110 protein-coding genes, 10 tRNA genes, 1 other RNA gene and 1 pseudogene (2 of these 122 only partly in view) are annotated in these 111,272 nt (G+C 69.7%); 71 read left to right on the forward strand and 51 right to left on the reverse strand.

The genetic code is table 11. The features are described 5' to 3' along the window. Nucleotides 1-191 carry the 3' portion of a hypothetical protein gene (locus EDD90_RS28545; RefSeq protein WP_123975831.1) on the forward strand. It extends 16 nt beyond the left edge of the window, so the window shows 191 of its 207 coding nt (coding positions 17-207); its start codon lies beyond the left edge, outside the window; the stop codon is at nucleotides 189-191. 99 nt (nucleotides 192-290) lie between these two features. Here the strand turns inward: EDD90_RS28545 and EDD90_RS28550 are convergent, their stop codons facing one another. The 5 genes from EDD90_RS28550 to EDD90_RS55695 all read right to left on the reverse strand — a co-directional run bounded on the left by EDD90_RS28550 (nucleotide 291) and on the right by EDD90_RS55695 (nucleotide 4,222). Beyond that, nucleotides 291-1,196: a hypothetical protein gene (locus EDD90_RS28550; RefSeq protein WP_260328124.1), complete on the reverse strand. Its 906-nt coding sequence runs from the start codon at nucleotides 1,194-1,196 to the stop codon at nucleotides 291-293. Nucleotides 1,197-1,268: 72 nt separating this feature from the next. Continuing rightward, nucleotides 1,269-2,195, reverse strand: coding sequence for an RNA polymerase sigma factor SigF (locus EDD90_RS28555; protein ID WP_123975832.1), 927 nt, complete (start codon nucleotides 2,193-2,195; stop codon nucleotides 1,269-1,271). A 422-nt stretch (nucleotides 2,196-2,617) separates the two neighbouring features. Further along, nucleotides 2,618-3,541, reverse strand: coding sequence for an RNA polymerase sigma factor SigF (locus EDD90_RS28560; RefSeq protein WP_311737222.1), 924 nt, complete (start codon nucleotides 3,539-3,541; stop codon nucleotides 2,618-2,620). Between the two features lie 189 nt (nucleotides 3,542-3,730). Next, nucleotides 3,731-4,024: a Dabb family protein gene (locus tag EDD90_RS28565; RefSeq protein ID WP_123975833.1), complete on the reverse strand. Its 294-nt coding sequence runs from the start codon at nucleotides 4,022-4,024 to the stop codon at nucleotides 3,731-3,733. 21 nt (nucleotides 4,025-4,045) lie between these two features. After that, nucleotides 4,046-4,222 (reverse strand): hypothetical protein, encoded by a 177-nt coding sequence (locus tag EDD90_RS55695; RefSeq protein ID WP_185149253.1) that lies wholly within the window; start codon nucleotides 4,220-4,222, stop codon nucleotides 4,046-4,048. A 497-nt stretch (nucleotides 4,223-4,719) separates the two neighbouring features. Between EDD90_RS55695 and EDD90_RS28570 the strand changes: the two genes are divergently transcribed. Beyond that, nucleotides 4,720-5,514: a hypothetical protein gene (locus EDD90_RS28570; RefSeq protein ID WP_123975834.1), complete on the forward strand. Its 795-nt coding sequence runs from the start codon at nucleotides 4,720-4,722 to the stop codon at nucleotides 5,512-5,514. Nucleotides 5,515-5,601: 87 nt separating this feature from the next. On the opposite strand, the gene EDD90_RS28575 is transcribed toward EDD90_RS28570, so the two are convergent. After that, nucleotides 5,602-6,279 (reverse strand): ATP-binding protein, encoded by a 678-nt coding sequence (locus EDD90_RS28575; RefSeq protein WP_260328125.1) that lies wholly within the window; start codon nucleotides 6,277-6,279, stop codon nucleotides 5,602-5,604. After that, nucleotides 6,276-7,034: a GntR family transcriptional regulator gene (locus tag EDD90_RS28580; protein ID WP_123975836.1), complete on the reverse strand. Its 759-nt coding sequence runs from the start codon at nucleotides 7,032-7,034 to the stop codon at nucleotides 6,276-6,278. Before EDD90_RS28580 ends, EDD90_RS28575 begins: the two co-directional genes overlap by 4 nt. 498 nt (nucleotides 7,035-7,532) lie before the next feature. Here EDD90_RS28580 and EDD90_RS28585 point away from each other — a divergent pair, with 498 nt between their 5' ends. From EDD90_RS28585 to EDD90_RS28655, 15 genes are all read left to right on the forward strand, one after another. Beyond that, nucleotides 7,533-7,802 carry a DUF6284 family protein gene (locus EDD90_RS28585; RefSeq protein WP_123975837.1) on the forward strand — a complete coding sequence of 90 codons (270 nt, stop codon included), beginning with the start codon at nucleotides 7,533-7,535 and terminating at the stop codon, nucleotides 7,800-7,802. Beyond that, entirely contained in the window at nucleotides 7,799-8,248 is a 450-nt protein-coding gene (locus EDD90_RS28590; protein WP_123975838.1) for a Pycsar system effector family protein, read from the forward strand. Before EDD90_RS28585 ends, EDD90_RS28590 begins: the two co-directional genes overlap by 4 nt. Continuing rightward, nucleotides 8,245-9,114 (forward strand): protein spdB, encoded by an 870-nt coding sequence (locus EDD90_RS28595; protein ID WP_123975839.1) that lies wholly within the window; start codon nucleotides 8,245-8,247, stop codon nucleotides 9,112-9,114. The genes EDD90_RS28590 and EDD90_RS28595 overlap by 4 nt, the downstream gene beginning before the upstream one ends. Then, nucleotides 9,114-9,461, forward strand: coding sequence for an RRQRL motif-containing zinc-binding protein (locus EDD90_RS28600; RefSeq protein ID WP_123975840.1), 348 nt, complete (start codon nucleotides 9,114-9,116; stop codon nucleotides 9,459-9,461). Before EDD90_RS28595 ends, EDD90_RS28600 begins: the two co-directional genes overlap by 1 nt. Nucleotide 9,462: 1 nt before the next feature. Then, on the forward strand, nucleotides 9,463-9,780 hold the full coding sequence (locus tag EDD90_RS28605; RefSeq protein WP_123975841.1) for a hypothetical protein: 318 nt from the start codon (nucleotides 9,463-9,465) through the stop codon (nucleotides 9,778-9,780). A 2-nt stretch (nucleotides 9,781-9,782) separates the two neighbouring features. Beyond that, on the forward strand, nucleotides 9,783-10,121 hold the full coding sequence (locus EDD90_RS28610) for a hypothetical protein (protein ID WP_123975842.1): 339 nt from the start codon (nucleotides 9,783-9,785) through the stop codon (nucleotides 10,119-10,121). Beyond that, the gene (locus tag EDD90_RS28615) at nucleotides 10,118-12,244 is read left to right on the forward strand and encodes an FtsK/SpoIIIE domain-containing protein (RefSeq protein WP_123975843.1); all 2,127 of its coding nucleotides are present in this window, start codon (nucleotides 10,118-10,120) and stop codon (nucleotides 12,242-12,244) included. The genes EDD90_RS28610 and EDD90_RS28615 overlap by 4 nt, the downstream gene beginning before the upstream one ends. A 203-nt stretch (nucleotides 12,245-12,447) precedes the next feature. After that, nucleotides 12,448-12,951 carry a hypothetical protein gene (locus EDD90_RS28620; protein ID WP_123975844.1) on the forward strand — a complete coding sequence of 168 codons (504 nt, stop codon included), beginning with the start codon at nucleotides 12,448-12,450 and terminating at the stop codon, nucleotides 12,949-12,951. A gap of 17 nt (nucleotides 12,952-12,968) precedes the next feature. Continuing rightward, nucleotides 12,969-13,229, forward strand: a complete 261-nt coding sequence (locus EDD90_RS28625) for a hypothetical protein (RefSeq protein WP_123975845.1) — start codon at nucleotides 12,969-12,971, stop codon at nucleotides 13,227-13,229. 86 nt (nucleotides 13,230-13,315) lie between these two features. Then, complete coding sequence (locus EDD90_RS28630) at nucleotides 13,316-13,660, forward strand: hypothetical protein (RefSeq protein ID WP_123975846.1); 345 nt, start codon at nucleotides 13,316-13,318, stop codon at nucleotides 13,658-13,660. Then, nucleotides 13,657-14,550: a bifunctional DNA primase/polymerase gene (locus EDD90_RS28635; RefSeq protein WP_123975847.1), complete on the forward strand. Its 894-nt coding sequence runs from the start codon at nucleotides 13,657-13,659 to the stop codon at nucleotides 14,548-14,550. The genes EDD90_RS28630 and EDD90_RS28635 overlap by 4 nt, the downstream gene beginning before the upstream one ends. Then, complete coding sequence (locus tag EDD90_RS28640) at nucleotides 14,547-14,963, forward strand: hypothetical protein (protein WP_260328127.1); 417 nt, start codon at nucleotides 14,547-14,549, stop codon at nucleotides 14,961-14,963. The genes EDD90_RS28635 and EDD90_RS28640 overlap by 4 nt, the downstream gene beginning before the upstream one ends. Further along, on the forward strand, nucleotides 14,960-16,105 hold the full coding sequence (locus EDD90_RS28645; protein WP_123975848.1) for a DUF3631 domain-containing protein: 1,146 nt from the start codon (nucleotides 14,960-14,962) through the stop codon (nucleotides 16,103-16,105). Before EDD90_RS28640 ends, EDD90_RS28645 begins: the two co-directional genes overlap by 4 nt. Nucleotides 16,106-16,282: 177 nt before the next feature. Next, complete coding sequence (locus EDD90_RS28650; RefSeq protein WP_123975849.1) at nucleotides 16,283-16,510, forward strand: helix-turn-helix domain-containing protein; 228 nt, start codon at nucleotides 16,283-16,285, stop codon at nucleotides 16,508-16,510. An 11-nt stretch (nucleotides 16,511-16,521) separates the two neighbouring features. Next, entirely contained in the window at nucleotides 16,522-17,808 is a 1,287-nt protein-coding gene (locus tag EDD90_RS28655) for a site-specific integrase (RefSeq protein ID WP_123975850.1), read from the forward strand. Between the two features lie 65 nt (nucleotides 17,809-17,873). Here EDD90_RS28655 and EDD90_RS28660 read toward each other — a convergent pair. The 4 genes from EDD90_RS28660 to EDD90_RS28675 form a co-directional block, all read right to left on the reverse strand. Then, nucleotides 17,874-17,958, reverse strand: a tRNA-Ser gene (locus EDD90_RS28660). A 90-nt stretch (nucleotides 17,959-18,048) separates the two neighbouring features. Continuing rightward, a complete protein-coding gene (tadA, locus tag EDD90_RS28665; RefSeq protein WP_260328129.1) occupies nucleotides 18,049-18,480 on the reverse strand; it encodes a tRNA adenosine(34) deaminase TadA in 432 nt (143 codons plus the stop codon). A 56-nt stretch (nucleotides 18,481-18,536) separates the two neighbouring features. Next, complete coding sequence (locus EDD90_RS28670) at nucleotides 18,537-19,064, reverse strand: hypothetical protein (RefSeq protein ID WP_123975852.1); 528 nt, start codon at nucleotides 19,062-19,064, stop codon at nucleotides 18,537-18,539. 361 nt (nucleotides 19,065-19,425) lie between these two features. Continuing rightward, a complete protein-coding gene (locus EDD90_RS28675; protein ID WP_185149254.1) occupies nucleotides 19,426-19,614 on the reverse strand; it encodes a hypothetical protein in 189 nt (62 codons plus the stop codon). A 115-nt stretch (nucleotides 19,615-19,729) separates the two neighbouring features. On the opposite strand from EDD90_RS28675, the gene upp reads away from it, so the two are divergent. Then, nucleotides 19,730-20,365, forward strand: a complete 636-nt coding sequence (upp, locus tag EDD90_RS28680; RefSeq protein ID WP_123975854.1) for a uracil phosphoribosyltransferase — start codon at nucleotides 19,730-19,732, stop codon at nucleotides 20,363-20,365. Between the two features lie 198 nt (nucleotides 20,366-20,563). Here the strand turns inward: upp and EDD90_RS28685 are convergent, their stop codons facing one another. Both EDD90_RS28685 and EDD90_RS28690 read right to left on the reverse strand, forming a co-directional pair. Beyond that, nucleotides 20,564-21,214: a LytR C-terminal domain-containing protein gene (locus tag EDD90_RS28685; protein WP_260328130.1), complete on the reverse strand. Its 651-nt coding sequence runs from the start codon at nucleotides 21,212-21,214 to the stop codon at nucleotides 20,564-20,566. A gap of 111 nt (nucleotides 21,215-21,325) precedes the next feature. Next, nucleotides 21,326-21,622 carry a type II toxin-antitoxin system VapB family antitoxin gene (locus EDD90_RS28690; RefSeq protein WP_003999914.1) on the reverse strand — a complete coding sequence of 99 codons (297 nt, stop codon included), beginning with the start codon at nucleotides 21,620-21,622 and terminating at the stop codon, nucleotides 21,326-21,328. A gap of 112 nt (nucleotides 21,623-21,734) precedes the next feature. Between EDD90_RS28690 and EDD90_RS28695 the strand changes: the two genes are divergently transcribed. Beyond that, nucleotides 21,735-23,285, forward strand: coding sequence for a helicase HerA-like domain-containing protein (locus EDD90_RS28695; protein ID WP_123975855.1), 1,551 nt, complete (start codon nucleotides 21,735-21,737; stop codon nucleotides 23,283-23,285). A 46-nt stretch (nucleotides 23,286-23,331) separates the two neighbouring features. Here EDD90_RS28695 and EDD90_RS57635 read toward each other — a convergent pair whose 3' ends face one another. The 4 genes from EDD90_RS57635 to EDD90_RS28710 all read right to left on the reverse strand — a co-directional run bounded on the left by EDD90_RS57635 (nucleotide 23,332) and on the right by EDD90_RS28710 (nucleotide 25,443). Then, nucleotides 23,332-23,460, reverse strand: coding sequence for a hypothetical protein (locus EDD90_RS57635; protein WP_260328131.1), 129 nt, complete (start codon nucleotides 23,458-23,460; stop codon nucleotides 23,332-23,334). A gap of 58 nt (nucleotides 23,461-23,518) precedes the next feature. Next, nucleotides 23,519-23,869, reverse strand: a complete 351-nt coding sequence (locus tag EDD90_RS55700) for a hypothetical protein (RefSeq protein WP_185149255.1) — start codon at nucleotides 23,867-23,869, stop codon at nucleotides 23,519-23,521. Between the two features lie 94 nt (nucleotides 23,870-23,963). Then, nucleotides 23,964-24,608: an HdeD family acid-resistance protein gene (locus tag EDD90_RS28705; RefSeq protein ID WP_123975856.1), complete on the reverse strand. Its 645-nt coding sequence runs from the start codon at nucleotides 24,606-24,608 to the stop codon at nucleotides 23,964-23,966. A gap of 217 nt (nucleotides 24,609-24,825) precedes the next feature. Further along, complete coding sequence (locus EDD90_RS28710) at nucleotides 24,826-25,443, reverse strand: HhH-GPD-type base excision DNA repair protein (RefSeq protein ID WP_123975857.1); 618 nt, start codon at nucleotides 25,441-25,443, stop codon at nucleotides 24,826-24,828. A gap of 136 nt (nucleotides 25,444-25,579) precedes the next feature. On the opposite strand from EDD90_RS28710, the gene EDD90_RS28715 reads away from it, so the two are divergent. The 6 genes from EDD90_RS28715 to EDD90_RS28740 all read left to right on the forward strand — a co-directional run bounded on the left by EDD90_RS28715 (nucleotide 25,580) and on the right by EDD90_RS28740 (nucleotide 34,969). Continuing rightward, entirely contained in the window at nucleotides 25,580-28,621 is a 3,042-nt protein-coding gene (locus tag EDD90_RS28715; RefSeq protein WP_123975858.1) for a GNAT family N-acetyltransferase, read from the forward strand. Then, nucleotides 28,611-29,084: a cupin domain-containing protein gene (locus EDD90_RS28720; RefSeq protein ID WP_123981757.1), complete on the forward strand. Its 474-nt coding sequence runs from the start codon at nucleotides 28,611-28,613 to the stop codon at nucleotides 29,082-29,084. The genes EDD90_RS28715 and EDD90_RS28720 overlap by 11 nt, the downstream gene beginning before the upstream one ends. Beyond that, nucleotides 29,081-29,839 carry an SDR family NAD(P)-dependent oxidoreductase gene (locus EDD90_RS28725; protein WP_123975859.1) on the forward strand — a complete coding sequence of 253 codons (759 nt, stop codon included), beginning with the start codon at nucleotides 29,081-29,083 and terminating at the stop codon, nucleotides 29,837-29,839. Before EDD90_RS28720 ends, EDD90_RS28725 begins: the two co-directional genes overlap by 4 nt. A gap of 228 nt (nucleotides 29,840-30,067) precedes the next feature. Further along, nucleotides 30,068-31,906 (forward strand): copper resistance protein CopC, encoded by a 1,839-nt coding sequence (locus EDD90_RS28730; protein ID WP_123981759.1) that lies wholly within the window; start codon nucleotides 30,068-30,070, stop codon nucleotides 31,904-31,906. Nucleotides 31,907-32,042: 136 nt separating this feature from the next. Then, nucleotides 32,043-32,795: a hypothetical protein gene (locus EDD90_RS55705; RefSeq protein WP_185149256.1), complete on the forward strand. Its 753-nt coding sequence runs from the start codon at nucleotides 32,043-32,045 to the stop codon at nucleotides 32,793-32,795. A gap of 14 nt (nucleotides 32,796-32,809) precedes the next feature. Beyond that, entirely contained in the window at nucleotides 32,810-34,969 is a 2,160-nt protein-coding gene (locus EDD90_RS28740; RefSeq protein WP_123975860.1) for a bifunctional polysaccharide deacetylase/glycosyltransferase family 2 protein, read from the forward strand. Nucleotides 34,970-35,007: 38 nt separating this feature from the next. On the opposite strand, the gene EDD90_RS28745 is transcribed toward EDD90_RS28740, so the two are convergent. Next, nucleotides 35,008-37,623 carry a DUF6185 family protein gene (locus EDD90_RS28745; RefSeq protein WP_123975861.1) on the reverse strand — a complete coding sequence of 872 codons (2,616 nt, stop codon included), beginning with the start codon at nucleotides 37,621-37,623 and terminating at the stop codon, nucleotides 35,008-35,010. A gap of 179 nt (nucleotides 37,624-37,802) precedes the next feature. Here EDD90_RS28745 and EDD90_RS28750 point away from each other — a divergent pair, with 179 nt between their 5' ends. Continuing rightward, nucleotides 37,803-38,210, forward strand: a complete 408-nt coding sequence (locus tag EDD90_RS28750) for a hypothetical protein (RefSeq protein WP_123975862.1) — start codon at nucleotides 37,803-37,805, stop codon at nucleotides 38,208-38,210. Between the two features lie 24 nt (nucleotides 38,211-38,234). Next, complete coding sequence (locus EDD90_RS28755) at nucleotides 38,235-38,465, forward strand: hypothetical protein (protein WP_123975863.1); 231 nt, start codon at nucleotides 38,235-38,237, stop codon at nucleotides 38,463-38,465. Nucleotides 38,466-38,599: 134 nt separating this feature from the next. Here EDD90_RS28755 and EDD90_RS28760 read toward each other — a convergent pair whose 3' ends face one another. After that, nucleotides 38,600-39,025 carry a PIN domain-containing protein gene (locus EDD90_RS28760; protein ID WP_123975864.1) on the reverse strand — a complete coding sequence of 142 codons (426 nt, stop codon included), beginning with the start codon at nucleotides 39,023-39,025 and terminating at the stop codon, nucleotides 38,600-38,602. Then, complete coding sequence (locus EDD90_RS28765) at nucleotides 39,022-39,300, reverse strand: CopG family transcriptional regulator (RefSeq protein WP_123975865.1); 279 nt, start codon at nucleotides 39,298-39,300, stop codon at nucleotides 39,022-39,024. The genes EDD90_RS28760 and EDD90_RS28765 overlap by 4 nt, the downstream gene beginning before the upstream one ends. Before the next feature lie 155 nt (nucleotides 39,301-39,455). On the opposite strand from EDD90_RS28765, the gene EDD90_RS28770 reads away from it, so the two are divergent. The 4 genes and pseudogenes from EDD90_RS28770 (at nucleotide 39,456) to EDD90_RS28790 (ending at nucleotide 41,427) form a co-directional block, all read left to right on the forward strand. Beyond that, a complete protein-coding gene (locus EDD90_RS28770) occupies nucleotides 39,456-39,704 on the forward strand; it encodes a hypothetical protein (RefSeq protein ID WP_123975866.1) in 249 nt (82 codons plus the stop codon). Further along, a pseudogene (locus EDD90_RS28775) lies at nucleotides 39,701-39,997 on the forward strand (DNA-binding protein); the annotation flags it as partial. The gene EDD90_RS28770 and the pseudogene EDD90_RS28775, both read left to right, overlap by 4 nt. 750 nt (nucleotides 39,998-40,747) lie before the next feature. After that, nucleotides 40,748-41,032 carry a hypothetical protein gene (locus tag EDD90_RS28785; RefSeq protein WP_030973973.1) on the forward strand — a complete coding sequence of 95 codons (285 nt, stop codon included), beginning with the start codon at nucleotides 40,748-40,750 and terminating at the stop codon, nucleotides 41,030-41,032. Next, nucleotides 41,014-41,427 (forward strand): hypothetical protein, encoded by a 414-nt coding sequence (locus EDD90_RS28790; RefSeq protein WP_030973975.1) that lies wholly within the window; start codon nucleotides 41,014-41,016, stop codon nucleotides 41,425-41,427. Before EDD90_RS28785 ends, EDD90_RS28790 begins: the two co-directional genes overlap by 19 nt. Nucleotides 41,428-41,561: 134 nt before the next feature. Here the strand turns inward: EDD90_RS28790 and EDD90_RS28795 are convergent, their stop codons facing one another. Continuing rightward, complete coding sequence (locus tag EDD90_RS28795; protein ID WP_260328136.1) at nucleotides 41,562-42,806, reverse strand: plasmid pRiA4b ORF-3 family protein; 1,245 nt, start codon at nucleotides 42,804-42,806, stop codon at nucleotides 41,562-41,564. Nucleotides 42,807-42,940: 134 nt separating this feature from the next. Between EDD90_RS28795 and EDD90_RS28800 the strand changes: the two genes are divergently transcribed. The 3 genes from EDD90_RS28800 (at nucleotide 42,941) to EDD90_RS28810 (ending at nucleotide 45,952) form a co-directional block, all read left to right on the forward strand. Further along, complete coding sequence (locus EDD90_RS28800; RefSeq protein WP_123975868.1) at nucleotides 42,941-43,663, forward strand: hypothetical protein; 723 nt, start codon at nucleotides 42,941-42,943, stop codon at nucleotides 43,661-43,663. Nucleotides 43,664-43,672: 9 nt separating this feature from the next. Beyond that, entirely contained in the window at nucleotides 43,673-45,028 is a 1,356-nt protein-coding gene (locus tag EDD90_RS28805; protein ID WP_260328137.1) for a helicase-associated domain-containing protein, read from the forward strand. A gap of 663 nt (nucleotides 45,029-45,691) precedes the next feature. Continuing rightward, the gene (locus EDD90_RS28810) at nucleotides 45,692-45,952 is read left to right on the forward strand and encodes a hypothetical protein (RefSeq protein WP_123975869.1); all 261 of its coding nucleotides are present in this window, start codon (nucleotides 45,692-45,694) and stop codon (nucleotides 45,950-45,952) included. 690 nt (nucleotides 45,953-46,642) lie between these two features. Here the strand turns inward: EDD90_RS28810 and EDD90_RS28820 are convergent. Beyond that, nucleotides 46,643-47,188, reverse strand: a complete 546-nt coding sequence (locus EDD90_RS28820) for a GIY-YIG nuclease family protein (protein ID WP_123975871.1) — start codon at nucleotides 47,186-47,188, stop codon at nucleotides 46,643-46,645. Between the two features lie 330 nt (nucleotides 47,189-47,518). On the opposite strand from EDD90_RS28820, the gene EDD90_RS28825 reads away from it, so the two are divergent. After that, nucleotides 47,519-48,757, forward strand: coding sequence for an IS256 family transposase (locus EDD90_RS28825; protein ID WP_123972384.1), 1,239 nt, complete (start codon nucleotides 47,519-47,521; stop codon nucleotides 48,755-48,757). 97 nt (nucleotides 48,758-48,854) lie between these two features. Here EDD90_RS28825 and EDD90_RS28830 read toward each other — a convergent pair whose 3' ends face one another. From EDD90_RS28830 to EDD90_RS28850, 5 genes are all read right to left on the reverse strand, one after another. Further along, nucleotides 48,855-49,373, reverse strand: a complete 519-nt coding sequence (locus EDD90_RS28830; RefSeq protein WP_123975872.1) for a hypothetical protein — start codon at nucleotides 49,371-49,373, stop codon at nucleotides 48,855-48,857. Nucleotides 49,374-49,453: 80 nt separating this feature from the next. After that, nucleotides 49,454-52,816 (reverse strand): triacylglycerol lipase, encoded by a 3,363-nt coding sequence (locus EDD90_RS28835; RefSeq protein WP_123975873.1) that lies wholly within the window; start codon nucleotides 52,814-52,816, stop codon nucleotides 49,454-49,456. Nucleotides 52,817-53,288: 472 nt separating this feature from the next. After that, nucleotides 53,289-53,690 carry a hypothetical protein gene (locus EDD90_RS28840; protein ID WP_185149633.1) on the reverse strand — a complete coding sequence of 134 codons (402 nt, stop codon included), beginning with the start codon at nucleotides 53,688-53,690 and terminating at the stop codon, nucleotides 53,289-53,291. Continuing rightward, complete coding sequence (locus EDD90_RS28845; protein WP_123975875.1) at nucleotides 53,690-54,118, reverse strand: ATP-binding protein; 429 nt, start codon at nucleotides 54,116-54,118, stop codon at nucleotides 53,690-53,692. The genes EDD90_RS28840 and EDD90_RS28845 overlap by 1 nt, the downstream gene beginning before the upstream one ends. Before the next feature lie 46 nt (nucleotides 54,119-54,164). Continuing rightward, nucleotides 54,165-54,572 carry an NUDIX hydrolase gene (locus EDD90_RS28850; RefSeq protein WP_123981762.1) on the reverse strand — a complete coding sequence of 136 codons (408 nt, stop codon included), beginning with the start codon at nucleotides 54,570-54,572 and terminating at the stop codon, nucleotides 54,165-54,167. A gap of 107 nt (nucleotides 54,573-54,679) precedes the next feature. On the opposite strand from EDD90_RS28850, the gene EDD90_RS28855 reads away from it, so the two are divergent. From EDD90_RS28855 to EDD90_RS28905, 11 genes are all read left to right on the forward strand, one after another. After that, nucleotides 54,680-55,471 (forward strand): GntR family transcriptional regulator, encoded by a 792-nt coding sequence (locus EDD90_RS28855; protein ID WP_123975876.1) that lies wholly within the window; start codon nucleotides 54,680-54,682, stop codon nucleotides 55,469-55,471. Nucleotides 55,472-55,636: 165 nt separating this feature from the next. Further along, complete coding sequence (locus EDD90_RS28860) at nucleotides 55,637-55,993, forward strand: hypothetical protein (protein ID WP_123975877.1); 357 nt, start codon at nucleotides 55,637-55,639, stop codon at nucleotides 55,991-55,993. Next, nucleotides 55,993-57,372 carry an FtsK/SpoIIIE domain-containing protein gene (locus EDD90_RS28865; protein ID WP_123975878.1) on the forward strand — a complete coding sequence of 460 codons (1,380 nt, stop codon included), beginning with the start codon at nucleotides 55,993-55,995 and terminating at the stop codon, nucleotides 57,370-57,372. Before EDD90_RS28860 ends, EDD90_RS28865 begins: the two co-directional genes overlap by 1 nt. Before the next feature lie 88 nt (nucleotides 57,373-57,460). Then, nucleotides 57,461-58,093, forward strand: coding sequence for a DUF2637 domain-containing protein (locus EDD90_RS28870; protein ID WP_260328139.1), 633 nt, complete (start codon nucleotides 57,461-57,463; stop codon nucleotides 58,091-58,093). A gap of 12 nt (nucleotides 58,094-58,105) precedes the next feature. Beyond that, nucleotides 58,106-58,294: a hypothetical protein gene (locus EDD90_RS28875; RefSeq protein ID WP_123975880.1), complete on the forward strand. Its 189-nt coding sequence runs from the start codon at nucleotides 58,106-58,108 to the stop codon at nucleotides 58,292-58,294. Beyond that, nucleotides 58,291-58,482, forward strand: a complete 192-nt coding sequence (locus tag EDD90_RS28880) for a mobile element transfer protein (RefSeq protein WP_123975881.1) — start codon at nucleotides 58,291-58,293, stop codon at nucleotides 58,480-58,482. Before EDD90_RS28875 ends, EDD90_RS28880 begins: the two co-directional genes overlap by 4 nt. Nucleotides 58,483-58,498: 16 nt before the next feature. Next, nucleotides 58,499-58,693 carry a hypothetical protein gene (locus tag EDD90_RS28885; RefSeq protein ID WP_123975882.1) on the forward strand — a complete coding sequence of 65 codons (195 nt, stop codon included), beginning with the start codon at nucleotides 58,499-58,501 and terminating at the stop codon, nucleotides 58,691-58,693. Between the two features lie 25 nt (nucleotides 58,694-58,718). Beyond that, on the forward strand, nucleotides 58,719-58,967 hold the full coding sequence (locus tag EDD90_RS28890) for a SpdD protein (RefSeq protein ID WP_123981764.1): 249 nt from the start codon (nucleotides 58,719-58,721) through the stop codon (nucleotides 58,965-58,967). A gap of 140 nt (nucleotides 58,968-59,107) precedes the next feature. Continuing rightward, nucleotides 59,108-60,409 carry a replication initiator gene (locus tag EDD90_RS28895; RefSeq protein ID WP_123975883.1) on the forward strand — a complete coding sequence of 434 codons (1,302 nt, stop codon included), beginning with the start codon at nucleotides 59,108-59,110 and terminating at the stop codon, nucleotides 60,407-60,409. Beyond that, nucleotides 60,402-60,632, forward strand: a complete 231-nt coding sequence (locus tag EDD90_RS28900; protein WP_123975884.1) for an excisionase family DNA-binding protein — start codon at nucleotides 60,402-60,404, stop codon at nucleotides 60,630-60,632. The genes EDD90_RS28895 and EDD90_RS28900 overlap by 8 nt, the downstream gene beginning before the upstream one ends. A 10-nt stretch (nucleotides 60,633-60,642) precedes the next feature. Next, a complete protein-coding gene (locus EDD90_RS28905) occupies nucleotides 60,643-61,881 on the forward strand; it encodes a tyrosine-type recombinase/integrase (protein ID WP_123975885.1) in 1,239 nt (412 codons plus the stop codon). A 79-nt stretch (nucleotides 61,882-61,960) separates the two neighbouring features. Here the strand turns inward: EDD90_RS28905 and EDD90_RS28910 are convergent. Then, nucleotides 61,961-62,048, reverse strand: a tRNA-Ser gene (locus tag EDD90_RS28910). 72 nt (nucleotides 62,049-62,120) lie between these two features. Between EDD90_RS28910 and ffs the strand changes: the two genes are divergently transcribed. The 7 genes from ffs to EDD90_RS28940 all read left to right on the forward strand — a co-directional run bounded on the left by ffs (nucleotide 62,121) and on the right by EDD90_RS28940 (nucleotide 71,216). Next, an RNA gene (gene ffs / locus EDD90_RS28915) (signal recognition particle sRNA small type) lies at nucleotides 62,121-62,219 on the forward strand. A gap of 45 nt (nucleotides 62,220-62,264) precedes the next feature. After that, complete coding sequence (locus EDD90_RS28920) at nucleotides 62,265-64,094, forward strand: DNA polymerase III subunit gamma and tau (protein WP_260328140.1); 1,830 nt, start codon at nucleotides 62,265-62,267, stop codon at nucleotides 64,092-64,094. Next, on the forward strand, nucleotides 64,076-64,504 hold the full coding sequence (locus EDD90_RS57645; protein ID WP_260328141.1) for a DNA polymerase III subunit gamma/tau: 429 nt from the start codon (nucleotides 64,076-64,078) through the stop codon (nucleotides 64,502-64,504). Before EDD90_RS28920 ends, EDD90_RS57645 begins: the two co-directional genes overlap by 19 nt. Before the next feature lie 346 nt (nucleotides 64,505-64,850). Continuing rightward, nucleotides 64,851-66,104, forward strand: coding sequence for a phosphoribosylamine--glycine ligase (gene purD, locus EDD90_RS28925; protein WP_123975886.1), 1,254 nt, complete (start codon nucleotides 64,851-64,853; stop codon nucleotides 66,102-66,104). 286 nt (nucleotides 66,105-66,390) lie between these two features. Beyond that, nucleotides 66,391-68,499 (forward strand): hypothetical protein, encoded by a 2,109-nt coding sequence (locus tag EDD90_RS28930; protein WP_260328142.1) that lies wholly within the window; start codon nucleotides 66,391-66,393, stop codon nucleotides 68,497-68,499. Nucleotides 68,500-68,749: 250 nt separating this feature from the next. Then, nucleotides 68,750-70,246: a N,N-dimethylformamidase beta subunit family domain-containing protein gene (locus tag EDD90_RS28935; protein ID WP_123975887.1), complete on the forward strand. Its 1,497-nt coding sequence runs from the start codon at nucleotides 68,750-68,752 to the stop codon at nucleotides 70,244-70,246. 70 nt (nucleotides 70,247-70,316) lie between these two features. Next, a complete protein-coding gene (locus EDD90_RS28940; protein WP_123975888.1) occupies nucleotides 70,317-71,216 on the forward strand; it encodes a phosphoribosylaminoimidazolesuccinocarboxamide synthase in 900 nt (299 codons plus the stop codon). 112 nt (nucleotides 71,217-71,328) lie between these two features. On the opposite strand, the gene EDD90_RS28945 is transcribed toward EDD90_RS28940, so the two are convergent. The 8 genes from EDD90_RS28945 to EDD90_RS28980 form a co-directional block, all read right to left on the reverse strand. Continuing rightward, nucleotides 71,329-71,404, reverse strand: a tRNA-Gly gene (locus EDD90_RS28945). A 22-nt stretch (nucleotides 71,405-71,426) separates the two neighbouring features. Next, nucleotides 71,427-72,041: a response regulator transcription factor gene (locus EDD90_RS28950; protein WP_123975889.1), complete on the reverse strand. Its 615-nt coding sequence runs from the start codon at nucleotides 72,039-72,041 to the stop codon at nucleotides 71,427-71,429. Then, the gene (locus EDD90_RS28955; protein ID WP_123975890.1) at nucleotides 72,038-73,300 is read right to left on the reverse strand and encodes a sensor histidine kinase; all 1,263 of its coding nucleotides are present in this window, start codon (nucleotides 73,298-73,300) and stop codon (nucleotides 72,038-72,040) included. Before EDD90_RS28955 ends, EDD90_RS28950 begins: the two co-directional genes overlap by 4 nt. A gap of 20 nt (nucleotides 73,301-73,320) precedes the next feature. Next, nucleotides 73,321-74,115 carry an ABC transporter permease gene (locus EDD90_RS28960; protein WP_260328143.1) on the reverse strand — a complete coding sequence of 265 codons (795 nt, stop codon included), beginning with the start codon at nucleotides 74,113-74,115 and terminating at the stop codon, nucleotides 73,321-73,323. Between the two features lie 77 nt (nucleotides 74,116-74,192). Continuing rightward, nucleotides 74,193-75,131 carry an ABC transporter ATP-binding protein gene (locus EDD90_RS28965; RefSeq protein WP_123975891.1) on the reverse strand — a complete coding sequence of 313 codons (939 nt, stop codon included), beginning with the start codon at nucleotides 75,129-75,131 and terminating at the stop codon, nucleotides 74,193-74,195. A gap of 128 nt (nucleotides 75,132-75,259) precedes the next feature. Further along, a tRNA-Gly gene (locus EDD90_RS28970) sits at nucleotides 75,260-75,335 on the reverse strand. An 80-nt stretch (nucleotides 75,336-75,415) separates the two neighbouring features. After that, nucleotides 75,416-75,487: transfer RNA gene (locus tag EDD90_RS28975), tRNA-Gly, on the reverse strand. Between the two features lie 149 nt (nucleotides 75,488-75,636). Then, entirely contained in the window at nucleotides 75,637-75,954 is a 318-nt protein-coding gene (locus tag EDD90_RS28980) for an Lsr2 family protein (RefSeq protein ID WP_123975892.1), read from the reverse strand. 361 nt (nucleotides 75,955-76,315) lie between these two features. On the opposite strand from EDD90_RS28980, the gene purS reads away from it, so the two are divergent. Genes purS through purL form a run of 3 tightly spaced genes read left to right on the forward strand, consistent with a single transcriptional unit; the run spans nucleotide 76,316 to nucleotide 79,511 of the window. Beyond that, the gene (gene purS / locus EDD90_RS28985) at nucleotides 76,316-76,579 is read left to right on the forward strand and encodes a phosphoribosylformylglycinamidine synthase subunit PurS (RefSeq protein ID WP_015659417.1); all 264 of its coding nucleotides are present in this window, start codon (nucleotides 76,316-76,318) and stop codon (nucleotides 76,577-76,579) included. Then, nucleotides 76,576-77,256 carry a phosphoribosylformylglycinamidine synthase subunit PurQ gene (gene purQ, locus EDD90_RS28990; protein WP_123975893.1) on the forward strand — a complete coding sequence of 227 codons (681 nt, stop codon included), beginning with the start codon at nucleotides 76,576-76,578 and terminating at the stop codon, nucleotides 77,254-77,256. The genes purS and purQ overlap by 4 nt, the downstream gene beginning before the upstream one ends. Further along, a complete protein-coding gene (gene purL, locus EDD90_RS28995; RefSeq protein WP_123975894.1) occupies nucleotides 77,253-79,511 on the forward strand; it encodes a phosphoribosylformylglycinamidine synthase subunit PurL in 2,259 nt (752 codons plus the stop codon). Before purQ ends, purL begins: the two co-directional genes overlap by 4 nt. A 57-nt stretch (nucleotides 79,512-79,568) precedes the next feature. Here purL and EDD90_RS29000 read toward each other — a convergent pair whose 3' ends face one another. Both EDD90_RS29000 and EDD90_RS29005 read right to left on the reverse strand, forming a co-directional pair. Then, nucleotides 79,569-80,033 (reverse strand): Clp protease N-terminal domain-containing protein, encoded by a 465-nt coding sequence (locus EDD90_RS29000; RefSeq protein ID WP_123975895.1) that lies wholly within the window; start codon nucleotides 80,031-80,033, stop codon nucleotides 79,569-79,571. Between the two features lie 7 nt (nucleotides 80,034-80,040). Next, nucleotides 80,041-80,244: a helix-turn-helix domain-containing protein gene (locus tag EDD90_RS29005; RefSeq protein WP_123975896.1), complete on the reverse strand. Its 204-nt coding sequence runs from the start codon at nucleotides 80,242-80,244 to the stop codon at nucleotides 80,041-80,043. Nucleotides 80,245-80,353: 109 nt separating this feature from the next. Here EDD90_RS29005 and EDD90_RS29010 point away from each other — a divergent pair, with 109 nt between their 5' ends. The 4 genes from EDD90_RS29010 to purM all read left to right on the forward strand — a co-directional run bounded on the left by EDD90_RS29010 (nucleotide 80,354) and on the right by purM (nucleotide 84,507). Further along, nucleotides 80,354-81,151 (forward strand): maleylpyruvate isomerase family mycothiol-dependent enzyme, encoded by a 798-nt coding sequence (locus tag EDD90_RS29010; RefSeq protein WP_123975897.1) that lies wholly within the window; start codon nucleotides 80,354-80,356, stop codon nucleotides 81,149-81,151. Nucleotides 81,152-81,208: 57 nt separating this feature from the next. Continuing rightward, a complete protein-coding gene (locus tag EDD90_RS29015; RefSeq protein WP_260328144.1) occupies nucleotides 81,209-81,643 on the forward strand; it encodes an META domain-containing protein in 435 nt (144 codons plus the stop codon). Between the two features lie 232 nt (nucleotides 81,644-81,875). Then, nucleotides 81,876-83,405 carry an amidophosphoribosyltransferase gene (gene purF / locus EDD90_RS29020; protein WP_123975899.1) on the forward strand — a complete coding sequence of 510 codons (1,530 nt, stop codon included), beginning with the start codon at nucleotides 81,876-81,878 and terminating at the stop codon, nucleotides 83,403-83,405. Between the two features lie 31 nt (nucleotides 83,406-83,436). Further along, nucleotides 83,437-84,507 carry a phosphoribosylformylglycinamidine cyclo-ligase gene (gene purM, locus EDD90_RS29025; RefSeq protein WP_123975900.1) on the forward strand — a complete coding sequence of 357 codons (1,071 nt, stop codon included), beginning with the start codon at nucleotides 83,437-83,439 and terminating at the stop codon, nucleotides 84,505-84,507. A gap of 85 nt (nucleotides 84,508-84,592) precedes the next feature. On the opposite strand, the gene EDD90_RS29030 is transcribed toward purM, so the two are convergent. Next, on the reverse strand, nucleotides 84,593-84,859 hold the full coding sequence (locus EDD90_RS29030; RefSeq protein ID WP_123975901.1) for a DUF3073 domain-containing protein: 267 nt from the start codon (nucleotides 84,857-84,859) through the stop codon (nucleotides 84,593-84,595). 300 nt (nucleotides 84,860-85,159) lie between these two features. Beyond that, the gene (locus EDD90_RS29035) at nucleotides 85,160-86,251 is read right to left on the reverse strand and encodes a Glu/Leu/Phe/Val dehydrogenase dimerization domain-containing protein (protein ID WP_123975902.1); all 1,092 of its coding nucleotides are present in this window, start codon (nucleotides 86,249-86,251) and stop codon (nucleotides 85,160-85,162) included. 257 nt (nucleotides 86,252-86,508) lie between these two features. On the opposite strand from EDD90_RS29035, the gene EDD90_RS29040 reads away from it, so the two are divergent. After that, nucleotides 86,509-87,351, forward strand: a complete 843-nt coding sequence (locus EDD90_RS29040; protein WP_123975903.1) for a hypothetical protein — start codon at nucleotides 86,509-86,511, stop codon at nucleotides 87,349-87,351. Between the two features lie 618 nt (nucleotides 87,352-87,969). Beyond that, the gene (gene bldC / locus EDD90_RS29045; RefSeq protein ID WP_003949541.1) at nucleotides 87,970-88,176 is read left to right on the forward strand and encodes a developmental transcriptional regulator BldC; all 207 of its coding nucleotides are present in this window, start codon (nucleotides 87,970-87,972) and stop codon (nucleotides 88,174-88,176) included. Between the two features lie 516 nt (nucleotides 88,177-88,692). Here bldC and EDD90_RS29050 read toward each other — a convergent pair. From EDD90_RS29050 to EDD90_RS29075, 5 genes are all read right to left on the reverse strand, one after another. Continuing rightward, nucleotides 88,693-88,884 carry a DUF6274 family protein gene (locus EDD90_RS29050; protein ID WP_123975904.1) on the reverse strand — a complete coding sequence of 64 codons (192 nt, stop codon included), beginning with the start codon at nucleotides 88,882-88,884 and terminating at the stop codon, nucleotides 88,693-88,695. A 321-nt stretch (nucleotides 88,885-89,205) separates the two neighbouring features. Further along, nucleotides 89,206-89,280, reverse strand: a tRNA-Asp gene (locus tag EDD90_RS29055). Between the two features lie 93 nt (nucleotides 89,281-89,373). After that, a complete protein-coding gene (gene hrpA, locus EDD90_RS29060; RefSeq protein WP_123975905.1) occupies nucleotides 89,374-93,318 on the reverse strand; it encodes an ATP-dependent RNA helicase HrpA in 3,945 nt (1,314 codons plus the stop codon). A 74-nt stretch (nucleotides 93,319-93,392) separates the two neighbouring features. After that, on the reverse strand, nucleotides 93,393-93,755 hold the full coding sequence (locus EDD90_RS29070; RefSeq protein ID WP_260328145.1) for a hypothetical protein: 363 nt from the start codon (nucleotides 93,753-93,755) through the stop codon (nucleotides 93,393-93,395). A 121-nt stretch (nucleotides 93,756-93,876) separates the two neighbouring features. Continuing rightward, nucleotides 93,877-96,756, reverse strand: a complete 2,880-nt coding sequence (locus EDD90_RS29075; RefSeq protein WP_123975906.1) for a PKD domain-containing protein — start codon at nucleotides 96,754-96,756, stop codon at nucleotides 93,877-93,879. 191 nt (nucleotides 96,757-96,947) lie between these two features. On the opposite strand from EDD90_RS29075, the gene EDD90_RS29080 reads away from it, so the two are divergent. Next, nucleotides 96,948-97,430 carry a PH domain-containing protein gene (locus EDD90_RS29080; RefSeq protein ID WP_185149257.1) on the forward strand — a complete coding sequence of 161 codons (483 nt, stop codon included), beginning with the start codon at nucleotides 96,948-96,950 and terminating at the stop codon, nucleotides 97,428-97,430. A gap of 38 nt (nucleotides 97,431-97,468) precedes the next feature. Here EDD90_RS29080 and EDD90_RS29085 read toward each other — a convergent pair. From EDD90_RS29085 to EDD90_RS29105, 5 genes are all read right to left on the reverse strand, one after another. Beyond that, nucleotides 97,469-97,542 (reverse strand) — tRNA-Phe (locus tag EDD90_RS29085). A gap of 24 nt (nucleotides 97,543-97,566) precedes the next feature. Continuing rightward, a tRNA-Asp gene (locus EDD90_RS29090) sits at nucleotides 97,567-97,641 on the reverse strand. 37 nt (nucleotides 97,642-97,678) lie between these two features. Beyond that, nucleotides 97,679-97,751, reverse strand: a tRNA-Glu gene (locus EDD90_RS29095). 202 nt (nucleotides 97,752-97,953) lie between these two features. After that, nucleotides 97,954-99,423, reverse strand: coding sequence for a metallophosphoesterase (locus tag EDD90_RS29100; protein ID WP_123975908.1), 1,470 nt, complete (start codon nucleotides 99,421-99,423; stop codon nucleotides 97,954-97,956). 55 nt (nucleotides 99,424-99,478) lie between these two features. Beyond that, nucleotides 99,479-99,820, reverse strand: a complete 342-nt coding sequence (locus EDD90_RS29105; RefSeq protein WP_365339764.1) for a metallopeptidase family protein — start codon at nucleotides 99,818-99,820, stop codon at nucleotides 99,479-99,481. Between the two features lie 251 nt (nucleotides 99,821-100,071). Here EDD90_RS29105 and EDD90_RS29110 point away from each other — a divergent pair, with 251 nt between their 5' ends. Next, nucleotides 100,072-100,995, forward strand: coding sequence for a PD40 domain-containing protein (locus EDD90_RS29110; protein WP_123975910.1), 924 nt, complete (start codon nucleotides 100,072-100,074; stop codon nucleotides 100,993-100,995). Between the two features lie 21 nt (nucleotides 100,996-101,016). Here EDD90_RS29110 and EDD90_RS29115 read toward each other — a convergent pair whose 3' ends face one another. Beyond that, on the reverse strand, nucleotides 101,017-101,607 hold the full coding sequence (locus tag EDD90_RS29115; protein WP_123975911.1) for a hypothetical protein: 591 nt from the start codon (nucleotides 101,605-101,607) through the stop codon (nucleotides 101,017-101,019). A gap of 185 nt (nucleotides 101,608-101,792) precedes the next feature. On the opposite strand from EDD90_RS29115, the gene EDD90_RS29120 reads away from it, so the two are divergent. The 7 genes from EDD90_RS29120 to EDD90_RS29150 all read left to right on the forward strand — a co-directional run. Beyond that, complete coding sequence (locus EDD90_RS29120) at nucleotides 101,793-102,317, forward strand: hypothetical protein (protein WP_123975912.1); 525 nt, start codon at nucleotides 101,793-101,795, stop codon at nucleotides 102,315-102,317. A gap of 492 nt (nucleotides 102,318-102,809) precedes the next feature. Then, nucleotides 102,810-105,002 (forward strand): DEAD/DEAH box helicase, encoded by a 2,193-nt coding sequence (locus EDD90_RS29125; protein WP_123975913.1) that lies wholly within the window; start codon nucleotides 102,810-102,812, stop codon nucleotides 105,000-105,002. Nucleotides 105,003-105,190: 188 nt separating this feature from the next. Further along, complete coding sequence (locus tag EDD90_RS29130) at nucleotides 105,191-107,314, forward strand: VCBS repeat-containing protein (RefSeq protein WP_123975914.1); 2,124 nt, start codon at nucleotides 105,191-105,193, stop codon at nucleotides 107,312-107,314. 175 nt (nucleotides 107,315-107,489) lie between these two features. After that, the gene (locus tag EDD90_RS29135) at nucleotides 107,490-109,019 is read left to right on the forward strand and encodes an amino acid permease (RefSeq protein ID WP_123975915.1); all 1,530 of its coding nucleotides are present in this window, start codon (nucleotides 107,490-107,492) and stop codon (nucleotides 109,017-109,019) included. 130 nt (nucleotides 109,020-109,149) lie between these two features. Continuing rightward, nucleotides 109,150-109,222, forward strand: a tRNA-Lys gene (locus EDD90_RS29140). 473 nt (nucleotides 109,223-109,695) lie between these two features. Next, a complete protein-coding gene (locus EDD90_RS29145; RefSeq protein WP_123975916.1) occupies nucleotides 109,696-110,700 on the forward strand; it encodes an STAS domain-containing protein in 1,005 nt (334 codons plus the stop codon). 103 nt (nucleotides 110,701-110,803) lie between these two features. Beyond that, nucleotides 110,804-111,272 carry the 5' portion of a DUF5994 family protein gene (locus tag EDD90_RS29150; RefSeq protein WP_260328147.1) on the forward strand. Its footprint extends 32 nt past the window's final position, so the window shows 469 of its 501 coding nt (coding positions 1-469); its start codon is at nucleotides 110,804-110,806; its stop codon lies off the right edge, out of view.

Raw genomic sequence — 111,272 nt, forward strand, 5'->3', positions numbered from 1 at the left:
GCCCCCAGGGCAACTACGACCCCGCCGGCAGCACCCAGATGTTCCGCGCGTTCGTCGACGAGGCCCCCCAGACCTCCCAGCAGACGACGTCCACCTACTCTTCCTCCTCCGGCCCGCGCGTCGGCCTGATCCTCGGCGTCGTCGCCGTGGTGGTCGTGGTGGCGGCCGTGGCCTGGCTGGCGTTCATGTAGTACGGCCGTCCGGGCGCGCTGCGACGGCCCGGGCGGCGGCACGACGAAGAACCCGGGGACGAGCGCCCCGGGCTTTCGTCGTGCCCGGCTCCGGTCCGCTCACTTCCAGTCGACCGTCTCGACCCTGGTCTCGATGTGCATGCCCAGTGGCACCCGCCAGTCGTCCACGCAGACCGTCCAGGTCCTGTCCGTGCCGGAGCCGGGTGCGATGGGGACCGGGAGGGCCTCGGTCTTCCTGACCGTCGACCAGTCGATGCCCAGCAGGTCGATGATGTGTGTGCCGAGGGTGATCGTGCCCGAACGGACCGCTGTGTCCCCGGAGTTGTGGAAGGCGACCGTCACCTTCTCGCACCAGCGCCGGTCCGTCGCCTCGCGGGTGGGGGCGCTCCAGGTGAGGGCGGCGGGCGAAGCGGGCGCCGAAGAGGTGCCCGGTCGGGGCGAGTTCGGCGCCGTCGGCCGGGAGCCGGTGCGGCGGGAAGCGGGGGCTGACGGTGATGGAGGCGAAAGTGCCGTACCGGAAGCCGAGTTGGTCGACCGGGGCCCGGCGGAATCCGATGCGTCCGCGGTAGTGGCCGACCCGTCCGCCGTACCCGTCGACCCGTTCGAGGTCCCCGTCGAGCTGCCTTCCGGCCCTTCCGGCCCTCTCGACCCGTCCAGCGGGACCAGCGTCACCGATCCCGTAGGTCTCGCCGGCGTACGGGTCGGGCCGCCCGCCGCTCCCACTGCCGTATAGCCGCCGGAGTTGCCGCCGCAGGCGGTGAGGGAGCAGACCAGGCAGAGACCGGCCAGCGGGAACACCGCCGCCGCGCCCCACCGGCCCTGCGCCGCACTGCGGGGGCGCGTGGGGCCGGTGGCCGGGGGTGCGGGGACGGTCACGGAGGCCACGGCCGTCACCGAGGTCACAGCCGTCACTGTGGCCGCCGACGTCACCGTGACGGCCGCCGGCGCCTTCGTGTCGGCGGGGTGGTGGCCGCTAGGTGTCCTGGGTGCCCGACGGAGAAGCATCGCGCCAGTGTGGCTGACACTCCGTCAGTAAGGAACCCGTCGAACCCGGTTCGGTCCGGGCTCGGTCCGCGGTCAGTCCGAGATCAGGCCCTCGCGGAGCTGGGCCAGGGTGCGGGTCAGCAGGCGGGAGACGTGCATCTGGGAGATGCCGACCTCCTCGCCGATCTGGGACTGGGTCATGTTCGCGAAGAAGCGCAGCATGATGATCCGGCGCTCGCGCGGCGGCAGCTTGGCCAGCAGCGGCTTCAGCGACTCGCGGTACTCCACGCCCTCCAGGGCCGTGTCCTCGTAGCCGAGGCGGTCGGCCAGGGAGCCCTCGCCGCCGTCGTCCTCCGGGGCCGGGGAGTCGAGCGAGGAGGCGGTGTACGCGTTGCCCACGGCCAGGCCGTCGACGACGTCCTCCTCGGACACGCCCAGGACGGCGGCCAGTTCGGTGACCGTCGGGGAGCGGTCCAGCTTCTGGGAGAGCTCGTCGCTGGCCTTGGTGAGGGCCAGGCGCAGCTCCTGCAGACGGCGCGGGACGCGGACCGACCACGAGGTGTCGCGGAAGAACCGCTTGATCTCGCCCACGACCGTCGGCATCGCGAACGTCGGGAACTCCACGCCCCGTTCGCAGTCGAAGCGGTCGATCGCCTTGATCAGGCCGATGGTGCCGACCTGGACAATGTCCTCCATCGGTTCGTTGCGGCTGCGGAAGCGGGCTGCCGCGTAGCGCACGAGGGGGAGGTTGAGTTCGATCAGGGTGTCCCGGACGTAGGCACGCTCGGGGCTGTCCTCTTCGAGTGCGGCAAGGCGCAGGAACAGGGAGCGGGACAGGGTGCGGGTGTCGAGGGCCGCCGAGGTACCCGGGAGTTCCGGGGTCGGAGGGGCCTCCAGCGCCGGGGCGCCGTCGATCGTGCCATCGATGCTGTCGAGCACGTCGATGGTGTCGAGCTCCTTGGGCGCTGCCTCGCTCGTCGTGGGCGTGAGGACCTTCGAGCTGCCCTGGTCTGCGGACATGCCACCCCCTTTGGGTCGCGGGACGGTCGCGGCGACGCTCCCTTGCGAGGAGCGGTGCCTTCACCTGAATACCGGAGCCTGGGCCCCGGCAAACGCGCTTCCGGCAGAATGTCACATGTCGGCAACACGCTGTAGTGACATGTCGACATGTGAAATGTGAATCCGCCCTGGATGCAGGGGGTCTGACGCTTTTTCGCCCCTCAACTGTCGGGAAGTGCGCTGGTGGGCGATTCGCTCTGGCCGGTGATGGCTCGATCCTGTTTGCGGTTACGGCCGCACCAAGTCGCCCGGGGTTGTGTCTCGGGCGGATAACGGAGGTGCCGAGCAGGGCCGGTGAAGTCGGCTGCGGTTCGGCAGCGCCCCGAAGGGGCGCGGGGAACTGCGGACGAAGGCGGGCCGTCGCGGCGTTTCCGGTGGAGCGGTTACGCCTCGATGCGGTTCGCCGAGCGCAGGCGCTGGAAGCTGCGGGCGAGGAGGCGGGAGACGTGCATCTGGGAGACGCCGAGCTCCGCGCTGATCTGTGACTGGGTGAGGTTGCTGTAGTAGCGCAGGAGGAGGATGCGCTGCTCCCGCTCGGGGAGCTGGACCAGCAGGTGGCGGACCAGGTCGCGGTGTTCCACGCCGTCCAGGGCCGGGTCCTCGTAGCCGATGCGGTCCAGCAGGCCCGGCAGGCCGTCGCCCTCCTGCGCGGCCTCCAGGGAGGTCGCGTGGTACGACCGGCCGGCCTCGATGCAGGAGAGGACCTCGTCCTCGCTGATGCGCAGCCGTTCGGCGATCTCGGCGGTGGAGGGGGAGCGGCCGAAGGCGGTGGTCAGGTCCTCGGTCGCGCTGTTGACCTGGACCCACAGCTCGTGCAGCCGGCGCGGTACGTGCACGGTGCGGACGTTGTCCCGGAAGTAGCGCTTGATCTCGCCGACGACGGTCGGCATCGCGAAGGTCGGGAACTGCACGCCCCGGTCCGGGTCGAAGCGGTCGATGGCGTTGATCAGGCCGATGGTGCCGACCTGGACGACGTCCTCCATCGGCTCGTTGCGGGAGCGGAAGCGGGCGGCCGCGTAGCGCACGAGCGGGAGGTTGGCCTCGATGAGCGCCGAACGCACGCGGTTGTGCTCCGGCGTGCCCGGCCTGAGCTCCTTGAGCTGGCCGAAGAGCACCTGGGTCAGCGCCCGGGTGTCGGCGCCGCGCCGTTTCTCCGGGGCCGGGGCGGGCGCCTGGGCCGGGGGCTGTGCGGGGTTCTGCGCGGCGTTCTGAGCGGGGTTCTGGGGCGGGTTCTGGGCCGGGCTCTGACTGGGGGGCTGGGCTGGGGCGGGCGCCTCTTCCTGGGGCGGCGCAGAACTGGCCGACACGGTCAACGCCACCTCTTCATCGGTCAATCATCCGTCAAAAGCGGTCATAGCATCACAAGACATGTGCACTGTGTGCAAGCACCGCATAACGTCGTGTTGGGAGTGAATTGTGGCAAGTTTGTGCATAAGACGTGCGAAAGCCCCCCACCGTTCCCGGCGGGGGGCAGGATCGGGAAAGCGCCGTACGGCTCAGAAGTCGTAGTCGGCGATCACCCACGTGGCGAACTCCCGCCACTGTGCCGCGGCTGCCTGGTGGGCCGGGTGCTCCAGATAACGCTTCAGGGCGTCCCGGTCCTCGACCGCCGAGTTGATCGCGAAGTCGTAGGCGATGGGGCGGTCCGTGGTGTTCCAGCCGCACTCCCAGAAGCGGAGCTCCTCGATCTGGTCGCCGAGGGAGAAGAAGGCCTCGGCGCCCGCGACGGCGCGCGGATCGTCGCGCTCGACGCCCTCGCCGAGCTTGAAGAGGACCAGGTGGCGGATCATTGCGGCTCCCGGGGTGGTGCGCTACTTCGCTCCGTTGACGAGCCAGGTCATGAACTGCCCGATGGCCTTGGCCGCGTCCGATATGCCCTCAAAGCCTATCTGGACGTAGCTGGCCGCCTTGGCCGGGTCGGTGATGATCACGTACAGCGCGAAGACCACGAGCACATACGTGGCGATCTTCTTGGCATTCACCGCCACCGCGGCCTCCCCTGTGCCTGCCTCTGCCGGCGTGTCTGCGTAGCTGTGGACCCTGCTGCCGGCCGCGAGTGTAACCTTCACGCCCCCCTCGGGGCCCAACGGCCCGCTGGTCGAGGCCTTTTGTCGGGCCTGGGGCGTGAAAAGGGGCGCACGACGGAAATGCGCTCCGGAGGCGACGGGGGCGAAACGCAGGAAGGGCCCCGTCTTTCGACGGGGCCCTTCTCCAAGCGGTAGCGGAGGGATTTGAACCCTCGGTGACTTGCGCCACACTCGCTTTCGAGGTCTGTTCGTGCTGGTCAGGGCGTGATCCAGGGTCGTTCAGCCTCGTTCATTCCCGTACTCCGGTCCGTCGCGTGAACCGCCGTGGACGGCCCCGGACGGGGGTGAATGAGACGGAAACTGAGACGGGCCGCCAGCACGAAAGCGCCGAGTCCATGCACGTCAGAGGCTTTCCCAAAGGCCTCAGTTTTGTCGTTGGGTCCCGCTACCCTCGCGTCATGCCTGAGTATGAGGACAACCCGGCCGGTCGCCTGCGGACGCTGCTCATCGAGTTGCATCAGACACCTCCGAACCACGGGGCATGGGACGCTGCGGCGAGGCTTCTCGTCCCGACAGCTTCGCCATCCTCGCCGGATGCGCTCAGGGCCATGACACGTTTGCTGGAGCTCCCGGGGGACGTCAGGGCCGCCGTGGGAGCGCTCGATGAAGACGATGAAGAGAAGGAGCACCTTGTCGAGCACCTGGACAAGGTGGAGGCTTTTCTGACCAGCGTGACCAACCGGAACAACACCCTTGGCCAGGCGTTCCAAGTCTTCGCTGTCGGAGGAGACGTCCCCAACAGTGCTGCTGTGCAGTCTCTGGGTACCTGCTCGCGCCGGCTGCATCGCCTCAGCCCTGAGCCAGTCATCCCACGCGAGGAGATTGACCGTCTCATCCAGTCCGTGACCGCGCTCATGGACGAGATCCGAGCATCCAGCCTGGAGAGTGCGGCCAAGCTTCTCCTGTTGCATCATCTCCATCGTCTGCTTCAGGCTCTCGACCTCATCCGCGTTACTGGGACCGCCCCCGTCGAGGAGAGCTTTGACGCCTTCCTGGGGGCCGTCACACGTAACGGCGAAGCGATGCAGGATGTGGGGAAGCGCGGCCTGACGGAGCGACTCACGGCCTGTTTGGGAGCGGTCAAAACGGCTATCGACATCGCGCGAGGTATCCACCAGTTCGGGACGGAGACGCACGCCGTGATCGAACAGGGAACGCACGCTATCGAACAAGCTGGCCGCCTCCTGTCGTAACTACGCGCTGAGGCCTGCCGCTCGTCGCAACGAGCGGCGGAAGCCGAGACGGAGCTGGGGCTGACCTGTGCTTAGGCCCGTAGAGGGTCAGGGGCGCGAAGCTTCCATGGTCGCGATCACGTCCGCAGTGTCGCCCTCGTAGAGAAGGTGCGGTTCGTCTTCCTGAGGGGGGATGAACCGGGTTCGGTACCGCTGAAGGTCGCTCTCCGAGAAGTAGATCGAATTCGGATCGTTCGCGTGGAACTCGTTGCGCTTGCTGACCCTTGCCCAGAGTTCGTCGTGGCTGGCCGCGAGATAAACCAGTACAGGAGTGGCCCCGGCGTCGGTGGCGATGGCTCGCCATTTGGCCCGGACTTCCGGGGTCCAAAAGCCGTGGTCAACGACGACGTCATGGCCGGCCTTGAGCTGCTCCCTGAGTTCTACCGCCACGTCTTCGAGCACCGGACGTTCGAGGATGGGGAAGATGCCTCGCGGAAAGTCCACCCCGTAGACGCCGTGCCGGCGGTACATCTCCTCATCTGGGCACAGTCGAACGAACCCGCGATCCGTGAGCGCGCGGGAAAGTGTGGTCTTGCCGGAGCCGGGCAGTCCGGCCATCAGGACGCAGAACGGTGGACGTGGTGGCATCGGTCTCGCCATGGTCTGGGAGATGGCGGCCATCTCCGCTTCCCCTTCGAGCGTGATTGTGCCAGCCCTGCGGGCTGCCAGCAGTGACCCTAGGCGGTCTTCGAGCACGTTCGCGAGGGTGTCATCCATCACCGTCACGGAGTCACCTCCGATTCCGTGCGCCATGTCCGGCCGGGGCCCCCGAGGTCCACGCCGTACTCCACGACGTTCCCCTCACTGTCCACGAACTTTGCCGTCATGACGACCACTGGATCGGTCGGCGGGTGCTCGGGGTCCAGCTCCAAGAGCTGCGCGTACTCCGGCGTCAGCAGGCGGGCCGAGGCCGTGTCGATACGGTGACTGATCGGGTGGCCAGTTGCTTGGGCGATGAGCTGGAGCGAAGTACCTCCGGTTAGCCTCTCACTCTCCGCTAGCTGGGGAATCAGCTTCCCGTATCGGGCCGGAATCCATGACGTGCTGTGGGCCACGATGCCATGCCGGTCTCGGTAGACCCGGCTTCGACGGATCACATCGGAGCCGGGCTGAATGTCCAGCGCCTGTGCGACTTCAGCGGGTGCGGACACCAAGCCCGCTCGATGCGAGTCGGATCGTTCGCCCGCTCCCCAACTGGACCCCGTGCGGCGTCCCCGGTCCTGACGCTGGGACCCGGACGACATCGGAGCCGGCTGGTCCAAGACCTCCGTCCCGATGCCGTGGATCCCGCGCACAAGACCCTCGTTGCGCAGCTTGCGCAGGGCCTTTTCCGCCGTCGCGGTGCTCACTTTCCACTCTTCCGCGAGGTTCTTGATGCTCGGCAAGAGGGTTCCGGGCTCTAGCTGACCAGACGTAATCAGCTCCGTGTAGTGGGCGGCAATCTTCGCGTACGGCGCCCGATTGTCGGCCTGGCCTGCCATATCGCTTGCTCCCTTTCGTCACTTCCCTGAGGTTCCCTACCTTACCGCTTGACACCGCAGGGAACCCTAGGGAACCGTAGGGATGTGCCCGCCGGTCACTTCGGAGAACGGCGGTCGCTGAACCTCGGCACACGTGTGTGCAAAACGGACGTGAACCGAAGGTTGCGCTAACGCAAGACAACGGAGGCTGCACGCAGTCTCAAGGGGCCCGGGACAGATCGGGCCGAGGGGCCCGGACTCCTGGTCATCCGGAGGGCTTGAGACCGAAAGGTCACGTCTCCATACGCCTGAAACGGGAGCGCGCTTCCGAAGGAGACACCTGCACGACATTGAACGTTTCCGCAGCTCAACGCCTGCGGGCCGGTTGCCTCCGCTGCACGTCTCGTACGTGCAGCGCTGAGGGGAGCCGGATCACCCGACTTCAACGGCGCGCGGCCCCGGTGCTCGAACACCGGGGCCGCTGTTCGGGCCGTTCCTATCCGAGAGGAACACGACCCTATGAACCCCATCGTGACTGTTCAGGACGCTGTTACCGCGTTCGCCGACTGGATGGAGCCGACGGACGCGGAACTGGACGCGATCGAGCAGGAACTTCCGCTGATCCTGGCGGACGTCGACCTGTTGGACGCGCACATCATCACCCTGGACCGCACGCCGACCGAGCTGGACGCCCGCCGGATCCGCCGGGCCCACCGCCGGGTGCTCGCCGAACGACTGGCGCTGGCCAACCGCACGGCCGGCGCGTCCCTGCCCGGCGGCGCGGCATGAGCGCCCCGGTCGTACGTAGCCACACCGACGCGCTTGCCGAGGTGAAGGCGGAGATCGCGCGGACCGACAACAAGACCGCGCTTCTGCTCGCGTTCGTCGGTGCGGTTCTGGCCGGCGCCTGGACGATCGGCAGTGCCCTCCCGCTCAATGCGGCGGCCGTGGTCGTCGGTGTGCTGGGTATGGCGTTGCTGGTCGGCGCGGCGAGCAAGCTGTTGACGTCGGTGCGCCCGAACCTGAGCGGCGGTCACGGCTTCACGCTGTGGGCGACCCTCACCCCGGAGCAGGTCACCGAGAGTCTGTCGACGGATCTCGCCGCCCACATCGCCGGACTCTCCCGGCTAGCGGTCGCCAAGTACACCTGCCTGCGTCGCGCGGTCGACCTGACCCACGCGGGCGGTGCCCTCCTGATCCTCGCCGTGGTGCTGGCGCTCGGGGGTGCGGCATGAGGACCAGCGCCAAGACCCTGTTGACCGTGCTGCCGGCCGTTGCCATGACGGCCGTGTCCATGGTGCTCACCCTGGCCGTGGTCATGATGTGGCTCGGTACGGCCGTGCCCTGGTACGTCGCTCTGGTCGTCGGGTTGGGTATCGACGGCGGGTGGCTGGCCACGCTCGCCTATGAGCGCCGGTTGGCCGCGCAGGGCGACCACAGCAACGCCGTGACCGCCGTTGGCTGGTCGTTCGGGGCGGTCGCCTCCGGTGTCCTGGTCACTCACGCCGTGACCGCCGAGACGTCCATGGGTGCGTGGCTGGCGGTGGCGTGGCTGCCGCTCGCCGCCAAGATGCTGTGGCTGGTCCACGGTCTGTGGGAGCGCACGGCGCTCACGCCGGCGGCGCTGGACACGATCCGGGGCATTCAGCAGGAAGCCCGCGACGACGCGGCCGTTGCCCGTGCCCGCCTGCGTGCCGAAGCGTCCACCGAGGAGACGCGGCTGACGGCCGTGACGGAGGCGGGGGCACGCGTCGCACGCGTCCAGGCCCGAACCGCTGAGACCCTTGCTGGGGCGTGGTCGACGCTGGAGGCGGCCCGTAAGGGCGAGAGCACCGGACGGGCCCTGACCAGCGTGACGAGCCGCGTCACACCCGACGTCACACCCTCGTGGGAACTGCCGGTGTGGGGCCCCTTTGAGCCGGTTGCGGCGCTGGAGCAGGCACCGGCGCTCAGTGACGCGGCGCTGGACACGTTGGTCGATGAGATCCGGCACAGCGAGCAACCGCCGTTGTCGTACCGGGAGATGGCCACCCGCTTCCGCACGGCCGGCCACTCCGCCTCCGAGGTGCGCCTGCGGGCCGCCTGGAAGCGCGTCGTCTGATGGCCGCGCTGCCGGTCTACCGGTGGCACCTGGCACCGGACGGCTACGCCACCCGCCGCCAACTCCGGGCACGCAACCTGCGCCCCGGCGGTCAGGGCGTGGCCGCGCAGCTCGAACGCCCCCGCCGCCGGCGTCCCCCACTGGTCGCCTACCTCTACCGCGTCGACCTGGCCAAGCCCGTACGGCCCATGACGCCCGCGCGGTGGGCGGCGCTCGCCAAGGCCAATGCCGCCCGCCGCCTGTGCCCCGCCTGCCGGCGTGACGCCGGCTACGTCATCTCCACCGCGCTGGGCATGTGCGCGCCCTGCGCCTACCCCGACCCGCACGGCTACGAAAGGACTGCCTGACATGGGCAACTCCGAGATCCGCCGTATCGACCGCGAGATCGGCAAGATTCAGAAGAAGCTGGAAGCCGTCCAGCGGGGCGAGTGGTGGCCGCTGACCAGCCGCGAACGCCTCGCCATGACCCGCGCCATGGCCGGCGGCGCCCGCAGCATCCACCAGGGGCGCAGCGCGAACGGTGCCGAGAACCGGATGGACTCCATCGGCACGGCCGCTGAGACCCGGCTGAACGCCGAGCTGACCGCCCTGTACGGCGAGCGCCAGCGCATCCTCACCGAGCAGGCGCGCGCCAAGGCCGCCAACAAGTCGTCCCGGTGGTGGTGAGCATGGACCGCCGTTGCCCCGCCGCTCACCCCGACGACCCGACCCCGTGTGTCGGTCCGGTCGTGGTGACCGTGCTGGACGCGCTCAACGCCGGAGCGGACGGGTGCGAGCACCACGGCGCCCGCCTCCTGGCCAGCCTGGACCGCGCCCGCGTCTACCCGCTGCCTGACGCCCCGGCCGGGGCCGCGATCCGCGTCTTCGCCGCCGCCGACACGATCCGCCCCTTCTGCTGGGTCGACGGCCCCCGCACCGACCCGTCCCAGCTCAGCCGTGCCGAGAACCGCGCCCGCTGCACCGACCTCCCCTCCCTCGCCTCCCGCTCAGGAGACCTCCCGTCATGACCGAGAACGTCATCAACCTGCACAAGCCCACCGACCCCCCGACCGGCGCCAACGCCCCGACCGTCCTCACGGTCGTCCCCGACCCGGCACCCGCCCCGCGCATGCCGCTGTGGGTGCGCTCCGGGCGCGCCATCAAGACCGCCGCCACCGACGAGAACACCAAGACCGTGGTGCGAGCGGTCGCCCGGCACACCCTGTACACGTTCAACGGGGGCCGGATCGTGGCCCGCCGCACCTGGGACGGCCGTACCGGGGCCCGCTACGAGCGGATGATCCGGGCCGCCGAAGCGGCCGGGAACCTGGAAGTTGCGGAGGAGTGGGAGGAGCGGCTCCAGCGCTTCCGGCAGGCTCGCCACCACCGCCGCATGGACCTCTTGCACTCCCCCGTGGAAGCGGCCAAGGGCGTCGCCGTCGGCACCGGGATGGGCGTCGGCGTGCTGGTCGCGCTCGGGGTCGTCATGGCGATCAACACCAAGCACCCGGCGGACGTCATCACCCCGCTCGCCGCCACCATCGACTTCATCGCCACCCTGATCCGGATCATTCAGATCGTGTGGGGCCCGGCGCTCACGATCGCCCCGTTCCTCGCGCTGCTCGCGCTGTGGTCGGTCGGCGCGCACCAGAAAGCGGCGCCGTCGTGGTCGATGCCTGAGCACCAGCGATCGAGCGAGGGTGAGCCGATCACCCCGTCCATCGTGGTCAAGGCCCTGCGCGACCTCGGAGTCCCGGCGCTGCGCAACGCCATCAAGGAGATGGGCGACGTGGGCGCGTCGATGCTCGGTCCGATCCGGATCGCCGGATGCGGTGTCGAGGTGGACGTCACCTTGCCGTCGGGGGTGGCCACGAACGAGGTGCAGCAGCGTCGCAAGAAGCTCGCTGAGAACCTGACCCGGCACGAGCACGAGGTGTTCATCACGATCCCCGAGGCGGCCCGCACGGTCCGCCTGTGGATCGCCGACTCCGGCGCCTTGGATGAGCCGATCGGGCCGTCGCCGCTGGTCACCGACGAGACCATGACCGCGAACTACAAGACCGGTAAGGCCCCGTGGGGTCAGGACCTGCGCGGGGATGCGGCGGAGCTGAGTGTGTATCAGCGTCACATGCTGGTCACGGGCCGATCCAACCAGGGCAAGACCGCCGCCCTGCGTGCACTCGCGCTGTGGCTGGCGCTGGATCGGTCGGTGCAGTTCTGGATCGCCGATCTCAAGGGCGTCGGGGACTGGAGCATGTTCCGGGGCGTTGCGGACGTGCTGATCGAGGGTCCGTCGGATGACCACGTGATCCAGGCGACCGAGATGGTCGAGAACGCAGAGGAGGAGATGAACCGCCGGATCCAGGTGCGTCTCTCCGATCCGAAAGCGGTCTTCCCGCCGCTGATCGTGCTGGTGGATGAGGCGCAGAAGGCGTTCATGTGCCCGGCCATCGACGACCAGAAGCGCCCGTACGGGGGTTCCAAGGCCACCAGCCGGTACTTCATGGCCGTCCGTTCGATCCACAACCAGGGCCGCGCCGTGGACGTCATGATGTGGCAGGGCACCCAGGACCCCACCGACCAGAACCTTCCCAAGCTCGTGCGGGAGGGTGCCCACACCCGTGCGTCCCTCGTGCTGGGCAGTGAGTCGCAGGCGAAGATGGCACTCGGGGACAAGGCCGTCGAGGACGGGGCCGCCCCGCACATGCTGCGCCAAGGGCTGGACAAGGGAACGCTGGTCGTTGCCTCGGACGGCATCACGATGCCCAAGGGCCAGTCGTCCATCACGGTCCGCACTCACTTCATCGACGACGAGCCGGCCGAAGCCATCGCCTCGCGGGCCCGCGCGCTCCGGGATGGTGTGACCACCCTGCGCGTTGTCGACCGCAGCGAGGAGCGCGATGCGCTCGCCGACATCGCCGCCGTGATCGGCACGGAGGCGCGGGTGCTCACCCAGGACGTCATCAAGCGGCTCGCCGTGCTCGCCCCGGACGCCTATGGCAAGTGGTCGTTCACCGACCTCACCCGCGTGTTGGACGGCACCGGGGCCGAAGCGTACAAGTCCGACGGGCGCATGGTCGTCGGCCGTGACCGCCTCGCCCGCGCCATCGCCGACCGCGACAAGACGGGTTCCGCTTCCGCTTCCGAATGACAGGGAGCCGACCCGTCCCGGGGCAGGGAGGCAGGGAGAACTCCCTGACCCCCTCCCTGACCCGCCTCCCTGGCCCTGACCTGCGTAATTGATCGTCAGGGAGGCAGGGAGGCGCCGCAGGTCAGGCCCCCGAAACCCCCCTCTCAGCGCCCCCGGCAGGGGGTGTCTTCTCCTCCCTGAACCGTGACCGGAAGGGATTCCGCATGTACCCCGAGACCACCCCCGAAACGCCCCTGTCGGGCGTCCGGATGAGCGACGACGTAGCCGCCGCTGAGGCCGCCCGGATCATCGCCGACGCCTACAAGCCCGCCCCCGAGACACCGACCGCCTACCGCGACGACAGCCCGCTTCCCGCCTACGGCGACACACCCCCCGTACTCCAGCCGGACCGCCGGATCGTGCCGGCGTGGGCCGCCGGAACCGCCGTCGCCGGCATCGGCGTCGGAGCCGCGTTCGTCGGCATCGGCTGCGGCGTCTGGCTCGCCTGCCAAGGATTCGCCGCCGTCTCCCTCACCTCAGTCCTGTTCGTCACCCTCCCCATCGCCGCCGTCGCCGGCGTCTTCGCCGCCATCGGGACCGCCCTGCGCTCACTCAAGGGCGTCCACACCGAGAACCACCACCACTACCGGGGCCCGGTCCGGCAGGAGAACACCACCACCAAGACCTACGGACTCATCGCCCGGACCCGCAACGAGCACCACGGCTGACAGGAGACCCAACACCCATGTTCCGCCTGCGACTCAAGGTCATCGACCACCCCCGCCGCGCCCTGATCCTGACCGACACCCCCCGCCCCGACTGCCCGAACTGCGCCGGCGCCGGAGGCACCGTGGAGCACTACGGCTACCCGGACACCGGGGAGTACTGGGGAAGCGGCTGGGAGTTCTGCGCCTGCTGGACCGCCCGGCGCCTGACCCTGCTGCCCCTGCCGCGCTGGACGCGCCGCACCCCGCCCGCCGGCTACAGCACCAACGCCCCGTTCTAGCTACGCCAAGGGCGGCCCCCGTCTCGCCAAAGTCCGGGGCCGCCCTTGCCAGCCAGTCACCTACCAAGGAACTGGAGACATCCAGGATGACTCATCCCGCCCACAGTGGGCGAGCGGTCGACGCTCCCCCTCCGGCCATCAACTTCCGGACCGAGACCCGGCCCGACGGCAGCACCGTTCTGTCCCTGCTCACCGTGACCGCCCCGTACGTCCTGGCGGAGCACCGGTTCGAGTTGGACCCGTACATGACCCGCGCCCTGCTCGGCGCCCTGGTGCGTGACCTGGACGGCATCCCCGACCCCGGCCCTTACCCCGAGGCCGCCGCCCTGCTCGCCGCGCTCGACAGCACCGACCCCACCGCGTTCGACAACGCGATGGACTACTACCACGTCTACCTTCACCGCCTGCTGACGAACGGGGGCAGGGCATGAGCGAGCACCTGTTGCGGGCCGCCCTGGACGCGGCCGAACGCGGCTGGCACGTCTTCCCCCTGCGCCCCGGCAGCAAGCCGCCCGCCCTGCACGGCGAAAGGGCATGCCCCGGCACCGGGGAGTGCGCGGCGGGGCACCGGAAGTGGGAGCAGCGTGCCACGACCGACCCGGACCGCATCCGCGCCGCGTGGTCGCGGGCCCCGTTCAACGTCGGGATCGCAACCGGCCCGTCCGGTCTGCTGGTCGTCGACCTGGACGTACCCAAGGACAAGGGCAGTACGGACGCGCCTGACGGCGCGGTGACCTTCGCAGCGCTCTGCGAGCGCGCCGACCATGCCGTCCCCGACACCTACCGGGTGCGGACCGCGAGCGGCGGCATGCACCTGTACTTCACCGCCCCGGCCGGCGTCCGCCTCACCAACACCGCACGCACGATCGCCCCTTCGGTCGACACACGGGCCTGGGGCGGGTACGTGGTCGCCGCCGGTAGCACCACCCCCGCCGGGGACTACGAAGCCCTGTGCGCCCCCGTGGTGGCCCCTCTGCCGCTCTGGCTCCAAACCATCCTGCAACCTGCCCCCAAGCCCGCACAGACTCCCTCAGAGGCCGTAGCGGGGCAATCACGCCGATACGCGGATGTAGCGCTCGCCAACGAGACCCGGAACGTCGCCACGGCCCAACAGGGTTCGCGGGAGAGCTCGTTGTTCCGGGCGGCGCGCGCTCTGGGGCGGTTCGTCGCGTGGGGCGACCTCCCGCGACACGTGGTCGAGCAGGCTCTTCAGGAGGCAGGACAGGGGGTCGGGCTGTCCGCCGCCGAATGCCGCTCCACTCTCCGCAGCGCACTGGACTGGTCCATCACCCACAACTCGGCACGCAGGGCGACGGCATGAGCGCCCCCTCTCGCCCCCTCCTGAAGAGCTTCCCCACCACCCCGACCAGCCCGCACGCCGCGCGACCGGCCGAACCGACGGCGACCGTGGGCGAACCGAAGGACGTCGCCCGTAAGGGCGTCCGCACTGCCCTTCGCCCTGACCCGCAGACGACCGACCCGGCCGACCCGACACCGGAACGCCCCGGGATCCGGATCTACGCGCCGCCGGTCTACCGCGACCACGACGACGGGGCCCGCTGGTCCAAGCGCTACGGCGACACCCCCAGGGCCGCCTACGCCTGCCCCTGCGGACAGACCAACACCGCCACCGGCCCGCGCACCGTTCCAGCTCTGATCACGGAGTACGAGGTGCACAAGCAGGTGTGCGACGGCACGCCCGCACCCCACACGGAAGGAAGGGTCGCCGCATGACCCCCACCATCGACGGGGCCGCGCTGCTCAACGAGGTTGAGGCGTTCCACCGCCGGTTCAACGTCTTCCCCACCGAAGCGGCCTACGTCGCCGTGGCGTTGTGGGACGCGCACGCCCATCTGCTCGACTGCTTCGACTCCACCCCGCGTCTGGCGTTCCTCTCCCCGGAGCCGGGGTCGGGGAAGTCCCGCGCGCTGGAGATCGTGGAAACCCTCGTGCCCGCCCCGATGACGGCGGTCAACGCGTCCGCCGCCGCCCTGTTCCGCTCCGTGTCCAGCCCGCAGGGCCGGCCGACGATCCTGTTCGACGAGATCGATACGGTCTTCGGCCCGAAGGCGGGAGACAACGAGGAGCTGCGGGGGTTCCTGAACGCCGGGCACCGCCGGACCGGGGTCACCTACCGGTGCATCGGCGACGGCGGGAACCAGACCGTACAGGCCTTCCCCTCGTACTGCGCCGTCGCGGTCGCGGGTCTCGGCTCGCTGCCCGACACGATCATGACCCGGTCGGTCATCATCCGGATGCGCCGGCGGGCCCGCAATGAACGCGTGGAATCCTTCCGGGCGCGCGTTCATGAGGCGGAGGGACACAAGCTCCGTGACCGGCTCGCCCAATGGGCAGAGCACGCGCGGGGGTTCGTGATGGGTGCCTGGCCCGACATGCCGGACGGGGTCACCGACCGGCCTGCGGACGTGTGGGAACCCCTGCTCGCCATCGCGGACGCGGTTGGCGGCGACTGGCCGGAGCGGGCACGTAAGGCGTGCGTGGCGCTGGTGACCGCGTCCAAGGCCAACGACAAGGGCAGTCTCGGTATCCGGCTGCTCGCCGACCTGCGCGACCACGTCATGGTCGGCATCGACCGCCTGCCCACCGTCGCCATCCTGGACCGACTGAACGCCCTGGACGACGCACCGTGGGCCGATCTGCACGGCAAGCCACTCGACAACCGCAGGTTGTCACGGATGCTCGCCGAGTACATGACGGCGGACAACGAGCCGATCGCCTCCCGCAACATCAAGACCGCCGGGAGCGTCCTCAAGGGCTACTACGCCACCGATCTCCACGACGCGTGGGCCCGCTACTGCCCCCCACCCCCGGAAAGTCCGCTACCTCCGCTACCCGGCACCGAAGACCTGACCTGACCAGCAACAACGCGGTAGCGGCAACCACCCCGAGTTGCCGCTACCGCGCCGCTACCCATCCGCTACCGCTACCCCTTCCCGCTACCCCGAACAGGCCCCTGACCTGGACGGTAGCGGCGGTAGCGGAAGTAGCGCCCCTCAGAGAGCCCCCCGAGGACTGCCCCGAGGAGTCACCGCATGGACACGGCCCAACTCGCCGAAGTCATCGATCCCACCCTCGTACTGCTGACCGTGGAAGAGGCGGCCCGCCGTCTCCAGATCGGTCGAACCGTCTGCTACCGGCTCATCAGTTCCGGAGAGCTGGAGTCCATCACCGTCGGGCACCTGCGCAGGGTCCCGGCTGACGCCGTACCGGAGTTCGTCTCCCGCCGCCGCAAGAGCCACCGCCTCGCCGCCGTCGCCTGAGGAGTACACGCATGGCCGAAGCCAACAACGACAAAAAGCGCACCCGTCAGCCGAACGGCCGATCGTCCATCTACCAGGGCAGTGACGGGAAGTGGCACGGTCGAGTCACCGTCGGCATCCGCGATGACGGGAGCCCCGACCGGCGCCACGTCGAACGCAAGACCCGTGCCGAAGTGACCGCCGCCGTCCGTGAGCTGGAGAAGCAGCGCGAGGCGAAGACCCTGGCCAAGCCGGGAAAGCCCTGGACGGTCAAGACGTGGCTGACTCACTGGGTCGAGACCATCGCCCCGCTTGCCGTGAACGAGAACACGATGGTCGGCTACGGGGTCGCCGTCCGGAAGCACCTGATTCCCGCCCTCGGTGCTCACCGGCTCGACAAGCTTAGGCCGGAGCACATCGAACGCTTCTACGGCAACATGCAGGCAGACGGCCGTAAGGCCGGAACGATCCACCAGATTCACCGCACCTTCCGCACCGCGCTGAACGAGGCTGTACGGCGCGGTCACCTGGGACGGAACCCCGTCCAACTCGCCAAGGCACCCCGCCTCCGAGAGGAAGAGGTGGAGCCCTACACCGTCGAAGAGGTGCAGCGGCTCTTGCGGACTGCCGACGACCGCCGCAACTCGGCTCGGTGGGCCGTGGCGCTCGCCCTCGGGCTCCGGCAGGGGGAGGCGTTGGGCCTCAAGTGGGCTGACGTCGACCTGGAGCGGGGCGTTCTCATGGTCCGCCGGAGCCGCCGCCGGCCGCGCTACGCCCACGGGTGTGGCGACCCCTGCGGAAGGAAGGCCGGCTACTGCCCGCAGCGACAGCGCACGAACCCCGAGACGGCCGACACCAAGTCCCGCGCCGGACGGCGGGCGGTCGGGCTCCCCTCACAGCTTGTGGATCTGCTCCGAGTCCATCGGGTCAAGCAGGATGCCGAACGCGCGGCGGCGGGGGACAAGTGGACGGATGAGGGCTGGCTATTCGCCACGCCCACCGGGCGGGGAACTTCGCCCCGAACGGACTACGACGACTGGAAGGAGCTGCTCGAAAACGCGAAGGTGCGAGACGGCCGTCTGCATGATGCTCGTCACACCGCCGCTACCGTCCTGTTGATCCTCGGGGTTTCCGAGCGGGCCGTCATGGGTCTGATGGGTTGGTCCACCACGGCCATGGCGGCGCGGTATCAGCACATGGTCGACTCGGTCCGGAACGAGGTTGCCCAGCGGGTCGACGGGCTCATCTGGAAGCCAGCCGGAGACGGCTCGGACGACGATGACGATGGGCTCTCAGGATCGCTCGTACGGGCCAACTGAGACGGAAACTGAGACGGAAGCCGAAAGGGTGCCCGGTCCGATGGACTGGGCACCCTTTCTACCTGCGGTAGCGGAGGGATTTGAACCCTCGGTGACTTGCGCCACACTCGCTTTCGAGGCGAGCTCCTTCGGCCGCTCGGACACGCTACCGAGGGAGACCTTACAGCAAGGGGGGCCGTGCTCTGAAATCCGTATTCGAGCGCTCCGGAGGCGGCTCGGGAGCAGGCCCCGGCGGGCATGTCAGCGGGTACGGAAGAAGTCCGTGAGCAGGCGGGCGGATTCCTCGGCCAGGACGCCCTGGACGACCTCGGGGCGGTGGTTGAGACGACGGTCCCGTACGACGTCCCAGAGGGACCCGGCCGCGCCGGCCTTGTCGTCGCGGGCGCCGTAGACGACCCGGTCCACCCGGGACTGGACCAGGGCGCCCGCGCACATCGTGCAGGGCTCCAGCGTGACCACGAGGGTGCAGCCGGTGAGCCGCCACTCGCCGAGCCGTGCGGCGGCCCGGCGCAGCGCCAGCACCTCGGCGTGCGCGGTGGGGTCGCCGGTGGCCTCGCGTTCGTTGTGACCGGCCGCGAGGACCGTCGTACCGTCCGGGGACAGCACGACGGCGCCGACGGGGACGTCCCCGCCCCGGACGGCCTGGCCGGCCTCGTCCAGGGCGAGCCGCATCGCGGCCCGCCAGCGGTCGCGTACCGGGTCCGGGGACCCGGCTGCCTCGTGGAGGGTCAGCGGACGGTCTCCAGGACCTCGGCGGCGCCCAGAGCCTCGGCGATCTCGCTGAGCGCGTCGTCGCTGAGCGCCAGCAGCTCCTTCGCGCTCACGCCCAGGTCTTCGAGGATCCCGGTGTCGCCGACCGGGCCCGCGGGCACGGCGGAGGTGTCGGTGTCCTCGTCGTCCTCGGTCTCCGGCTCACCGTCCTCGGTGCCGTCGAGGTCGAGGGCGTCCAGGTCGTCGGCGTCGTCCTTGGGCTCCCTTCCGAGCATTTCGTCGGTGAGCAGGAGCTCTCCGTACGAGCTGCGGGCGGCGGCGGCAGCGCTGGAGACGAAGACCCGGGGGTCCTCCTCACCGTCGATGCGCACGACGCCGAACCAAGCGTCTTCCTGCTCGATGAAGACGAGCACCGTGTCGTCGGCGTCCGACGCCGATTCCCGGGCCAGGTCGGCCAGGTCCGACAGGGTCTCCACATCGTCGAGCTCTGTGTCGCTCGCTTCCCACCCGTCTTCGGTGCGCGCGAGCAGTGCGGCGAAGTACACCGTGACTCTCCCACTGGTCTTAGGCGTGCCGGTTGGGGGTCCCCCCGGCGGAGGTTCTGGGCGGGGAGAGCTGTGCTCCGAGCCCCACCCACTCGGAATCGTGGCAGAAACAAGGCGTTCAGGGGACGTCTTCGGCTCCCTGTGTCTGGCAGTTTTGATCGCACGTATGCAAAGAGCCATCCGTGCGTCCGTGAACGCAGTCACCAGCGCACTCGTTGCCGCCACCTGCGGATCGTACGCGGGTTTTCTCGCAGCCCACGCACGGCCTTGCCCATGGCGGACCGCAACACGCCACAAGGAGTGGATCTTTGCCGAAGGATCGGCTGCACGACCCTTACCTGTCTTACAGTCTTACTGGCTCTTACCAGCGAAACGTCCGCATACGCATGGCGTGGCGCAGCCGGGCCACCTTGGCGCGGCGGGGCTGCACCCGGTCGCGCAGTGCCCGCGCCTCGGCGAGCTCGCGCAGGAACCGGGCGCGGCGGCGGCGCCGCTCGGCGTCCGTCTCGCCCTCGGGGCCGCCGTATGCGCGGTCGGGCAGCTCAGGCACGGTCACACCACCTCGATCCGTGCCTCCCACATTCCCCCGGACGGGGGGTTTGATGCCGACGCGGGCCAGCGCGGGCCAGCGCGAGGTGTACGTGGACGCGGTTACTGTTATGGGCATGCGTCTCCACGTCGTCGACCACCCCCTGGTCGCCCACAAACTCACCACGCTGCGCGACCAGCGCACCGACTCCGCGACGTTCCGGCGGCTCGCCGACGAACTGGTCACCCTGCTCGCCTACGAGGCGACCCGGGACGTGCGGACCGAGGCCGTCGACATCCAGACCCCGGTCGCCCGCACGACCGGCGTCAAACTCGCCCGCCCGCGGCCGCTGGTCGTGCCGATCCTGCGGGCCGGGCTCGGCATGCTGGACGGCATGGTGCGGCTGCTGCCGACCGCCGAGGTGGGTTTCCTGGGCATGATCCGCAACGAGGAGACGCTGCAGGCGTCCACGTACGCCTCGCGGATGCCGGAGGACCTCTCCGGGCGCCAGGTGTACGTCCTCGACCCGATGCTGGCCACGGGCGGCACGCTGGTCGCGGCGATCCGCGAGCTCATCCGGCGCGGCGCGGACGATGTGACGGCGGTGGTCCTGCTGGCCGCGCCGGAGGGCGTCGAGGTCATGGAACGCGAGCTGGCGGGCACGCCGGTCACGGTGGTGACGGCGGCGGTGGACGACCACCTGAACGAGCACGGGTACATCGTGCCGGGGCTGGGAGACGCGGGGGACCGCCTCTACGGCGCGGCCGAGTAGGGCGCCGGGCGCCCCGGCGCCGTAGGGGTGGCGGGAGCGTCCGCGGGGCCGTCGCGGCCGCTCGCGCAGTTCCTCCCCAGCCTTCGGCCGGGGGTACCCCCAGCGCCCCTGAGGGCGCGCTGGTCTACGGGGCGCTGCAGTTGTGATCGCGTCCGAGGCTTTGGCCGTCGCCACGGCGATCAGCCGTGGCGGTGGTCCTCAGCAGGGCTTCTTCGATTCCTTCGGCTGGGGGTCGGACAGGGACGCGATCGCCTGCGCGGCCGTCGCCTGGGGTGTGAGGGTCTTGAACGCGTCGCCGATGATCAGGTCCACGGCGGCGCCCTTGCGGCCCGCCTCCGTGCGCTGGTCGGCCGCCGTCAACTGCGTGGCCAGGACCGGGAGCGAGGTCTTCAGGGCGGACGCGGGGCCCAGCAGTATCGCCGTGCCCTTGACCTTCTGGTCGAACTTCGTCGGCGCGTTGCCGACGTCGCCGATCTTGAAGCCGCGCTTCTTGAGTTCGTCCGCGGTGTCCTTGGCCAGGCCCGTGCGGGTCGTGGCGTTGTAGACGTTCACCGTGATCTGGGCCGGCTTCGGCAGCGCCGCCGCCGACGGCCCGGCCGCCGGACTCGCGCTCGCCACGGCCTGCTTGACGCAGTCGGTGGTCGAGCCGGCCGCCGCTGCCGTCTTGTCGCCGCCCGAGAAGACGTCGATGAGCTGCAGGGTGCCCCAGCCGACCAGGCCGAGCGCGGTGACGGAGGCGACCACGGAGAGGACGAGCCGGGCACGCCGCCGGCGCGGGCGCATGCGAGGGTATTTGTCCCCTGTGATCCGGTACTGGCCGCCCATGCCGGGGGGAGTCAGCATGCTCATGAGCGCAGCGTAGTGCGCCACGCGAGCGTTGACTAATAGATGATCATCCGACGGTGCACGCTCTAACCCGAAAGGGGCAACCGGCGCGGAACGACGGGTGGTGAGCGGGCGTCAGTCGAGTTCGAGCACGCGTGCGTGCAGCACCTGACGCTGCTGGAGGGCGGCCCGGACCGCGCGGTGCAGCCCGTCCTCCAGGTACAGGTCGCCCTGCCACTTCACGACATGCGCGAAGAGGTCGCCGTAGAACGTCGAGTCCTCGGCGAGGAGGGTCTCCAGGTCGAGCTGCCCCTTGGTCGTCACGAGCTGATCGAGGCGGACCGGGCGCGGCGCGACGTCCGCCCACTGCCGGGTGCTCTCCCGGCCGTGGTCGGGGTACGGCCGGCCGTTTCCGATGCGCTTGAAGATCACACGGAAAGCCTACCGGTCCAGACGTTCCGGGCGCAGCCATGGCGACCGAGTGCGACGCTGGAAAAGACACCGTAAAGGTAATCAAAGGGGCTAAACGGCAACAGGGGGTCCGATGACGAACGCCGGTGAAGCCGGTGGTGCGCCCCCGGCCGGGGCCGCCGAGGTCCCCGAGGTCGCCGCGATCGCCTCCGGGTACGCCTTCACCGGTCCGGCGCTGGACCTCGGGGCCCTCCTCTGGGACGGGCGGTGCCATCCCGACGCCCCGGTCCGGATCCCCCTCCCCATGCTCAACCGCCACGGCCTGGTCGCCGGCGCCACCGGCACCGGCAAGACCAAGACGCTCCAGCTGATCGCCGAACAGCTCTCCGCGCAGGGCGTACCGGTGTTCCTGGCGGACATCAAGGGCGACCTGTCGGGGATCGCCAGGCCCGGGCAGCCGAACGACAGGGTCCAGGGCCGGGCGGGTGAGGTCGGCCAGCACTGGACGGCGACCGGTTTCCCCGCCGAGTTCCTCGCGCTCGGCGGCCTCGGCCAGGGCGTTCCCGTGCGGGCGACGATCACCAGCTTCGGCCCGGTGCTGCTCTCCAAGGTGCTCCGGCTCAACCAGACCCAGGAGCAGTCCCTCGGCCTGATCTTCCACTACGCCGACACCAAGGGCCTGGAGCTGATCGACCTCAAGGACCTGCGCGCGGTGGTCGCCTTCCTCACCTCCGACGAGGGCAGGGCCGAGCTGAAGGACATCGGAGGGCTCTCGACGGCCACGGCCGGGGTGATCCTGCGCTCCCTGACCGCCTTCGAGGCACAGGGCATGACGGACTTCTTCGGCGAGCCGGAGTTCGACACGGCCGACCTCCTGCGTACGGCACCGGACGGCCGCGGGGTCGTCTCGGTCCTCGAACTCCCCGCCGTCCAGGACAAACCCCTGCTGTTCTCGACGTTCCTGATGTGGCTGCTGGCCGACCTCTTCCACGACCTCCCCGAGATCGGCGACGCCGACCGGCCGAAGCTGGTCTTCTTCTTCGACGAGGCGCATCTGCTCTTCGGTGACGCGTCGAGGGCGTTCCTGGAATCGATCACCCAGACGGTGCGCCTGATTCGCTCGAAAGGAGTCGGCGTCTTCTTCGTCACACAGACCCCGAAGGACGTACCGTCCGACGTTCTGGCCCAGCTCGGCAACCGTGTCCAGCACGCCCTCAGGGCGTTCACCCCGGAGGACCAGAAGGCGCTGAAGGCGACCGTGCGGACCTTCCCGAAGTCGTCGTACGACCTTGAGGAGCTCCTCACCGGGCTGGGCATCGGCGAGGCCGTGGTCACCGTGCTCAGCGAGAGCGGCGCCCCGACACCGGTCGCGGCGACCCGTCTGCGGGCGCCGGAGTCCCTGATGGGACCGGTGGACGCGGCGGAGCTGGACGCGGCGGTGCGGGGCTCGGCCCTCCACGGACGTTATGCACAGGCTGTGGACCGCGAGTCGGCGTACGAGAGGCTGCGCGCGGCACAGCCGGCCCCCGCCGCGGAGCCGCAGCCCGCGAAGAAAGAGGAACCCTCCCTTGTCGAACAGGTGGTCGGCAGCGGGATGTTCAAGTCCCTCGCCCGGTCCGTGGGCACGCAGCTCGGCCGGGAGATCACGCGGTCGCTGTTCGGCACGGCCCGCAGGCGCAGGTGAGCAAGTGGGCAGGTGAGCCGGGCGCACCGCCCGGCTCACCTCGGCATCAACCGTTCTTCTGCTCCTGGGGCCGCGGCCGCTGCGGCTGCGCCGCCTTCTCCTCCGGCTTCGGTGCGCTGCGAACGGCTTCGGCGCGCAGCAGGGCGCGCAGGACCGCGTACGGGTCTGAGGACATGGCTGTGTTCCTTGCGTAGAACTGACTGACCTGGGGAAACGCGGGGCCGGTCGGTCGGTCAGCAGCGCAGGACCACGGTGCGCAGGAGGGGCGCGGCGTACGGCGGGCGCGGTGCCGTCGGGCACCGGCGGTGGTGGTCCGCCGGGCAGCCGCCGGCCGCCGGTTCGGGGAGCGGCGAGGGGCGCTCCGGTACGTCGGCTCGGTGGACGGCGCGGGCGGGGGGCCGTAGCGGGGTGTCGAGGACGTCGTGTTCGAGGGTGTTGGCGGAGGCGGCCGAGGCAGTGGGGACACCGGCGGCGAGGGCCGCCGTCGGGGCGCCGGCCAGCAGCAGGGCGAGCAGCAGCACGAGCGCCCGCAGCCGGGCCTGTCGGCCGGGCTGCGGGCGTCCGGATGCGGCACCGCTGCTCATGGCGGTCATCTCCCCGCGCGACGGGCGGTGTTCATCGCGGCGGGCGCGAGATCCGCTCGCTCGGCGTACCGGTGCGGCGCAAGGTTGACGTCGCTCACAGTGACTGCGGGATCAGCTTGGCGCGGCTGCGGATGCCGAACGAGGCGATGATCTCGACGATGCCGACGACGACCAGCCAGACGCCGGCGACGAGGGTCAGCACGGCCACCGACCTGAACGGCGAGACGATCAGCACGACGCCGGCGATGAAGGTGACGATCCCGAGGAAGATCATCCAGCCGCGGGCAGGCATCCCGGGGTCGTGCACGGCGGCGATCGTCTGCGTGATCCCGCGGATCAGCCAGCCGATCCCGATCCACAGGGCGAGCAGCAGGATCGACTCCAGCGGGCCGCGGAAGCAGAACAGGCCCAGCAGGATCGACAGCGCGCCGCTGATGAAAGCCAGCACCCGCAGCGAGGTCGTCTTGTGCGTGCCGAACGCGGCGACCAGCTGGAAGACGCCGCTGATCAGCAGATAGACGCCGAAGAGCACACCGGCGGCGAGCAGCGAGGGACCGGGCCAGACGAGAACCAGGACGCCGAGGATCAGCGAGGCGATCCCGGTGAACAGCACGGTCTGCCAGGCGGCCTTGGACAGGGCGTGCAACGGCCCCTCGAAGGCCGGTTCGGGTTCACGCCACGCACCGGAGTGCGCTCTGCGGTCGTCGTCGGCGGGGCCGGTGCTGGGGGGCTCGGTCATGGTTCCAGCTGAGACCGGGGGAGACGGCCCTGCCATCGGGGAAAGGCCACCCGGGTGACGGAGACACCCACGCCACAACGCCGCCGACCGTCCCTGTCCAAGGGCACGTTGCAACGCCCCCGACCGTCCCTACCTAGGAGCGCGGGGCTGTATTCATATGCGGCTCCGCCGCGCGGGCGCGACCAGCCACAACGCACCCGCACCCGACAACGCATCGTCACCCGCCGTCGGCCCCAGCCGACTTCGCGGCCTTCGCCGCCGCCTTCATCTCCTGCTTGTGAGCCCGCACCTTGGCCAGTGACTCGGGCCCCGTGATGTCGGCCACCGACCGGTACGACCGCGCCTCCCCGTACGCCCCCGCGGCCTCCCGCCACCCCTTCGGCGCCACCCCCAGCTGCTTGCCCAGCAGGGCCAGGAAGATCTGCGCCTTCTGCTTCCCGAACCCGGGCAGTTCCTGGAGGCGCTTCAGCAGTTCCGCCCCGCTGTCGACGTCGCGCCAGATGCCCTCGGCGTCACCGTCGTAGTGCTCGACGAGGTACTGGCACAGCTGCTGGATCCGCTTGGCCATGGAGCCGGGATACCGGTGCACCGCCGGCTTCTCGGAGAGCAGCGCGGCGAACGCCTCCGGGTCCTGGGCGGCGATCTCGTGCGCGTCCAGGTCGTCCGTGCCCATGCGCCGCGCGATGGTGGCCGGTCCCTTGAACGCCCACTCCATCGGGACCTGCTGGTCGAGCAGCATGCCGGTGAGCGCGGCGAGCCTGCTGCGGCTGAGGAGTTCGTCGGCCTCGGGGTCCTGGGCGAGATGCAGAACGGGGGCGTTGGCGTTGGCGTCCATGGCTCGATGATCCCGCGCCCGGACCGGCGACGCGCGCTCGCCGCCGCCCGCCCTGCCCGGCCCTCACACGCCTCACGTACGATTCCCCCACGATTTTGCTTAGGTAAGGCTAACCTCACGCAAGGGGTGTCACAGGGTGACCATCGAGACGTTCCGCGACGCCTGGGGCATCCCGCATCTGCGGGCGGGCGACGCCCGGGAACTCGCCCGCGCGCAGGGCCGGGTCACGGCCGTCGACCGGGCCTGGCAACTGGAGGTGGAGCGGCACCGCGTACAGGGCACGTCGGCGTCCTTCCTCGGCTCCTCGGCCGTCACCTGGGACGTCTTCGCCCGCCGGGCCCGTCTGGCGGACACGGCGAGACGCTGCTTCGAGGCGCTGGAGAGACAGGACCCGGAGACGGCGGACTGGGTACGGGCGTACGTGGCCGGCGTCAACGAGGGCCTGGCCGCCGGCGCCGCCCGCACCCCCGAGTTCGCCCGTACGGGCCTGGCCCCCGGCAGCTGGGAGCCCTGGCATCCCCTGGGTATCTGGCTGGCCACCCACATCCTGTTCGCCGGTTTCCCGGCCAAGCTGTGGCGCGAGGAGGCGATACGGCACCTGGGCGAGGAGGCGGTCCCCCTCTTCGCCACGGACGGCCCCGGCACCGCGGGCAGCAACGGCTGGCTGCTCGCGGGCTCCCGCACCACCACCGGCCACGCCCTCCTCGCCGGCGACCCCCACCGCTTCATCGAGGCGCCCGGGGTCTACCAGCAGATCCACCTCTCCTGCCCGGAGTTCGATGTCATCGGCCTGGCGGTACCCGGCGTCCCCGGCATCGCCCACTTCGCCCACACCGGCACGGTCGCCTGGTCCATCACCAACGCGATGGCGGACTACCAGGACCTCTACCGAGAGCGTCTGCGGCGCACGGAAACCGGAGTGGAGGCGCTGGCTCGGAACGGCACATGGACCCGAGCCGAACGCCACACGGAGACAGTGGAGGTCGCGGGCGAACCCCCGGTACGGATCGAGGTGATCGAGACCGAACGAGGCCCGGTGATCGCCGGGGGCCCGGAGGGCCTGGACGAAGAGAAAGCACCGGAGCAGCCGCAGGAGCCGGAGCTGACGGAAGCCGACCGCACCGAACAATCCGACACGGCACCCATGCCGATGCCCGCCGACGGCACTCGGCCGCCGCAGTCGCTGCCCGGTCCCGCTCACGAAAGCGGCGCGTCGACGCCCGAGTTGCCTGACACGCCCCACGAGCCGGCAGCCGCCGACGGCGCTCGGCCCCCACAAGGGCCACCCGCACCTGACCATGAAAGCCGCACGGCTGGTGCGGGTGGGAGGACTCACGCCGAAGGCGAAGCCGAGGCGTTGGCCTTGCGCTACCCACCCCGCGTCACCCACGACCTCGGCTTCGGCGCCCTGCTCCCCCTCCTCCGCGCCCGCCGGGTCGCCGACGTCGACCGGGCCTTCGACGCCTGGGCCGAGCCCGTCAACGTCGTGCACGCCGCCGACACCGCCGGAGGCACCCTGCACCGCGTCGCCGGTCGCGTCCCCGTCCGCTCCCGCACCAACCGCACCCGGCTCGCCCCCGCCTGGCTCCCCGGCCACGAATGGCAGGGCTGGCACGAGATGCCGTACGGCGACATCACCGACGGTGTGGCCGTGATGGCCAATCAGCGCGGCCCGGCCACCCCTCTCGGCGTCGAGTTCGCCCCACCCCACCGCGCCGACCGCATCCGCGCCCTCCTCGACGAGCGCCGCACCTGGTCCGCCGCCGGCCTGCCCGCGATCCACACCGACACCCACCTCGCCTCCGCCGCCCCCCTCCTCGACCACCTCGCCGCCCTCGACGGCCTCACCCCCGCGGCCACCGAACTCCGCGACCGCCTCCTGGCCTGGGACCGCCGGATGGACGCCGACAGCACGGACGCCGCCGTGTACGCGGCCGTACGCACCGCGGTCGTACGGCACCTCGCCGCCCACCCCGCTTTCGCCGCCCTCACCGAAACCCCCGCCTACCCCGAGGTCCTGCTCCCCTGGCTCGCCCTCACCCCCCGTATCGCCTTCGCCCTGGAACACCTTCTCCGCGCCGATGAGTTGTACGGGGTCGACCGCCCCGCCGTCGTCCGTACGGCGATCGAGGAAGTCGCCGCCCACAAGCCCACCGGCCCCTGGGGCGACACCCACCGCCTCGCCCCCTGGCGGGCGCTGCCCGAGCCGTCGTACGACGGACCGGGGCTGTCCGGCGACCACGACTGCGTGCTGTGCACCTCCGCCGTGCCCGGCCTCACCGACCTCTCCGCGCGCGGCCCGGCCGCCCGGTACGTCTGGGACCTCGCCCACCGCGACGACAGCCTCTGGGTGGTACCGCACGGCGCGGACGGCGTCCCCGGCGCACCCCACAACACCGACCAACTCCCCTTGTGGCTCAAGGGAGATCTGGCGCCGGTCAGCACCGACTGGGACCGGCTGGAACGCGTGGACCCCATGGATCCGATCGATCCGATTGATCCGACTGGTCCCACCGACCCCACCGACCCCACCGACCCCACCGACCCCATCGACGCAGAGGAGACCGGACCGATGTCCGAGCGCCACCCCGTCTTCGAGCACGCCCTCCCCGGCTTCGGCACCGTCCGCCTCCGCCCCCTCGACCCGGCGCGCGACACGGACGCCGTCCACACCTGGGTCAGCGAAGAACGCGCCGTCTTCTGGGGCATGACCGGCCTCACCCACGCCCAAGTGACCGAGATCTACGCCCACATGGCCACCCTCGACACCCACCACGCCTACCTCGCCGAGAAGGACGGCGAACCGGTCGCGCTCCTCCAGACGTACGAGCCGGAGGCCGACCGCGTGAGCGAGTGCTACGACGTCCGCCCCGGCGACATCGGGATCCATGTCCTCCTCGCCCCGGCCGGACCCGAGGGCCCCCGCCCCGGCTGGTCGGAGGCCCTTCTGACCGCCTTCATGGCGTATGCCCTGCGCGGCCTCGGCCGCCACCGCATCGTCGTGGACCCCGACGTCCGCAACGAGAAGGCGATCGCCCGCTTCGAACGCCAGGGCTTCGCACTCGGCCCGGCCGTCGTACTCCCCGAAATCGACCTCCCGGACGTCCACCTGCCCGAGAAGCACGCCCAACTGGCCTTTCTCACCCGGCAGGTAGCCTTCCCGGATGATGACGCCTGAGGACCTCATCGCCCATTACGACCTGGAGCCGATCCCCCGCGAGGGCGGCCTGTTCCGGCGCACCTGGGAAGGTCCCGCGCGCGCCGACGGCCGCCCCGAGGGCTCCGCGATCGTCGCCCTCCTCACCGCCGACGACTACTCCGCCCTGCACCGCCTCCCCTCCGACGAGGTCTGGCACTTCTACCTCGGCGACCCCCTCGCCCTGCTGCTCCTCGCCCCCGACGGCACCACCCGTACCCCCGTCCTCGGCCCGGACATACGGAACGGCCAGCGCATCCAGCTCACCGTCCCGGCCGGCACCTGGATGGGCGCCCGGGTGGCGGCCCCCGGCACCTGGACCTTCTTCGGCTGCACCATGGCCCCCGGATTCACCTTCGAGAGCTACGAACACGGGAACGCGGCCCACCTCACGGCGCGTTACCCCTCCGAAGCCGCCCGGATCACGGAACTCTGCCGCCCATGACCCATCTGCTGGACGGACAGACCGCCCTGGTCACGGGCGCGAGCGGCGGCATCGGACGCGCCATCGCCCGGCGCCTGGCCGAGGAGGGCGCCGCGGTGGCCCTGCACTGCCGCACCGCGGCGACGGCGGCACACGAGACCGCCGCGGCCATCGGCGACCGGGCGACCGTCGTACAGGGAGACCTGCGCGACGAGCAGACCTGCCACCGGATCGTCCGCGAGGCGGAAGCCTGGGGAGGCGGCCGCCTGACCGCTCTGGTCAACAACGCGGCCGTACAACCCGTACAGTCCCTGCCCGGTATGACCGTGGCCGACTGGCGCACGGTCGTCGACACCAACCTCACCAGCGTCTTCGCCTGCACCCAGGCCGCCGCCGAGCTGATGCGCGCCCAGCCCGGCGGCGGCACGATCACCCACATCGCCTCCATCGAGGCGACCCACCCGGCCCCGGGCCACGCCCACTACAGCGCGTCGAAGGCGGCGGTCGTCATGCACGCGAGAGCGGCGGCCCTGGAGTACGGACCCTCCGGCATCCGCGTCAACACCGTCTCTCCGGGCCTGATCGACAGGGAGGGTTTGGAGGAGGCCTGGCCGGAGGGGGTGAGGAGATGGCAGGAGGCGGCACCGACAGGCCGGTTGGGCAGCCCGGAGGATGTGGCGAACGCGGTGGTCTTCCTGCTCTCGCCGCTCGCATCCTGGATCAGCGGTCACAATTTGGTGGTGGACGGAGGGGTGTCTGCTCGACCGACATGGTGATGTCTTTCAACGCCCGAACTGGAGCGCCCCGAAAGGGGCGTGGGGCCGTATCGATGTGCGGCTCCGCCGCGTGGGCGCGACCGGCCCCACTCACCCGCAGACAAAATGAGTCCCAAACGCCCCCCATCCGTATGACACACGAACGCGTGTTTCCGAACTCAGGACGGTGACGTGGGCGAAGAACACGACCAGCAGCCGACGCCGACCAGGCACAGGGCGCTACGGTCCCTGACTCTGATCGGCACCCTCCTCGCCGCCCTCCTCTTCGCATCTGCGGCCCCCGCCTCCGCACACGCGGCGCTGCGTGGCAGCGACCCCGCCGACGGCGCCGTACTCAAGTCGGCGCCCGGATCCGTCACCCTGACCTTCACCGAGTCCGTCGGCCTGCTCGACGACTCGTTCCGGGTGTACGACCCCACCAACCACCGGGTCACCACCGGCGAGGCGGAACACGGTCCGGCCGGCTCGGACACCGCCCGGATCACCTTCCCGAAGAAGCTCGGTACCGGCACGTTCACCGTGGCGTGGCGGGTCGTGTCGGCGGACAGCCACCCCGTCTCCGGTGCCCTCACCTTCTCCGTGGGCAAACCGTCGGCGACCACGGTGCCGGTCTCCACCGGCCCGGTCGAGAACCCGGCCACCGACAGCCTCTACAACATGGGCCGCTACGTCGCGTACCTCGCCGTGGCCCTGCTGATCGGCGCCGTCGCCTTCATCACCGTCTGCCGCCCCCCGGACCCCACCCCCCTGCGCAAGCCGATCCGGACGGCCTGGTGGGCCCTGCTGGCCGCCACGCTCTTCCTCTTCGTCCTGCGTTCCCCGTACGAGGAGGGCACCTCCCCGGCGACGGCCTTCGACCTCTCCGCCCTGGCCGGGTCCGCGACAGGCCGCCCCGGCCTGGCCCTGCTCGCCAGGGCCGCCCTGCTGGCGATCGTCGCGGGCCTCTACCTCCTGCTCCGCAAGCGCGCGGACCCGACCCGCCCGTCCCGTGCGCTGCTCGCCACGGCAGCCGTCCTCGCCATCGCCCTGGCGCTCACCTGGGCGGTGGCGGAACACGCCTCCGCCGGCATCCAGGTCCCCCTGGCGATGACGTCCTCGGTGCTGCACCTGCTGGCGATGGCGCTCTGGCTGGGCGGCCTTACGGCCCTCCTCGTCACCCTCTACCGGGCCACCGCCACGCCCCTCCCCGCCGCCGTTGTCACCCGCTTCTCCCGGGTGGCCTTCGCCTCGGTGACGGTCCTCGTCGGCACCGGCGTCTACCAGTCCTGGCGCGGTCTGGGCTCCTGGCAGGCGCTCACCGACACGTCGTACGGCAGGCTCCTCCTGGTCAAACTCGTCGCCGTGACCCTGCTGCTGGCGGCGGCCTCCCGGTCCCGCCGCTGGACGGCGAAGCTGGCGGCCGCACCGGCCACGGCGGCCCGCGCCCGCGTCCCGCAGACGGTCGGCGCCCCGCTCCCGGAGGGGGACCCCGGCTCCCCGGAGGGCCCCGAGGCGCCGGCGGACTCCGGTTCCCCGGCGGACCCCCACCCCCCGGAGGGCTCCCGGCCTCCGGAGGAGCCGTCCGCCACGCCCGGCCACCTGGCCCTGCGCCGCTCGGTCCTCGCCGAAGTCGCCGTCGGCGTGGTCGTCCTCGTCGTCACCACGATCCTCACCGGCACCCTGCCCGGCCGCGCGGCGGCGGAGGCGGCCGCGTCGGGAGCGTCGACGAGCGAGGTCGGGATACCCGCGGCCGTCGTCGCCATGGTCCCGTTCGACGTGGGCACCCCGAACGGCCGGGGCAAGGTACAGATCACCCTGGACCCGGGCCGGGTCGGCAAGAACTCCGTGCAGGCGGTCGTCTTCGCCCAGGACGGCGGTATCTCCACCGTCCCCGAACTCGGCCTCTCCTTCACCCTCGCCGCCCAGAAGATCGGCCCGCTCCCCGCGAACCTCGCCGACCGCGGCGGCTATTGGGCCACCAACTCCGTCAGCCTCCCCATCGCGGGCGAGTGGACGATGAAGCTGACGGTACGGGTGTCGGACCTGGACCAGGTGACGGTGACGCAGAAGATACGGATCGCCGCCTAGCCCACGCCTGGCCCGACCGCACCGCTCACATGTGGCCTTCCGGGGTGGGAGGTGTAACAGTTTCGGGCTCGCGCGCACTGTCCATGCGGACGACCATGTCGGTCGTCCGCATGGACAGGGGCGGGACTTCGTGCAGATGACGGACGAGAGCGGCCGGGCGTACGGCGAGGAGTCGTACGGCGGTGCCGGTTACGGGTACGGCCACGGCCACGAGGGCGGCACCGCCACCGCCGCTCCCGATCCGACCGTGCCGGAGCCGAACCTCCGGGCCACCGGCGCTCCGCTCCCCGGGGCCGGGACGGACCACCTCGGCACCGTGGACTCTCCGCACGGTGACGTCATCACCGTGCCGCCCCCGGACCGGGACTCGCCGGAGAACGATCAGGCGCGGCCCGTCTTCGTGGACGCCTCGGGCCGCCGCCAGCGCCGTGTGCGCCGCGCCGCACGGCTGCTGGTGATCCCCGCCGCCTGCTATGTCGCCCTGCTCATCAGCACGGTCCTGGGCGGTCCCACCATCAGCGCCCCGTTCGTCCCGTTGCCGGACACCCCGCACACGGCCACGCCGCACGCGACCGCCCCCGGCTCCCCGGCCGGCACCGGCCACCCGGCAGGAAGCGCGAACTCCGGTACGGCGTACGACGGCTCCCGTCCCGGTGCGAGCCGGACCGCCTCCGGCCCGACCGGTCGCCCGACGGCCTCGACCGCCGCCGCGGCCACGTCCGAGCCGACCACGACACCGGCCGGCACCGCCTCCCCGACCGCCGCCACCACCGGGAATCCCTCCGCGACTTCCTCCGCGACTCCCACCGCGGCCCCCAGCGCCGGTGCCACTGCGGCGCACTCCGGCAAGGGGCGCGCCATCGGCTCGTCCCACAAGCCCGTGAAGTGATCCGAGGCCCTGACATGACCGATCGCCGAAGCCGCACCGCTGCGCTCCGTCTGCGCGGCCGTACCCGCCGGGTCACCCCCCGCACCCACTGGCTGCTGCTGTGCGTGCTCGTGGTGACCCTGTCGGCCGCCCTGCTGCTACAGGGCTACACCCACCACATGTTCGGGATCACCTCGGACGACGTGACCGGCCCCCGGGGCCGCGCCAGAGCGGTGCCCGGCCGGGTGGCCCAGGGCGGCCCCGTGATCGCGGACGCCGACACCGCCCCGCACACCGCCCGTCCGAAGACCCGCACCATCGCCCTCACCTTCGACGACGGCCCCGACCCCACCTGGACGCCGCGCATCCTCGACGTGCTGCGCCGCAACCATGTGCACGCGACCTTCTTCGTCGTCGGCACCGAGGTCGTGGATCACCCCGACCTGGTCCGGCGGATCGTCGCCGACGGCCACCAGATCGGCATCCACACCTTCACCCACCCCGACCTGTCCCGCCTCGCCCCGTGGCAGCGTTCGCTGGAGCTGCGCGAGACCCAGCTCGCGGTGGCCGGCGCGGCCGGGGTGACCACCGCGCTGCTGAGGCCGCCGTACTCCTCGGAGAACGACGCGCTGGACGACGCCGACTGGTCGGTCCTGAAGCAGGCCGGCGCGGCCGGATACGTCACGGTGCTCTCCACCCAGGACGCCCAGGACTGGCAGCGCCCGGGTACGGAACGCATCCTCGTGAACGCCACCCCGCACGGCCGCGCCGGACAGATCCTGCTCATGCACGACGGCGGCGGCGACCGCGCCCAGACCGTCGCCGCGCTGAACACCCTGATACCCCGGCTCAAGGCCCGGGGCTTCCGGTTCGCGACGGTCGGCGCCGCGGTCGGCATGGCCGGCCCGGTCCAGCGCGCCGGACTGGGCGACCACCTCCAGGGGATGGCCCTGATCGGCCTGCTGCGGGGCGGCGACTGGATCGTACGGCTGCTGGAGGTACTGATGTTCGCGGCCGGTGCGGTCAGCGTCCTGCGCGCGGCGGTCGTGCTGTTCGCGGCCCGCCGGCACCGGCGGCTGCGCAACGGACACCGGGCCGGGGCCTGGGGACCGCCGGTGACCGAACGGGTCAGCGTCATCGTCCCCGCGTACAACGAGAGCGCCGGAATCGAGGCCGCCGTACGCTCCCTGCTCGCTTCGGACCATCCGGTCGAGATCATCGTGGTCGACGACGGCTCCACCGACGGCACCGCCGACCTGGTGGAGTCCCTCGGCCTGCCGGGGGTGCGGGTGATCCGGCAGGAGAACGCGGGCAAGCCGGCCGCGCTCAACACCGGTCTCGCCGCCGCCACCTGCGATCTCGTGGTCATGGTCGACGGCGACACGGTCTTCGAACCCGGCACCGTACGCACCCTCGTGCAGCCCTTCGCCGACCCGGGCGTGGGAGCCGTCTCGGGCAACGCCAAGGTCGTCAACCGCGGTGGCCTGCTCGGCCGTTGGCAGCACATCGAGTACGTGGTCGGCTTCAACCTCGACCGCCGCCTGTTCGACCTCGCCGAGTGCATGCCGACCGTGCCCGGCGCGGTCGGTGCCTTCCGCCGCCGCGCCCTGCTCGCCCTCGGCGGCGTCAGCGACACCACCCTCGCCGAGGACACCGACCTCACCATGGCGCTGTGCCGGGCCGGCTGGCGTGTGGTCTACGAGGAGCATGCGATCGCCTGGACCGAGGCACCGGCGTCCCTGGGCGCCCTGTGGCGCCAGCGCTACCGCTGGTGCTACGGCACCCTGCAGGCCATGTGGAAACACCGCGGCGCCCTGATCCAGCGCGGTGCCGCAGGCAAGCTCGGCCGCCGGGGGCTGGTGTACCTCCTGCTCTTCCAGGTCCTGCTGCCCCTGCTCGCACCGGTCGTCGACGTCTTCGCCGTCTACGGCCTGCTCTTCCTCGACCCGCTCCGGATCACCGCCCTGTGGCTCGCGTTCCTGCTGCTGCAACTGCTGATGGGCCTGTACGCGTTCCGCCTGGACGGCGAACGGCCCGGCTCGCTGTGGAGCCTGCCTCTGCAGCAGTTCGTCTACCGCCAGCTGATGTACCTGGTGGTCGTCCAGTCCGTCTTCACCGCGGTGTCGGGCTCGCGGGTGCGGTGGCAGCGCATGGAGCGCTACGGCAGCCTCCGGGCCCGGGAGACGGCGTCGTAGGAGGGCCGCCTCCCGGGCTCCGTCGGTGGCTGGTCCCCTCAGTGCGTCAGATGGACCCAGATCCCCACGATGGCCGCCGCCTGGACGAGGACCCAGGCGATCTGAACGGACAGGCCGCGCAGCTGGTAGACGGACAGCAGCAGGGCGAAACGGCTGGACTGGTACTGCAGGTCCTTGCGGAAGGTCGCCAGGTCCATCCAGATGCTGGTGAGCGTCAGGACGCACAGGAGGAGGGCGGCGTACAGGAGCAGCTGGCGGGGATCCGTGTCGATGAAATGGATGAGCGCGGCGGCCAGTACCACGGGGACGCCGTAGCCGGCGGTGAGGAACCACGCCCGTGCCTGGCTCCGGCGTCCCGGCAGCAGGCGCCACAGCGCCCCGAGCGTGAAGCCGGCCGCCGCCCATGCCATCTGATAGAGGATCAGGTCGGCGACGAATTCCGGAATGCCGACGGGGGTGAACAGAATCTGCGCTCGCCAGTAGGGAGCCTGCGCCTGGTAGTAGAGCAACAGCCCGGTGGCCGGCAGTCCGAACCAGAATGCCAGACGCCCCGCGCGGACCGCATTGGACCACCAGCGCCCGTACGGTCCCCAGGCCAGGGCGATGTCCAGCACCGAGATCTGCTCCGGCGGCTCGTTTCCCCCGCACGCGGTGACCAGCCAATTGCGCAGGTCTTCCAGCTCCTTTTCCAGCCCCTCGGAGGTCACCCCGTCTCCATGGCCTTGGTCCAGCAGGCGCTTCTGGTGGTTGACGGTGAGGTAGTGGCGGGCCTTCTTCACCAGTTCGTCCCGGTGCGGCTCGGTGCCCAGCCTTTTCGCATAGAAACTCTTGCCCATCCGGCCCAACACGGACCAGTCGCGTCCGATGCGGAGGACCGCGTACACGGCGACGATGTTCAGCACCAGCCAGACGCCGTACAGTGCGCTGGCATTCGCGAACTTCGCCGCCCGCACTCCGACGAATAAGGCGAACAAGGAGACGATCAGCAGGCGATCCAGCTTGCTCGGCCCGCGGGAGAACCGCTCGAATCGGCGGCCCTGTGTGCGGGCCGGCCTGTTGCGGTAACGCAGCAGCGCCAGCAGGGCGATGCCTGTCAGTACCCAGCTGTAGGCGAAGATCCATTTCAGGTCGCTGAAGAAGAAGTTCTCCAGCAGCTTGCTCTGGTACTTGTTGTACTCGGCAGGGTCGTAGTGTTCGGCGAGCCAGTTGACGCGCCCCCACTGTTTCGCGCTCGCATGCCAGGCGAGTCCGAGCAGAATCGTGGCGACGGCCGCCAGCAGACATCCGACGACGGCGACGCACTGCGCCGGGACCGCGTCCCACTGCTCGGTCCAGTGCTTGCGCAGCAAGCCTCCTTCGTGCGCGAATCGCCAGGCCCAGGCGAGCATCGCGGCCAGCCACAGCCACACGGTGGCCAAGCCGACCAGGACAAGCCCGGTGCGGCCCGGGGCGGTTGTCGTCACCGGCGCCAGGTTCTCCGGAAGACCGAAGGCACCGTGGGCCACGATCACCAGCAGGCCGATCCCCGCGACCGCACACGTGGCTGCCGTGACGGCGCGAGCCTGACCACGCCGGCCGTCGCCGGACGGGGCCGGCTCGTCAGGGCGGTCGCCGGGTGCGGCCGGTGGCGCGCCGAGGACCCAGGGGCGGGCGACGAGCACCAGGGCCAGGCCCGCGAGGATGCCGAGAATGGCGCACCACAGGGGTTTGGCTTCCTGCCATGGGATGAGCAGCCCCAGGGCGACCGCCCCGCTGAGTACGGCCCACTCCAGCAGCGTTCGCGTGAAGCTCGTGCTGTGTTCGGTGTCGGTGTCGGTGTCGGGGCCATCCGCCGCCGGTTGCCGGGCCGCGTCCCCGACCGGTGGCGGGGGCGGCGTCCCGTGCTCGGCGGCTGTTCCGGTGCGCCGGGCACGGAGTGCGGCCACGGCGATCAGGATCGAGGCGCACACCCACCACGAGGCGACGCCCGTGGTGGCCCAGACCGACTGGGTGAACGTCGTCGTCAGCTGGCGCAGCCGGGGCGGATCGATTTCCACCTGGACCTCTTGGGGCAGCCTGTTCGTCCACACCAGCTTGTTCTCCGTGGAGGACGACGCCCGTTCCACGAGGTCGCTGAAGGAGAGGCCGTCCAGATCGGCCTCGATCCGCTTCCACCGGACGGTCTGAAGTGTCGGCGGCCACAGATAGACCATCCACGTTCTCCCTGCGGGGACGATTTCCCAGGGGCCCACGGGGAACGGTTTGTTCGTGGTGATCCAGTTGTACGCGACGTAGTGCACCTCGACCGAAGAGTCGGTGGCGGTCACCACGGGATCGCGGGGATGCCACTCGTTGCGCGCCCCGGGAGTCTCGTCCCCGAGCAGCAGGCACCGCATGGCCAGGCGGTACTGCGGGGACTGCACGCTGAACGTCAGCTGCTTGGCGAGCGGCCACAGTCTCGGCACCCGTACCGTCATGTCGGAGACGAGCCAGGGGTGCGACTCCTTGTGCTGCTGCAATCGCAAGGTGGCCTCGACGCTGCTTTCCCGGAGGTGTTCCGGTTGGCAGCCGGTACCGGGGTCCCGCCGCTGTTGCGCCGACGCCGGGTCGCACGTCCACACGCATGACACCAGCACCACGAGTGACAGCAGCCGCCACCATCGAGTCATCGCCATAGGGCCGACACCTCTCCCTGTCCCCGGCGAATCTAGACAAAGCGTTGTATCTGTCATGAACAGACACACGTCGAACGTCTGACACACACCCCCTTGGGCGTGCCGGTGGCATTTGCGGGGCCTGGTTCGGCGCCTGAGAATGGAAGGCCGGTGACCGTCAGCCGATTGACGGAGGACTCATGACCGACACCCCGGTGGGCGTCCCGCGCAAGCCGCTTCCCCGGTTCGAGGAGGCCGAAGGGCTGGGACCCCAGGACGCCGAGTTCGTCGAGGACCTGGTGGCGGTACTGGCCAAGCACGGGAATCTGAACCGTTTCGGCCTGTGCCTGCTGCACGACCACTTCCCGCTCCGCGCGGACGAAGTGCTGGTGGAGACCAACGACCCCGAGGCCCGCACGCTGCACGCCCACGTCGAGAGGGCGGACGGCACACGGCACGCCAAGGCGTCGCAGTGGCGGTTCGTGCCCCATGCCGACGGCGAGGCGGACACGGAGCCGGCAGCGGGCCCCTGCCAGGAGATCATGCTGTGCACCACGCTCGACCTCTGCCCGGGCCACGAGCCCGACGACCGCCGCTCCGACCACTAGGGGCAGGACACCGGAGCGAGACAGGTGGTCGAGGCCGAAGGGTTCGCCGCCGACAGCGACCGGGGCGAAATCGGCGCGGTGGACGTCGAGGGTGTTCGGTATGCGATCCGGCTCGGGCCCAGAGTGCGGCGGCTGCTGTACGAGGTCGTCGACGGGCACATGGTGAAGCGGGACGTCCTCGCGGTCGCGGCCTGGGCGGAACCGGTCGTCACCGAGGAGAGCGCCCCTGGTTGGTACTCCGCAGAGACCGACTGAGACGGAAACCGGGACGGACGAACGCCAGAGGGCCGGGCCACTTTCGTGGTCCGGCCCTCTGAGCCGGCGGAGGACACGAGATTCGAACTCGTGAGGGGTCGCCCCCAACACAGAACTGAAACCAGGGCGCCGGGTCATACCTTCTTGACGACGATGGTGTCCGGGAGGAGCTTCTCCAGGTCGTCTACGTCCGAGGTGAAGACTGTGACCTGCCCTTTCTGCTGGCGTGCGATGACAGCGAGCACGGCATCGATCGCGTACTTGTGACCGTGCAGCTTGGCGTCGGCCAAGAGACGCCGGGCCTGGCGGGCCTCGTCCTTTCCGATATCGGCGACCTTGAGTCGGGAGAGCACCCAGTCCCAGCGCTGCTCGGTGGTCCTGCCGTCGTACGCCTCGACCAGCGTCATGGGAGACGTCACCACTTCGGCCTCACCCTCGGCCGCGAGGTCGAGCCAGGCGATCATCCTGCGGTCGCCGCGCACGGCCAGGGACAGGGCTTCGCAGTCGAGTACGAAGACGCGCGGTAGCCGCTGCCTGTGCTCACCGGCGCGCTTCTTCACGCGGCCTCTCCGGCATCGTGTCCTCCGGCGGTGCGACGGCGCTCGTGCTCGGCGTCGAGATCGTCCAGTTCCGCGAGGGCTGCCGCGCGCTCGTCCTCGGTGACCGGCCCGTGCTCCTCCTGCAGCCAGTTGACCAGCTCCAGCAGCCGGTCCCGATCGCGCTTGAATCGCAGTGCTTCGGCTACATACGCCGAAAGCCCCCGCTCAGCCGCGTCGGCGCGGATCTCGTCGAGGAGATCTTCGGGGATCGTCACCGTGACTTTTTTCGTCGCCATACTAGAGACCATACTCCTGGTGTAAGCGCCCTTACCAGGGTCGCTGAACCAGTCAGGCCCCAGGATGCGGATGTGATGATCCCGGAGTCTTCCCCGATGGACCGACTGCGGGGAACAGACACCACGTAGCGCGCATACCGCAATATGCTGCGGCTATGGCTGACACCACACGGATCACGGTGACGCTCCCCACTGAGCAGGTGGCGGAGCTGAAGAAGATCACGGACAACGTCTCCGGCTACGTGGCCGAAGCGGTCGCCAGGCAGATCCGGCACCAGCTTCTGGGAGCCGACCTGCGCAGCCACACGGATGAGCACGGGGCCTTCAGCGAGGAAGAGCTGGCCGAGGCGCGGGCGCGGATCTTCGGTACGACGTCGGCCGCCGGCGGCGCGAGCGTCGCGTGAGCGGGCACATCGAGACCGTCGTCCTGGACAGCGAGGGGCTGTCGGCCTGGGTGGCGCAGGACCGGAAGGTTCTGGCGCTGTTCCAGGTGTTCCACGACATGGGAGCGGACCTTGTCGTCAGCGCCAACACCATCGTGGAGGTGAGCCATGCCAGGGTGAACCTGGCCCGACTGCAATGGGCGCTCTCCCGGGTCAAGGTGGAGCCGGTCACGGAGGCTGCGGCCAAGGCTGCGGCCCAACTGCTCAAGGGCGCCGGTCTGCACGGACACAAGTACGCGGTCGACGCCACCGTGCCCTTGCCGGTGCCGGCGTAGAACCACAGGACTCCGGACCGGTCACGGGTCAGCAGGTCGGACCGGCCGTCACGGTTGAGGTCTCCGGACCACGTCAGCAGGTTGTACTTGTCCCAGCCCTTGCCGATGACAATGGACTTGTTGGTTCCCCGGGCGAACCTCCAGCCCTGCTGTGCCAGGGGGTGCCCCCGTGTCCAGGGCACCCCCTGGCGGCCGGCGATCTGTGGGAAGAGTCGGACTACGTGTTCACCAAGCCGTTGGGTGGACCGCTGAGCCCGAACACGGACTATCACGACTGGAAGCGGCTGCTGGAAAACGCGGGAGTGCAGAACGGCCAGCTGCACGACGCCCAGCACCGTCCCGGATCGCGTCATCGACCAGATCATGGGGGGGAGCCAGGCACCCTCGCCAGCGTGCGGACAACGGGGTCTGAGGACAACGTCGAAGGGCCCCCTGTTTCCAGGGGCCCTTCGACAACGTGCCCGGTGAGGCACTGGCGGAGGATACGAGATTCGAACTCGTGAGGGGTTGCCCCCAAGACGCTTTCCAAATGTTCGCCAGAGGGTTCGGAGGTGGTCGCCGGTGTCCTGACCAGCAGTGGAGTGGACTGTCCAGCGGCGTCCGGACACAGCTGAACTTAGGTGAATGAGACCAGAACTGAGACCGTGAGGTGACGGGTGGGCGACCCACGTCGTTCGGCGGGTGCTGGCACCCAGGCCGGATTCCTACTTATTTGATAATCTCGTCCCCATGAGTGAGATTCCGTACAGCGTCGGCGAAGGGCCGGCCACCAGGGTCAGCCTCTCCCTCCCCGAGGGGACGGCGGAGGCGATCCGCCGACGGGTCGGCAAGCGTGAGTTCTCCGCGTTCATCACCGAAGCGGTGGAGCGCGAACTGCGCGGTCAGATCCTGGATGAGTACCTGGCCGACTACGAACGCCGTCAGGGGCCGATCTCCGAGCACGAGCAGGAGCGGGCACGCCGGGTCTTCGACGAGGTGTTCGCCGAGGAGGGGCAGTGGCCCGCCGCAAGCTGAGTCACGAAGGCACACTCGTTCTCGACTGCGAGGGCCTGTCGAAGTTCGTCAGTGATCACGAGCCCGTGGTCGCCCTCATCGCCGAAGCCCGCAAGCGGGGCATGGAGGTGGTCATCAGCGCGCTCACCATCATCGAAGCGGTGCATCGCCGGACCGACAAGGCGCGGCTCGCCTGGGTCCTGTCCGGCGTGCGGATCGTGCACATCGGCGACGAGGAGGCCAAGGCCGCCTCAGCCATGCTGATCAACGCCGGGCTGCATGGTCACAAATACGCCATCGACGCTGCCGTGGCCGAGATGGCGCTACGTCAGCGGCGCCCGGTCGTCATGCTCACCTCGGACATCGACGACATGACGAAGCTCTGCGGCGACAGAGTGCGCCTCGTCGCCGTGTAGTCGATGCCCAAGACCCGAACGCCGGGGCAGGAAGGTCGGCCCGTACGTCCTTGTCCGAGCGCGGCGAGGCCGGTGGACCAGTCGGTAGTACCCACCAGGGCCGTGAACGGCCGTGTGGCCGGACGCCTTGTCTTTCATGGTGCCGTGAGGTGCAGCAGCCGTGCGTTGGCCTCGTCTGGCGTGAAACGGCCAGGGGCGAATTCCGTGGCGGACAGAAGTCCGAGCCACGCCAGCATGGCGTGGTGTTCCTCATGGGCCGGGTCGGCGAGGATCACTTTGAGATCGCTGTAGCCGGGGGCGCCGCCGCAGTCCTCGGGCGGGCACGCCCCGGCACCGTCCATACAGTGCGGGTAGTGGAGCCCGGCTGAGGCTGTCTCGAACCGCTCCACGGTGATGAGGTGCTCCCAGGAGTCCCCGAAGTCGTATGTGTACACGAAGTGGGTGCCTGGTTTGAGCAAGGCGGCCAGTGTGGCGGTGCGCTCATCGCGGAACCCGAGTTCACCGCCGGGACGGCCGTACTGGACGCCGTCGATGGTGAACGCGTACATGTGGCAGTTCTGCCAGCCCATCGCGTCCTGGATCACGGAGTGAAGCCGGTCCAGGCTGATCGCGGCGGGCACAAGTAGTCGCCGCCAAACTCGGGGGCTGTCCACGTCTGCCAACTCGACGAGGATCTGCAACACCGCTTCGCCGGGCTCGGGCCCGCCGCGCATCCGGGCCGTCTCGGTGCGGCCGTCCGCCGTCAACTCGGCGCTTTCCCCGGCGACATGGACAGCGCCCAGGGAAGCGAGGGCCTTCAGGACTCGCTGGATGTCGTGGTCGTTGGCGGTGCGCAGATGCCTCAGGCGGTCGGGGGACAGGTCGTCGAGCACGTACAGCGGGCTGACCGCCTGCCACACCACCTCCTGCAGGTCACTGAGCGGCACCGGGGTCGTGGCCGCGTACAGCCGCTGCAGCAAGGTCCGCAGGCCCCGGTCGTACTCGTGCGCGAACAGGGACTCCAGCCAGCCGGACACCGTCACGGCCGGGCCGATCTGCGGTAGCGCGGCGAACAGCGCGCCACGCAGTTCGCCGGGGCGGTCCAGCAGCCTGGCGTTCTTCTTCACCGGCAGCAGGCGCCCGCCCGCGGTCCGCAGCAGCCGTGCCGCCTTCGTCCACTCGACCAGCAGCGTGAGGTGGTACAGCTCCTCGCTGGACTTCGTCTTGAACGTACGGTCCCCGATCACCGGGTCCATCCGGTCGCCGGTGTCCAGAAGCTCCACCAGCGCCCGCGCGTCGGCAAGCGTCACACGGCCGGTCTCGGTCAGCTTGCGGCCCGTGCCCACCCAACCGACCAGCGCTCGCACCTGCTCGACGGTACTGCCCACTGCCTCACCCATGTTGATCCACACGTTCCGGCTCGATTGCGCCCGTTGCCACCGAGCCCAGGATGACAGGCGGCGGGCGGCTGGGCCGGAATACGCTCACGTGCACTCCGTGAGGGGGCATGACGCGTGCCTGGCAGACTACGACGGTGACCACGCACGATGAGGAACTGCTGGCCCGGGTCCGGGAGATGAGGGAGCGCGGCAGCGCACCGAAGCAGATCGCGAAGGCGCTGGGGCTGCGCCCGGCCCAGGCCACCGCGCTGGTGAGACAGGTCGCGGAAACGGCACAGGCGAACATCGCGCCGGATGAGCGGCCGGTGGTGGGCTGCTGGGTAAACGCGGGCTGGAGCGCGGGACTGGACATGACCGGGGCTCCGGACTGGGCGGCGGCCGACCCGATCGGCCAGGAACCGGACCCGGGTACGGGCGGCTTCGCCCAGATTCTGCTGGCCCGCCAGGCACGGGCCAGCAGGGTGACCGTTACCGGTTTCCTTGTGGATGTGTACTGCTTGGGGGTGAAGAACGTGACCGACCCAGAGGTGATGGGTTCCGGCTCCCTGACCACATACGTGCCGATGTACTACTCGGCTTTCGACCACCCGCCGCTGTCGATCAGCGTTGAGCAGGCCCAGACGATCGTGCGCGACGCGGTCACCTACGCCGCCGGCCTGGGCTTCGAGCCCGCGGCCGGCTTCACCGACGCCGCAGTGCACCTGGGAACCCCGCCCGGGGATCGGCCCGCCATCGGCTTCGGCCGGGACGGTAAGCCGTTCTATTTCTCCGGTCCTCACGACGACCCGCGCAAGGTGGTGCAGACGCTGGAACGCACCCGTGGGACCGGCAACTATCACTATGTCGCCCACCTGTAGGAATGGGACGTGAGCGGCACGAAACAGGGAATACGCGCAGTGACACCGGTCGAACGGCAACAGGAGTCCACCGACGCTCCGCGGGTCAGGCACACCGAGCATGAGGCGCAGGCCGGCCTGCTGGCGGTGCTGCGTCTGTGCGCCGCGGGGAAGCTGCGGTGCAGTGAGAAGACCCGTCGCCCCGGCGCCGCCACTGTCGCGGCGGTTGCCGACGTCCTGGAGGGTGGCGACTTCTATGAGCACGAGGCCATCGCCGCCTTCGCCTGGCCGATGCTGCTCCAGGCAGGTGGCCTCGCCCAGCTCACCGGCGGCCGACTGGCGCTGACTCCGCGCGGACGGGCCGCGCTGACCCGGCCGGCGCACCTGATCATCGCCGGGCTGTGGCAGCGCTGGCTGAACAACAGTCTCCTGGACGAGTTCTCCCGCGTCGAGGAGATCAAGGGCCAGCGCGCGGCGAATGTCCTGACTGCCGCCAAACCGCGCCGCAAGATCGTCGGCCAGGCACTGGCCGGCCTCACCCCGGGTGAGTGGACGTCCGTCGACGGCCTGTTCACCGAGATGCGCGCGACTGGTCTGAATCCCGTCGTCCACCGTAGCGAGCGCGCCCTGTGGAAGCTCTACCTGGAGGATCCCCAGTACGGCAGCCTCGGCTACGACGGCCACCACGGCTGGTCCCTCCTCCAGGGCCGGTACACCCTGACCGTGCTCTTCGAGTACGCCGCCACGTTCGGCCTCATCGACATCGAGCACGTCGGCCCGGAGGGCGCCCGCGACGACTACCGGGACAACTGGGGCGGCGATTACCTCGACCGGATCAGTCGCTACGACGGTCTGACCGCGGTCCGCCTCAACCCTCTCGGCGCCTACGCCGTCGGCCTCACCGGCGACTACGCCCCCACTCCTACACCGGCCGTCACTTCGGGCAGGGTCACCGTCCTGGCGAACTTCGACATCGTCGCTCTCGACGGGCTGCCCTCGGCCGACGCACTTCTCCTGGACACGTTCGCCGACAGGAAATCCGATCGGGTCTGGACGCTCAGCACCGCGTCCCTCCTGAGCGCCCTCGACCGCGGGCACGCCCTCGACGAGCTCCGCCGCTACGTGGACCAGGCAGCCTCGCACCCTCTGCCCCAGACCGTCACCACGCTGCTGGACGATACCGCCCGCCGCACCGGCCGACTCCGTGACGCAGGACAGGTCCACCTCATCGAATGCGAGGACGAGGCACTGGCAGCCCTCGTTGTCAGCGACCGCCGCCTGCGCGCGTTGTGCACCCGGCTTGGTGAACGCCACCTCGTGGTCTCCCCCGAGCAGCTACCGGCGTTTCGCAAGGCCACTCGCGCCCTGGGCTACCCGCTGGGATGAGGCGAGCAGACTACTTAGGGGCGCCCGGGCCCCCTTGGGCCCGGGCGCACGTCGATGCGCGATCGCTGGTCACCGGGGGAGCGGTCCGCCACGCGAGCTGAATAGGTAGAATGTCGGAAATAAATGAGACCAAAACTGAGACCAGAGCACGTCGAAGGGCCCCACCGCGAACGGTGGGGCCCTTCGACATCGTGCCCGGTGAGGCACTGGCGGAGGATACGAGATTCGAACTCGTGAGGGGTTGCCCCCAACACGCTTTCCAACTGTGGTGGTGCATGGCGGGGCCGCGTACGGGGCCGTTCACCTGCGTTCATGGGCGGCCGAGCATGAGAGCCGCTACCAGCTTCGGTCCCGCCTGAACGGCCGCGAACGGCGGTGAATGAGACGGAATCTGAGACGGACCGTGGGGCCGGGGATGTGGCCGGGGGCCGTGGGGCGACGAACACGCCGCGATCGGGCTGTCCGTCGTCACGGCCCAGCGAGGCCCGCTCAGCGTGAACAAGTCCGCGGTGAAGCGGAACTGCTCGAATCGTCAGCGGGTCCGGTCCGTCGTGTCCTAGAGTGCGAGCGCGGCCGAGAGCAGGAGCGTGAGCTGGAGGCCGAGAGATGTACGGACATTCAGATCGTCAAGGTGCCGATCTTTCGCAAGCGGGGGAAGAGTTGATGGACGAGGACAAGAAGAAGGACGCTGAGCTACCACCCTTGCTCTCTCGGTTCGTGGACGCGGCGGTGTGGGCCAGGACAAACAGTGATCTTGTCTGGGACAGGCAAGCAGATGGTAGGTTCCGCGCTGGACTCGTCCTCAAGTTCTCCGCTTCCCAGTCGGTCATGCTGAAGATCGAGAAAAATCCTGGCAGCCGTCTTGACTGGCAGTTCGGCTCCGCCAAGCCCCTCCCTAAGCTGCGCAGGAAGCCTCTACGCTGATACGTGAACTCATGCCCTCTTCGTCCCGAAGCAACTGGGTCCGAGGTGCTGCCTTGGGCTACTGCGCCTCTCACCTGCGGTGATGGTGCGCTGACGTACGCGGGTGTTCGCGGTTGTGCGCCGTGGTTGTCACGCAGTTAGACACTCAGCCCGGTCTCGCACACGGAGCAGGCATTCAAAGGCCCCGTAGCGCCTCGTACAGGTCGCCGTAGGCGGTCCAGCAGTCGATGCTGCCGTCGTCGTACAGGCTGCCCATGTACCAGTCGTCGTCATCGACAGGCTTCACGAGACACAGGCTGTGGAACCCGAGAACGATCTCCGGGCGTGGCATCTCGTGGGCCTCGCCGACGCTGACCCACTTCACTGGCCGATCGGGATCCAGGGCGGCAGCTTCTCGGTCTCCCGAGACATCGCGGATCTGCTGAAGAGTCCAACCGCGGGGGAGCCGTATGTCTGCCATCCATGGATGATCCCACTCGCCAGATGAGGGTCGTCGTGGGCAAGAGTTGCTCGCGCGCTCACTTCTTGCCCTGGGTCTTGCCCGGGATCTTGGGGAGCTGCTTTTTTGCTGGTCAGGACGGCGTTATTGAGCGGCCGAACGGTCGTCATTGGTCGTCGTTGGCCGCTGTTGAGCGACCTCGGACGGCCCAGGGAGGGCCCGGCCAACGGCCCCGCGGCCCGCTCAGCAATCTACGAACTGATGGGCAAGTCACGGGCCCGCTGTCGTGCTTGAGCCCGAATCTCCTTCAGACGACTGTGGAACGCGTTGTGTCGGTTCTGGTCGAGGTTCAGCGGGAGATCGAGTTTCGAGATGAGCTGCGACTCCAGGTCCCACGGCTCGCCTTGCTCGATCCAGCACACACGGGCGTTGTCCGCCATCCACTGGCTCAAGGTTGCCTCGCCGGCCTTGCCGAAGGTCATCCGCTTGCCGCTGCCCACGCGGCGCAACTCAAGTCCGAGCAGACAACCGAGGGTGAGACGCAGAGTCGAGCCGGCCGCGTTGCCCCGGTAGTGGTACCGCACCCGCTTGCGCAGGTTCTGCGTGCTGGTTCTGTTCGCCATGTACCGCGGGGCTATCCCGACATAGAGCAGGCGCCCGGGCTCCAGGTCCTCGTGGGGCGGCTGCTTGAAGTGCCAGCCGTAGACTCCCGCCACCGCCGGGACAGGGCTCGGACGCACCAAGACTTCCTGCGACGACCACAACCGATCGGGACTGACTAGAGCAGCAGCTTCCACGGAACCCTCCCGACGTGCCACGACCTGATCGTCGCAGGCTACTGGCCAGCGCTGGCGCGCGGTTCCTGACCTGCGTAACTGCGTGACATCAGCTTGGGAAGCTGCGGGCATTCGGGGCCGGTTCGGGCGCTGACCTGGTCGAACGGTGATTCGGAGGATTCATCAGGCGGGAGATGGCGTCCCGTGAAGTGGTGTAGCCGGGCAGGGTCCCGGAACGCGCGGGTGTCTGCTCGGGGCGTGCATCCGCCGGCGGTGCATGCTCCCTGAACAAGGGCAGGCCATCGCGCAAGTCTCTCTGGTGAACGGGCAGTTCGACCGGAGGAGCACGCGATGGCCTTGTCCCAGTCTGAGCTGATGCGGCTGCTTGAGTCACTACGTCGGGCCGATGGAGTTGAAGCAATCAGGGTGGTGTGCGAGCGCATCCTGCAGGAGCTGATCGAGGCCGAGGCCACCGAGGTGATCGGTGCCGCGCCGCGCGAGCACTCCCAGACGCGCACGACCTGGCGCAACGGGCACCGGGACAGGGTGCTGACCACGCAGGCCGGCGATCTGGACCTGAAGATCCCGAAGGTGCGGAGCGGGTCATTCTTCCCGTCGCTGCTGGAACGCCGGCGGCGGATCGACCGGGCGTTGTTCGCCGTGGTGATGGAGGCATACGTGCATGGTGTCTCGACCCGCTCGGTCGACGACCTGGTCAAAGCACTCGGTGCGGACAGCGGGATCTCCAAGTCCGAGGTCTCCCGCATCTGCGGTGAGCTGGACGAAGAACTGACCGCGTTCAAGGAGCGGCCGCTGGAGCACACCGTCTTCCCCTACGTCTTCCTGGACGCCACCTACTGCAAGGCCCGGGTCAACCACCGGATCGTCTCCCAGGCCGTGGTCATCGCCACCGGGATCTCCGCCACCGGACACCGCGAGATCCTCGGGCTGATGGTCGGCGACAGTGAGTCGAAGCCGTTCTGGACGAAGTTCCTGCGCTCGCTGCGGGCCCGCGGCCTGGAGAACGTCCAGCTGGTCATCTCCGACAGCCACAGCGGTCTGGTGGCCGCGATCCGCACCGTTTTCCTCGGTGCGGCCTGGCAAAGGTGCCGGGTTCACTTCGTCCGGGACGTGTTCTCGGTGATCGAAAGGGGCTCCGGGGAGATGGTCGCCGCGACCATCCGCACCATCTTCGCGCAGACCACCGGTGAGCAGGTGCGCACCCAACTGAACGTGGTCGCCGACATGCTCGGACGGCAGTTCCCGCAGGTCAAGACGATGCTGCTGGATGCGGCAACGGACATCACCGCGTTCGCCGACTTCCCGCCGGCGCACTGGAAGAAGATCTGGTCGACCAACCCGCTGGAGCGGCTGAACCGGGAGATCAAACGGCGGGCCGACGTCGTCCAGGTCTTTCCCAACCCCGCCGCCCTTGACCGGCTCGCCGCCGCGGTCCTGGCCGAACTCCACGACGAATGGCAGGTCTTCGACCGCCGCTACTTCTCCGAAGCCTCCATGGCCGAGCTCTTCACCACCAAGCCGGCCGAACCCGAAATCACCCCACAACCGGAACCGAAACAGCTGCCGTGACTACACCACCTCGCGGGACATGACCAGGCGGGAGCGCTTTCACCGTGGTTCCCCGCTGTTCCCCGCCCGATCTGGTGCGCTTATGGTGCGGCCCGTGTTACCTGCGCGGCATCATCAGAGGTCCATCTAAGGGGACGTGGGGGCACCTCTCCTGCTGGGTATAGCCGCCGGGTACGTCCGTGCTGACAGAGTCCCAGAAGGGTTTGACCTGGCGAAAGTGGCCGCCGGCTGTGTGCCACTGGAGTCCAGGGTAGGCACGGCGTAATGACTGGAGAGCAGCTGAGGCGAGGCCGTAGCGCTTGTAGTCCTCGTAGGAGTAGGGCGATTCGACCCAGCCGATCTTGCACAGATCGCAGACTACGTACTCGACCTCGAAAGCCAGGTTGGATTTGAAGTAGGCAGCCCGGATACGCCAGCCTGTCCGCTCGTAGTGGCCAGCGGGCCGATCGACCCAGGGTCTCGGTGGGGTGCCGCCCCGGTTGAACTGGTAGACCTCGGGGGACACCCATCGGCGGAGCCGGTCGCGCCAGGTCGGTTTGTCGGGCCACTTCCGAACCCAGTGCACATGGTCAGCGAGCTGTGCCAGGGCGCGGATCGCCCCTTCTTCCTCTGCCATGGGCTCCCCTTCGTAGTCGTCTGTGCCTCCGGACTCGGTGTCCGACGCGTTGGCTTCTTGACCAGTGCCAGGGGTAACCGTTAGCCGAAAATGTGGTCCCAAGCCCATGGGTCGGCTGCGAGGCCGTTAACTTCCCGCCCATACGCTTTGTAGCGCTCAGGCAAGTCAACGCCGGAGTCCATCGCGCGGCGTGTCAAGGTTTCCGTGGCTTGGGCTGTGCCGACTTGCCGAAGCTGCCTAAGTAGCCTCCTAACAGCGCGGGCGTTGGTTACGGACGCATGCTTTTCCGGATTCCTTGTAAGAAGTGCGGCGATCGTTTGCTCCGCTGGCAGCGCTCTCAATTGCCTGATCAATTGTGCGACGTCTCCCGGATCATCAAGCCTTGCTTCGCTTTCCGGGTGGCGCGCAAGAAGCCCAGCAATTGACCGCTCCGCCGACACTGCTCTCAACTGCTTGATCAATTGTGCGACGTCTCCCGGATTATCGAGCCTTGCCTGGCTTTCCGGGTTGCGTGCAAGAAGCGCGGCGATCGCCCGCTCTGCTCTGACAGGGTGAAGAACCCTAATAATTGACGCAATCGTTCTAGGATCCCGAGAGGACATGTCGCAGACAAGTCGATTCCCCAAGACGTCAACAGCCTCGTGCTCACCCAGTTCCCACAACTCGGTGAGCAGTCCGGCTACCGCGTAGGCACTGTTGACCTTTACGTGAGCGGCGGGATTACGCGCCAGGAGGGCTGTCACAGCTTGATGCGCACCCACACCGCGGGACTCCTTCAGTATCTGAGCAACGATTTGAGGACTTCTCAAGTCCGCATGATCGGCCCAACGCAGTGCAAGGTCGGCAACCATATCTTCAGCACCGCTTGTTTGTCGCAGCTGCCTCAGCAATTGAATCAGACCTCGGCCGTCTTCGAGATTTACCTTTGTGACAGGATCGCGAGCCAACAGAGCGGAGATTGAATCAAATGATCCGCTCTTCCTTAGAGCGTTGATGAGTTGTGCTAGAGCACCTGGATTTCGCAACCCTACTCTGGATGCTGGATTCAAATCTAGCAGCTTGGCAATCGCCTGAGTCGCTCCGCCGGATTGAAGTTGCCCTATGCGGAATGCGATGGCGCCAGCGTCAGTAGCACTGACCGTTGTTATCTGATCCAAGACCACCGAGGCTTGATCTTCATCTATTTTCCGTAGCGAAGTGAACAGCTGAGCTGCAGCGCGCGGATCACTGGCCGTCACGTACTCTGCTGGCTTACGAGCGGCAAGCCGAGAGGCGGCATTATGCGCGCCGCTCTTTATCAGGGAATTTATAAGCTGCGAAACCGCAAAAGGGTCCTCCAAGTTGACATGAACAGCTGGGTCTCGCCCAAGCAGAGTTGCCAGCGCTCTATGAGCACCTGAACTGCGAAAATGAGAAAGTAGCCGTGCGACAACGCCGGGATCAGTAAGCGTTGCATTATTGGCAACCCATTCCAAGCCGCGATACTCCGGATCGAGTGTGCGGGTAAGGCGTCGCACAAGATCTCCCGCCGCGCTTGGATGTCCGACAAGGATTGCTTTCCGAGAAAGTCGGAATGAATCTTTATATAAACCTCTTTTCCAGGCGGAATCGGCTAGTCGCTCAAGATCGTCTGGGTCATGAGTATGGACCTTCAGCGCTTCCCAGAGTGACGGGCTTCCAAGCTGATCGGCTCGTTGAGAGCGAGTGTGTTGGTCCAGGTAGTCGGCGGGTTCATAACTCGCCGGCGCGCCAGAGCGAGTCCGGTACGCTGCTAGAGGAGCGAGTGTGTTTCGGATGTCAGTGCGTGTGCCGTCAGACCTAACCCCCGTGGAAAGAGACCGAAGCGTCTCCTCGGCCCAGTGCGGATCTGCACTGCGACGACGGGGATTTAGGGCACCATCAGCTGTTTCAGACAACAGATCTGCTGCGATAGGCGTTCGATGGCCAAGCCGACGCGCGTCAAGTGCAGCTGTAATAACCGCGTGCTCGATATGAGTGAAGTGAACCCCCGGCCCTTCGATGTAGGCGCGAAGCAGTTCCGGTCCGCCACTCAGATGCTGAATTACATGCCCATCGTTAGCGCCTGCGTCCAGTGCTTGGCTAAGCCGATTATCGCCGTATTTTCGGGCGAGATCCTTCCAGCGGCTGCGATCCTCTTCCGTAAGCTCGGCCGACACTGGAATGCGCACAGTCAGGCCTGGATGCGTAAGCAGCGCCCTCGCTTTTCCGTAAGGGTCCTCTGGAGTTCCGAGTGCCGTTAGTTCATTCCAGTATGGCTCGGTCCACAATGTACCAACTGCTATCACACCATTTTGGCGCTCAAGCGTCGATTTCAACTCTGCGGCGACCCGCTCCCCTGACGAGCCATAAAGGAATCGTTGTGCTTCATTGAGCCACAGCACACTACCGGATACGAGACGACGACTCTCAATCAACTCAAGGAGGTCATCGGATGCCGTTGGGCGCAGAAGTGGACGGTCAGGGGCCAAGTCGCGGAGTGCCTCGTAAAGCGCACGCGTTTTCCCCGTCGAAGAGTCACCTGTGAGAATGACGAGGATCGACGGCCCGCCGTCAATAGTTGACTTAAGCGCCCGACGTAGGACCTCGTCATGAACCCGGGCAAGATAGGGTGTTAGTCCAACACTGGACTTTGTGGCTTCGCCGGGCGATACGGCAACGTGAACTTCGAGTGTTTCTGCTCGTAGAGTTCCGATAATCTCAACCGGCGGGGCGTTACTTTCTGCCAACATTAGCTGACGCTTGAGTGCAGTAAATGAGCGATGTTGGCGAGAGTCAGGACGGACGATGGAGAAATGGTCTCCTGGAAGAACAGTGGCGTCAGGGAATACACTGCGGGCTGATGCAGGGGTGACGATGTTGTCAGTCTCACCCGCGTAAACTTGGATGGGAATTCTACATGAATGACTTGTGGTTTGGGTGGCATTAACGACACGATTGATTACGATTCGCTGCGCTTCAGTGACCTGCTCGTCGAGAGGTCTTAGCTGTCGTTCTTGAGGATTGAATGGAATCCAGCGCCGACGTAGGGACAGCCCTATATCTGAGCCGTTATTCGGGCAGGCAAACATTACGATACGACGGATGCGGGCAAGATCTTCACCTCTCCCCTCATTGAGCATACGGGCGAGATATCGTTGGACAACAAGGCCACCCTGGCTGTGGGACACTAGCATTAGATTTTGATATTCCTGGCCTTCCGTGTCCAGAAACTCCTTAAGCCTGTCTGCGACATTTTCGAAAGTCGGAATTCGGCGGAGCGGATGAAAAGACCTCAGTGCTGTGGCATAGCGAAATAGAAGCGAGTGGGTGAAATTCAGATTTGCATCGTCTTCGATTAGTTCAACGAACGAATCCCACATGGATGGGTCGGAACGGAATCCGTGGATAAAAACAACGCCAAGCTTTCCGCCGTCTGATGCCATCTGCGCCCCCTCCGTACTTGTCAGACCCATACGGTACTGAAGGTTGGGGCTTCTATCTATCTGAAGAGATCAACACGTCCGGAACCACAGGAGTGTCGGGCGTGCATACATGACTGGTCATGGCCAGACAGGTCGGCGGAACGGCTTTGGGGTGGCGCTGCTTTGGCGCGAGTGATCATGGCCCCGTAAGCTTCCGGCGCGTCGGGCAGTCTGTGGACCTGCCCGGTAAAGCACGACGTTGGGGCCATGATCTTCGAGGCTCGCGCCAAAGTGGCTCCGTAAAGCCGCGGAGCCGACCGCCCCAGCCACGACGTACCCCTTCTCTGACATCAGGCGATTGATTGCTCAGAGCGCGGCACGGGCGCCGGCCGGGCTGGAGCGGGACGGAGGCAGGAGCGCAGGCCCGGCCGGGGGCCGGGCCGCGCGCGGTGAGCGGAGCGAGCCGCCTTGAACCTGTAAAGAAGGTTGTAACTCAGTCGGGTGTGTGGGGCGCCTGAGGTGCTGTGTGTGGTTTGAAGTCCTGTGTGCAGGCTGGGAGTTCGCTGCCTTGGCGGTGTGCCAGCGGCAGGAAGATCACGGGCCGGATCGTCCATGTGATGCGGGTGCTGGCCTGGGTGACTGTCACCGTGCAGGGCTCGGCTCGCAGGAGGGCTTTCCTCGTCTCTATGCGGCCGTCGTAAAGCCACTCCCACACTTCCTGAGACGCGTCGGGGTCGAGCGCCGGTGAGATCGTGCGGAGTGCGATGGCAACCCATCTGTCTGCCTGGGGCGCGGAGTAGGCGTCGAAGGATGCCCGGAGCGCCGGCCACGCCGCCCCGTCGGTGATGTCCTCGGTCCAGCACTCGCACCAGTAGCCCCGCTGCGGTTTGTCCATCAGCACGGGTGACCTCCGGTGCGGGGGCCTGCGAACAGCTCGGCGGTGACCGTGTGGCCGCTGTCGCTTTCGTGGACGACGACGCGATGAGCGATCGCGCTGACCATGCCCAGGCCTCGGCCGTGCTCGGCCTCCTGGTCCTGGCGCTTGATCTTCGGTGCTGTGTCGGCGGCTCCGTCGTCCGTGACCGAAAGAGCAATCACCTGCGCTGACACCGCGAGAGCCAGATGGAAGCTGCCCGCCTCCTGGCCGCTGGCCGTGTGGAGGATCGCGTTCGCGCTCAGCTCGCTCACGATCAGTTCGGCGTCTTCGGCTAAAGGGGAGCCGCGCAGGATGTCGCGGGTCCAGCGGCGGGCCCGGCTGACCTCTTCCGGGAAACCTGGGCAACTGAGCCCCCAGACCCGGACTGTACTCGTATACTCGTGCATACAAGTTCCTTCGTGCTGATAGGCCGCCATGTGCAGCGGGTTCGGGCTAGACGAGTTTCACGCCGTCATGGGCGCGGATCGCCGGTGGAGACACCGCGTCCATCGCGTCCAGGACGCGGATGGCGTATGCCTCGTCGGCAAGCTCGGAGACTTCTTCACGGGTGGCCCAGCGCAGGGCGCGGGTCTCGTCGCCAGTCGTGGGCGTGCCGTCGGCGGCCTCACAGCGGAAGACCAGGGAGACGATCAGGCCCGTCATGTTCTTGTAGACGCCGGTCAACGTCGCCGGAAGGGCGATCTTGATGCCGGTCTCTTCAAGGACTTCGCGTTGCAGGGCCTCAGGGATGGTCTCCTCGCGTTCGAGGACACCACCCGGCGGCTCCCACTTGCCGTTGTCACGGCGCTGGATCAGGAGGGCCCGGCCGCAGGCGTCTATGACGACCCCGGCGACGCTCACGGAGTGCGGGCGTTCTGTGCTCACGTTCCTCGGCCCTCTCGGCTGACTAGGCTCTCCACCGTAGCAACAACACTCGCCCACTCGTCTAGATACCTAAAGGAGTACAAGTGAGCCCTGCTCTTCCTTCGGGCCTCCTCGGAGATCTCGACCCCACGAGCGATCGTGCGGTCTTCCGGCAGATCGCCGACCAGCTGCGCGAAGCCATCGACCGTGGGCGGTTCAGAGAGGGCGAGAAGCTGCCCTCAGAGGCTGAGCTTGTCGAGCACTACGGGGTGTCCCGGATGACGGTCCGGAACTCCTTCTCCATCCTCCAGGGGGAAGGACTCGTCCATGCCGGGCACGGCAAGGGTGTGTTCGTCCGGCCCCGGCCTCCCGTGCGGCGGCTCGCCTCCGACCGGTTCGCCCGGCGGCACCGGGAGCAGGGGAAGTCCGCGTTCATCGTGGAGGCGGATGCGGCCGGCAGTCACCCCCAGGTCGACAGCCTTGAGGTCAAGGAAGAGAAGGCCAGTCAGGACATCTCGACCCGGCTCGGGTCCGTGCGGCGCGTGCTCGCCCGGCGACGCCGGTACCTCCTCGACGGCCGGCCGGTCGAGTTCGCCACCTCCTACCTCCCCCTCGACATCGCCCGCGGTACCCAAATCGCCGAACCCAACCCCGGTCCCGGCGGCATCTACGCCCGACTCGAAGAGCTGGGGCATCGTCTCGATCACTTCGAGGAAGAGATCCGCGCCCGGATGCCCTCGCCCGACGAGGTGAAGACGCTCCGGCTGGCCTCCGGCGTGCCGGTCATTCACCTGATCCGGACCGCCTTCGACACCGAGGGGCGGCCCGTAGAGGTCTGCGACACGGTCATGGCGGCGGACGCCTACGTGCTGTCGTACCAGCTCCCGGCGACCTGATCGTCATGTTTTGCGGTGGTGCGCGGGCACGCTTCCCTGAACTCGTACACCCCAACACGCATACTCGTATAGACGAGTGGGCAAGTTGTGTGGTGATCGTCGTGAGCCCGGGAGATCGGGTTCACGGATCGCTACACGTATAGACGAGTAGATAGGAAGTGTGCTGTGCGCACCATCCGTGTTGAGACCTCCGCCGCCACGATCCTCCTCACCGAGGCTCCTGAGCCCAAGGTCCGCGACCGTCAGACCGGCGAGATCGCCAAGGACGCCGTGAGCGGTGAGGCACTGATGACCATCGGCGTCGTCTACATCGAGGACGGGGAGTCCTCGCTGATCAAGGTCACCGTGCCGGAGGGCGGTGTCTCTGAGGGATTGAACCTCGGTGCGCCGGTCTCGCTCCCTGGCCTCGTCGCCCGGCCGTGGGAGTCCGTGTTCAACGGCCAGCAGCGTCACGGCATCGCCTACCGGGCCGCCGCCGTCACTCCGGCCGCGTTCCCGGCCTCCATGGGGGCCACCGCCTGATGACCGACCTGACAACGCTCCTGGAGGTGGGTGGTCCTGTCGCCGCACTCAGCGGCGGGGCTGCCTACGCCCGGGCCAAGCACCCGGCGGTCTACTGGTCCGCAGTCGGCGGCCCGATATCCACGGTCCGCCTGCTCAGCTCGTACGGCTCCGTCATGGAAGCCTGCGGCCTGACCGTCGCGCCCTCCCGGCTGCGGGTCCTCGCCGTCAAAGCCACCACACGGCGGGAAGTCCGGCCAGTCCCACCCCGCCGGGGCATCCTCCGTCCCACCTCGACCGGGCTGCGGCTTCGCCTCCGGCTCGCTCCAGGGCAGGAACCCGCCGACGTCGCCGCCTCGGCCGAACGTCTCCGGCACGCCTGGGGAGTCCACGCCGTCTACGTCACCACCGTAAAGCCCGGTGTCGTCGAACTGCGGCTTGTCGGATACGACGTCCTGCGTCGCGTCCGGATGCCCCGCAAGACCGGCGGCGGCTTCCTGAAGGTTCCGGTGGCGCTGCGCGAGGACGCCATGCCCTTCGTCCGCGACTACCGCACCGTTCCCCACCAACTCACCCTCGGCGCCACCCTGTCCGGCAAGTCCATGTACCTGCGCCACCTCATCTCCGGACTCGCCCGGCAGGACGGCGTCGCGCTCGTCGGAATCGACTGCAAACGGGGCGTCGAACTGGCGCCCTTCGCCACCCGCCTCTCCGCCCTCGCCACCGACCCCGACGAAGCCGCCGAACTGCTGCCCGTCCTGGTCAAGGAAATGGAGGACCGCTACGACCTGATCAAGAATCGGCAGGGCGTCGCACCCGGCATCCCGGACGAGGAGATCACCTCCGACATCTGGGGCCTGCCGGAGAGCGAACGCCCCGTGCCCATCGTTCTGTTCGTCGACGAGGTGGCCGAACTCTTCCTCACCGCCACCCGCAAGGACGAGGAACGCCGCGACGAGATGGTCACCCAGCTCATCCGTCTCGCCCAACTCGGCCGCGCCGCCGGCATCTACCTCGAAGTCTGCGGCCAACGCTTCGGTGCCGAACTCGGCAAGGGCGCCACCATGCTCCGAGCCCAGCTCACCGGCCGCGTCTGCCACCGCGTCAACGACGAAGCCTCCGCCAAGATGGCCCTCGGCGACATCGCCCCTGAGGCCGTCTACGCCGCCTGCTCGATCGCCCCGGAGACACCCGGACTCGCCGTCGCGGGCGACACCTCCGGCGGCTGGTCCCGCATCCGCACCCCCTATCTCTCCCTCGCCGACGCTGCCGCTATCTGCCAGGACTCGGCCGACCTGATCCCCGACGTCCCCGCCCTCAAGCCCTTCCGGCCCGCCGTGCCGGTGCACCCGGTCGAGCCGCCGCCCCCGGTCGTCCGGCCGCGTCCGGTGACCGACTGACCGTCGTCCCTTCCTCGCATCGGTCGGCGTGACCGCCTCGCGCCACGTCCCTACCCCTCCCATGCCCGAAACCGAAAGGAGCCGGACCGTGCGCGTCCACCTCGGCAGTGTCGACGCGGTGTTGGTCCAGGCGCTCATCGCTGCCGCGCTGTCCTTCGCCCACCTCCACGACGTAGCCATGGCGGCCGGACAGGACGGGTGGAAAGCCTGGGCTTACCCGATCAGCGTCGACCTGCTGCTCGTCGCCGCATGGCGTCGACTCCGCTCCGGTACGACCAAAGCGGCGGCCTGGTGCTGGTTCGTCATCGCCCTCGTAGCATCCCTCGGCGCGAACATCGCCACCGCCGGCCTCCTCGATCTGAACGACGTCCCGGCATGGCTGCGGATCCTCGTGGCCGGTTGGCCCGCCGTCGCCTTCCTCGGCGGCACCCTTCTCGCCCACTCGGCACCGAAAGCGGATACCGACGAGATCGACGCTGACGTCATCGAGGACCAGGGGCACGAGCCCGAAGCCACCCCCGCACCGCATGTCCAACCCACCATCGAGGCGCTGCCGGAACGCCCGCCCGTCCCAGTCCCGGCCGCCCTGGTCGACCACGCCCGAAAGGTCGCCGCCGAACACCACACCCGTACCGGCACCCCGATCGACACCCCGACCCTCCGCGCCCGCCTCGGCGTCCCGGCACTCATGGCCGAAGCCATCGCCGCCCAACTCGCCTGAACAGGAGGAACCATGCCGCTCTGCTTCGACACAGTCGCCGACTACCTCGAAGCGGCCCGCGAGATGGCCGACACCGGGCGCCCGAAGCTGGCCCGGCTCCTCGCCGAAGAGGCCGCAGATCGCACGTCGGACCCTGCCAAAGCCTCCCGGATCCTGAACGAATTCACCGGCTCCAGCCTGCGACAGGAGGACTCACCGTGACCGCCAACCGCCGCTTCCGTAACGTCACCCGCATCGGCCCCGTCCAGGTCGGCACCGCCTACGACGACCGGGGCCGCGAGAAGCACACCGCCGCCTGCACCGCCCCGCGCTGCGGCTTCTCCGCCGACTACGACAGCCGCGCCGCCGCGGAACTCGCCGCACGCACCCACCGCTGCCCCGTCCGCTGAAGGGACCCCGAACACCGTGACCGTCAGTCTGCCGCTGGTCGTCGTACTCGGCTTCTTCGCCTGGGGCGCCGTCAGGTTCCTGGGCGTCCGTGCCTGGGTCGTCGTCCTGGTCGCCCTCTTCGGCTTCTGGCTCTCCCACACCTTCCTGGCCCCCGCCATCGAGACCGGTACGCGCTCCGGCGTGGACGTCATAAACGGCTCACATGCCTAGACGAGTAGATAAGGAGAACCTGGCCGTGTTCCTGCCCAAGTACCCCGACAGCCCCACCCCGCCGCCTGCGCACACCCACACCCCGACCGACCCGGCCCCCGTCCGGCGCTCCGCGCTCCCGGCCGTCTCCGTCAGTACCGGCGCCGTAGTCGCCGTGCTCACGGGTGGCGTGGTCCTCACCGCGCTCCTGGCCGCCGTCGCCGTGTCGGCCATCTCGGTGGCCATCGCCGCCGTGGTCCTGCGCTCCCTGCTGCGCGAGCACAACCGGCGCTGATCCACACCGACCCCTGGGGCGGCCACGACACCGCCAAGCATCCGGCCGCCCCAGGGCCCATCGCTCCTGACCGTTCCAGCCAGAAGGAGACAGCCATCTTCACCCGCACCACCCCGCCCCCGCTCCCGGAACTCGCCAGGCTGGCCCAGCACGGCACCCTGCCGGGCATCCTCCAACAGCTCTCCGGCATCGGCGGCTGCACCAACCCGATCCGACTCGACGGCCACCGCACCGAGTACGACGTCGACCCCACGACGGGCGAGATCGGCCGTGTGCTCCAGCACCTCGACTCGTCGGCGCTCCCGGCCGGCCAACTCCTCGTCCGCTGCAACAACCGGCGCACTACCCGCTGCGCGGCCTGCGCGGAGGTCTACCGCCGTGACACCTTCCAGCTGATCACCGCCGGACTCCGGGGCGGCAAGGGCACCCCGGAACGGGTCGCCGCTCACCCCCGCGTCTTCGCCACCTTCACCGCCCCCGGCTTCGGCCCGGTCCACAACCGCCGTACCGACGGGCGCGCCTGCCGCTGCGGCATCCACCACGACCAGGACGACGACGCCCTCGGCACTCCGCTCGACCCGGACACCTACGACTACGAAGCGGCCGTTCTGTGGAATGCCCACGCAGGTGCGCTCTGGAGGCGCTTCTCGATCTACCTCCGCCGGGAGGTCGCCAAGCGCGCGGGCTTGTCGCAGCGCCGGTTCCGCGACCACGCCCGCGTTTCCTTCGCCAAGGTCGCCGAGTACCAGAAGCGCGGCGCCGTCCACTTCCACGCCGTCATCCGCATCGACGGCCCCGGCGGCGGTGACACCCCACCCCCGGCCTGGGCCACCTCCGGGCTGCTCACCGACGCCATTGAGACGGCTGCGACCAAGGTCCGTGTCGACGGCCCGACCCTCGACGGCCACACCCACACCTTCACCTTCGGCCGCCAACTCGACGTCCGCACCATCCGATCCGCCGACTTCAACGACGGCCAGGAACTCACCGAAAGGGCCGTCGCCGCTTACATCGCCAAGTACGCCACCAAGGGCGCCGAGACAGCCACGGGCGCCCTCGACCGGCCGCTGAAGTTCGCCGCCGAACTCGCCCAGCTCGACATCAGCGACCACGCCCGCCGCCTCATCCGAACCGCCTGGACCCTCGGCGCACGCAAGGACCTCGAACACCTCCGCCTCCGTGCCTGGGCCCACATGCTCGGCTTCCGCGGCCACTTCTCCACGAAGTCCCGGCGCTACTCGACAACCCTGGGCGCCCTCCGTGACGCCCGCGCCGAATGGCGCCGAGCACATACAGCAGCAGCCACCAACCCCCAGCCGGACACGACATACGTCCTCGCCCACTGGGTCTTCGCCGGCACCGGCCTCAGCGCCGCCGAGACCTGGCTTGCCGCATCCCTCGAACCCGCCCCCGGAACGGAAGGAGAACCCACCCATGGCTGACCTCAGGGCCGCCGTCGTTCCAGACCCCGATGACCCGAACCTGGTCCTCCTGACGGTCGAGGAGGCGGCACGGCGGCTCCGTATCGGCCGTACGACGTGCTTCCGCCTCGTCCTTACGGGAGAGATCGAGTCGGTCACGGTCGGGCGGCTCCGCCGGGTCCCCGCCGACGCCGTACCCGCCTACGTGGCCAAGCTCCGCCACCGACCCGCCCACGCGGCCTGAGAGGGACGACATGGCAGAGCAGAAGCGCACCCGCCAGCCCAACGGGGCCTCGACCATCTACCTCGGCAAGGACGGCAAATGGCACGGTCGGGTGACGGTCGGCGTCCGTGACGACGGCAGGCCCGACCGCCGCCACATCGAGCGCAAGACCAAGGCTGAGGTGACCAGGGCGGTCCGCGAGATGGAGCGGGCCCGTGACGACAAGAAGCTCAGGAAGCCGGGGCAGAGCTGGACGCTCCAGGCCTGGCTTGAGCACTGGGTCGAGAACATCGCCAAGCCGTACGTCTCGGAGAACACGTACGACGGGTACGAGGTCGACGTACGCGTTCACCTCGTGCCCGGACTGGGCGCTCACAAGCTCGACCGCCTGGAGCCGGAGCACCTGGAGCGCTTCTACCGGAAGATGCAGGCGGCTGGAAGCTCCGCCGGCACCGCCCACCACGCGCACCGGACGATCCGGGTCGCCCTCGGTGAAGCCGTACGGCGCGGGCACGTCGCCACGAACGCGGCCGAGATCGCCAAGGCTCCCCGCCTGGAAGAGGAGGACATCGAGCCGTACACGATCGAGGAGGTTCAGAGCCTGCTCGTCGAGGCGGCCAAGCTCCGCAACAGTGCGCGCTGGGTCGTCGCCCTGGCGCTCGGTCTCCGCCAAGGGGAAGCGCTCGGGCTCCATTGGGAAGACGTCGACCTCGCCGCGGGGTACGTCCGTATTCGCAAGAACCGGCTCCGCCCGAAGTACGCGCACGGCTGTGGCCCCAATCCGTGCGGCCGGAAGGCGGGCTACTGCCCCAAGCGGGAGCAGACGCGCCGCGAGCACAAGTCCACCAAGTCCCGCGCGGGCCGGCGCACCATCGGCCTGCCCGATCCGCTGATCAAGATTCTCCGCCAGCACCAGGAAGCCCAGGAGCGGGAGCGGGTCGCGGCCGGTGCCGACTGGGAGGGCAAGGGGTACGTCTTCGCCTCGCCGGTCGGCGGACCGCTGAGCCCCAACACCGACTTCCATGTCTGGAAGAAACTCCTCCGGGACGCTGGCGTACGAGACGGCCGTCTCCATGACGCTCGCCACACCGCAGCGACCGTCCTCCTGATCCTCGGCGTCCCGGACGTCGTGATCGACTCCATCATGGGTTGGGAGCCCGGGGGAGCGGCCCGGATGCGCGCCCGGTACATGCACGTGACCGGGACCATGCTCCGAAAGGTCGCGCAGCAGGTCGGCGATGCGCTCTGGGAGCTCCCGAAAACGAACTGAGACGGAAACTGAGACGGACAACGTCGAAGGGCCCCACCACGAATGGTGGGGCCCTTCGACATCGTGCCCGGTGAGGCACTGGCGGAGGATACGAGATTCGAACTCGTGAGGGGTTGCCCCCAACACGCTTTCCAAGCGTGCGCCCTAGGCCTCTAGGCGAATCCTCCGGTGGGAACATTACATGACCGAGAGGAGTGCTCGCGAACTCGTTCCTACCCGCTGACGTCGGGTACTCTGTGCAGAGCCCCTCACGCGGCGCTATCTGACTGAACTCCCCCAGGGCCGGAAGGCAGCAAGGGTAGGTTGGCTCTGGCGGGTGCGTGGGGGGCGCTTGCGTTTGCGGGCGGGGCTGGTTGTCAGTGGGCGCCTATAACCTCGTATGTGTGTCGTCTCTCGCGCTGTACCGCCGCTATCGCCCGGAGTCGTTCGCCGAGGTCATCGGGCAGGAGCATGTCACCGACCCGCTGCAGCAGGCGCTGCGGAACAACCGGGTCAATCACGCGTACCTGTTCAGCGGGCCGCGCGGGTGCGGCAAGACGACCAGCGCGCGGATCCTGGCCCGGTGCCTGAACTGCGAGCAGGGGCCCACGCCGACCCCCTGCGGGGAGTGCCAGTCCTGCCGTGACCTGGCCAGGAACGGCCCGGGATCCATCGACGTCATCGAGATCGACGCGGCCTCTCACGGTGGTGTGGACGACGCCCGTGAGCTGCGCGAGAAGGCCTTCTTCGGGCCCGCCGGCAGTCGCTACAAGATCTACATCATCGACGAGGCCCACATGGTCACGTCGGCCGGCTTCAACGCCCTGCTCAAGGTCGTCGAGGAGCCTCCGGAGCATCTGAAGTTCATCTTCGCCACCACTGAGCCCGAGAAGGTCATCGGGACCATCCGGTCGCGGACCCATCACTACCCGTTCCGGCTGGTGCCGCCCGGCACGCTGCGGGACTACCTCGGCGAGGTCTGCGGCAAGGAGCAGATCCCGGTCGAGGACGGGGTGCTGCCGCTCGTCGTGCGGGCCGGAGCCGGGTCCGTGCGTGACTCCATGTCCGTCATGGACCAGCTGCTCGCCGGCGCGGGGGCGGAGGGTGTGACGTACGCCATGGCCACCTCGCTGCTCGGGTACACGGACGGGTCGCTGCTCGACTCCGTCGTGGAGGCCTTCGCGACCGGGGACGGCGCCGCCGCCTTCGAGGTCGTGGACCGCATCATCGAGGGGGGCAACGATCCGCGTCGCTTCGTCGCCGACCTGCTGGAGCGGCTGCGCGATCTCGTGATCCTCGCCGCCGTTCCGGACGCCGCGGAGAAGGGGCTGTTCGACGCCCCGGCCGACGTTCTGGAACGGATGCAGGTTCAGGCCGGCACTTTCGGCGCCGCCGAGCTCAGCCGCGCCGCCGACCTCGTCAACCAGGGCCTCACCGAGATGCGCGGCGCCACCTCCCCGCGGCTCCAGCTGGAGCTGATCTGCGCCCGCGTGCTGCTGCCGGCCGCCTACGGCGACGAACGGTCCGTGATGGCCCGCCTCGACCGGCTGGAGCGGGGCGTCAACCTCTCGGGCGGCGGCGGTGCGCCCACGATGGGGTACGTCCCCGGTCCCGAGGCCCACATGGCACCTCCGGTTCCCGAGGGCGGCGGCCCGGCGGCGGCCCGGGCGGCCGTACGGGGGGAGCGGCGCCCGCGCCTGCGCCCGCACCGGCCCCTCAGGCTCCGGCCCCTCAGGCTCCGGCTGCTCAGGCTCCGGCCCCTCAGGCTCCGGCACCCATGCCCGCCCCTCAGTCGCCGGCTCCGGCTCCCGCGCCCACCCCTGCCCCTGCGGCCCCGACGCCTGCCACCGCGCCCGGCGCCTGGCCGACGGCGGCCTCCGCGGGTGGCGGTGCCCGCCGGCCCGGCGGCTGGCCCACGGCCACGGGTGCGCCGGCGGCCCAGCCCCACCAGGCCCCTGCACCTGCCCCCACCCCCGCCCAGGCCCAGGCCCCGGTCCCGGCCGCGCCCGCCCCGGTCGGCGCCGCCCCCGCCGGTGGTCCCGACCCCCGCGTCCTCTGGCCGAACATCCTGGAAGCGGTCAAGAACCGCCGCCGGTTCACCTGGATCCTGCTCAGCCAGAACGCCCAGGTCGCCGGTTTCGATGGCACCACCCTCCAACTCGGCTTCGTCAACGCCGGCGCCCGCGACAACTTCGCGAGCAGCGGCAGCGAGGACGTGCTGCGCCAGGCGCTGACCGAGCAGTTCGGCGTGCAGTGGAAGATCGAGGCGGTCGTCGACCCGACGGGCGGCGGCGGCTCGGCCCCGGCCACCGGCGGGTACGGCGGAGGTCAGCCCGGCGGCTACGGCGGTGCGCCCGCGGCGTCCGGGTCCGGCTACGGCGGTTCCGCCCCGGCGGCCCCGGCCCGCCCCGCGGCGCCCCAGCCCGCGCCGACACCGGCCGCTCCGGCCCGGGGCCCGGCGCCGACGACGGCCCCGGCCTCTGTGGCGCCCCCGCCCGCGGCCCCGGAGCCGCCGCCGGTGGCCCCCGAGGACGACATCCCCGAGGAGGACGACCCCGACCTGGACGAGTCGGCCCTCTCCGGGCACGAGCTGATCGTGAAGGAGCTGGGGGCGACGGTGGTGGAGGAGATCCAGAACGAGTGAGGCGTGGCGAGCGCCGACGGTTCGGAGGACGACGGATCGGAGGGCGGGGGCTCGGGGCGTCGGGCGGCTGCGGGCCGGTGGGGGTTGCTCGCGCAGTTCCTCGCGCCCCTGGGTTTTTCGACGCGTCCGGGGCTGGAGAGCGATGGCGCCGGCCGCACGAATCACCTTTTCCGGCGATGGACGGCGACGCCGCCCCGACACTCGAATCAGCCCGTCCGGCGTTTGAGGACGAGGCCGTTCAGGCCGGAGGGGGCTGGGGGTGCAGCCCCTCGGGGAGAACGGTCGGCCCGGGTCGGCCACCCCTTGGAGGAACCTCCAGTAGGCCCACCCGGCTACGCTGGCCCCCGTGAAGGTCCTCGTCATCGGCAGCGGCGCCCGCGAACACGCCCTGTGCCGCTCTCTGTCCCTCGATTCCGACGTCACCGCGCTGTACTGCGCCCCCGGCAACGCCGGCATCGCCGAGGTGGCCGAGCTGCACCAGGTCGATGCCCTGGACGGGCGGGCCGTGGCCTCGCTCGCCGTGGAACTCGGCGCCGACCTCGTCGTCGTCGGCCCGGAGGCCCCGCTCGTCGCCGGGGTCTCCGACGCCGTGCGCGCCGCCGGCATCCCGGTCTTCGGCCCCTCCGGGGAGGCCGCGCAGATCGAAGGGTCCAAGGCGTTCGCCAAGGATGTGATGGCGGGGGCCGGAGTGCCCACCGCCCGCTCGTACGTTTGCACAAACGCCGAGGAGGTCGCCGAGGCTCTCGACGCCTTCGGGGCGCCGTACGTCGTCAAGGACGACGGGCTCGCCGCCGGCAAGGGTGTCGTCGTCACCGACGACCTCGACGCCGCCAAGGCGCACGCCGCCGGTTGCGAGCGCGTCGTCATCGAGGAGTTCCTCGACGGCCCCGAGGTCTCCCTCTTCGCGATCACCGACGGCGAGACGGTCCTCCCGCTCCAGCCCGCCCAGGACTTCAAGCGCGCCCTGGACGGCGACGGGGGGCCGAACACCGGCGGCATGGGGGCGTACTCCCCGCTGCCCTGGGCCGACCCCAAGCTCGTCGACGAGGTCCTGGAGACCGTTCTCCAGCCGACCGTCGACGAGATGCGGCGCCGCGGCACCCCGTTCTCCGGTCTCCTCTACGCCGGCCTCGCGATCACCTCGCGCGGCGTCCGGGTCATCGAGTTCAACGCCCGTTTCGGCGACCCCGAGACCCAGGTCGTCCTGGCCCGTCTGAAGACCCCGCTGGCCGGTGTCCTGCTCGCCGCCGCGAACGGCACACTCGACAACCTGCCCCCGCTGCGCTGGCGCGACGACGCCGCGGTCACCGTGGTCGTCGCCTCCCACAACTACCCCGACACCCCGCGCACCGGCGACCCCATCACCGGCCTCGACGCGGTGGCCGCCGAGGACGCCCCGCACGCCTACGTCCTGCACGCGGGGACGAAGCGGGCCGGGGACGCGGTCGTCAGCGCCGGTGGCCGTGTTCTTTCCGTCACGGCGACCGGCAAGGATCTGACCCAGGCCCGTGAGCGGGCGTACACGGCCGTGCGGCGGATCGGTCTGGACGGCTCCCAGCACCGTACGGACATCGCCGCGAAGGCGGCGGCCGAGGCCTGAGCGCCGACAGAAACCTTTTCATCAGCCTTTCTTCCTGATCAGGCCCCGGACCCGAAATCCGGGGCCTGATCATTGCTGTCTGTCGATCACCTCTGACCAAGGCCATTCCATCGAGTGACCGATGCCCCATCCGGCTGACGGGGGCCGGGGCCCCAACTAGGGTGCGGCGCAAGCGTTCCGGCACTTGGCCCACCGGCATTGCGATGTCAGTTGTGGGTGCCACAGTGGGGGAGTGAGCAACAGCCAGGACAGCGCCAGGACAGCAGGGAGGGGGTGACGTCCGGACGTGACCAGTACCGGTATCGGTGCGGAGGCGGGAGCGCAGGCAGCGCGGACCCGGGCTCTCGCCGTACTGCGCATCCGCGGCCGGGCCCTGGCCGTGGCGCTGCTGCCCGCGGCGGCCCTGGTGATCCTGCTGACCGGCGGCTCCACCGGTCACTTCGTCGGCCGTGGCTGGGACACGGCCCGCTGGACGGTCGGCGTCCTCGCCGTGATCGTGCTGCTGGCCGCCGCCGGTATCGCCGTGGTGGTGGCCCGCGCCCGGCCGGCCGTCAGTCCGACGGTCCCGATTCCGGAGGAGTCCGCCCCCGACCTGTACCGGATGGTGCGCGACCTCGCCGACCGCCTCGATGTGCCGGCGCCCTCCGCCATAGCGCTCACGCCGGACTGCGACAGCTGGCTGGAGGACCGCACCCACCCGGCCCACGGCCCGCCCGCGCCCAAGGGCCACGACGAGCTCGCCGGCCCGCATCCCCACCGGCGTGCCCCGGCCGCGCCCGTCCTCGTCATCGGCTCCCCCTTCCTGTGGTGGATGCGCGTCGGTGAGCTCCGTGCGGTCCTCGCCCCGGTCGTCGCCGGTACGGGACCCTCGGCGCACCCGGACATAGCGGCCGCCCGCCGTTTCGTCCGCGGCCTCGACGCCGCGGTGGCCGTCGCCGCGGTGCCCGCCCGCTGTCCGGGGACCCGCCTGGTGTGCGCGGGCCTCGGCTGGGTGGCCCGGCTGCTGCTGCGCGGCTGCCGGGAGCACGCGGCCCTGATGGAGCGCGGGGTCGCCGCCGCGGCCGCCGAGCGTGCACAGGCTGTGGACTACGGGCTGCGGATCGTCGCGCAGGAACAGGTCGGCCTGGCGTACGCGGGCTGGGACCGCCTGCTGACCCGGGTCGCGGTGCCCGCCTGGCGGATGGGCCGCTGGCCGTCCCGGCTGGACGCGGGCGTCGTCGCGGCGCTCACCGAGCTGTCCCGGCGCGACCGGCTCGCCGAGGGCTTCGCCTCCCGGCTGGGCGAGCGGCCCGCCTGCGACCTCCTGGAGGAGCCGGGGCTGGTGGACGAGGCCGCCTCGCTGCTCGCCGCCCGTCTCTTCCACGGGGGCCCCGCAGAGCCGGGACCGGACTGGTTGCCGGTGGACTGGCAGGAGTATCCGGACGAGGTCGTCGACCGCACCTGGCGCACCGACGCGGCCCGTCTGCACCGCGTCCTGGACTCCCTCGGCGTCCGCGCCACCCTCGACCCCTTCGCCCCCGACCCGGGCGGCCCCACCCTGGCCCGCGTCCTGGACCACCTGACCGACCCGACGGCCAAGACCACCCGCAGGGACCACCCCTACGACGGGACCGGGCACGAGGGGATCGGACATGCGGGAGCCGGGCACGCGCGTGAGGGAACCGGGTGTGCCGAGGACGCCGACGCCTACACGACCGAGCACGACACGACCGAGCACGACACGACCGAGCACGACACGACCGAGCACGACACGACCGAGCACGACGAGGCCGGGCACACGACAGCCGGGCACGCCGAGGACACCAACGCCCACCCGGCCGGGCACGCCGAGTCCGGGCACGACAAGGACCCCGACGCCCACCCGGCCGGGCACGCCGAGTCCGGGCACGGATACGACGACGCCCCCGGCGTCTACGACACCCGGCGGAGCGCCGTGTACGACGAGGAGACGGAGGAGGCGACCGGCACCGAGCGCAGCGCCGCCCTCGCGGCCTGCCTCACCGCCGCCATCGCCCGCGAGGAAGCCGCCATAGCCGCGACAGCCGCCACCGGCGGCCCCCTCCCCGGCTCGCCCGCCCCCGCGGGACAGGGCCCCGACAGCGCCCTCTGGGACGACGGCTCGCTGCCTCTTTTCCCGCTCCAGCCCCCGCGCACCGCCCGTGAGCTCCTCGCCGACCACGTCAAGGCGATGGTGTGCTGCGCGGCCGTGGACACCGCCGGTGCCGCCCCCGGCCTGGACTGGCTCGACGGCCCGTCCCTGCTGGTCGACGGCGAGCGGACCGCCGACCTGACGCCCAGAGTCCTCAGCCTCATCGAGGAGGGAGACCCGGCCCCGCTGCGGGCCTGGCTGGTCGAGTCCGGCATACGCCCCGAGAAGCCGGTACGGCTGGTCTGACCTCGGCGTTTCGACGCTTTAGCGGAGCAAAGTGTTCCACTTAAGGCAAATTCGCAACGAACCGTGACCGGACGCGTGCGTTATGTGATGTGCTGGGACCGTTCGTAGGTGTGGCAAGCGCATCCGACATACGACAAGCGCCACAGTCAGGGCACGGAGCGGGCTCGCGCACCCACGGACAGCCGTATCAACCGAACGCCCATCGACTCGTATCAGCACACCTCACGGGGCACGAGGGAGGGGAGCCACCATGGCATCGGACCACATCCGCCGCTGGGAGTCGGGAGCACTCGCGCACGCCGTCACGGACCCCTTCGGCCTGGGGCCTGTCCCCTGGCTGCGCGGCAGCGAGACCTATTTCGACGACACCGGTCATGTCGTCCCCTGGTACGTGGACCCGAGCAGGCCGCAGCCGACGGGCGAGAACCCGCGGATCCCGGCGCCCCGCAGCGCCGTCGGCGGCCCCCGCTCGGCGGACGACGTGCACCGGCAGATCAAAGGATTCACCTCGACCGGCGCGGTCGCGCCCGGCGACGCCGTCGACTTCCACATCACGGTCGACCCGCCGCAGGAGTTCAGCGTCGACATCTACCGCATCGGCCACTACGGCGGCGACGGCGCCGCCAAGATCAGCACCAGTCCCCGGCTGTCCGGCATCGTCCAGCCCCCGCCGCTGGCCGCCGACCGCACGGTCTCCTGCCACCACTGGTGGCTGTCCTGGCGGCTGCAGGTCCCGTCGTACTGGAGCATCGGAGCGTATGTCGCCGTGCTCACCACGGCGGACGGCTACCGCTCCCACGTGCCCTTCACGATCCGCGACAACCACCCCGCCGACCTGCTGCTCCTCCTGCCGGACATCACCTGGCAGGCCTACAACCTCTACCCCGAGGACGGCCGCACCGGCGCCAGTCTCTACCACGCCTGGGACGAGCGGGGCCGGCTGCTCGGCGAGTCGGACGCGGCCACCACCGTCTCCTTCGACCGGCCGTACGCGGGCGCCGGCCTGCCCCTGCACGTCGGCCACGCCTACGACTTCATCCGCTGGGCCGAGCGCTACGGCTACGACCTGGCCTACGCCGACGCCCGCGACCTGCACGCCGGCCGTGTCGACCCCACCCGCTACCGGGGTCTGGTCTTCCCGGGCCACGACGAGTACTGGTCCCCGCAGATGCGCCGGACCGTCGAGCTGGCCCGGGACAGCGGCACGAGCCTGGTCTTCCTCTCCGCCAACACCATGTACTGGCAGGTGGAGTTGGGGCCCTCGCCGTCCGGGGTCCCGGACCGGCTGCTGACCTGCCGAAAACGCAGGGGCCCGGGAAAGCCCGTGCTCTGGCGCGAGATCGACCGGCCCGAACAGCAGACGGTCGGCATCCAGTACGCGGGCCGGGTGCCCGAGCCGTCCCCGCTGATCGTGCGCAACGCGGGGCACTGGCTCTGGGACGCCACGGGGGCCCACGAGGGCGACGAGCTGCCGGGCCTGGTGGCCGGCGAGGCCGACCGCTACTTCCCGCGCACCGCGCTCCCCGAGCACGAGGACCGCATCCTGCTCGCTCACTCCCCCTACACCGACAACGACGGCGTCCTGCGCCACCAGGAGACCTCCCTCTACCGCGCCCCCTCCGGCGCCCTGGTCTTCGCCTCCGGGACCTTCGCCTGGTCCCCGGCCCTGGACCGCCCCGGCCATATCGACTCCCGCGTCCAGCGCGCCACCGCCAACCTCCTGGACCGCATCTGCAAACACGACTGACCCGCTGTCCGTGCGCAACCCGGCATACGGGAGAATCGAGGGCACCTGTACAGAACCACGGGGAGGAACCGTGTCCGGATTCGTCGAAAAGCCCGAGCCCGTGGAGGTCCCGGGTCTGGTGCATCTGCACACCGGCAAGGTGCGCGAGCTGTACCAGAACGCGGCCGGGGACCTCGTGATGGTCGCCAGCGACCGCATGTCCGCGTACGACTGGGTGCTGCCGACCGAGATCCCCGACAAGGGCCGGGTGCTCACCCAGCTCTCCCTGTGGTGGTTCGACAAGCTCGCCGACCTGGTCCCCAACCACGTCATCAGCACCGAGCTGCCCGAGGGCGCCCCCGCCGACTGGGCGGGCCGCACCCTGATCTGCAAGTCCCTGAAGATGCTCCCGGTGGAGTGCGTGGCCCGCGGCTACCTCACCGGCTCGGGCCTCGTCGAGTACCAGGAGTCCCGTACGGTCTGTGGGCTCGCCCTCCCCGAGGGCCTGGTCGACGGCTCCGAGCTGCCCGCCCCGATCTTCACCCCGGCCACCAAGGCCGAGGTCGGCGAGCACGACGAGAACGTGTCCTACGAGGAGGTCGCCCGCCAGGTCGGCGCCGAGACGGCCGCCCAGCTGCGCCAGGCCACCCTCGCGGTGTACGGCCGGGCGCGGGACATCGCCCGGGACCGGGGGATCATCCTGGCGGACACGAAGTTCGAGTTCGGCTTCGAGAACGACACCCTCGTCCTCGCCGACGAGGTCCTCACCCCGGACTCCTCCCGGTTCTGGCCGGCCGACGAGTGGCAGCCGGGCCGCGCCCAGCCGTCGTTCGACAAGCAGTACGTCCGCGACTGGCTGACCTCGGCCGAGTCCGGCTGGGACCGGAAGAGCGAGCAGCCCCCGCCGCCGCTGCCGGAGCCGGTGGTCGAGGCGACCCGGGCGAAGTACATCGAGGCGTACGAGCACCTGACGGGCAGCACCTGGTCGTAGCGGAGGTCATCCCGGGCCCCCGGGCCCGGGCTCCACGATCCTCCGGAGCCCTCCGGAGGATCGTGGAGCCCGGAAACGCCGAAGGCCCCCGGAGAACCGGGGGCCTTCGTTCTGGAGCGGACGACGAGGCTCGAACTCGCGACCTCAACCTTGGCAAGGTTGCGCTCTACCAACTGAGCTACGTCCGCATGCGCCGTGGCGCGAGAGCAACTATACCCAACCTCGCTCCCGTGCGAGACGCACTGCCGTATGCCGGTTCTCCGCACCGAGCTTGGTGACGGCCGAGGAGAGGTAGTTCCGCACGGTCCCCGGCGACAGTGCGGCCCGCTCGGCGATCTCCGCGACCGGCGCGCCGTCGGCCGCCAGCTCCAGCACCTCGGCCTCCCGCGCGGTCAGCGGCGAGTCCCCGGCGGAGATCGCGTCGGCGGCCAACTCCGGGTCGATGTAGCGGTTTCCGGCGTGCACGGTCCGGATGATCTCGGCGAGCCGCTGCGCACTGACCGTCTTCGGGACGAACCCCCGCACACCTGCCGCGAGCGCCCGCTTCAGATGCCCTGGCCGCCCGTGACCGGTCACGATCAGGACCCGGCAGGAGGGCAGTTCGGCCCGCAGCGATGTGGCGACCTTCACACCGTCGGCCCCCGGCATCTGAAGATCCAGTACTGCGACATCGGGGTGATGGGCCTGTGCCATGGCCAGCGCCTCCGGCCCGCTCGCCGCCTCCGCGACGACGACCAGATCGTCCTCCAGGCCGAGCAGCGCCGCCAGCGCACCCCGGATCAGATGCTCGTCGTCGGCGAGCAACAGCCGTACCGGAGACGTCATGAAGTGACTCCACTCACATTCGTATCAGCCGTCGTGCTGGTATCTGCCGCCGTACCGGCGGACAGCGGCACCGAGGCCACCACCCGGAACCCGTCCGTCCCCACCGGCCCGGCCTCCAGCGTCCCGTCCACCCCTGCCAGCCGCTCGCGCAGTCCGGCGAGCCCGGACCCACCGCCCCCGCCACTCCCGGACGCAACAGCCCCGTCGTTCTCCACCGTCAGCACCACGCACCCCTCCCGCACCCGCAGCCCCACCGCACACCGCCCCGCGTCCCCGTGCCGCAGTACGTTCGTGGCCGCCTCGCGCACCACCCACCCGAGCGCCGACTGCACCTCGGCGGGCAGCCCGTCGGCGTCGCCCGTCACCTCGCAGGAGATCCCCGCCGCCGCCAACACTCCCTTCGCACCGATGAGTTCGGCCCCCAGGTCGGCGTCCCGGTACCCCCGTACGACATCCCGGACCTCCCGTTGCGACTCCTGTGCGATCCGCTGCACCTCGATCATCTGCTCGACGGCCTCGGGCCGTTCGCGCCGGGCCAGCTGGACCGCCAGTTCGCTCTTGAGGGCGATGACGGCGAGGTTCCGGCCGAGCACGTCGTGCAGATCGCGCCCGAACCGCAGCCGTTCCTCCGCGACGGCGAGCCGGGCGCGGGTCTCACGGGCCTCGTCGAGTTCGTAGACGGCGTTCAGCAGCCAGACGGAGAAGACCGAGGTGGCGGCGAGGAAGCTGCCGGAGAAGAACACCACAAACGCCGTGACCACTGCTTCAGGCCCAGGAACGCCCAGCGGCAAGGACATCACGGCCGCCCCGCACGCGAAGCCCGTGGTCTGCGCCACCACGCGCCGCCGGTTGCGTACGCCGAGCGCCATGGTGCCGGCCCCGAAGGCCAACATCATGGCGAAGACGGTCCCCGTCGCGTTCTCCGTGTCGTCGCCCGCGCTGCCGTGCTTGCGCAGGACCAGAGCCACGACGGCGAAGACGCAGGTCGCCGCGCCCAGCACCCACAGCAGCCGCACCGGTTGTGCCCGCCGGCCCCGCGTCCAGTCCAGTGCCCGGGAGGCCGTCAGCCCGCAGAGCAGCGCGTGGACGACGACCATCGCCATCAGCCAGCCCGCGACCCCCGGCCCGGCCTGTGCGAACACCGGCAGCCCGATCGCCGCGATCTCGATCACCGCGAAGAAGTGGAACGACCACCGTGTGTACGTCTCGACCTTGGCGGGCGTGGTCTTCCCCCGCCACCAGCCGGCTGCCCCGCTCATCCCGGTCCCGCCCCTCGTCCTCAGCGCCGGGGTTCCCAGCGGAACCACCGCCGTACAGCAAACACCGCGACCACGGTCCAGGCCAGCGCGGTGGCCACCGCGACCAGTGCCTGGTACGCGCTCAGCTCGCCGGTCCAGCCCGCGCGGACCAGCCGGATCGCCGGGGAGAGCGGGAGGAGTTCGCAGACCGCGGCGGCCCGGTGGGGCAGGACGTCCGTGGGGACGGCGATGCCGGAGCCCACCATGGAGACGAAGACCAGCGGCAGCGCGGTGACCTGGGCGCTCTCGGCGGTCCGGGTGAAGGCCGAGGTGAATGCGGCGAGCGCGGCGCTGAGCACCAGACCGAGCAGGAGCCCGAGCACGGTGAGGTACGGGGCCTTGGGCGCGCCCGCGTCGAGCAGTACCGCGCAGCCGACGGCCAGCAGCAGCGCCTGCGCCAGGCCGAGACAGACGGCGGGCAGCGCGGTGCCGGTCAGGATCTCCACGTCCTCCGGTTCGCCGGTGCGCAGCCGTTTGAGGACGAGTTCCTCCCGGCGGGCCACATAGGCGCTCACCAGGGACGTGTACACGGCGAAGAGGAAGGAGTAGCCGATCGCGGCGGTCAGCATCAGCGGGCCGACGCTCAGCCCCATCCCCTTGAGGTCGATCTGGTCGATCGCGGGCCGCACGGTGAACGGCAGCGCGAGCGGCACGAGCAGCGCGGTGAGCACGGCGCCGCGATTACGGCCCAGCAGCATGAGCTCCGCCCGCGCCAGCGCCCGCAGCCGCCGCCGCGAAGGAACGAGGACTCGCGCACCCCCGCCGCGCCCTCCCACGAACAGACGCCTCCCGAGACTGCTACCGGTCCCAGCGCCGGCCCCGACCCCGGCCTCGATGTGATCCATCGGCCCGTTCACCGAGCCACCTCCTGCTTCCGTGCGATTCCCAGAAACGCCTCTTCCAGCGAGGCCGACCGCACGTCGAGGCCGTGCAGCTCCACCCGGGCCGCATCGGCCCAGACCAGCAGTGCGGTGGTTGTGCGCTGCAACTCCCGCGTCCGCAGGCGTATGACGTCCCCGTCCGTCTCGTGTCCGCACACCCCCAGTCGGCCCAGCGGTGGCAGGTCGCCGAGGAAGTAGCCGCGGGGCAGCCGGAAGGAGATCCGCGAGGGCTGGGCGGCGGTCACCTCGGCCGGTGTTCCGGTCGCCGCGATATGGCCCTCGTGCAGGATCGCCAGCCGGTCGGCGAGGTCCTCGGCCTCCTCCAGATAATGCGTGGTGAGGAGGACGGTCGTCCCGGCGTCGCGCAGTGCGCGCACCAACTCCCAGGTGGCCCGGCGGCCTTCGGCGTCGAGCCCGGTCGTCGGCTCGTCCAGGAACAGCACCTCGGGCCGCCCGAGGAGCGCGAGCGCCAGGTCGAGGCGGCGCCGTTCACCGCCGGAGAGCTGCTTGACCCGTACGTCCGCCTTGCCGCCGAGCCCCACCAGCCCCAGGGCCTCCGCCTCGGGCCGGGCTTCCGTCGTACAGCCGGCCCACATCCGGGTGGTCTCGCCGACGGTCAGTTCGGACGGGAAGCCGCCCTCCTGGAGCATCACGCCGGTGCGCGGCCGTACGGCGGCCCGCTCTCGGTGCGGATCGTGTCCCAGCACCCGCACCCGGCCCCCGCTCGGCGGTGCGAGCCCTTCCAGCAGTTCGACCGTGGACGTCTTTCCGGCGCCGTTGGTGCCCAGCAGGGCGAAGATCTCCGCGCGGGCCACGGAGAAGGTGATTCCGCGGACCGCCTCGAACCCGCCCCCGTAGACACGCCGGAGATCCGTGACCTCAATCACGTGTTCGTGTTCGCTGTCTTCCATGAGATCAGCGTCTCCGCGGCCGGGCCTCCGGAGCAGTGCGCGGTGTCATCGCTCGCCATGACAAATGTCAGAGCGTGCCGTGGCACACGAAAAAACCCCAGTCATTGACTGGGGTTTCTCCTGTGAGCTGGAGCGGACGACGAGGCTCGAACTCGCGACCTCAACCTTGGCAAGGTTGCGCTCTACCAACTGAGCTACGTCCGCACTGCTCCCGACCGGCTCCCACCGATCGGTGCGAACACCAGCCTACCTGATCCACAAGCATGCTCAGGACGGCGGTGCAGAGCGGGTGACAGGAATTGCACACTGCGCCTTCCCCCTGGAAGGGGGATGTTCTGCTACTGAACTACACCCGCATGTACTCCGTGGGTTTCGGCTTTTCGGCCTGCGCCCCTCGGCGTGCTCCAGACATTAGCTGATCAGCAGGGGGGTAGCGCAAGTCGGCTGCCCTCAGGGGGTCCTGACGGCTCCTGAGGGCACCCGGAGCACTCGGCCTCGGCCTCGGTCACTGCGCGGCGCTGAACGCCTCGTACACCTTCTTCGGGATACGACCGCGGGCCGGGACGTCCATCTTGTTCGCCTGCGCCCAGGCGCGGACGGCCGCCGGGTCGGGGGCGACCTCCGTCTGCTTGTACGCCTTGCCCGACCTCGACCGCTTGCGGCCGGCCACCACGTACGGCTCCAGCGCCCTGCGCAGTTTCTTGGCGTTGGCTTGATTCAGGTCGATCTCGTACGACTTGCCGTCGAGTCCGAAGGCGATCGTTTCCGCCGCTTCCGAGCCGTCGATGTCGTCAAAGAGAGTGACCACGACCTTCTGCGCCACGAATATCGGTCCCTTCGTGTGGCACGTCTATACAGCTCATCGGCGATGACCGCGATGGCGGAGATGACGTGCCGAGTATCGGCTATTGCCAATTCATTTGTACAGTGCCTGGCAATACAAAGTGAAGCCCGACTAAATCCGTCCGCGTGTCACCAGCGCAATAGATGTCACGGGCGAACCCGGGGAACTTTCCCAGAACTTTTCGTGAGGATCCGTCTACGTCACCCGATCGTGATGCGGCTCACGTAGTTTCCTACAACTCTACCCGCGTAGAAATTTTGTGCGGGTAGTCTGAAGGCACCGGTCGGAGACACCGACGGGTACCTGCACAGCAGCCAGCACCACAACACCGGGAGTGCCAGTGGCACGCGTCGTAGTCGACGTCATGCTCAAGCCGGAGATCCTCGACCCCCAGGGCCAGGCGGTCCAGCGTGCGCTGCCGCGCCTGGGTTTCGAGGGCATCTCCGACGTACGTCAGGGAAAGCGATTCGAACTTGAAGTTGACGGGCCGGTCGACGAGGCCGCGCTCGCCCGCATCCACGATCTCGCGGAATCCTTCCTCGCCAACACCGTGATCGAGGACTTCACCGTCAAGGTGGAGGAAGTCGCGGAGGCCGCGAAGTGACCGCTCGTATTGGCGTCGTCACTTTCCCGGGAAGTCTGGACGACCGGGACACCCAGCGTGCGATCCGCCTCGCGGGTGCCGAACCGGTCGCCCTCTGGCACAAGGACAAGGACCTCCACCAGGTCGACGCGGTGGTCCTTCCGGGCGGTTTCTCCTATGGCGACTATCTGCGGGCCGGCGCCATCTCCCGCTTCTCGCCCGTGATGGAGACGGTCATCGAACAGGCGAAGGCCGGTCTTCCGGTCCTCGGTATCTGCAACGGCTTCCAGGTCCTCACCGAGGCGCATCTGCTGCCCGGCGGGATGCTCGGCAACGACCACCTCCACTTCATCTGCCGCGACCAGAAGCTGCGGGTGGAGAACGCGGGGACGGCCTGGACCGGCGACTACCGCGAGGGCCAGGAGATCCACATCCCGCTGAAGAACATGGACGGCCGGTACGTCGCCGACTCGTACACGCTCGACAAGCTGGAGGCCGAGGGCCGGGTGGTCTTCCGCTACCTGGACTTCAACCCGAACGGCTCGCTCCGCGACATCGCCGGCATCACCAACGAGGCAGGCAACGTCGTGGGCCTCATGCCGCACCCGGAGCACGCCGTGGAGCCGCTGATCGGCACCGGCCGCACCGACGGCCTCCCCTTCTTCACCTCGATCCTCAAGAAGCTGGTGGGCGCATGAGCCGGACGCCTCTGGACACGGTCGAGCACGCGGCCGCGACCCCCGACGTCGAGCTGCCCTGGGCCGAACTCGGTCTGAAGAAGGACGAGTACGAGCGCGTGGTGGAGATCCTCGGCCGCCGCCCGACCGGCGCCGAGCTCGCCATGTACTCGGTCATGTGGTCCGAGCACTGCTCGTACAAGTCCTCCAAGGTCCACCTCCGCCAGTTCGGCGAGAAGGCCCCGCAGAGCGACGCGATGCTCGTCGGCATCGGCGAGAACGCCGGTGTCGTCGACGTCGGCCAGGGCTACGCGGTGACCTTCAAGGTCGAGTCGCACAATCATCCGTCGTACGTGGAGCCGTATCAGGGCGCCGCGACCGGTGTCGGCGGCATCGTCCGCGACATCATCGCGATGGGCGCGCGGCCGGTGGCCGTGGTGGACCCGCTGCGCTTCGGCGCGGCCGACCACCCCGACACCAAGCGCGTCCTGCCGGGTGTCGTCGCCGGCATCGGCGGCTACGGCAACTGCCTGGGCCTGCCGAACATCGGCGGCGAGGTGGTCTTCGACGCCTGCTACCAGGGCAACCCGCTGGTCAACGCCGGTGCCATCGGCGTGATGCGGCACGAGGACATCCACCTCGCCAAGGCCTCCGGCGCGGGCAACCAGGTCATCCTGTACGGCGCTCGTACGGGTGGCGACGGCATCGGCGGCGCGTCCATCCTCGCCTCCGAGACCTTCGACGACGCCAAGCCGTCGAAGCGCCCTGCGGTCCAGGTCGGCGACCCCTTCCAGGAGAAGCTCCTCATCGAGTGCACCCTGGAGGCGTTCAGCGAGAAGCTGGTCGTCGGTATCCAGGACCTCGGCGCGGCCGGTCTGTCCTGCGCCACGTCCGAGCTGGCCTCGAACGGCTCCGGCGGTATGACGGTCACCCTGGACGACGTCCCGCTCCGCGACTCCACGCTCTCGCCCGAGGAAATCCTCATGAGCGAGTCGCAGGAACGCATGTGCGCGGTGGTCGAGCCGGCGAAGGTCGCCCGCTTCCTGGAGATCTGCGAGAAGTGGGACGTCATCGCCACCGTCATCGGCGAGGTGACCGACGGCGACCGTCTGGAGATCTTCTGGCACGGCGAGAAGATCGTCGACGTCGACCCGCGCACGGTCGCGCACGACGGCCCGGTCTACGAGCGTCCCTACGCCCGCCCGTCCTGGCAGGACGAGCTCCAGGCGGACGACGCGAACAAGCTGCCGCGGCCGGCGACCGGTGCGGAGCTGAAGGACCAGGTCCTCAAGCTGGTCGGTTCCCCCAACCAGGCCTCCAAGAAGTGGATCACGTCGCAGTACGACCACTTCGTGCAGGGCAACACGGTGCTGGCGCAGCCCGAGGACTCGGGCATGATCCGCGTCGACGAGGAGACCGGCCTCGGTGTCGCCATCGCGACGGACGGCAACGGCCGCTACGCCAAGCTGGACCCGTACACGGGCGCGCAGCTGGCGCTGGCCGAGGCCTACCGCAACGTGGCGACGACGGGTGCCAAGCCGCTCGCCGTCTCCGACTGCCTGAACTTCGGTTCGCCGGAGGACCCGGCGGTGATGTGGCAGTTCGCCGAGGCCGTGCGCGGTCTGGCGGACGGCTGCCTGCAGCTGGGCACCCCGGTGACCGGCGGCAATGTCTCGCTCTACAACCAGACCGGCGAGGTGGCGATCCACCCGACCCCGGTGGTCGCGGTCCTCGGTGTGATCGACGATGTCGCGCGCCGTACGCCGGTCGCCTTCCAGGAGGACGGTCAGCTGATCTACCTCCTCGGCGACACCCGTGAGGAGTTCGGCGGCTCGGCCTGGTCGCAGGTCGTCCACGACCACCTCGGCGGCCTGCCCCCGAAGGTGGACCTGGAGCGCGAGCGGCTGCTGGCCGAGATCCTGATCTCCGCCTCCCGCGACGGCATGATCGACTCGGCGCACGACCTGTCCGACGGCGGTCTGATCCAGGCGGTCGTGGAGTCGGCGCTGCTCGGCGGCAAGGGCGCGCGTCTGGTCGTACCGGACGGGCTGGACGCCTTCACCTTCCTCCTCTCCGAGTCGGCCGGCCGCGCGATCGTGGCCGTCCCGCGCTCCGAGGAGGTCCGCTTCAACGACATGTGCGGCGCCCGGGGCCTGCCCGTCACCCGCATCGGTGTCGTGGACGGCGACGCGATCGACGTCCAGGGCGAGTTCGCCCTCAGCCTGGCGGAACTCCGCGAGGCCCACGAGGCGACGATCCCGGCGCTGCTGGCGTAGCACCGGACCCGAACGACGACGAAGCCCCTCGCCCGCCCGGGCGGGGGGCTTCTCGGCTCAGCGGCCCGTTTCCCGGATGCGTTCGCGGGCGGCTGCGCGGTCGATGCCGAGCTCTGCCAGAAGGTCCGCCGCGGGATCCGGGCGCTCGCAGTCGAGCAGGGCCAGCAGCAGGTGCTCGGGTGCGATGCGCCGGCTGCGGGCCTTCCGTGTCTCGGCCAGGGCGCGGGGGAAGACGGCACGGGCACCCGAGGTGAAGGGGGTTCGCTTGCGGGAGGCCGGAACCGGCGGCCGTTCCACTCCCCGGACGTCGATGCCCACCACGGCCAGCGCGGACCGGTCGAGGGCGTCGAGAGCGGCCCGCGCGGTCGTGAGGTCGGTGCCGAGGGCCCGGACCGAGCCGGGCTCGTGGAGCACTCCCAGCAGGAGGTGCTCGGTACCGATGCGGCGGTCGCCGCGCAGTGAGGCCTCGTCCACCGCGGATGCGACGGCCGTACGGGCGCCTGCTGCGAAATGTTCAAACATGGTCGTCTCACTTCCCGTGTTTGGCGTGCACGGACTGCCGGGACACGCCGAGGGCATCACCGATCTGTTCCCAGGACCATCCCTGTTCCCTGGCGCGCGCGACCGCTGCCGCTTCGACCTGCTCGGCCAGTCGGTGCAGGGCACCCACGGCCCGCAGCCCCACCGAGGGGTCGTGCGACCGGAGGCGTGCGGAGAGATCTCCCGTTTCCATATCTGTCAGTCTGGGCTGACAGACCTCTGCTTGTCAATCCAGACTGACAACAGCTTCGGCTGCCGGTACCGCTCGCGCTGCAGCCGCGCCGCTGAATAGGCTCGCCCCCATGCCCCCGGCCAAGAAACGCCCCAGGACGTACGACCCCGCGAAGACCCGCGCCGCGGTCCTCGCCCAGTTCGGCCACGTGCGGGAGGCCGTCGCGGGCCTCACCCCCGAGCAGCTCGCGCTCCCCACCCGGCTCGGCGACTGGACCGTGCGGGACCTCGTCGCCCACATCGGCATGGCGGTCACCGCCGTCCACCGGGCCCTGGACCAGCCCGAGCCGGCGAAGGCCGACGCGGTACTGCTCGACTGGCCGTCCGGGACCTCCGGCAACTCCGCCGCCATCGCCGACTTCACCCGGCGCCTCGCGGCCGGCCACCCCGACCTCGACGCCTACCTCACCGATGCCGACGGCAGCCTCCGCGCCCTGCTCGACGCGCACCCCGGCACCCGGCTGCTCGCCACCAGCGCCGGCGCGATGTCCCTCGACGACTACCTCGTCACCCGTACCGTCGAGCTGGTCGTCCACACCGACGACCTCGCCGCGGCCGTCCCGGGACTCGGCATCCCCCACGACCGGCAGGCCCTGGCCGCCTGCACCCGGCTGCTCGCCGACGCGCTCGCCGTCAAGGCCCCCGGCGGCTCCACCGAGGTGCGGGTACCGCCGTACGCCGTGGTGCAGTGCGTCGAAGGGCCCCGGCACACCCGGGGCACCCCGCCGAACGTCGTGGAGACCGATCCGCTGACCTGGATCCGGCTGGCCACCGGGCGGACGCGGTGGAAGGAGGCCGTGGCGGACGCCAAGGTCAGTGCGAGCGGGGAGCGGGCGGACATCGGGCCCTACCTGCCCCTCATGAGCTGAGGGAACCGATCACCCTGTGCGTTCCGTCGAATCGGCATGTACGGGTTGAAACAGCGCATGCAGCGTATGACCCTGACCATGGCGGCGGCCGCCGTGCTCGTCCCGCTCACGGTGGCCTGCGGCAGTGAGAGAGGCGGTGCCTCCGTGGGGACCCAGCCACCGGTCACCGGGATCGACTGGACCGTCGACAGCGTGACCGTCGACGGCACCACCCATCCCGCCCCGGCGCGCGCCCATCTGACGATCGAGGACGGCAGGGCCGCCGGCAACCTCGGGTGCAACCAGTTCAGTGCCACGGCACAGGTCACGGACGACCACGTCCGGCTGAGTCACGCCCGCACCACGCGGATGGCCTGCGACAACGCGCGGATGACCTTCGAGCGGGCTCTCGCCCGGACGCTCACCTCGGGGCCGCTGACCATGAAGACCGAGGGGGAGAAACTCACCCTCACCGCCGTCGGCGGCGACCGGGTGCAGTTGTCCAGGAAGTGACCGCCGGGCCCCCGCCGGCCCCCCGAATGATGTGCGACACCTCACTCAGAGATACGGTGTGAGGGGGTTGCGTCGGCACCGGTCCGCACGAACAGAGTTCGCCTGGAGGATCCTCTCACCGCTTTGACCAGCGGAAATGGAGAAAGCCACAATCGCGTCCACGGTCGTAGATCCTTTACGGCCGGGCATCCCCAATTCGGACCAGTGGTCGATCTCGCCTACACTCGGTGTCGTGCCACGTGGTGACGGTCTCCTCAATCACGATCTGCTCCCCGGTGAGAAGGGCCCCCAGGACGCTTGCGGCGTCTTCGGTGTCTGGGCTCCCGGTGAAGAGGTCGCCAAGCTCACGTACTTCGGGCTGTACGCCCTCCAGCATCGGGGCCAGGAATCCGCGGGTATCGCGGTCAGCAACGGCTCCCAGATCCTCGTCTTCAAGGACATGGGGCTTGTCTCCCAGGTCTTCGACGAGACCTCGCTCGGTTCGCTCCAGGGTCATATCGCGGTCGGTCACGCCCGCTACTCGACCACCGGCGCCTCCGTGTGGGAGAACGCCCAGCCGACGTTCCGCGCCACCGCGCACGGCTCGATCGCGCTCGGCCACAACGGCAACCTGGTCAACACGGCGCAGCTCGCCGAGATGGTCGCCGAACTCCCCAAGGACCACAACGGCCGGTCCACCCGGGTCGCGGCCACCAACGACACCGACCTGCTCACCGCGCTGCTCGCGGCCCAGGTCGACGAGGACGGCAAGCCGCTGACCATCGAGGAGGCCGCCCACGCGGTCCTCCCGAAGGTCCGGGGCGCCTTCTCGCTCGTCTTCATGGACGAGCACACCCTCTACGCCGCCCGCGACCCGCAGGGCATCCGCCCGCTGGTCCTCGGCCGCCTGGAGCGCGGCTGGGTCGTCGCCTCGGAGTCCGCCGCGCTCGACATCTGCGGCGCCAGCTATGTGCGCGAGATCGAGCCGGGCGAGTTCGTCGCCATCGACGAGAACGGCCTGCGCACCTCGCGGTTCGCGGACGCGAAGCCCAAGGGCTGTGTCTTCGAGTACGTGTACCTGGCCCGCCCCGACACCGACATCGCCGGGCGGAACGTCTACCTCTCCCGGGTGGAGATGGGCCGCAAGCTCGCCAAGGAAGCCCCGGTCGACGCCGACCTGGTGATAGCGACCCCGGAATCCGGCACCCCCGCCGCCATCGGTTACGCGGAGGCCTCCGGCATCCCCTTCGGCGCCGGTCTGGTCAAGAACGCGTATGTCGGCCGGACCTTCATCCAGCCCTCGCAGACCATCCGGCAGCTCGGCATCCGTCTGAAGCTGAACCCGCTGAAGGAAGTCATCAAGGGCAAGCGCCTGGTCGTCGTCGACGACTCGATCGTGCGCGGCAACACCCAGCGCGCGCTCGTGCGGATGCTGCGGGAGGCGGGCGCGGCGGAGGTCCACATCCGGATCTCCTCTCCCCCGGTGAAGTGGCCCTGCTTCTTCGGCATCGACTTCGCCACCCGCGCCGAGCTGATCGCCAACGGCATGACGATCGAGGAGATCGGCACCTCGCTCGGCGCCGACTCCCTGGCGTACATCTCCATCGACGGCATGATCGAGGCGACCACCATCGCCAAGCCGAACCTGTGCCGCGCCTGCTTCGACGGCGAGTACCCGATGGAGCTCCCGGACCCCGAGCTGCTCGGCAAGCAGCTCCTGGAGACCGAGCTGGCCGCCGGTCCGGCAGCCACGGCCGCGGCCGACGCGATCCGTCGCCCGTAAGCCCCGTCATCAACCCGAAAGATCCCAGGCAATGTCTGAGAGCCAGTCCGGTGCTTCCTACGCGGCTGCCGGTGTCGACATCGAGGCGGGCGACCGCGCCGTAGAGCTGATGAAGGAGTGGGTGAAGAAGACGCAGCGCCCCGAGGTCCTCGGCGGCCTCGGCGGCTTCGCCGGCCTCTTCGACGCCTCCGCCCTCAAGAACTACGAGCGCCCGCTGCTCGCCTCCGCGACCGACGGCGTGGGCACCAAGGTGGACATCGCCCGGCAGCTCGGCGTGTACGACACCATCGGCCACGACCTCGTCGCCATGGTCATGGACGACATCGTGGTGTGCGGCGCCGAGCCGCTGTTCATGACCGACTACATCTGCGTCGGCAAGGTCCACCCCGAGCGGGTCGCCGCGATCGTCAAGGGCATCGCCGAGGGCTGTGTGCTGGCCGGCTGCGCCCTGGTGGGCGGCGAGACCGCCGAGCACCCCGGCCTGCTGGGCGCGGACGACTTCGACGTCGCCGGCGCCGGTACGGGCGTTGTGGAGGCCGACCGGCTGCTCGGCGCGGATCGCATCCGTACGGGTGACGCGGTGATCGCCATGGCGTCCTCCGGGCTTCACTCGAACGGGTACTCCCTGGTCCGGCACGTCCTGCTGAACCAGGCCGGCCTCGCGCTGGACGCCCACATCGAGGAACTCGGCCGCACCCTCGGCGAGGAGCTCCTCGAACCGACCAAGATCTACTCGCTGGACTGTCTGGCCCTGATGCGCACCGCCGAGGTGCACGCCTTCAGCCATGTGACCGGCGGCGGACTCGCGGCGAACCTGGCCCGGGTGATCCCGGACCACCTGCACGCGATCGTCGACCGCGCCACCTGGACCCCGGGCGCGATCTTCGACCTGGTCGGCCGCACCGGCGACGTCGAGCGGCTGGAACTGGAGAAGACGCTCAACATGGGCGTCGGCATGATCGCGATCGTCCCGCAGGAATCGGTCGATGTGGCGCTCACCACACTGGCCGACCGCGGGGTCGAGGCATGGGTCGCCGGCGAGATCACCGAACGGGGCGAGCACACCACCGGTGCCGCCCTGATCGGGGACTACGCCGCCTGACAGGCAGCCTGACGGCCAGCACAAAACCCGGTCCGGCTATGGAACCCCGGACCGGGTAAGTGAAACGGCTAAGCAGCCGTCGGCGTCAAGCACCGCGACGATGCTGGGAGTGCGGACCGGACTGGTCGTCCTCGTCCTCGTCCTCATCGTCGTCGTTATAGAGATCCGCGTACTGGGCGTACGGGTCGTCGTCCTCGTCCTCATCGTCCTCGAACGGCTCGCCGTTCGGCGGCTGGCTCGAAGTCGATGCGCCCAGCTCGCTGGCCAGACGTGACAGGTCAGTCCCACCGCTGTTGTACTTCAGCTGGCGGGCGACCTTCGTCTGCTTGGCCTTGGCCCGGCCGCGCCCCATGGCTCGACCCCCTCGGTGACGGGGCTCGACGGCCCCAGAGTCTGACACGCGTTCATGATCCGGAACGGACTCTCCTCGGAGAGACCGGTCCGTAGGGCTTCCACGGTACCTGAGCCCGCGCCCATACGGTACGTCGCCCGCACCACGCGCCTGACTCCATGACCCGCGAGGCGCCCTGTCCTCGCTGGTCAACCACGATTTTAACCACTTCCTGGCGGGCGACCCGCCGACGAACGTGAGAGTTCTCTCCAACTGCCCGCCGGCGGGTACCGAAAATGTGTCCGGAAACCCGGCGATCGATCAGCAGCCGCCCGCCGTTGCGGCTTCGTGCATCCGCTGTTCGGCGATCCGGTCGGCCGCCGCGGCCGGCGGAATCCCGTCATCCTTCGCACGTGCGAAGATGGCGAGCGTGGTGTCGAAGATCTTCGCCGCCTTCGCCTTGCACCGCTCGAAGTCGAACCCGTGCAGTTCGTCGGCGACCTGGATCACCCCGCCGGCGTTCACCACGTAGTCCGGCGCGTAGAGGATCCCACGGTCGGCGAGGTCCTTCTCGACGCCCGGGTGGGCGAGCTGGTTGTTGGCAGCGCCGCACACCACCTGGGCGGTCAGCACCGGCACGGACGCGTCGTTCAGGGCGCCGCCGAGCGCGCAGGGTGCGTAGATGTCCAGACCCTCCACGCGGATCAGGGCGTCGGTGTCGGCGACGGCCCGCACGGAGGGGTGCTTGTCGGCGATGCGCCGGACGGCTTCCTGCCGTACGTCCGTGATCACGACCTCGGCGCCCTCGTCCAGCAGGTGCTCCACCAGGTGGTGGCCGACCTTGCCGACACCCGCGATGCCGACGGTGCGGCCGCGCAGCGAGGGGTCGCCCCACAGGTGCTGGGCGCTGGCGCGCATGCCCTGGTAGACGCCGAACGCGGTGAGCACGGAGGAGTCGCCGGCGCCGCCGTGCTCCGGGGAGCGGCCGGTGGTCCAGCGGCACTCGCGGGCCACGACGTCCATGTCGGCGACATAGGTGCCGACGTCGCAGGCGGTGACGTACCGGCCGCCGAGCGAGGCCACGAACCGCCCGTAGGCGAGCAGCAGCTCCTCGGTCTTGTCCCGGTCCGGGTCCCCGATGATCACGGCCTTGCCGCCGCCGTGGTCGAGTCCGGCCATGGCGTTCTTGTACGACATCCCGCGCGCGAGGTTGAGGGCGTCGGCGACGGCCTCCTCCTCCGTGGCGTACGGGTAGAAGCGGGTGCCGCCGAGGGCGGGGCCCAGGGCGGTGGAGTGGATGGCGATGACGGCCTTCAGGCCGCTCTTGCGGTCCTGGCAGAGCACGACCTGCTCGTGACCGCCCTGGTCCGAGTGGAACAGGGTGTGCAGGACGCCGGTGGAAACGTCGGTCACTGTGGTGACTCCCGGTTGTGTCGCGTGTGTTGCGGCGGGTGGCTGCGGCGGGGCTCCCGTAAGGGTGGCGGGGGCCGTGGCATGAGCGTAGAGCCCCGGCCCACAGACCATCCGCGCAGTGTTCAGGATCACTCTCCCGTGCCGTGTGCGCACGTATGAGCGTGGGACGATTTGCTGTGGTTTTCGCGGCCGGCCCCGGCTGGCTCAGTGGTGGGTTCCGCTGGTTTCGAGCCCGGCCCGATGGGGAGGGAGCAGGCGTGCCCAAGGTGTCCTCGGTGGTCGTCCCCTATGCGACGTACCTGCGTGTGTACGAGCCGCTGGCCGCCTTCCCGGAGCCCGAGCGCGACCACTGGACGCGCTACGCCCGCCGTCCGGGCCGGCCCTCGTACCAGGACGAACTCCGCCGTTCCCTGGCCGACTTGCTGCCCACCCCGCCGATCCCGGTGCCGGTGAAGGAGAGCGGCGACGCCTTCGTCCTGGAGGTCGACGGTGTCGTGTGCGTCTGCCCCTGGCGGACCCGGCTGCGTGGCTGGCAGGCCCTCCAGGAGCTGTCCGAGGAGCTGCCGAAGACGGTCCTGGACGCGATGCTGCCCCCGGTGGTCCGGCGCCAGGCCACGGTGGACTACGAGCGCTGGCTGGTCCGCAACCCCGACTCGCGGCCCTGGATCCGTACGGCGACCTGGCAGGTGCCGCTGAACTGGTTCGTGCTGGTCTCCGACGCGGAGCGCCGGTACGAGAAGGGCACCGGCGAGATCCCGCCGATGCTGCGCTACCGCACGCCGATGGTGCAGGCCCGGCGCCGGGTGGCCCGGGCGCTGCGCACGCTCAGGGACACCATCGAGGAAGGGCCGCTGACCGACGGTCTGACGGACGTCGGCCGCTGGCTGGAGGAGTTCCACCCGCGCTCGCTGGTCGAGCTGGACTACGGCGGCCTGGTGCACGCGGTGCCGGCCGGCGATCTGGAGGACGACCATTCGGCGGCCGATGTGGCGGCCGGTATCGAGGCGTTGCGCCAGGGCGACGGGGCCGCGGCCGGGGAGGCGTACGGGCGGCTGGTGGAGCGGTGGCGGGCGGTGCGGGACCGCCGGTCCGCGAATTGAGTACCGGTCTGAGCACGGATGCCGAGTGATCCGTATGAATGGCTGGGTTGTCTGGCCGCGGTTGCGGTCGGATGACACCTGAGTGACGTGTGGGCGGTGAGTGATGTACGTCACGGCCCAGATGCTACGAAACAACGTACGTTGACGGCACTTCAGGGAACGCACGGGACGTAGGTCCTGATCCGGGCTTTTATTCCAAGGGTGACGGATCGCACTTACACGGCTCTTGCGTCCCTTGCCACCCCTCATGCCAAAATAGGACAAGGAGTCCGGGGAGGTCTCCTTCCGTCCAAGTGTGGTGCACTGTGGGCGGATTCTCCGCATTACGTGCTTTGGGGGGTCTGGTGACTCCTGATCGTCCTGTGACTGATCGTCACAGTGGCGTGACTGTCCGCTATGGCATGGTCCATCGGCTTCCGCGGCTGATGACTACCTGGGAGGGCAATTCCATCGGTTTGGCCGACGCGGCTGGACAGATGGTGTAGTTGTAGTGCCGAGGACAAGCCGTTCGTCCTATAACCGACTCGACTCGCGTCCACCATTTCGGGCAACGCGGGTCAAGGTGCAGAATTTAGAGGAAAGAACCGAGAAGGTTCGGTTCTCCCGAGGAGGCCGCTCATGACCGCTCGCACCCCTGATGCCGAGCCGCTGCTGACCCCGGCTGAGGTCGCCACCATGTTCCGTGTCGACCCCAAGACGGTCACGCGGTGGGCGAAGGCCGGCAAGCTCACGTCCATTCGTACGCTCGGCGGACACCGCCGTTACCGCGAGGCTGAGGTCCGCGCCCTGCTCGCGGGTATCCCGCAGCAGCGCAGCGAGGCCTGACCAACTGAATAGCGGGCAAACCGACCGTTCCCCCAACTGGTCGGGGCGCCCGAAACCCTAGCTCCGAGCGACGCGGGACCTGCCCCAACGGGACCCACGCCCAGGCCGACCAAGAACTTCTCAGGCAAGCGATACAGGGTGCGTCGTAGATCGCGCTGGACTCCGCCGGGTCCAGCGCGATCTTTTTTGTGCGCCCATGGGCGTCCGTGGGGCCTCGGCCGACCGTAACCGGCGGCTCTGTGAGCGGCCTTGTCGGAGCCTGGGGACGGCTGTCGGATCTGCTGTGCGAGCACCCGGAGGGAGTCGGGACAGTGTCCTCAGGGTGGTGCAATTGCACATATTAAATTGACCAGTTGTAGGACAGGGGTAAGAACCCCTGAATCAGAAACTCATGCGGTGACACCCGTCACATACCGCACGGGTTGTTTGTACTGCCCCGGGTGCGCTAGAGGAGTCGTGCGAGGAACCGCACCCTTCACCGCCCCACGGGGGAACGGCCGTTGGGGCCGGCGACGGTCACACACCGACGGGGCCCTCCTCCTCCACGGCGTCCGCGGGGACCTCCGTGGTGTGCGGAGCGGAGGCCATGGCGAGCCGCAGGAGCTGATGGCAGACCGGGCAGTGACGGGTCAGATGTCGGTACGACGAGGCGGCCGCCAGATGGGCCCTCAGCAACGCCCGCGTCTCGTGCCGCACCGAAGCCGCCATACGCCACCTCCAGGAGAGGGCCGAGGGGAAGCGGGCCCTGTCTTCTGGGTACCGAGCGAATGTGACGCCGTCAATGGCGCGGGCCCTTTCCCGGCCGCCCTCTTCTGGCCGCGATGCCCTGCCGCCCTGGCTTTCCGCCCGCCGCGACGGTGCTCGGCCGCGACGACGGTTCTCGGCGGTGCCGGACCGGCCGCGACCGGTGGATTCGGCACCGTCGGCATGCGCCGTCGTGGTGGCCCGCCGCCGCGGCGGAGGAGAGAGAGGTCTCGGGTACGCAAAAGGCCCGCGTCCCTTGACGGGACGCGGGCCTCAGCCTTCATGCGGTCCTGACGGGATTTGAACCCGCGGCCTCCACCTTGACAGGGTGGCGAGCACTCCAAACTGCTCCACAGGACCAGGTTTCGCGGCACTTTGACTGCGCTGTGCTGCGAGAAGGACTGTACAGGAGGGTGAGGGTGCCGGTCGAACTCACCCAGCGTGCCCGTCCGGTTACGGGGCTGCCGTGTCGATCGCCTTCACGATCCGCTTGTCGGAGACCGGGTACGCCGTGCCCAGTGCGTGCGCGAAGTAGCTGACCCGGAGCTCCTCCAGCATCCAGCGGATGTCCAGCACCTGCTGCGGCACCGGCCGGCCCTTGGGGAGCTGCTCCAGGAGCCAGGCGTACTCGTCCTGCATCTCGTGGACCTTCTCCATGCGGGTGGTGTCCCGCTGGACGTTCGTCGGCATCTGCTGCAGCCGGCGGTCCGCGGCGACCAGATAGCGCATCAGGTCGGGCAGCCGTCGTATACCGGCCCACGTCACGAAGCCCGGCTTCACAAGGGCGTCCAGCTGCTTGCGCACGTCCGTCAGGTTCGCCAGCAGCACGGGGCTCCGTACGCCCTTCAGGCGGCGCTCACAGGCCTGCCAGGCGGCCAGGACCTGCTGCACCTGCGTGACCGTACGGACCGTCGTGTCGACGATCTCGGCGCGCACCTTGTCGTACAGCTTCCGGTACGACTCCTCGTCCCACACCGGCCCCCCGAAGTCGGCGATCAGCTTGTCCGCCGCGGCCATCGCGCAGTCGTCGAAGAGGGCCTGGATCGAGCCGTGCGGGTTGGCGGAGAGCGCGAGCTTCTGGGCGTTGGTCAGCTTCTCCGACGCGAACTTCGCCGGGTTCACCGGGATGTTGCGCAGGATGAGCCGGCGCATGCCCTTCCACATCGCCGCGGCCTGCTCCTCCTCCGTGTCGAAGAGGCGTACCGAGACCGTGTCGCCGTCGTCGACGAGGGCGGGGTACGCCTTGACCGGCTGCCCGGCCCGGCGGGTCTCGAAGACGCGGGTGAGCGTGCCGATCGTCCAGTCCGTGAGGCCCTTGCGCTCCAGGGACTCGCCGCCCTGGCGCTCCGCGGTGGCCGCGGCGGCCTGGGAGAGGGCCTGGCGCGCCTTCGGCTTCAGACGGAGCTTCAGCGCCTCCAGGTCCTTGTCCTCGGCCAGCTTCCGGCGCCGCTCGTCGACGATCCTGAACGTGATCTTGAGGTGGTCCGGGACCCTCGCCCAGTCGAAGTCCTCGGCCTCGAAGGGGACGCCGACCATCCGCTTCAGCTCACGTGCCATGGTCGTCGTAAGAGGCTCCTGCAGGGGCACCGCCCGCTCCAGGAAGGCTTTCGCGTAGTTCGGCGCGGGGACGTAGTGGCGGCGGACGGGCTTGGGGAGGGTGCGGATCAGCTCCGTGACCACCTCTTCCCGCAGGCCCGGGATCTGCCAGTCGAAGCCCTCGTCCTCGACCTGGTTGAGGACCTGGAGCGGGATGTGCACGGTCACACCGTCCGCGTCCGCGCCCGGCTCGAACTGGTAGGTGACCCGGAACTTCAGCTGCCCCTGCCGCCAGCTGTCCGGATAGTCGGCCTTGGTGACCGCCTCCGCCGACTCCCGGATCAGCATCGCGCGCTCGAAGTCGAGGAACTCCGGCTGCTCGTGCCGCTTGTGCTTCCACCAGGAGTCGAAGTGGGCCCCGGAGACGACGTGTTCGGGCACCCGCTGGTCGTAGAAGTCGAAGAGCGTGTCGTCGTCGACGACGATGTCCCGGCGCCGCGCCCGGTGCTCCAACTCCTCGACCTCGTTGAGGAGCCGGCGGTTGTCGGCGAAGAACTTGTGGTGGGTGCGCCAGTCGCCCTCGACCAGTGCGTTGCGAATGAAAAGCTCGCGGCTGACCTCGGGGTCGATCCGGCCGTAGTTGACCTTCCGGTCGGCGACGATCGGTACGCCGTACAGCGTGACCTTCTCGAAGGCCATCACGGCCGCCTGGTCCTTCTCCCAGTGCGGTTCGCTGTACGTCCGCTTCAGGAGGTGCCCGGCGAGGGGTTCCACCCACTCCGGCTCGATCTTCGCGTTGACCCGGGCCCAGAGTCTGCTGGTCTCCACCAGCTCGGCCGACATCACGAACCGGGGGGTCTTCTTGAACAGCGCCGAGCCCGGGAAGATGGCGAACTTCGCGTTGCGCGCGCCCAGGTACTCGTTCTTCGCGCCGTCCTTCACGTCCTTCATGCCGATGTGGGACAGGAGTCCGGCGAGAAGGGAGACGTGCACGCGGTCGCCCGGGGCGTCCTCCTCGTTGAGGTGGATGCCCATCTGCTTGGCGACCGTGCGCAGCTGCGAGTAGATGTCCTGCCACTCGCGGATGCGCAGGAAGTTCAGGTACTCCTGCTTGCACATCCGCCGGAAGGAGCTGGAGCCGCGCTCGCGCTGCTGCTCGCGGACGTACCTCCACAGGTTGAGGTAGGCGAGGAAGTCGCTGGTTTCGTCGCGGAAGCGGGCGTGCTGCTGGTCGGCCTGGGTCTGCTTGTCGGCCGGGCGTTCGCGCGGGTCCTGGATGGAGAGCGCGGCGGCGATGACCATGACCTCGCGGACACAGCCGTTCTTGTCGGCCTCCAGGACCATGCGCGCGAGCCGGGGGTCGACCGGCAGCTGGGCCAGCTTGCGGCCGCTGTCGGTGAGCCGTTTCCGGACATCCTTCTCGTCCGGGTTGAGCGCGCCCAGTTCCTGGAGCAGCTGCACACCGTCGCGGATGTTGCGGTGGTCCGGCGGGTCGATGAAGGGGAACTTCTCGATGTCGCCGAGGCCCGCCGCGGTCATCTGCAGGATGACGGAGGCAAGGTTGGTGCGCAGGATCTCGGCGTCCGTGAACTCCGGCCGGCCGAGGAAGTCCTCCTCGTCGTACAGCCGGATGCAGATGCCGTCGGACGTACGGCCGCAGCGGCCCTTGCGCTGGTTGGCGCTGGCCTGGGAAATCGGCTCGATGGGCAGCCGCTGCACCTTGGTGCGGTGGCTGTAGCGGCTGATCCGGGCGAAGCCGGGGTCGATGACGTACTTGATGCCGGGGACGGTGAGGGAGGTCTCGGCGACGTTGGTCGCCAGAACGATCCTGCGCCCGGTGTGCGGCTGGAAGACCCGGTGCTGCTCGGCGTGCGAGAGCCGGGCGTACAGCGGCAGGACCTCGGTGAACCGGTACTTCTTCTTCTCCAGCGCGTCCGCCGTGTCGCGGATCTCCCGCTCTCCCGAGAGGAAGACGAGGATGTCGCCCCGCCCCTCGCCCTGGAGCTCCTCCACGGCGTCGCAGATGGCGGTGATCTGGTCCCGGTCGGCGTCCTCGGAGTCCTCTTCGAGGAGGGGGCGGTAGCGCACCTCCACGGGGTACGTCCGGCCGCTGACCTCGACGATCGGGGCGTCGCCGAAGTGCCGGGAGAACCGCTCGGGGTCGATGGTCGCGGAGGTGATCACGACCTTCAGGTCCGGGCGCTTCGGCAGCAGCTGGGCCAGATAGCCCAGCAGGAAGTCGATGTTGAGGGACCGCTCGTGGGCCTCGTCGATGATGATCGTGTCGTAGGCGCGCAGCTCGCGGTCGGTCTGGATCTCGGCGAGCAGGATGCCGTCCGTCATCAGCTTGATGAAGGTCGCGTCCGGGTTCACCTGGTCGGTGAAGCGGACCTTCCAGCCGACGGACTCGCCGAGCGGCGTCCGCAGCTCCTCCGCCACCCGCTCGGCGACGGTACGGGCGGCGATCCGGCGGGGCTGGGTGTGCCCGATCATGCCGCGCACCCCCCGCCCGAGCTCCAGACAGATCTTGGGGATCTGGGTGGTCTTGCCGGAGCCGGTCTCACCGGCCACGATCACGACCTGGTGATCGCGTATCGCCTCCGCGATCTCGGCCTTCTTCTGGCTGACGGGCAGCTGCTCGGGGTACGACACGGCGGGCACGACGGCACGCCGGCCGGCCATCCGTTCCTCGGCCCTGGTCATCTCGGCCTCGATCTCGGCGAGGACGGCGGCGCGGGCTTCCGGCTTACGGATCTTGCGCGCGCCTTCCAGCCTGCGCCCGAGCCGGTGCGCGTCGCGCAGTGAGAGCTCGGTCAGGCGGGGGGCGAGGGCGCCGAGGGCGGGGGCGGGATGCGTAGACATACGCGGTCCAGGATCTCACCTCGGGGAAATTCGTGGCGAACGCTTTTGCCTCCGGCGGTTCGGCCGGGGTTGGCCTACTGGTTCCGCTGGGCGGGAGGGGTGGTGGAGGGAGCGGAGGTGGCGGAGGCGGCGGAGGTGGTCGCCGGGTGGGTGGCGGCAGGTGCCTGACGGGTGGCGGCGGCCGAGGACGCGATCGACTTCGCCGTGTTGGACACGGCCTTGATCCCCAGGTAGGCGGTGGTCATGCTGCTCACGGCGGTGAACGCCGCGGTGAGGACGCCGACGATCACCGACCTGTCACCGCCGAGCCGCCAGACGCCGAAGGCCGCTACGCCGGCGATGGCGAGGTTGCTGACGACGACGGCGAGCAGGCCGTAGCGCGCCCGGGTCTTCTCCAGCTGTATGTCCTCACCGACTCTGTCCTGGTCCTCGCTCATCGTCCCCGCCCGCCTCCGGTCCGTATTGAGGTCTGTATCGATGTTCGTGCCGACGTCTGGTCGACGACGCAGAACGTAGCGTCGCGCTGCCCCGCCGCCAAGCCGATGCCGGGTCGAGGGGTCAGCCCGCCGGGTAGACGCCGTAGTCGCCGAGGAGGTCGGCGGTGATGTCCACCGGGCTGGAACCGGCGTTGTAGAGGTCGATCTCGCTGTCGGTGCCGACCTTGACCAGCGAGCGGCCGGCCGCGGTGTGTCCCTTGGCGAAACTCAGGGAGTAGACGCCGGGGCGCGGAGTGCCGTCGGGGTAGGCGACGAGGTAGCCGCTGCCGGACGGGGCGGCCACCGTGAGGTCGAGGTCGGCGGCGGTGACCCCGGTCGCGGGGACGCCGTGGGCGCCGGTGACCTTGAGCTTGAGGGTGGCGTGGCCGGCGAGTCGGGCGACCTTTCCGGTGCCGGTTCCGGTGCGGGTGTCGAGAATGCGGGCGGGGGTGACCGGCAGGAACTCCGAGCCGCCCGTGGCGGTGCCGTACCAGCCGGCGAGGTCCGCCACGAGGTCCGCCGACGCCTTGCTGTCGTTGTGCAGGACGACCTTGCCGTCGTACACGGGGATCACGACCTGAGTGGTGGCGGTCTGGCCGGTGGTCCAGTAGGGGCCGCTCACGACGGAGTCGTTGGTGCTGTGCGTGGCGACGGTGAGGTCGCCGGACGCCTTGGTGGTGGTCGCCGTGACGTTGAGGACCACCGCGTCCGCACCCGCCGGGACGCCGTGGGTGCCGCCGACGGCCAGGGTGACCGAGTGGCCGCCGGCGACCGGGCTCCGCACGCCGCCGGTGCCGGTGCGGGTGTCGAGCAGACGGACCGGTGTGACCGGGTGGTAGGTGTCGGCGTACTGGGCGTGGGACTGGAGGCCGACGGTGGCGACGTCGACCGTCACCGCGCCGGAGCTGCCGTTGTAGACGTCGACCGAACCGGTCGGGGTGACCTTCACCGTTGTCTCGGCGGTGGCCGTACGGCCCGGCTCGAAGGTGATGGCGGCGGTGTTCGGGCGGGTGGTGCCGTGGGTGTAGAGGGTGAGTGCGCCGTTCGCCCTGGCGCCCCTGGTGACGAGCTGGAGCTGGGCCGCGTCCACGCCGTCCGAGTCGGCCCGCAGCGTGGCCGCCGAGAGCTTCAGGACACCGTGCGCGGCGATCGTCTTCTCGGTGTCGTGCTGCGGGGTCATCGCGACGAAGGTGTCGGCGGCGTGGAAGGTCGTCCTGGCGGTGGTGGTCCGGCCGAGCAGGTCGGTCTGCGTCAGGGTGGCGGTGTAGGTGCCGGGGGCCGGGTACTGGTGCCGCACCTGCTGGGTGCCGGTGGGCAGGGCCAGACTCTGATCGCTGCCGTCACCGAAGGCCAGGGTCAGGTCGTGGATCTCCCACGGGGCGGACGACGGCGGAACGGCGAACACCGCGAGCCCTGCCGCGATCTGCCCGGCGGAGGCGGTGTCCGCGGTGCCGGACAGCGATACGTTCGGTGCCTCGGCCGTCCCCGCCACGACCTGCGCGGTTTGACGGGCCGAGGAGACGCCTTCGGTGTCCGTCACGGTGGTCTTCGCCTGGTACGAACCCGAGGAGGCGTAGGTGTGGCCGATCGGCTCGCCCGCAGGGGCGGTGACGGGGGCGGTGCCGTCGCCGAAGTCGACGGAGTACGTGAGCGGCTCGCCCCAGCGGCTGATGAAGTCATCGGTCCGCACCGAGGTGCTCAGCGGCGCCAGTCCCGTCCTCGGTGACAGGCCGCCGCCGTCGGTCGGAATGGCGATGGTGTCCTGGCGCTCGAAGGCGCCCCGGTCGCGATGGGCCGCCGTGCCGGGACCCGCGTCGTCCACCAGCGGGTCGTCGACGCCTGGGGCGCCCGCGGCATCCGTGGTGAGTTCGCCGGGAGCGTCGGAGTCCGCCGAGTCGATGAGCGGGGAGTGCTCGGGCGGCGCCTCAAGCCTCGCGCCGACACCGTCGATGTCGTGCGCGCCCTGTCCGGTCGCGTTCTGAAGCGCGGCAGCCGTGGCGTAGGAGGTCCCCGCCCAGAGGTATTCGGTACGCCGGGGGGTCGTGCCTCCCACGGTGTCCGCCGCCACGTTGTAGTCGTCGGTGACCTGTCCCGCCGAGTCGTCCGACACCGTGTACAGAGGGGTGGTGGGCGCCGGGCACGTGCTGCTGTGGAGCAGCTTCGGGGCGGCGACCACGTTGTTCTCGACCGCGCCGGAACTCCCGCCGGCCAGCGATATCCCGGGGGCGCACGGCGAGGCGAGTGAGTTGCTCGTGACAGCCATGCCGGCTGTTCCCGTCGCCGTGATCCCGCCCAGCCGCGGGTTGTCGATCACGTTGGTCGTCACCGTCACCCGGACCGCGCCCTGCGCCGTCCGTACGCCGTACGCGTATCCGCTGCCGATCGTGTTCCGTTCCACGGTCACGTCCGAGGACGTGCCGTCCACGGTGATCGCGGTTCCCGTGCCGCCGTCGCTCGGCGCGGACGAGCGTCCGAAGGTCAGCCCGTCGAGGGTGATGTGATCGGATCCCGCCGACACCAGCGCATCGGTGGCGTCGTACTGGAAGATCAGCGACTGGACCCGGACGTCGTGGACGCCCTTGAGGGTCAGCGTCGGCGCGGAGCCGGATGTGGTGAGCTCTGCCCACGTGGTGGTCCCGCTGGGCGCCCCTGTGAAGGTGATCGGCGCGTCGCTGGTCCCCGACCGCGTGAGAGTCACCGCTTCCCGGTATGGGTGGGCGTCCGGCGACATGATCCGAACCATGTCTCCAGGCTCCGCCACGTCCGCCGCGGCCTGCACGGTGCAGAAGGGCAGGCTCTGCGTCCCCGTCCCCGTGTCGCTGCACGCGACGTCATGGTTCACGTACAGCGTTCCGTCGGCCCCGGGGGCCGCCGCCGCCGTGCCGCTCCCCCAGTCGCTCATCGCCCCCACCGCGACGATCACGGCGAGGGACAGTCCTACGGCGGGACGGGATCTGCGCACGAGGTCTCCACGGGAGCGTTCGCGGGTTTGGTCACGAGAACGCCGGAGGGGGACGATTCGGCTCAGCGTTGTCATGCAGTCGTCACGTCATGATCGCAGCCCGACTCCAAAGGAACGCCATACTCCGCCCTGGTCTTACTCAAGACGCGGCCCGGCGGAGTGGGTTGGCGGGCCACTGTCAGACTGCACGGATGAACGAGACGGTCTTTCGGTATACGCGCAGGCAGCGCCTGGCGGTGTGGGCGTCCGCGTTGGGGATGGCGGTCTGGGCCGGGGCGGTGAGCGTGCGTGCCGCCGGATACCTGGCCGACGGCCAGACCGGTTCTGCCGTGAGCCTGTGGCTCGTGTTGGGGCTGATACCGACCGTGCTGTTCGTGCCACTGGCGGGGATGCCGACGGGCTGGACGCGCATCGACGGGGAGGGCCTGCGCACCCGCGGGATGACCGGGCGCCGACGCGTGGCCTGGAGAGACATCGAGAGCATCCACGCGCTCTCGGGTCGTGGGCGCAACGGGAGCATCACCCAGATCGGAGTCACCCGGACCGACGGCACGTCGTTCCTGCTGCCGATCCCCTTTTCCTCCGGGGCGATCGCCGGGGATCCCGATTTCTACGAAAAGCTGGAGCTGATGCGCCGGGAGTGGAAGAAGCACGGCGGGCCGGGCGAGGAGTGAGAACAGCCCCTCCGGAGAACCGGAGGGGCTGTCTGTTGTGGCTGGGGCCGGGGTCGAACCGGCGACCTATCGCTTTTCAGGCGATCGCTCGTACCAACTGAGCTACCCAGCCACGAGGTTTCACGTGAAACCTCAGCGGTCCTGACGGGATTTGAACCCGCGGCCTCCACCTTGACAGGGTGGCGAGCACTCCAAACTGCTCCACAGGACCAAGCTTTGTGTGCAACAGTGTCGCACACGATCTTGCGTGCCCCCAACGGGATTCGAACCCGTGCTACCGCCTTGAAAGGGCGGCGTCCTAGGCCGCTAGACGATGAGGGCGAAACAGCCAGTACCGCTCTGCTTCGTCTTCGCGCCCCCAGGGGACGTGAGAAGCATGTGACTCCACTTCCCCCTGACGGGTTCTGCTTCTCCTTCGCTTTGACAAAAGCTCGGGACGGTCAAGCCCTGACCGGTGCCCTTGGGCACGAACAGACTGTACTACGTGGCCCGGACGCGAGCCAAACCAGATACGGAGGGCGGCTCAGTGCCGGTTGTCGTCCGGGAGGTGGCGGCTGACCTCGGCCGTCGTCTGGCCCAGACCGCCCAGTCTGATCTCGTCCCAGGCCTGGAGGCGGCGGCTGTCGCGGTCGAAGTAGAGGATCGAGGCCTCGATGGGGTCCGGGTACTTGCCCTCGACGGCACGGAGCCCGCTGCCGCCGGTGGAGCCCTCCACGCGGAGGCGGGTGCCGTGCGGCAGGATCTCCGTCTGCTCATGGTGGAGATGGCCCGCCAGGACCATGGGTACCTCGCCGTCCGTCATCCTGGCCGCCGCCGGCTCGTGGGCGATCGCCACGTCCACCGGGGTGTCGGCCGCCCGTTGTTCCCGCAGGGCCGTGGCGAGGCGGTCTCCGGCCCGCTCCTCGGCCGCGTCGCCGCCGGGGACCGTCGAGCGGTCGGGGGTGAACTGGGGGTCGCCGATGCCGGCGAAGCGCAGCCCGGCGATGGTCTCGGCGCGGCCGTCGTCCAGGACGTGCACGTTCTTCATACGGGAGAGATACCGCTGGGTGATCAGTGAGTCGTGGTTGCCCCGGACCCAGACGTACGGCACGCCCAGGTCGGCGATCGGGTCCAGGAAGCCGTTCTCGGCGGCCGAGCCGTGGTCCATGGTGTCGCCGGAGTCGACGATCACGTTCACCTTGTACTGCTCCACCAGCGAGGCGACGATCTTCCAGCTCGCCGGGTTGAGGTGGACGTCGGAGATGTGCAGGACACGCAGCGTGGTCGGGTCCGGTGTGTAGGCGGGGAGCGTGGACGTGACGTCGTACAGCTTTGTCACGTTCGTCACCAGGCGGGCCAACTCCTTCTGGTAGACGTCGAATTCGGTGACGATGCTGCGGGCGTTGCCGACCAGCGCGGGGGCGGAGGAGAGCAGGCCGGAGAACCTCGGCTCCAGGACCGACTTGGGGTTCCAGGTGGCGTACGCGGTCGCGCCGGACGTGGCGAGGAGGGCGAGGGCGAGGCCGCCGGCGGCCAGGGCGCGGCGCGGGCGGCGGTAGACGGCGAGACCCAGGGCGGTGGCGCCGGAGACGACGGCCACGCAGGAGCGTACGGCCAGGGTGAGCGTGCCGTGCTCGACGTCGTGGGTGACCTCGTCCTGGAGGCCGGAGATGCGCTCGGGATGATCGACCAGGGCCTGGGAGCGGACCGGGTCGAGCTGGTCGACGTTGACGTCGAGGCGGACGGGCGCGGTGTGGGTGTCCAGGGACAGGGCGCCCAGCGGGGAGACGTTGATCTTCGTGCCGCCGGTGAGGGACGGGCGCAGGGTCATCGTCGTGTCCATCGGGCCGACCTGGGTGCGGACGTTCCCGACGATCAGCAGGCCGAGCCAGGCGCCGACGAGCACGACGGCCATCAGGCCCAGGGCGCGGCTCCAGGCGGGCGGCCGGTGCTGCTCGGCGGCGAGTTCCAGGACGGGTAGGCGGGCGCGGACATGGGCTCGGGCTCGGGCCATTGGTGCCGTATGCCCAGCATTGCGGGCTGGTATGCGGCGGTTCGCGGCGCGGGTGTCAGCCCCAGCCCAGTTCGTGGAGCCGGGCGTCCTCGATGCCGAAGTGGTGCGCCACCTCATGGACGACGGTCACGGAGACCTCGTCGACCACGTCCTCCTGCGTCTCGCAGTACCGCAGGGTCGGACCCATGTAGATCGTGATCCGGTCGGGTAGGACCCCGGCGTACCACTCCCCGCGCTCGGTGAGCGGTGTCCCCTCGTACAGGCCCAGCAGTTCCGGATCGTCGGCGGGCGGCTCGTCCTCGACGAACACGGCCACGTTGTCCATGACCCGCGTCAGTTCCGGCGGGATCCGGTCCAGGGCCTCGCTCACCAGCTCTTCGAACCTGTCGCGTGTCATCTCCAGCACAGGGCCATTGTCGGGGACGAACGGGTGGAGCGGGGGTATCCGAAAGCGCGCACGAGATGTCTTCCGGCCCCTATTGCACGTCTGTGACAGCGCGCGCACAGCTCCGTCACTCCCCGTGGGAAGACTTCTCTCATCGCGAAGGGGCGGCAGCAGGCCGACGGGGACCGGACCAGTTCCAAGGACGGCAGGCTACTCCCGCGATGACCACTTGCCGCAGTGTCACTCATCCTGGGGGGAACCCGATGTCCGCACGTCTCCGTCGTCGCACCACAGCCGCCGTCGCCACCGGTGTCGCCGCGCTGCTGGCTGTTGCCGGCGTGTCCGCCACCGCCACGGCCGCTCCGGCCGCCGTGAGCGTGCCCCATGGGCTGACCATCAGCGACGGCACCCGGCACGTCATCGTCGGCGGCAAGTCGATCGACTTCGGTACCGTCGTCCGCGACCTGGCCTGGAACCCGAGCGGCACCAAGGCCGCCTTCATCGACGGCCACGGCAACCTCGTCGTCTCCGACCCCGACGGCAGCCACCGTGTCACCGCCGCCGCCAACCCGGGCAACCAGACCTGGTCCCACCCGACCTGGCAGGTCGCCGCGGCCGACCGGACGAACGGCATCCCCGCGAAGAACAACATCATCTTCGCCGCGAAGATCCACGGCAGCACCGTGCTGGAGAGCGTCAAGGCCACCAGCAACCACGGCAAGCCGGCCAGGATCAGCCTGAACAGCGACGACCCGGAGGCGGGTGCGCTCCCGAAGACGAACAACACCTGGCCGAACGCCGGCGGGTCCTACGGCACGTCCGTCTACGAGAACACCCACAACGGCGAGGTCTACATCCGGGACGACTACCTGCGCCAGCAGGGCGGTGCGCTGACCAAGGGCTCCGAGCCCGCGCTCGCCCCCGACGGGGAGGAGGTCGTCTTCGTCCGCTCGGTCGGCGGCCACGACCACCTCTTCGTCGACGACCTGACCGCCGGCACCAACGCCGTCAAGGACATCACTCCGCACGCCACCACCGACTACACCGAGCCCACCTGGTCGCCGAACGGCAAGACCATCGCCTTCCGGACCCCGCGCGGCACGTACACCGTCACCAAGACCGCCCACGGGTTCGGCAGCCCCGTCAAGGCCTCCTCGCACACGGGACTGCCCGCCTACCGCCGCTGACCCTCCACCGCGGCCGCCGGTCTACTGCGGCCGGTCGCCGCCGCCCAGCCGGCCGTCGGAGCGGGCGAGTTCGGCCCGTAGCGCCTCCAGGTGCTCGTCGGCCGTGTCGTGCGGCAGGAACTCGACCACGTCGAGGAAACGGAACAGCACCTGGGACCTGGTGACGGCGAACTCGTAGTCGCCGAACCCCACCACGGCACCCAGCTTCCCTCGTACAGCACCCCGGACGACATGAGCGGTCATGTCGTCCGGGGTTTCCGCGCTGGTGCCCCGGCGGGCGTTGGGGCGGGCCAGATACGGGCAGACCATCGAGGCGTAGAGCATGCACGCGCGGTGCCCGGGAGCCTCCAGGGTCGGTGCCAGGTTGCGGTAAGGCCGCCCGGCGGCCAGCGCCTCGCGGATCGCGGCGCTCTCGGCGGCGCCGACCACCCGCCACACCGGACCCTTGGGCATCAGGGTGTTGCAGACGGAACAGAGCCTGTTCCGGGCGCACTCCGCGCTGCGCTCGTAGTCGGTGAGTGCGAACTGGGGGGCGTCGCCCTCCCACGGGGTGATGGCGGGCACGGGATAGCCGCGGCCGTCACGAGGCCTGGCCTCGACGCTCGCCGGCATGGGAACGGAGTCGAATCGCACACCCCATGGTGAACCACACACCCGCGCGCCCGCGACAGCCGGGGGCGCAGGTCCGGCGTTTGTCGTACCGAAGGCCGGTACCTCCGGTCCGGGGGCGTGTCCTCTTGTGGGCGACGGGAGTTGAGCAGATTGACTTCTTTCTCCGCCCCCCGGAGGTGGCCGCCGTGCGCCCCTTGTACGTACCCGTCCGTCTGGCCGTCACGGTGATGGCCGTCGCGGCCGCCGCCGGCTGTGTGAACGTCGGGGACGACGCGGGGAAGGCCAAGCCGTCGCACTCCGCGGGACACCGGGGCGCCGGCGAGGCCGACGAGGGCTCCGGGGTGTCCGGCGGGGGCGACGCGGGGCACGGCGGCGAGGTGCCCGACGGCAAGCGCGGGCATCCGGGGAAGCCGAAGCCGGGGGAGCCGGAGTCGGCGTCCGCGAAGCCGGCGAAGGGCGGCAGCGCGGCGCCTGCCACGCCCGTGAACCCGGGGACGAGCGGGGCACCGGGGGCGCCGGCCGGGCCCACGGGAGCTCCGGCGACGCCCACGCCGCCGGCCGTCACGCCCACCCCACCGCCGGCTTCCCCTTCCCCGCCGCCTCCGGCGACCGACCCACCGTCCGCCGAGCCGTCCTCCTCGGCACACGACGGCTCGGGGACCCAGCTGGTACAGCGGGAGCCGGCACCGGCGGCGGGGACACCGGCGTAGGGGGTGCGGGGGCTCGGCACCGCCGGTGAGCGCCGCTGCGGCGGGGAGGATTTCCAGGAAGCAGTTTTCGCGGTGGGGGCATGGGGGCGTAGTGGTGGGGCGCAGAGGGGCGGGAAGAAGGCGGGTGGGTTGGGTGTTGGTGAGGGCGTAGATCAGCGCGTCCGGTCCGTGTGTCGGCCCGAGCGTCGCGTCGGAGCGTCAGCCAGTGCGCCGGAACGGCGCGTGGGGCGGTGCGCCGACGGGTCGGTTCGGGTGTCGCCGAGGCCGTGGCAGACCAGCTGTGAGCTGCGAGACTGTGGCTCGGTTTGCCTTGGGGGGTGGTGGGTGCGTATGGTGGTAGATCGTTTGATCCCATTTGCCCGGCGCCACCGCAGAGCGCGCCGTGTGGCGCGTACTCTCCCTTGCCGTGGCGGACCGCATTGAGGCGGTCGTGAGCGAATCACGGAGTTGACGGGCGCGTGCCGAAGAGACTCCGGAAGGTTTCGCATTCGCATGTCCGTGTCCAGTACTGATCAGTTCGTCGTGTCCGAGAACACCCAGGACGACGACCTGGTGACCAAGGTCTCCGAAGAGGCCGCTGACACCACCGACACCACTGACAACACCCCCCAGATCACCTTCGCCGACCTCGGTCTCCCCGAGGGCGTCGTGCGCAAGCTCGCGCAGAACGGTGTGACCACCCCCTTCCCGATCCAGGCCGCGACCATCCCGGACGCCCTGGAAGGCAAGGACATCCTCGGCAGGGGCCGCACCGGCTCCGGCAAGACCCTCTCCTTCGGTCTGCCCACCCTGGCCACGCTGGCCGGCGGCCGTACCGAGAAGAAGCGCCCGCGCGCCGTCATCCTCACCCCCACCCGTGAGCTGGCGATGCAGGTGGCGGACGCCCTCCAGCCCTACGGCGACGTCGTCGGCCTGAAGATGAAGGTCGTCTGCGGCGGTACGTCGATGGGCAACCAGATCTACGCCCTGGAGCGCGGCGTCGACATCCTCGTCGCCACCCCGGGCCGTCTCCGCGACATCATCAACCGCGGCGCCTGCTCCCTCGAGGACGTCCAGATCGCCGTCCTCGACGAGGCCGACCAGATGTCCGACCTGGGCTTCCTGCCCGAGGTCACCGAGCTGCTCGACCAGGTCCCGGCCGGCGGCCAGCGGATGCTGTTCTCGGCCACCATGGAGAACGAGATCTCCACGCTGGTCAAGCGCTACCTGGTCGACCCGGTCTCGCACGAGGTCGACGCCGCCCAGGGTGCCGTGACGACCATGTCCCACCACATCCTGATCGTGAAGCCCAAGGACAAGGCGCCGGTCACGGCTGCGATCGCCTCCCGCAAGGGCCGCACCATCATCTTCGTCCGCACCCAGCTGGGCGCCGACCGCGTCGCCGAGCAGCTGCGCGACTCCGGCGTGAAGGCCGACGCGCTGCACGGCGGCATGACCCAGGGCGCGCGGACCCGGACCCTGGCCGACTTCAAGGACGGTTACGTCAACGTCCTCGTCGCCACCGACGTCGCCGCCCGCGGTATCCACGTCGACGGCATCGACCTGGTCCTGAACGTCGACCCGGCCGGCGACCACAAGGACTACCTGCACCGCGCGGGCCGTACCGCCCGCGCCGGCCGCACCGGCACCGTCGTGTCGCTCTCCCTCCCGCACCAGCGCCGCCAGATCTTCCGGCTGATGGAGGACGCGGGCGTCGACGCCGGGCGTCACATCATCAACTCCGGTACGGCCTTCGAGCCCGAGGTCGCCGAGATCACCGGCGCCCGTTCGATGACCGAGGTCCAGTCCGAGTCCGCGGCCAACGCGGCGCAGCAGGCCGAGCGCGAGGTCGCCCAGCTCACCAAGGAGCTGGAGCGGGCGCAGCGCCGGGCCGCCGAGCTGCGCGAGGAGGCCGACCGCCTCGTCGCCCGGGCCGCCCGCGAGCGTGGCGAGGACCCGGAGGAGGCGGTGGCCGAGGCCACTGCCGCGGCCCAGGCCGAGGCCGTGGTGGCGGAGCAGCCGGCCGCCGAGGCGCCGGCCCGCCAGGAGCCCTCCTCGTACGAGCGTCCGCGTCAGCAGCGTGACGACCGGGGCAACTACGAGCGCCGTGACCGTCGTGACGACCGTCCGTCCGGTGGCTTCCGCCGGGACGACCGCCGCGACGACCGTGGTGCCCGTTCCTTCGACCGTCGTGACGAGCGTCCGTCTGGCGGTTTCCGCCGTGACGACCGCCGTGACGGCGGCGACCGTGGCGGCTTCCGCCGGGATGACCGTCCGTCCGGTGGCTTCCGCCGGGACGACCGCCGCGACGACCGTGGTGCCCGTTCCTTCGACCGTCGTGACGAGCGTCCGTCTGGCGGTTTCCGCCGTGACGACCGCCGTGACGACCGCCGTGACGGCGGCGACCGTGGCGGCTTCCGCCGGGACGAGCGCCAGCCGTTCGACCGCGACCGTGACGACCGCGGCGGCCGCTCCTTCGAGCGCCGTGACGACCGTGGCGGCTTCCGCCGCGACGACCGTCCGTCCGGCCACCGGGGCAGCGACCGTCCGTTCAACCGCGACCGCCGTGACGACCGCCCGGGCTTCCGCAGCGGCGGCCACAGCGGCCACGACCGCCCGTTCGGTCGCCGTGACGACCACCGCGGCTCGTCCTCCGGCTCCTTCGGCCGCCGCGACGACAAGCCGCGCTGGAAGCGCAACGGCTGACACCGAGTGAGCTGAACCCAGGAAGGGCCCGTACGACGACCTGTCGTACGGGCCCTTCCGCGTTCCCGGGACCCTCCGCCGGCCCGCTGACGATCCGCCAACCGCCCTCTGGTCACGGGCAATTCACTATTGATGTCTGTGTGCCGGTTGTTAACATCCTTTGACTTTTTGACTTCCTGGGGGGTTCCTTGAGCCGGCATGCCCGGATCGCACTCACTCTCGTCGGACTGGCCGCCCTCGGCGCCGGTTCGCTGACCACCGCGGGCACGGCCGCCGCGGACACCACCCCGACGCCGATCACGACGGACGGGGTCTGGGGCATCGACTACGCGGGCGGCTTCCTGACGACCGTGGAGAACACGCCGAGCTATGACCAGTGGGTGATCGGCCGGCAGATCTCGGCCGACGGTTCCACGGTGCTGGAGAAGACGACCCGGGGATTCGCCGGCACGGACGCGGTCGGCGGCCATCTCCAACGGGTGCCGTGCGACGAGGGCGCACGGGGCTGTGTGCCGATGCGTACCTTCGGCAACACCTACGTCGGCGACTTCATGGACGACGGCACCGGCAAGCAGACGGCCCAGATCTACCTGACCGAGGACTCGATGGACGGCGGGCCCGATCCGGTCGTCACCGGCGGCCGTTTCGTCGACGCCACCGGCCGCTTCTACGTCTACCAGGCGTCCTCCACCGGCAAGCAGTACGTCGACGCGGTGCCCGCGTACCAGACCCAGAACGTCAGGCTGACCCGGTCCATCACCGCGGCCTCCGTGTGGGGTTCGACGCTGTGGACGCCGGGCGCCGGCAACGGCGTCGTCACCGGATACGACCTGAAGACGAAGAAGACGGTCGCGACCGTCTCCACCGGGGCGCCCTGCACGGTCAAGGAACTGCAGGTCATCGGCCGCTGGATCTACTGGAACTGCGGCTCGACGGGCGCCGCGGGCGTCTACGACCGTACGGCGAAGAAGAACATCAAGGTGCCCTCCGGCCCGGTGCTGGTCGGCGACGGCTACCTCGTCCAGCACGACCGGACCGCCGGCAGGCTGATGCTGACGGACTTCCACACCGGGACGGCGGCCGCGGCCCGTGCGATCGCCGACCTGCCCGCCGGACGCACCGCCGACCAGCGGCGGCTGACCTGGTCGGTGGACAAGTTCGGCGGCGACATCGCGTACGTCGGTCCGGACGACGTGATCCGGATCGTGCCGAGCGGGGTGCCGACGCAGCCCCTGACGGGGATCGAGTCGGAGGTGGCGGACTGGGACGAGGACGCCAGGGAAGGCGACACCGGCAACACCATCTGGGGCAGTGTCTGGCAGCTCAGCAAGCCCGCGAACTGGACCTTCACGGTGAAGGACGCCCACGGGCACGCCGACCGCACCATCAAGGGCAGCGGTACGTCGGTCGACATCGGCTGGGACGGGACGAACGACAAGGGCGGCTACCCGCTCAACGGTCCGAAGACCTGGACGCTGACCGCCACCGCCGTCGAGGGCTCGGGCACCTACACGACGAGCGGGAAGTTCGGCTACACCGGCGGCACACAGGGCTTCCACGATCAGAGCGGGTACAGCTACGGCGACCTGGCCACCCTCAGCTCCTCCGGCGGCCTCACGCTGCACTCCACCACGGGCAACGGCAAGTTCAGCGGCACATGGACGGCCTCCGGCTGGGCGGCGGGCACGGTCGCCGTGCCCTTCGGGGACATGACCGGCGACCGGTGCGCCGAGATGCTGATGCGGATGCCCAACGGGGAGCTGCGCCGGTACACCGGCAAGTGCGGCGGCTCGTACAAGCCGTCGGACAAGCATGTCTCCCTCGGCACCGGCTGGAACGCGTACAACGTCCTCACCGCTCCCGGCGACCTCACCGGCGACGGCCGTACCGACCTGCTGGCCCGCAAGGCGTCCACCGGGGACGTCTACCTGTTCGCCGACGACGGCACCGGCAGGCTGAAGGCCGGGGTCAGGATCCGTACCTGGGCGGCGTACACGAAGATCGTCGGCGCCGGTGACCTGAACGGCGACGGTTTCGGGGACGTGCTGGCGGTCGACAAGTCCGGGACGCTGTGGCGGTACGACGGCACCGGGACGGGCCGGCTGAAGGAGCGGGTGAAGGTCGCCGCGCACTGGAACGCCTCGTACAACGCGGTCGTGGGCGTCGGCGACATCACCGGGGACGGCAGGAACGACCTGGTGATGCGGGACACCGCGGGCAACCTGTACCGGCAGACGGGCACGGGCAAGGGATCGTTCGCGGCGCGCGTGAGGATCGCGACGGGCTGGCAGGGCTACAAGGCGCTCTTCTGAGGCCTGTTCGGGCTTCTGGGACCTGTTCGGACTTCTGATGCCTGCTCAGGCTCCTGAGCGCTGCTCAGGCTCAAGGCTTGTTCAGGCTTCTGAGGTCTGTTTCATGGCCGTTCCAGCCTGTTTTCGGCCAAGCTGTGACGCATGTCACGCCCCCGGTGAGGGAATCGCTGGGGGCATGACAGAAGACGCGACAGCCAAGTCGCCCTCCGGCGCACTCTCCGACGAGGAGCGGCTCGCCCAGCTCGGCTACACCCAGGTCCTGGCCCGCCGCATGTCGGCGTTCTCCAACTACGCGGTCTCCTTCACGATCATCTCGGTCCTCTCCGGCTGCCTCACCCTCTACCTCTTCGGCATGATCACCGGCGGCCCCGCGGTGATCACCTGGGGCTGGGTGGCCGTCGGCCTGATGACCCTCTTCGTAGGCCTCTCGATGGCCGAGATCTGTTCCGCCTACCCCACGTCCGCGGGCCTCTACTTCTGGGCCCACAGGCTGGCTCCGCCCCGCTCGGCCGCGGCCTGGGCGTGGTTCACGGGCTGGTTCAACGTGCTGGGCCAGGTGGCGGTGACGGCGGGCATCGACTTCGGCGCGGCGTCCTTCCTCGGCGCATACCTGAACCTGCAGTTCGACCTCACCGTCACCCCCGGCCGCACGATCCTGCTCTTCGCGGCGATCCTGCTCCTGCACGGCCTCCTCAACACCTTCGGCGTCCGCATAGTCGCCATCCTGAACAGCGTCAGCGTGTGGTGGCATGTGCTCGGCGTCCTGGTGATCGTCGGCGCGCTGACCTTCGTCCCCGACCACCACCAGTCGGCGTCCTTCGTCTTCACGAAGTTCGTGAACGAGACGGGCTGGAGCAGCGGCCCGTACGTCGTCCTCCTGGGCCTCCTGATGGCCCAGTACACCTTCACTGGCTACGACGCCTCGGCGCACATGACCGAGGAGACCCACGACGCGGCGACGGCGGGCCCGAAGGGCATCGTCCGCTCCATCTGGACCTCGTGGATAGCCGGCTTCGTCCTGCTCCTCGGCTTCACCTTCGCGATCCAGTCGTACGACAAGGAGCTCGCGTCCCCGACGGGCGCGCCCCCGGCCCAGATCCTCCTGGACGCGCTCGGCGCCACCACCGGCAAGCTCCTCCTCCTGGTCGTGATCGGCGCCCAGCTCTTCTGCGGAATGGCCTCGGTGACGGCCAACAGCCGCATGATCTACGCCTTCTCCCGCGACGGCGCGCTCCCCTTCTCCCGTATCTGGCACACGGTCAGCCCGCGCACCCGCACCCCCGTCGCGGCGGTCTGGCTGGCGGCCCTCTCCGCGCTCGCCCTCGGCCTCCCCTACCTGATCAACTACACGGCCTACGCCGCCGTGACGTCGATCGCGGTGATCGGGCTGTACGTGGCCTACGTCATCCCGACACTGCTCCGGGTACGCAAGGGGGACGCGTTCGAGAGAGGCCCCTGGCACCTGGGCCGCTGGTCGAACGTCATAGGCGTGGTGTCGGTGGTGTGGGTGGGACTCATCACCGTCCTCTTCATGCTCCCGCAGGTCTCCCCGGTCACCTGGAAGTCCTTCAACTACGCCCCGGCCGCCGTCCTGGCGGTCCTCGGCTTCGCCGCGATCTGGTGGCAGGTCTCGGCCCGCCACTGGTTCCTCAACCCGGACCGGGCGGCCCGCCCCGAGGACACCGCCAACCTGGTCGATCTCTGACCCTCAGGCCTGCATCCGCCCCAATCCGTCCCACATCCGTCCCACTTCTGCCACACGACGCGGCCACGACCCCGATACCCGATCGGAGACACGGCTCCGTCCGGCTATGCTCGGGGAGGCAACATCGCCTGGGCCGTTAGCTCAATTGGCAGAGCAGTGGACTTTTAATCCATTGGTTGTGGGTTCGAGTCCCACACGGCCTACCGGATGTGGGCGGGGGAGATGCCCCCTGACCTGCTGTGCAGCGCCTGATCCGACTTCGGTCGGGTCGGGCGCTGCTGCGTTTTCGGGCCGTTGCGTGAGCGGGAAGCGTGTACAGCTGCGGCGGGTTGGTGTGAGACCGGCCTCAGCGGATACCCGGCGGGCGTGAGGTACGGCAGTGTGCCCCACGAGCGGGCCGTCTGCCCCGGATGTCTCCATGAGCCGCCCGGCAGGCGGTGCGCTCGTTCCGGGGTGAGCCCGTCCGGTGCTACGGGTCGAGGCGGCCGACGGCGTACGGTGGAGGTACCGAGGGCATCACGCACTCCGGCTGTCCTGCCGGGTCGTCCTCGGCGAGAGACGAACCCCGGGCCGTCCGAGCGCCGGTGCGGAGACGGGTCGGCGTCATGCCCGCCGCGATCACCACAACTCCGCACCCCTCCCCGGTCGTTGCGCCGCGCTTCCGAAGTGCGGGGTGATGGCCGTGCAGCGCCTGGACATCCACCGGCGTGACCGGGGGGAGCGCGCCCTCGTCACGCTCGTCGGTGACATCTGGCCGGCCACGACGCCCCTGCTGCGGGCCGCGCTGGAGCAGTGCCTGCGCGACGGAATGACCGCCATAGACGTCGATCTCACCACGGTCCACTCCTGCGACCCCAAGGGCCTGGACGTCTTCCTGACGGCGTCACGGCGGGCCGGCCGGGTACGCGCCTGCCTGTACCTGCACCATCCGTGCGCGCAGATCACCCGGCTCCTCGCCGTCACCGGCTCCGCGCCCCTGCTCCTCGCGACCCCGGCACATCCTGTGTCGCCTGCCCTGCTCCGCGATCTGCCGGACGCGTCCGCGGCGGGTCCGCCGGCGCCGGGGACTCAGACGTCCGGCGACCGCGCCGGTGCGCCGGTCGTCGAGGACGGGATCCGACTGCGCAGACTGACTCGCCGGCAGGCGGAGGACATGCGAGAGGACATCGCCGACCTGGCCGTGGGGTCCGTCGTCGGCTTCACCGGAAAGGTGTACCGGGAGCGGGGCGACTTCCTGCGGCGGCTTGCCGTCAGCGCCCGACGGCCTGGCTTCGCTTTGCTGGTCGCCGAGACGACGGTGCTGGTGGGGTGCGTCTTCGGATTTCCGGTGAGCCCCGCGGGCCGCTCCGAGCGGGGGCTGCAGGAGAGCGTCCAGCGGCTCACCGGCTGTGCCCGGTTCCTGCTCCTCACCCAGGTCGTGGCGCACCAGCACCCTCAGCACCGGGCCATCGGCCGCCGTCTGCAACAGCGTCTGCTGGCCGACGGGCGCGCCGAACTCGGAGTCGCCCTGCTCCACCCGGCCGACCGGGCCGGACAAACCCTCTACGACTCCTGGGGCTGGCGGAACCACGGGGAGATGGTCGGGCTGCCGGGCCGGGGCACTCCTTGCGTGCTGACCCTGTCCCGGGAGAGCGGACCTTCGCTGCCCGCGCCTCGGGCCGCCGGTCCAGGCCGGGCATAGCTTGGGAGATACCGAGAGCATGTCGGGCGCACGGTCACCACAGCGCCGTTCCCGGCGAGTGACGGACGAGGGCAGCCCAAGGCGGTCCGGACGGGATCGCACGATGGACTCCCTCACACCGCCTACCGGAGGCCGGCCAACGGGTGACGCGCACACGTACGGGATGCCGCTGGCCCGGCTGAGCCTCACGCCCGAGGCCGGCCACGGCCCGCTGGACGGAGCTTGGAGGCCGCGTTGCGACGCACTGGAGCTGGAGTTGCCCGCGCTGGTGGGCTCACTCGACCCCGGCCGTGGCACGGTCACCCGCGTCACGGTGGGCGCCGCGGCCTGGCCTGACGCCCCACTGACCGTGTCGGCGCCCGACCACGTGATCGAGGTCGTCCTGAGCGACGCCACCGCCGAGGAGCACGCCATCAGCCTGGACTGCGGCACCACGGGGCGCTGGGAGCTGCTGGTCATCCCGCCCGACGAGCCGGCCGGAACGGCCGATCGCCTGCTGACCGCGGCCGCCGATCCGTGGAGCCCGTTGTCGGCTCAGCGCACCTTGGCACGTGTCGAGGACGGCCTCGGCC

Source organism: Streptomyces sp. Ag109_O5-1, from assembly GCF_003814875.1.
Taxonomy (GTDB): Bacteria; Actinomycetota; Actinomycetes; order Streptomycetales; family Streptomycetaceae; genus Streptomyces; species Streptomyces sasae.

Excerpts from the sequence above, each read along its gene's own strand:
- upp (WP_123975854.1), top strand. The coding sequence starts at position 19,730 with ATGCGTCTCCACGTCGTCGACCACCCCCTGGTCGCCCACAAACTCACC.
- EDD90_RS29050 (WP_123975904.1), bottom strand. The coding sequence starts at position 88,884 with ATGGCGGCTTCGGTGCGGCACGAGACGCGGGCGTTGCTGAGGGCCCAT.
- EDD90_RS28705 (WP_123975856.1), bottom strand. The coding sequence starts at position 24,608 with ATGACCGAGCCCCCCAGCACCGGCCCCGCCGACGACGACCGCAGAGCG.
- EDD90_RS28590 (WP_123975838.1), top strand. The coding sequence starts at position 7,799 with ATGAGCGCCCCGGTCGTACGTAGCCACACCGACGCGCTTGCCGAGGTG.
- EDD90_RS28695 (WP_123975855.1), top strand. The coding sequence starts at position 21,735 with ATGACGAACGCCGGTGAAGCCGGTGGTGCGCCCCCGGCCGGGGCCGCC.
- tadA (WP_260328129.1), bottom strand. The coding sequence starts at position 18,480 with ATGCGGCTCGCCCTGGACGAGGCCGGCCAGGCCGTCCGGGGCGGGGAC.
- EDD90_RS28865 (WP_123975878.1), top strand. The coding sequence starts at position 55,993 with ATGACCGACCTGACAACGCTCCTGGAGGTGGGTGGTCCTGTCGCCGCA.
- EDD90_RS29135 (WP_123975915.1), top strand. The coding sequence starts at position 107,490 with ATGACAGAAGACGCGACAGCCAAGTCGCCCTCCGGCGCACTCTCCGAC.
- EDD90_RS28950 (WP_123975889.1), bottom strand. The coding sequence starts at position 72,041 with ATGACGTCTCCGGTACGGCTGTTGCTCGCCGACGACGAGCATCTGATC.
- purM (WP_123975900.1), top strand. The coding sequence starts at position 83,437 with ATGTCTGAGAGCCAGTCCGGTGCTTCCTACGCGGCTGCCGGTGTCGAC.
- EDD90_RS28765 (WP_123975865.1), bottom strand. The coding sequence starts at position 39,300 with ATGGCGACGAAAAAAGTCACGGTGACGATCCCCGAAGATCTCCTCGAC.
- EDD90_RS28750 (WP_123975862.1), top strand. The coding sequence starts at position 37,803 with ATGACCGACACCCCGGTGGGCGTCCCGCGCAAGCCGCTTCCCCGGTTC.
- EDD90_RS55700 (WP_185149255.1), bottom strand. The coding sequence starts at position 23,869 with ATGAGCAGCGGTGCCGCATCCGGACGCCCGCAGCCCGGCCGACAGGCC.
- EDD90_RS28685 (WP_260328130.1), bottom strand. The coding sequence starts at position 21,214 with ATGAGCATGCTGACTCCCCCCGGCATGGGCGGCCAGTACCGGATCACA.
- EDD90_RS29010 (WP_123975897.1), top strand. The coding sequence starts at position 80,354 with ATGCCCCCGGCCAAGAAACGCCCCAGGACGTACGACCCCGCGAAGACC.
- EDD90_RS28965 (WP_123975891.1), bottom strand. The coding sequence starts at position 75,131 with ATGGAAGACAGCGAACACGAACACGTGATTGAGGTCACGGATCTCCGG.
- purL (WP_123975894.1), top strand. The coding sequence starts at position 77,253 with ATGAGCCGGACGCCTCTGGACACGGTCGAGCACGCGGCCGCGACCCCC.
- EDD90_RS29105 (WP_365339764.1), bottom strand. The coding sequence starts at position 99,820 with ATGACACGCGACAGGTTCGAAGAGCTGGTGAGCGAGGCCCTGGACCGG.
- EDD90_RS28785 (WP_030973973.1), top strand. The coding sequence starts at position 40,748 with ATGAGTGAGATTCCGTACAGCGTCGGCGAAGGGCCGGCCACCAGGGTC.
- EDD90_RS29080 (WP_185149257.1), top strand. The coding sequence starts at position 96,948 with ATGAACGAGACGGTCTTTCGGTATACGCGCAGGCAGCGCCTGGCGGTG.
- EDD90_RS28635 (WP_123975847.1), top strand. The coding sequence starts at position 13,657 with ATGAGCGAGCACCTGTTGCGGGCCGCCCTGGACGCGGCCGAACGCGGC.
- EDD90_RS28770 (WP_123975866.1), top strand. The coding sequence starts at position 39,456 with ATGGCTGACACCACACGGATCACGGTGACGCTCCCCACTGAGCAGGTG.
- EDD90_RS28900 (WP_123975884.1), top strand. The coding sequence starts at position 60,402 with ATGGCTGACCTCAGGGCCGCCGTCGTTCCAGACCCCGATGACCCGAAC.
- EDD90_RS28710 (WP_123975857.1), bottom strand. The coding sequence starts at position 25,443 with ATGGACGCCAACGCCAACGCCCCCGTTCTGCATCTCGCCCAGGACCCC.
- EDD90_RS29125 (WP_123975913.1), top strand. The coding sequence starts at position 102,810 with ATGTCCGTGTCCAGTACTGATCAGTTCGTCGTGTCCGAGAACACCCAG.
- EDD90_RS29110 (WP_123975910.1), top strand. The coding sequence starts at position 100,072 with ATGTCCGCACGTCTCCGTCGTCGCACCACAGCCGCCGTCGCCACCGGT.
- EDD90_RS28720 (WP_123981757.1), top strand. The coding sequence starts at position 28,611 with ATGACGCCTGAGGACCTCATCGCCCATTACGACCTGGAGCCGATCCCC.
- EDD90_RS29070 (WP_260328145.1), bottom strand. The coding sequence starts at position 93,755 with ATGAGCGAGGACCAGGACAGAGTCGGTGAGGACATACAGCTGGAGAAG.
- EDD90_RS29115 (WP_123975911.1), bottom strand. The coding sequence starts at position 101,607 with ATGCCGGCGAGCGTCGAGGCCAGGCCTCGTGACGGCCGCGGCTATCCC.
- EDD90_RS28745 (WP_123975861.1), bottom strand. The coding sequence starts at position 37,623 with ATGGCGATGACTCGATGGTGGCGGCTGCTGTCACTCGTGGTGCTGGTG.
- bldC (WP_003949541.1), top strand. The coding sequence starts at position 87,970 with ATGACCGCTCGCACCCCTGATGCCGAGCCGCTGCTGACCCCGGCTGAG.
- EDD90_RS28620 (WP_123975844.1), top strand. The coding sequence starts at position 12,448 with ATGTACCCCGAGACCACCCCCGAAACGCCCCTGTCGGGCGTCCGGATG.
- EDD90_RS29005 (WP_123975896.1), bottom strand. The coding sequence starts at position 80,244 with ATGGAAACGGGAGATCTCTCCGCACGCCTCCGGTCGCACGACCCCTCG.
- EDD90_RS28835 (WP_123975873.1), bottom strand. The coding sequence starts at position 52,816 with ATGGCATCAGACGGCGGAAAGCTTGGCGTTGTTTTTATCCACGGATTC.
- EDD90_RS29000 (WP_123975895.1), bottom strand. The coding sequence starts at position 80,033 with ATGTTTGAACATTTCGCAGCAGGCGCCCGTACGGCCGTCGCATCCGCG.
- EDD90_RS28565 (WP_123975833.1), bottom strand. The coding sequence starts at position 4,024 with ATGATCCGCCACCTGGTCCTCTTCAAGCTCGGCGAGGGCGTCGAGCGC.
- EDD90_RS28650 (WP_123975849.1), top strand. The coding sequence starts at position 16,283 with ATGGACACGGCCCAACTCGCCGAAGTCATCGATCCCACCCTCGTACTG.
- EDD90_RS28840 (WP_185149633.1), bottom strand. The coding sequence starts at position 53,690 with ATGGACAAACCGCAGCGGGGCTACTGGTGCGAGTGCTGGACCGAGGAC.
- EDD90_RS28605 (WP_123975841.1), top strand. The coding sequence starts at position 9,463 with ATGGGCAACTCCGAGATCCGCCGTATCGACCGCGAGATCGGCAAGATT.
- EDD90_RS29030 (WP_123975901.1), bottom strand. The coding sequence starts at position 84,859 with ATGGGGCGCGGCCGGGCCAAGGCCAAGCAGACGAAGGTCGCCCGCCAG.
- EDD90_RS28615 (WP_123975843.1), top strand. The coding sequence starts at position 10,118 with ATGACCGAGAACGTCATCAACCTGCACAAGCCCACCGACCCCCCGACC.
- EDD90_RS28795 (WP_260328136.1), bottom strand. The coding sequence starts at position 42,806 with ATGGGTGAGGCAGTGGGCAGTACCGTCGAGCAGGTGCGAGCGCTGGTC.
- EDD90_RS28570 (WP_123975834.1), top strand. The coding sequence starts at position 4,720 with ATGCCTGAGTATGAGGACAACCCGGCCGGTCGCCTGCGGACGCTGCTC.
- EDD90_RS55705 (WP_185149256.1), top strand. The coding sequence starts at position 32,043 with ATGACGGACGAGAGCGGCCGGGCGTACGGCGAGGAGTCGTACGGCGGT.
- EDD90_RS28640 (WP_260328127.1), top strand. The coding sequence starts at position 14,547 with ATGAGCGCCCCCTCTCGCCCCCTCCTGAAGAGCTTCCCCACCACCCCG.
- EDD90_RS28585 (WP_123975837.1), top strand. The coding sequence starts at position 7,533 with ATGAACCCCATCGTGACTGTTCAGGACGCTGTTACCGCGTTCGCCGAC.
- EDD90_RS57635 (WP_260328131.1), bottom strand. The coding sequence starts at position 23,460 with ATGTCCTCAGACCCGTACGCGGTCCTGCGCGCCCTGCTGCGCGCCGAA.
- EDD90_RS28875 (WP_123975880.1), top strand. The coding sequence starts at position 58,106 with ATGCCGCTCTGCTTCGACACAGTCGCCGACTACCTCGAAGCGGCCCGC.
- EDD90_RS28600 (WP_123975840.1), top strand. The coding sequence starts at position 9,114 with ATGGCCGCGCTGCCGGTCTACCGGTGGCACCTGGCACCGGACGGCTAC.
- EDD90_RS28845 (WP_123975875.1), bottom strand. The coding sequence starts at position 54,118 with ATGCACGAGTATACGAGTACAGTCCGGGTCTGGGGGCTCAGTTGCCCA.
- EDD90_RS28655 (WP_123975850.1), top strand. The coding sequence starts at position 16,522 with ATGGCCGAAGCCAACAACGACAAAAAGCGCACCCGTCAGCCGAACGGC.
- EDD90_RS29145 (WP_123975916.1), top strand. The coding sequence starts at position 109,696 with ATGGCCGTGCAGCGCCTGGACATCCACCGGCGTGACCGGGGGGAGCGC.
- EDD90_RS28555 (WP_123975832.1), bottom strand. The coding sequence starts at position 2,195 with ATGTCCGCAGACCAGGGCAGCTCGAAGGTCCTCACGCCCACGACGAGC.
- EDD90_RS28610 (WP_123975842.1), top strand. The coding sequence starts at position 9,783 with ATGGACCGCCGTTGCCCCGCCGCTCACCCCGACGACCCGACCCCGTGT.
- EDD90_RS28645 (WP_123975848.1), top strand. The coding sequence starts at position 14,960 with ATGACCCCCACCATCGACGGGGCCGCGCTGCTCAACGAGGTTGAGGCG.
- EDD90_RS28725 (WP_123975859.1), top strand. The coding sequence starts at position 29,081 with ATGACCCATCTGCTGGACGGACAGACCGCCCTGGTCACGGGCGCGAGC.
- EDD90_RS28550 (WP_260328124.1), bottom strand. The coding sequence starts at position 1,196 with ATGCTTCTCCGTCGGGCACCCAGGACACCTAGCGGCCACCACCCCGCC.
- EDD90_RS28905 (WP_123975885.1), top strand. The coding sequence starts at position 60,643 with ATGGCAGAGCAGAAGCGCACCCGCCAGCCCAACGGGGCCTCGACCATC.
- EDD90_RS28830 (WP_123975872.1), bottom strand. The coding sequence starts at position 49,373 with ATGGCAGAGGAAGAAGGGGCGATCCGCGCCCTGGCACAGCTCGCTGAC.
- EDD90_RS28580 (WP_123975836.1), bottom strand. The coding sequence starts at position 7,034 with ATGGCAGGCCAGGCCGACAATCGGGCGCCGTACGCGAAGATTGCCGCC.
- EDD90_RS28810 (WP_123975869.1), top strand. The coding sequence starts at position 45,692 with ATGGACGAGGACAAGAAGAAGGACGCTGAGCTACCACCCTTGCTCTCT.
- EDD90_RS28955 (WP_123975890.1), bottom strand. The coding sequence starts at position 73,300 with ATGAGCGGGGCAGCCGGCTGGTGGCGGGGGAAGACCACGCCCGCCAAG.
- EDD90_RS28595 (WP_123975839.1), top strand. The coding sequence starts at position 8,245 with ATGAGGACCAGCGCCAAGACCCTGTTGACCGTGCTGCCGGCCGTTGCC.
- EDD90_RS28825 (WP_123972384.1), top strand. The coding sequence starts at position 47,519 with ATGGCCTTGTCCCAGTCTGAGCTGATGCGGCTGCTTGAGTCACTACGT.
- EDD90_RS28740 (WP_123975860.1), top strand. The coding sequence starts at position 32,810 with ATGACCGATCGCCGAAGCCGCACCGCTGCGCTCCGTCTGCGCGGCCGT.
- EDD90_RS28630 (WP_123975846.1), top strand. The coding sequence starts at position 13,316 with ATGACTCATCCCGCCCACAGTGGGCGAGCGGTCGACGCTCCCCCTCCG.
- EDD90_RS29015 (WP_260328144.1), top strand. The coding sequence starts at position 81,209 with ATGCAGCGTATGACCCTGACCATGGCGGCGGCCGCCGTGCTCGTCCCG.
- hrpA (WP_123975905.1), bottom strand. The coding sequence starts at position 93,318 with ATGTCTACGCATCCCGCCCCCGCCCTCGGCGCCCTCGCCCCCCGCCTG.
- EDD90_RS28935 (WP_123975887.1), top strand. The coding sequence starts at position 68,750 with ATGGCATCGGACCACATCCGCCGCTGGGAGTCGGGAGCACTCGCGCAC.
- EDD90_RS28625 (WP_123975845.1), top strand. The coding sequence starts at position 12,969 with ATGTTCCGCCTGCGACTCAAGGTCATCGACCACCCCCGCCGCGCCCTG.
- EDD90_RS29100 (WP_123975908.1), bottom strand. The coding sequence starts at position 99,423 with ATGGCCCGAGCCCGAGCCCATGTCCGCGCCCGCCTACCCGTCCTGGAA.